At 36.9% G+C, this 115,343-nt stretch carries 117 protein-coding genes, 1 tRNA gene, 4 pseudogenes, 3 riboswitches and 1 other annotated feature; of the genes and pseudogenes, 46 read left to right on the plus strand and 76 right to left on the minus strand.

The genetic code is table 11. The features are described 5' to 3' along the window. Positions 1 to 209 precede the first annotated feature (209 nt). Positions 210 to 1,400: a D-alanyl-D-alanine carboxypeptidase family protein gene (locus BV906_RS09115; RefSeq protein WP_087973218.1), complete on the minus strand. Its 1,191-nt coding sequence runs from the start codon at positions 1,398 to 1,400 to the stop codon at positions 210 to 212. A 248-nt stretch (positions 1,401 to 1,648) separates the two neighbouring features. Between BV906_RS09115 and BV906_RS09120 the strand changes: the two genes are divergently transcribed. Both BV906_RS09120 and BV906_RS09125 read left to right on the plus strand, forming a co-directional pair. Continuing rightward, on the plus strand, positions 1,649 to 2,221 hold the full coding sequence (locus tag BV906_RS09120; RefSeq protein ID WP_087973219.1) for a MerR family transcriptional regulator: 573 nt from the start codon (positions 1,649 to 1,651) through the stop codon (positions 2,219 to 2,221). 367 nt (positions 2,222 to 2,588) lie between these two features. Continuing rightward, the gene (locus tag BV906_RS09125; protein WP_087973220.1) at positions 2,589 to 4,187 is read left to right on the plus strand and encodes an amidohydrolase; all 1,599 of its coding nucleotides are present in this window, start codon (positions 2,589 to 2,591) and stop codon (positions 4,185 to 4,187) included. A 75-nt stretch (positions 4,188 to 4,262) separates the two neighbouring features. Here BV906_RS09125 and BV906_RS09130 read toward each other — a convergent pair whose 3' ends face one another. The 5 genes from BV906_RS09130 to BV906_RS09150 all read right to left on the minus strand — a co-directional run bounded on the left by BV906_RS09130 (position 4,263) and on the right by BV906_RS09150 (position 8,943). After that, positions 4,263 to 5,228 (minus strand): MBL fold metallo-hydrolase, encoded by a 966-nt coding sequence (locus BV906_RS09130; protein WP_087973221.1) that lies wholly within the window; start codon positions 5,226 to 5,228, stop codon positions 4,263 to 4,265. Between the two features lie 104 nt (positions 5,229 to 5,332). After that, a complete protein-coding gene (gene nadD / locus BV906_RS09135) occupies positions 5,333 to 6,016 on the minus strand; it encodes a nicotinate (nicotinamide) nucleotide adenylyltransferase (RefSeq protein ID WP_087973222.1) in 684 nt (227 codons plus the stop codon). Between the two features lies 1 nt (position 6,017). After that, positions 6,018 to 7,475: a nicotinate phosphoribosyltransferase gene (locus tag BV906_RS09140; RefSeq protein WP_087973223.1), complete on the minus strand. Its 1,458-nt coding sequence runs from the start codon at positions 7,473 to 7,475 to the stop codon at positions 6,018 to 6,020. Positions 7,476 to 7,495: 20 nt separating this feature from the next. Further along, the gene (locus BV906_RS09145) at positions 7,496 to 8,065 is read right to left on the minus strand and encodes a cysteine hydrolase family protein (RefSeq protein ID WP_087973224.1); all 570 of its coding nucleotides are present in this window, start codon (positions 8,063 to 8,065) and stop codon (positions 7,496 to 7,498) included. A gap of 59 nt (positions 8,066 to 8,124) precedes the next feature. Next, positions 8,125 to 8,943: an NUDIX domain-containing protein gene (locus tag BV906_RS09150; protein WP_087973225.1), complete on the minus strand. Its 819-nt coding sequence runs from the start codon at positions 8,941 to 8,943 to the stop codon at positions 8,125 to 8,127. A 222-nt stretch (positions 8,944 to 9,165) separates the two neighbouring features. Between BV906_RS09150 and guaC the strand changes: the two genes are divergently transcribed. After that, positions 9,166 to 10,149, plus strand: coding sequence for a GMP reductase (gene guaC / locus BV906_RS09155; protein WP_087973226.1), 984 nt, complete (start codon positions 9,166 to 9,168; stop codon positions 10,147 to 10,149). 151 nt (positions 10,150 to 10,300) lie between these two features. Here the strand turns inward: guaC and BV906_RS09160 are convergent, their stop codons facing one another. Then, the gene (locus tag BV906_RS09160; protein WP_087973227.1) at positions 10,301 to 11,341 is read right to left on the minus strand and encodes a M14 family zinc carboxypeptidase; all 1,041 of its coding nucleotides are present in this window, start codon (positions 11,339 to 11,341) and stop codon (positions 10,301 to 10,303) included. Positions 11,342 to 11,556: 215 nt separating this feature from the next. Here BV906_RS09160 and BV906_RS09165 point away from each other — a divergent pair, with 215 nt between their 5' ends. Further along, entirely contained in the window at positions 11,557 to 12,273 is a 717-nt protein-coding gene (locus BV906_RS09165) for a PRC-barrel domain-containing protein (protein WP_087973228.1), read from the plus strand. 409 nt (positions 12,274 to 12,682) lie between these two features. On the opposite strand, the gene BV906_RS09170 is transcribed toward BV906_RS09165, so the two are convergent. The 15 genes from BV906_RS09170 to BV906_RS09240 all read right to left on the minus strand — a co-directional run bounded on the left by BV906_RS09170 (position 12,683) and on the right by BV906_RS09240 (position 25,633). After that, positions 12,683 to 13,069: an ectoine synthase gene (locus BV906_RS09170; protein WP_087973229.1), complete on the minus strand. Its 387-nt coding sequence runs from the start codon at positions 13,067 to 13,069 to the stop codon at positions 12,683 to 12,685. Between the two features lie 64 nt (positions 13,070 to 13,133). Beyond that, entirely contained in the window at positions 13,134 to 14,411 is a 1,278-nt protein-coding gene (gene ectB, locus BV906_RS09175) for a diaminobutyrate--2-oxoglutarate transaminase (protein WP_087973230.1), read from the minus strand. Between the two features lie 21 nt (positions 14,412 to 14,432). Next, a complete protein-coding gene (gene ectA / locus BV906_RS09180) occupies positions 14,433 to 15,005 on the minus strand; it encodes a diaminobutyrate acetyltransferase (RefSeq protein WP_342744371.1) in 573 nt (190 codons plus the stop codon). Positions 15,006 to 15,300: 295 nt separating this feature from the next. Then, a complete protein-coding gene (locus tag BV906_RS09185) occupies positions 15,301 to 15,591 on the minus strand; it encodes a hypothetical protein (RefSeq protein ID WP_087973231.1) in 291 nt (96 codons plus the stop codon). 145 nt (positions 15,592 to 15,736) lie between these two features. Beyond that, the gene (locus BV906_RS09190; RefSeq protein ID WP_087973232.1) at positions 15,737 to 16,063 is read right to left on the minus strand and encodes a YolD-like family protein; all 327 of its coding nucleotides are present in this window, start codon (positions 16,061 to 16,063) and stop codon (positions 15,737 to 15,739) included. A gap of 3 nt (positions 16,064 to 16,066) precedes the next feature. Further along, entirely contained in the window at positions 16,067 to 16,282 is a 216-nt protein-coding gene (locus tag BV906_RS09195; protein WP_087973233.1) for a hypothetical protein, read from the minus strand. A 465-nt stretch (positions 16,283 to 16,747) separates the two neighbouring features. Beyond that, on the minus strand, positions 16,748 to 17,947 hold the full coding sequence (locus BV906_RS09200) for a phosphoglycerate dehydrogenase (protein ID WP_087973234.1): 1,200 nt from the start codon (positions 17,945 to 17,947) through the stop codon (positions 16,748 to 16,750). Continuing rightward, positions 17,944 to 19,044 (minus strand): 3-phosphoserine/phosphohydroxythreonine transaminase, encoded by a 1,101-nt coding sequence (gene serC, locus BV906_RS09205; RefSeq protein ID WP_087973235.1) that lies wholly within the window; start codon positions 19,042 to 19,044, stop codon positions 17,944 to 17,946. Before serC ends, BV906_RS09200 begins: the two co-directional genes overlap by 4 nt. Before the next feature lie 97 nt (positions 19,045 to 19,141). Then, a riboswitch (glycine riboswitch) is annotated at positions 19,142 to 19,221 on the minus strand. A 99-nt stretch (positions 19,222 to 19,320) separates the two neighbouring features. Beyond that, positions 19,321 to 19,400, minus strand: a riboswitch (ZMP/ZTP riboswitch). A gap of 848 nt (positions 19,401 to 20,248) precedes the next feature. Continuing rightward, entirely contained in the window at positions 20,249 to 20,689 is a 441-nt protein-coding gene (locus BV906_RS09210; RefSeq protein ID WP_087973236.1) for a small multi-drug export protein, read from the minus strand. Positions 20,690 to 20,782: 93 nt separating this feature from the next. Next, the gene (locus BV906_RS09215) at positions 20,783 to 22,252 is read right to left on the minus strand and encodes a protein adenylyltransferase SelO (RefSeq protein ID WP_087973237.1); all 1,470 of its coding nucleotides are present in this window, start codon (positions 22,250 to 22,252) and stop codon (positions 20,783 to 20,785) included. 293 nt (positions 22,253 to 22,545) lie between these two features. Then, the gene (locus BV906_RS09220) at positions 22,546 to 23,082 is read right to left on the minus strand and encodes a nitroreductase family protein (RefSeq protein WP_087973238.1); all 537 of its coding nucleotides are present in this window, start codon (positions 23,080 to 23,082) and stop codon (positions 22,546 to 22,548) included. Between the two features lie 46 nt (positions 23,083 to 23,128). Next, positions 23,129 to 23,707, minus strand: a complete 579-nt coding sequence (locus BV906_RS09225; protein WP_087973239.1) for a histidine phosphatase family protein — start codon at positions 23,705 to 23,707, stop codon at positions 23,129 to 23,131. Between the two features lie 203 nt (positions 23,708 to 23,910). Next, positions 23,911 to 24,855: a cation diffusion facilitator family transporter gene (locus BV906_RS09230; protein ID WP_087973240.1), complete on the minus strand. Its 945-nt coding sequence runs from the start codon at positions 24,853 to 24,855 to the stop codon at positions 23,911 to 23,913. A 68-nt stretch (positions 24,856 to 24,923) separates the two neighbouring features. After that, positions 24,924 to 25,226: a hypothetical protein gene (locus BV906_RS09235; protein WP_087973241.1), complete on the minus strand. Its 303-nt coding sequence runs from the start codon at positions 25,224 to 25,226 to the stop codon at positions 24,924 to 24,926. Then, the gene (locus BV906_RS09240; protein ID WP_087973242.1) at positions 25,226 to 25,633 is read right to left on the minus strand and encodes a pirin family protein; all 408 of its coding nucleotides are present in this window, start codon (positions 25,631 to 25,633) and stop codon (positions 25,226 to 25,228) included. Before BV906_RS09240 ends, BV906_RS09235 begins: the two co-directional genes overlap by 1 nt. 171 nt (positions 25,634 to 25,804) lie before the next feature. Between BV906_RS09240 and BV906_RS09245 the strand changes: the two genes are divergently transcribed. Continuing rightward, entirely contained in the window at positions 25,805 to 26,068 is a 264-nt protein-coding gene (locus BV906_RS09245) for a YrhK family protein (protein WP_087973243.1), read from the plus strand. Positions 26,069 to 26,289: 221 nt separating this feature from the next. Here BV906_RS09245 and BV906_RS09250 read toward each other — a convergent pair whose 3' ends face one another. Continuing rightward, the gene (locus BV906_RS09250) at positions 26,290 to 26,850 is read right to left on the minus strand and encodes a TetR/AcrR family transcriptional regulator (protein ID WP_087973244.1); all 561 of its coding nucleotides are present in this window, start codon (positions 26,848 to 26,850) and stop codon (positions 26,290 to 26,292) included. Positions 26,851 to 27,118: 268 nt separating this feature from the next. Between BV906_RS09250 and BV906_RS09255 the strand changes: the two genes are divergently transcribed. After that, complete coding sequence (locus BV906_RS09255; RefSeq protein WP_087973245.1) at positions 27,119 to 29,062, plus strand: efflux RND transporter permease subunit; 1,944 nt, start codon at positions 27,119 to 27,121, stop codon at positions 29,060 to 29,062. 5 nt (positions 29,063 to 29,067) lie between these two features. After that, positions 29,068 to 30,894, plus strand: a complete 1,827-nt coding sequence (locus BV906_RS09260) for a YhgE/Pip domain-containing protein (RefSeq protein WP_176330301.1) — start codon at positions 29,068 to 29,070, stop codon at positions 30,892 to 30,894. A gap of 86 nt (positions 30,895 to 30,980) precedes the next feature. Here the strand turns inward: BV906_RS09260 and BV906_RS09265 are convergent, their stop codons facing one another. Further along, positions 30,981 to 32,309: an FAD-containing oxidoreductase gene (locus BV906_RS09265; protein WP_087973246.1), complete on the minus strand. Its 1,329-nt coding sequence runs from the start codon at positions 32,307 to 32,309 to the stop codon at positions 30,981 to 30,983. A 210-nt stretch (positions 32,310 to 32,519) separates the two neighbouring features. On the opposite strand from BV906_RS09265, the gene BV906_RS09270 reads away from it, so the two are divergent. After that, positions 32,520 to 33,119, plus strand: coding sequence for a YdhK family protein (locus BV906_RS09270; protein ID WP_087973247.1), 600 nt, complete (start codon positions 32,520 to 32,522; stop codon positions 33,117 to 33,119). Between the two features lie 177 nt (positions 33,120 to 33,296). Here BV906_RS09270 and BV906_RS09275 read toward each other — a convergent pair whose 3' ends face one another. The 6 genes from BV906_RS09275 to BV906_RS09300 form a co-directional block, all read right to left on the minus strand. Further along, complete coding sequence (locus BV906_RS09275; protein ID WP_087973248.1) at positions 33,297 to 33,530, minus strand: ferredoxin family protein; 234 nt, start codon at positions 33,528 to 33,530, stop codon at positions 33,297 to 33,299. A gap of 15 nt (positions 33,531 to 33,545) precedes the next feature. Then, complete coding sequence (locus tag BV906_RS09280; protein ID WP_087973249.1) at positions 33,546 to 34,580, minus strand: amidohydrolase family protein; 1,035 nt, start codon at positions 34,578 to 34,580, stop codon at positions 33,546 to 33,548. 110 nt (positions 34,581 to 34,690) lie between these two features. Then, on the minus strand, positions 34,691 to 35,701 hold the full coding sequence (locus tag BV906_RS09285) for a VOC family protein (protein ID WP_087973250.1): 1,011 nt from the start codon (positions 35,699 to 35,701) through the stop codon (positions 34,691 to 34,693). A gap of 68 nt (positions 35,702 to 35,769) precedes the next feature. Next, on the minus strand, positions 35,770 to 36,798 hold the full coding sequence (locus BV906_RS09290; protein ID WP_087973251.1) for an NAD(P)/FAD-dependent oxidoreductase: 1,029 nt from the start codon (positions 36,796 to 36,798) through the stop codon (positions 35,770 to 35,772). A gap of 34 nt (positions 36,799 to 36,832) precedes the next feature. Next, positions 36,833 to 37,321 carry an aromatic-ring-hydroxylating dioxygenase subunit beta gene (locus tag BV906_RS09295; protein ID WP_087973252.1) on the minus strand — a complete coding sequence of 163 codons (489 nt, stop codon included), beginning with the start codon at positions 37,319 to 37,321 and terminating at the stop codon, positions 36,833 to 36,835. Next, entirely contained in the window at positions 37,318 to 38,595 is a 1,278-nt protein-coding gene (locus BV906_RS09300) for an aromatic ring-hydroxylating oxygenase subunit alpha (protein ID WP_087973253.1), read from the minus strand. Before BV906_RS09300 ends, BV906_RS09295 begins: the two co-directional genes overlap by 4 nt. 527 nt (positions 38,596 to 39,122) lie before the next feature. Here BV906_RS09300 and BV906_RS09305 point away from each other — a divergent pair. Continuing rightward, complete coding sequence (locus BV906_RS09305; RefSeq protein ID WP_087973254.1) at positions 39,123 to 40,004, plus strand: LysR family transcriptional regulator; 882 nt, start codon at positions 39,123 to 39,125, stop codon at positions 40,002 to 40,004. A 69-nt stretch (positions 40,005 to 40,073) separates the two neighbouring features. Here the strand turns inward: BV906_RS09305 and BV906_RS09310 are convergent, their stop codons facing one another. The 6 genes from BV906_RS09310 to BV906_RS09335 all read right to left on the minus strand — a co-directional run bounded on the left by BV906_RS09310 (position 40,074) and on the right by BV906_RS09335 (position 45,438). Next, entirely contained in the window at positions 40,074 to 40,265 is a 192-nt protein-coding gene (locus tag BV906_RS09310; RefSeq protein WP_087973255.1) for a 4-oxalocrotonate tautomerase, read from the minus strand. 40 nt (positions 40,266 to 40,305) lie between these two features. Then, positions 40,306 to 41,094 (minus strand): 2-keto-4-pentenoate hydratase, encoded by a 789-nt coding sequence (locus BV906_RS09315; RefSeq protein ID WP_087973256.1) that lies wholly within the window; start codon positions 41,092 to 41,094, stop codon positions 40,306 to 40,308. A 78-nt stretch (positions 41,095 to 41,172) separates the two neighbouring features. Further along, the gene (gene dmpG / locus BV906_RS09320; protein ID WP_087973257.1) at positions 41,173 to 42,198 is read right to left on the minus strand and encodes a 4-hydroxy-2-oxovalerate aldolase; all 1,026 of its coding nucleotides are present in this window, start codon (positions 42,196 to 42,198) and stop codon (positions 41,173 to 41,175) included. Between the two features lie 15 nt (positions 42,199 to 42,213). After that, positions 42,214 to 43,104: an acetaldehyde dehydrogenase (acetylating) gene (locus tag BV906_RS09325; protein ID WP_087973258.1), complete on the minus strand. Its 891-nt coding sequence runs from the start codon at positions 43,102 to 43,104 to the stop codon at positions 42,214 to 42,216. A gap of 60 nt (positions 43,105 to 43,164) precedes the next feature. After that, positions 43,165 to 43,959 carry a 2-keto-4-pentenoate hydratase gene (locus BV906_RS09330; RefSeq protein ID WP_087973259.1) on the minus strand — a complete coding sequence of 265 codons (795 nt, stop codon included), beginning with the start codon at positions 43,957 to 43,959 and terminating at the stop codon, positions 43,165 to 43,167. 18 nt (positions 43,960 to 43,977) lie between these two features. Next, the gene (locus BV906_RS09335) at positions 43,978 to 45,438 is read right to left on the minus strand and encodes an aldehyde dehydrogenase (protein WP_087973260.1); all 1,461 of its coding nucleotides are present in this window, start codon (positions 45,436 to 45,438) and stop codon (positions 43,978 to 43,980) included. Positions 45,439 to 45,737: 299 nt separating this feature from the next. Here BV906_RS09335 and BV906_RS09340 point away from each other — a divergent pair, with 299 nt between their 5' ends. Further along, entirely contained in the window at positions 45,738 to 46,532 is a 795-nt protein-coding gene (locus tag BV906_RS09340; protein WP_087973261.1) for an IclR family transcriptional regulator, read from the plus strand. Positions 46,533 to 46,863: 331 nt separating this feature from the next. Here BV906_RS09340 and BV906_RS09345 read toward each other — a convergent pair. Continuing rightward, positions 46,864 to 47,230, minus strand: a pseudogene (locus tag BV906_RS09345) (iron chaperone). A gap of 202 nt (positions 47,231 to 47,432) precedes the next feature. Beyond that, complete coding sequence (gene hprK, locus BV906_RS09350) at positions 47,433 to 48,347, minus strand: HPr(Ser) kinase/phosphatase (protein ID WP_087973262.1); 915 nt, start codon at positions 48,345 to 48,347, stop codon at positions 47,433 to 47,435. A gap of 296 nt (positions 48,348 to 48,643) precedes the next feature. Between hprK and BV906_RS09355 the strand changes: the two genes are divergently transcribed. Next, positions 48,644 to 49,198 (plus strand): Maf family protein, encoded by a 555-nt coding sequence (locus tag BV906_RS09355; RefSeq protein WP_087973263.1) that lies wholly within the window; start codon positions 48,644 to 48,646, stop codon positions 49,196 to 49,198. A gap of 290 nt (positions 49,199 to 49,488) precedes the next feature. Here BV906_RS09355 and BV906_RS09360 read toward each other — a convergent pair whose 3' ends face one another. Further along, positions 49,489 to 50,538: a methyl-accepting chemotaxis protein gene (locus BV906_RS09360; RefSeq protein ID WP_087973264.1), complete on the minus strand. Its 1,050-nt coding sequence runs from the start codon at positions 50,536 to 50,538 to the stop codon at positions 49,489 to 49,491. A gap of 613 nt (positions 50,539 to 51,151) precedes the next feature. Between BV906_RS09360 and BV906_RS09365 the strand changes: the two genes are divergently transcribed. The 4 genes and pseudogenes from BV906_RS09365 to BV906_RS19850 all read left to right on the plus strand — a co-directional run bounded on the left by BV906_RS09365 (position 51,152) and on the right by BV906_RS19850 (position 52,034). After that, positions 51,152 to 51,292 carry a hypothetical protein gene (locus BV906_RS09365; protein WP_245844026.1) on the plus strand — a complete coding sequence of 47 codons (141 nt, stop codon included), beginning with the start codon at positions 51,152 to 51,154 and terminating at the stop codon, positions 51,290 to 51,292. Between the two features lie 115 nt (positions 51,293 to 51,407). Next, positions 51,408 to 51,467, plus strand: a pseudogene (locus BV906_RS19840) (hypothetical protein); the annotation flags it as partial. 13 nt (positions 51,468 to 51,480) lie between these two features. After that, positions 51,481 to 51,657, plus strand: coding sequence for a hypothetical protein (locus BV906_RS19845; protein WP_245844027.1), 177 nt, complete (start codon positions 51,481 to 51,483; stop codon positions 51,655 to 51,657). Between the two features lie 2 nt (positions 51,658 to 51,659). After that, positions 51,660 to 52,034, plus strand: a complete 375-nt coding sequence (locus BV906_RS19850) for a beta-ketoacyl-[acyl-carrier-protein] synthase family protein (RefSeq protein WP_245844067.1) — start codon at positions 51,660 to 51,662, stop codon at positions 52,032 to 52,034. A 98-nt stretch (positions 52,035 to 52,132) separates the two neighbouring features. On the opposite strand, the gene BV906_RS09375 is transcribed toward BV906_RS19850, so the two are convergent. Then, positions 52,133 to 52,660, minus strand: a complete 528-nt coding sequence (locus BV906_RS09375) for a YehS family protein (RefSeq protein ID WP_087973265.1) — start codon at positions 52,658 to 52,660, stop codon at positions 52,133 to 52,135. Positions 52,661 to 53,077: 417 nt separating this feature from the next. Between BV906_RS09375 and BV906_RS09380 the strand changes: the two genes are divergently transcribed. The 3 genes from BV906_RS09380 (at position 53,078) to BV906_RS09390 (ending at position 56,314) form a co-directional block, all read left to right on the plus strand. Continuing rightward, positions 53,078 to 53,530 (plus strand): hemerythrin domain-containing protein, encoded by a 453-nt coding sequence (locus BV906_RS09380; protein WP_087973266.1) that lies wholly within the window; start codon positions 53,078 to 53,080, stop codon positions 53,528 to 53,530. A gap of 426 nt (positions 53,531 to 53,956) precedes the next feature. Beyond that, a complete protein-coding gene (locus BV906_RS09385; protein ID WP_087973267.1) occupies positions 53,957 to 55,123 on the plus strand; it encodes an AI-2E family transporter in 1,167 nt (388 codons plus the stop codon). 15 nt (positions 55,124 to 55,138) lie between these two features. After that, complete coding sequence (locus BV906_RS09390; RefSeq protein ID WP_087973268.1) at positions 55,139 to 56,314, plus strand: alanyl-tRNA editing protein; 1,176 nt, start codon at positions 55,139 to 55,141, stop codon at positions 56,312 to 56,314. 85 nt (positions 56,315 to 56,399) lie between these two features. Here the strand turns inward: BV906_RS09390 and BV906_RS09395 are convergent. The 5 genes and pseudogenes from BV906_RS09395 to BV906_RS09415 all read right to left on the minus strand — a co-directional run. Further along, positions 56,400 to 56,757: pseudogene (locus tag BV906_RS09395) on the minus strand (pyrroline-5-carboxylate reductase dimerization domain-containing protein); the annotation flags it as partial. A gap of 273 nt (positions 56,758 to 57,030) precedes the next feature. Next, positions 57,031 to 57,366 (minus strand): hypothetical protein, encoded by a 336-nt coding sequence (locus BV906_RS09400; RefSeq protein WP_087973269.1) that lies wholly within the window; start codon positions 57,364 to 57,366, stop codon positions 57,031 to 57,033. Between the two features lie 214 nt (positions 57,367 to 57,580). After that, a pseudogene (locus BV906_RS09405) lies at positions 57,581 to 58,211 on the minus strand (SPFH domain-containing protein); the annotation flags it as partial. 291 nt (positions 58,212 to 58,502) lie between these two features. Then, positions 58,503 to 59,144 carry a hypothetical protein gene (locus BV906_RS09410; protein WP_245844028.1) on the minus strand — a complete coding sequence of 214 codons (642 nt, stop codon included), beginning with the start codon at positions 59,142 to 59,144 and terminating at the stop codon, positions 58,503 to 58,505. 95 nt (positions 59,145 to 59,239) lie between these two features. Next, the gene (locus tag BV906_RS09415; protein ID WP_087973271.1) at positions 59,240 to 59,881 is read right to left on the minus strand and encodes a hypothetical protein; all 642 of its coding nucleotides are present in this window, start codon (positions 59,879 to 59,881) and stop codon (positions 59,240 to 59,242) included. A 408-nt stretch (positions 59,882 to 60,289) separates the two neighbouring features. Between BV906_RS09415 and BV906_RS09425 the strand changes: the two genes are divergently transcribed. After that, positions 60,290 to 61,177, plus strand: a complete 888-nt coding sequence (locus BV906_RS09425) for a hypothetical protein (RefSeq protein ID WP_087973273.1) — start codon at positions 60,290 to 60,292, stop codon at positions 61,175 to 61,177. 159 nt (positions 61,178 to 61,336) lie between these two features. Here the strand turns inward: BV906_RS09425 and BV906_RS20025 are convergent, their stop codons facing one another. After that, entirely contained in the window at positions 61,337 to 61,516 is a 180-nt protein-coding gene (locus tag BV906_RS20025) for a YjzC family protein (RefSeq protein WP_087973554.1), read from the minus strand. A gap of 245 nt (positions 61,517 to 61,761) precedes the next feature. Between BV906_RS20025 and BV906_RS09435 the strand changes: the two genes are divergently transcribed. The 3 genes from BV906_RS09435 to BV906_RS09445 all read left to right on the plus strand — a co-directional run bounded on the left by BV906_RS09435 (position 61,762) and on the right by BV906_RS09445 (position 64,464). Next, entirely contained in the window at positions 61,762 to 62,178 is a 417-nt protein-coding gene (locus BV906_RS09435) for a CBS domain-containing protein (RefSeq protein ID WP_087973274.1), read from the plus strand. 125 nt (positions 62,179 to 62,303) lie between these two features. Beyond that, positions 62,304 to 63,350: an ATP-grasp domain-containing protein gene (locus BV906_RS09440; RefSeq protein ID WP_087973275.1), complete on the plus strand. Its 1,047-nt coding sequence runs from the start codon at positions 62,304 to 62,306 to the stop codon at positions 63,348 to 63,350. Positions 63,351 to 63,384: 34 nt separating this feature from the next. Then, positions 63,385 to 64,464, plus strand: a complete 1,080-nt coding sequence (locus tag BV906_RS09445; protein WP_087973276.1) for a M20 family metallopeptidase — start codon at positions 63,385 to 63,387, stop codon at positions 64,462 to 64,464. 137 nt (positions 64,465 to 64,601) lie between these two features. Here BV906_RS09445 and queF read toward each other — a convergent pair whose 3' ends face one another. Then, a complete protein-coding gene (gene queF / locus BV906_RS09450; RefSeq protein WP_087973277.1) occupies positions 64,602 to 65,102 on the minus strand; it encodes a preQ(1) synthase in 501 nt (166 codons plus the stop codon). A gap of 123 nt (positions 65,103 to 65,225) precedes the next feature. After that, a riboswitch (PreQ1 riboswitch) is annotated at positions 65,226 to 65,272 on the minus strand. Positions 65,273 to 65,553: 281 nt separating this feature from the next. On the opposite strand from queF, the gene BV906_RS09455 reads away from it, so the two are divergent. Then, complete coding sequence (locus BV906_RS09455; RefSeq protein WP_087973278.1) at positions 65,554 to 65,835, plus strand: hypothetical protein; 282 nt, start codon at positions 65,554 to 65,556, stop codon at positions 65,833 to 65,835. Positions 65,836 to 65,959: 124 nt separating this feature from the next. Here BV906_RS09455 and BV906_RS09460 read toward each other — a convergent pair. Continuing rightward, positions 65,960 to 66,032: transfer RNA gene (locus BV906_RS09460), tRNA-Val, on the minus strand. A 237-nt stretch (positions 66,033 to 66,269) separates the two neighbouring features. Here BV906_RS09460 and BV906_RS09465 point away from each other — a divergent pair. From BV906_RS09465 to BV906_RS09490, 6 genes are all read left to right on the plus strand, one after another. Further along, a complete protein-coding gene (locus tag BV906_RS09465) occupies positions 66,270 to 68,000 on the plus strand; it encodes an ABC transporter ATP-binding protein (RefSeq protein WP_087973279.1) in 1,731 nt (576 codons plus the stop codon). Then, positions 67,990 to 69,807 (plus strand): ABC transporter ATP-binding protein, encoded by a 1,818-nt coding sequence (locus BV906_RS09470; protein WP_087973280.1) that lies wholly within the window; start codon positions 67,990 to 67,992, stop codon positions 69,805 to 69,807. The genes BV906_RS09465 and BV906_RS09470 overlap by 11 nt, the downstream gene beginning before the upstream one ends. 127 nt (positions 69,808 to 69,934) lie before the next feature. Then, positions 69,935 to 70,660, plus strand: coding sequence for an alpha/beta hydrolase (locus tag BV906_RS09475; RefSeq protein ID WP_087973281.1), 726 nt, complete (start codon positions 69,935 to 69,937; stop codon positions 70,658 to 70,660). Between the two features lie 67 nt (positions 70,661 to 70,727). Beyond that, complete coding sequence (locus BV906_RS09480) at positions 70,728 to 71,240, plus strand: YjcG family protein (protein WP_087973282.1); 513 nt, start codon at positions 70,728 to 70,730, stop codon at positions 71,238 to 71,240. Between the two features lie 3 nt (positions 71,241 to 71,243). Further along, positions 71,244 to 71,666, plus strand: a complete 423-nt coding sequence (locus BV906_RS09485) for a GNAT family N-acetyltransferase (RefSeq protein ID WP_087973555.1) — start codon at positions 71,244 to 71,246, stop codon at positions 71,664 to 71,666. 123 nt (positions 71,667 to 71,789) lie between these two features. After that, positions 71,790 to 72,500, plus strand: a complete 711-nt coding sequence (locus BV906_RS09490) for a YetF domain-containing protein (protein ID WP_087973283.1) — start codon at positions 71,790 to 71,792, stop codon at positions 72,498 to 72,500. Between the two features lie 57 nt (positions 72,501 to 72,557). Here the strand turns inward: BV906_RS09490 and BV906_RS09495 are convergent, their stop codons facing one another. Then, the gene (locus tag BV906_RS09495) at positions 72,558 to 72,806 is read right to left on the minus strand and encodes a hypothetical protein (protein WP_087973284.1); all 249 of its coding nucleotides are present in this window, start codon (positions 72,804 to 72,806) and stop codon (positions 72,558 to 72,560) included. Positions 72,807 to 73,079: 273 nt separating this feature from the next. On the opposite strand from BV906_RS09495, the gene BV906_RS09500 reads away from it, so the two are divergent. Continuing rightward, positions 73,080 to 73,550: a CotY/CotZ family spore coat protein gene (locus BV906_RS09500; protein ID WP_087973285.1), complete on the plus strand. Its 471-nt coding sequence runs from the start codon at positions 73,080 to 73,082 to the stop codon at positions 73,548 to 73,550. A gap of 46 nt (positions 73,551 to 73,596) precedes the next feature. On the opposite strand, the gene BV906_RS09505 is transcribed toward BV906_RS09500, so the two are convergent. Both BV906_RS09505 and mgtE read right to left on the minus strand, forming a co-directional pair. Continuing rightward, the gene (locus BV906_RS09505) at positions 73,597 to 74,076 is read right to left on the minus strand and encodes a CotO family spore coat protein (protein WP_087973286.1); all 480 of its coding nucleotides are present in this window, start codon (positions 74,074 to 74,076) and stop codon (positions 73,597 to 73,599) included. A gap of 169 nt (positions 74,077 to 74,245) precedes the next feature. Continuing rightward, entirely contained in the window at positions 74,246 to 75,625 is a 1,380-nt protein-coding gene (gene mgtE / locus BV906_RS09510) for a magnesium transporter (protein ID WP_087973287.1), read from the minus strand. Positions 75,626 to 75,857: 232 nt separating this feature from the next. Here mgtE and prpE point away from each other — a divergent pair, with 232 nt between their 5' ends. Beyond that, complete coding sequence (prpE, locus tag BV906_RS09515) at positions 75,858 to 76,598, plus strand: bis(5'-nucleosyl)-tetraphosphatase PrpE (RefSeq protein WP_087973288.1); 741 nt, start codon at positions 75,858 to 75,860, stop codon at positions 76,596 to 76,598. Here prpE and BV906_RS09520 read toward each other — a convergent pair. From BV906_RS09520 to yjbM, 3 genes are read right to left on the minus strand one after another with little or no spacing between them, the layout of a single operon-like run. Then, a complete protein-coding gene (locus BV906_RS09520) occupies positions 76,582 to 77,484 on the minus strand; it encodes an RluA family pseudouridine synthase (RefSeq protein WP_087973289.1) in 903 nt (300 codons plus the stop codon). The two genes, prpE and BV906_RS09520, sit on opposite strands and share 17 nt — an antisense overlap. 18 nt (positions 77,485 to 77,502) lie before the next feature. Then, positions 77,503 to 78,309: an NAD kinase gene (locus BV906_RS09525; RefSeq protein WP_087973290.1), complete on the minus strand. Its 807-nt coding sequence runs from the start codon at positions 78,307 to 78,309 to the stop codon at positions 77,503 to 77,505. Positions 78,310 to 78,367: 58 nt separating this feature from the next. Beyond that, entirely contained in the window at positions 78,368 to 78,976 is a 609-nt protein-coding gene (gene yjbM, locus BV906_RS09530; protein WP_087973291.1) for a GTP diphosphokinase, read from the minus strand. 194 nt (positions 78,977 to 79,170) lie between these two features. Here yjbM and BV906_RS09535 point away from each other — a divergent pair, with 194 nt between their 5' ends. The 3 genes from BV906_RS09535 (at position 79,171) to BV906_RS09545 (ending at position 81,132) form a co-directional block, all read left to right on the plus strand. Continuing rightward, complete coding sequence (locus tag BV906_RS09535) at positions 79,171 to 79,743, plus strand: CYTH domain-containing protein (protein WP_087973292.1); 573 nt, start codon at positions 79,171 to 79,173, stop codon at positions 79,741 to 79,743. 90 nt (positions 79,744 to 79,833) lie between these two features. After that, entirely contained in the window at positions 79,834 to 80,220 is a 387-nt protein-coding gene (locus tag BV906_RS09540) for a globin domain-containing protein (protein ID WP_087973293.1), read from the plus strand. 18 nt (positions 80,221 to 80,238) lie between these two features. Then, complete coding sequence (locus BV906_RS09545; RefSeq protein WP_087973294.1) at positions 80,239 to 81,132, plus strand: ClpXP adapter SpxH family protein; 894 nt, start codon at positions 80,239 to 80,241, stop codon at positions 81,130 to 81,132. Between the two features lie 973 nt (positions 81,133 to 82,105). Here the strand turns inward: BV906_RS09545 and pepF are convergent. From pepF to BV906_RS09585, 8 genes are all read right to left on the minus strand, one after another. Continuing rightward, a complete protein-coding gene (pepF, locus tag BV906_RS09550) occupies positions 82,106 to 83,917 on the minus strand; it encodes an oligoendopeptidase F (RefSeq protein WP_087973295.1) in 1,812 nt (603 codons plus the stop codon). A 105-nt stretch (positions 83,918 to 84,022) separates the two neighbouring features. After that, positions 84,023 to 85,216, minus strand: a complete 1,194-nt coding sequence (locus BV906_RS09555) for a competence protein CoiA (protein ID WP_087973296.1) — start codon at positions 85,214 to 85,216, stop codon at positions 84,023 to 84,025. 189 nt (positions 85,217 to 85,405) lie between these two features. Beyond that, a complete protein-coding gene (gene mecA / locus BV906_RS09560; protein ID WP_087973297.1) occupies positions 85,406 to 86,107 on the minus strand; it encodes an adaptor protein MecA in 702 nt (233 codons plus the stop codon). 463 nt (positions 86,108 to 86,570) lie between these two features. Next, positions 86,571 to 86,966: a transcriptional regulator SpxA gene (gene spxA / locus BV906_RS09565; RefSeq protein WP_087973298.1), complete on the minus strand. Its 396-nt coding sequence runs from the start codon at positions 86,964 to 86,966 to the stop codon at positions 86,571 to 86,573. A gap of 343 nt (positions 86,967 to 87,309) precedes the next feature. Next, a complete protein-coding gene (locus BV906_RS09570) occupies positions 87,310 to 87,909 on the minus strand; it encodes a GNAT family N-acetyltransferase (protein ID WP_087973299.1) in 600 nt (199 codons plus the stop codon). 103 nt (positions 87,910 to 88,012) lie between these two features. Further along, positions 88,013 to 89,218, minus strand: a complete 1,206-nt coding sequence (locus tag BV906_RS09575; RefSeq protein ID WP_087973300.1) for a putative glycoside hydrolase — start codon at positions 89,216 to 89,218, stop codon at positions 88,013 to 88,015. A 738-nt stretch (positions 89,219 to 89,956) separates the two neighbouring features. Beyond that, a complete protein-coding gene (ald, locus tag BV906_RS09580; protein WP_087973301.1) occupies positions 89,957 to 91,072 on the minus strand; it encodes an alanine dehydrogenase in 1,116 nt (371 codons plus the stop codon). A gap of 119 nt (positions 91,073 to 91,191) precedes the next feature. Next, positions 91,192 to 92,439 carry a PucR family transcriptional regulator gene (locus BV906_RS09585; protein WP_087973556.1) on the minus strand — a complete coding sequence of 416 codons (1,248 nt, stop codon included), beginning with the start codon at positions 92,437 to 92,439 and terminating at the stop codon, positions 91,192 to 91,194. Between the two features lie 200 nt (positions 92,440 to 92,639). On the opposite strand from BV906_RS09585, the gene BV906_RS09590 reads away from it, so the two are divergent. Both BV906_RS09590 and panB read left to right on the plus strand, forming a co-directional pair. Further along, positions 92,640 to 93,740 (plus strand): YkvI family membrane protein, encoded by a 1,101-nt coding sequence (locus BV906_RS09590; protein ID WP_087973302.1) that lies wholly within the window; start codon positions 92,640 to 92,642, stop codon positions 93,738 to 93,740. A 227-nt stretch (positions 93,741 to 93,967) separates the two neighbouring features. Next, on the plus strand, positions 93,968 to 94,798 hold the full coding sequence (gene panB, locus BV906_RS09595) for a 3-methyl-2-oxobutanoate hydroxymethyltransferase (protein ID WP_087973303.1): 831 nt from the start codon (positions 93,968 to 93,970) through the stop codon (positions 94,796 to 94,798). A gap of 66 nt (positions 94,799 to 94,864) precedes the next feature. Here the strand turns inward: panB and BV906_RS09600 are convergent, their stop codons facing one another. The 3 genes from BV906_RS09600 to BV906_RS09610 form a co-directional block, all read right to left on the minus strand. Then, positions 94,865 to 95,812: a ketopantoate reductase family protein gene (locus BV906_RS09600; RefSeq protein WP_176330302.1), complete on the minus strand. Its 948-nt coding sequence runs from the start codon at positions 95,810 to 95,812 to the stop codon at positions 94,865 to 94,867. A gap of 209 nt (positions 95,813 to 96,021) precedes the next feature. Further along, positions 96,022 to 97,209: an amidohydrolase gene (locus BV906_RS09605; protein WP_087973305.1), complete on the minus strand. Its 1,188-nt coding sequence runs from the start codon at positions 97,207 to 97,209 to the stop codon at positions 96,022 to 96,024. A 69-nt stretch (positions 97,210 to 97,278) separates the two neighbouring features. Continuing rightward, positions 97,279 to 98,664 (minus strand): MFS transporter, encoded by a 1,386-nt coding sequence (locus BV906_RS09610; RefSeq protein WP_087973306.1) that lies wholly within the window; start codon positions 98,662 to 98,664, stop codon positions 97,279 to 97,281. 364 nt (positions 98,665 to 99,028) lie between these two features. On the opposite strand from BV906_RS09610, the gene BV906_RS09615 reads away from it, so the two are divergent. Next, positions 99,029 to 99,913, plus strand: a complete 885-nt coding sequence (locus BV906_RS09615) for a DMT family transporter (protein WP_087973307.1) — start codon at positions 99,029 to 99,031, stop codon at positions 99,911 to 99,913. Between the two features lie 135 nt (positions 99,914 to 100,048). Then, positions 100,049 to 100,228, plus strand: a binding site (T-box leader). A gap of 123 nt (positions 100,229 to 100,351) precedes the next feature. After that, positions 100,352 to 101,341 carry a tryptophan--tRNA ligase gene (gene trpS / locus BV906_RS09620; RefSeq protein WP_087973308.1) on the plus strand — a complete coding sequence of 330 codons (990 nt, stop codon included), beginning with the start codon at positions 100,352 to 100,354 and terminating at the stop codon, positions 101,339 to 101,341. Between the two features lie 126 nt (positions 101,342 to 101,467). On the opposite strand, the gene BV906_RS09625 is transcribed toward trpS, so the two are convergent. The 6 genes from BV906_RS09625 to BV906_RS09650 form a co-directional block, all read right to left on the minus strand. Continuing rightward, on the minus strand, positions 101,468 to 102,229 hold the full coding sequence (locus tag BV906_RS09625; protein ID WP_087973309.1) for a YjbA family protein: 762 nt from the start codon (positions 102,227 to 102,229) through the stop codon (positions 101,468 to 101,470). Positions 102,230 to 102,310: 81 nt separating this feature from the next. Further along, a complete protein-coding gene (locus BV906_RS09630) occupies positions 102,311 to 102,511 on the minus strand; it encodes a YuzI family membrane protein (RefSeq protein WP_087973310.1) in 201 nt (66 codons plus the stop codon). Between the two features lie 207 nt (positions 102,512 to 102,718). Beyond that, positions 102,719 to 103,957: a beta-ketoacyl-ACP synthase II gene (fabF, locus tag BV906_RS09635; protein WP_087973311.1), complete on the minus strand. Its 1,239-nt coding sequence runs from the start codon at positions 103,955 to 103,957 to the stop codon at positions 102,719 to 102,721. Positions 103,958 to 103,988: 31 nt separating this feature from the next. Beyond that, complete coding sequence (locus BV906_RS09640) at positions 103,989 to 104,927, minus strand: beta-ketoacyl-ACP synthase III (protein WP_087973312.1); 939 nt, start codon at positions 104,925 to 104,927, stop codon at positions 103,989 to 103,991. A gap of 234 nt (positions 104,928 to 105,161) precedes the next feature. Continuing rightward, positions 105,162 to 106,115 (minus strand): BMP family ABC transporter substrate-binding protein, encoded by a 954-nt coding sequence (locus tag BV906_RS09645; RefSeq protein WP_087973313.1) that lies wholly within the window; start codon positions 106,113 to 106,115, stop codon positions 105,162 to 105,164. 78 nt (positions 106,116 to 106,193) lie between these two features. Further along, on the minus strand, positions 106,194 to 106,829 hold the full coding sequence (locus tag BV906_RS09650) for a hypothetical protein (RefSeq protein ID WP_087973314.1): 636 nt from the start codon (positions 106,827 to 106,829) through the stop codon (positions 106,194 to 106,196). 197 nt (positions 106,830 to 107,026) lie between these two features. On the opposite strand from BV906_RS09650, the gene BV906_RS09655 reads away from it, so the two are divergent. Then, on the plus strand, positions 107,027 to 107,191 hold the full coding sequence (locus tag BV906_RS09655) for a DUF2929 family protein (protein ID WP_245844029.1): 165 nt from the start codon (positions 107,027 to 107,029) through the stop codon (positions 107,189 to 107,191). Positions 107,192 to 107,356: 165 nt separating this feature from the next. Here BV906_RS09655 and BV906_RS09660 read toward each other — a convergent pair whose 3' ends face one another. Continuing rightward, on the minus strand, positions 107,357 to 107,686 hold the full coding sequence (locus tag BV906_RS09660; RefSeq protein WP_087973315.1) for a hypothetical protein: 330 nt from the start codon (positions 107,684 to 107,686) through the stop codon (positions 107,357 to 107,359). A gap of 193 nt (positions 107,687 to 107,879) precedes the next feature. On the opposite strand from BV906_RS09660, the gene BV906_RS09665 reads away from it, so the two are divergent. Then, positions 107,880 to 108,698 (plus strand): undecaprenyl-diphosphate phosphatase, encoded by an 819-nt coding sequence (locus tag BV906_RS09665; protein ID WP_140321986.1) that lies wholly within the window; start codon positions 107,880 to 107,882, stop codon positions 108,696 to 108,698. 370 nt (positions 108,699 to 109,068) lie between these two features. Here BV906_RS09665 and BV906_RS09670 read toward each other — a convergent pair whose 3' ends face one another. Together BV906_RS09670 and BV906_RS09675 are read right to left on the minus strand one after the other, a co-directional pair. Continuing rightward, positions 109,069 to 109,380: a metal-sulfur cluster assembly factor gene (locus BV906_RS09670; RefSeq protein WP_087973317.1), complete on the minus strand. Its 312-nt coding sequence runs from the start codon at positions 109,378 to 109,380 to the stop codon at positions 109,069 to 109,071. Positions 109,381 to 109,616: 236 nt separating this feature from the next. Next, entirely contained in the window at positions 109,617 to 110,378 is a 762-nt protein-coding gene (locus tag BV906_RS09675; RefSeq protein WP_087973318.1) for an alpha/beta fold hydrolase, read from the minus strand. A gap of 143 nt (positions 110,379 to 110,521) precedes the next feature. Here BV906_RS09675 and BV906_RS09680 point away from each other — a divergent pair, with 143 nt between their 5' ends. The 4 genes from BV906_RS09680 (at position 110,522) to BV906_RS09690 (ending at position 112,247) form a co-directional block, all read left to right on the plus strand. After that, positions 110,522 to 111,358 carry a Cof-type HAD-IIB family hydrolase gene (locus BV906_RS09680; RefSeq protein WP_176330303.1) on the plus strand — a complete coding sequence of 279 codons (837 nt, stop codon included), beginning with the start codon at positions 110,522 to 110,524 and terminating at the stop codon, positions 111,356 to 111,358. A gap of 139 nt (positions 111,359 to 111,497) precedes the next feature. Next, positions 111,498 to 111,647 carry a hypothetical protein gene (locus tag BV906_RS19445; protein ID WP_176330304.1) on the plus strand — a complete coding sequence of 50 codons (150 nt, stop codon included), beginning with the start codon at positions 111,498 to 111,500 and terminating at the stop codon, positions 111,645 to 111,647. Beyond that, positions 111,648 to 111,854: a DUF3813 family protein gene (locus tag BV906_RS09685; protein WP_087973320.1), complete on the plus strand. Its 207-nt coding sequence runs from the start codon at positions 111,648 to 111,650 to the stop codon at positions 111,852 to 111,854. It abuts the gene before it with no gap. Positions 111,855 to 111,983: 129 nt separating this feature from the next. Further along, the gene (locus BV906_RS09690; protein ID WP_087973321.1) at positions 111,984 to 112,247 is read left to right on the plus strand and encodes a NifU N-terminal domain-containing protein; all 264 of its coding nucleotides are present in this window, start codon (positions 111,984 to 111,986) and stop codon (positions 112,245 to 112,247) included. Positions 112,248 to 112,331: 84 nt separating this feature from the next. Here the strand turns inward: BV906_RS09690 and BV906_RS09695 are convergent, their stop codons facing one another. Both BV906_RS09695 and BV906_RS09700 read right to left on the minus strand, forming a co-directional pair. Continuing rightward, on the minus strand, positions 112,332 to 112,730 hold the full coding sequence (locus BV906_RS09695; RefSeq protein WP_087973322.1) for a hypothetical protein: 399 nt from the start codon (positions 112,728 to 112,730) through the stop codon (positions 112,332 to 112,334). 17 nt (positions 112,731 to 112,747) lie between these two features. Next, positions 112,748 to 113,590, minus strand: a complete 843-nt coding sequence (locus BV906_RS09700; RefSeq protein WP_087973323.1) for a YitT family protein — start codon at positions 113,588 to 113,590, stop codon at positions 112,748 to 112,750. Positions 113,591 to 113,703: 113 nt separating this feature from the next. On the opposite strand from BV906_RS09700, the gene BV906_RS09705 reads away from it, so the two are divergent. Further along, positions 113,704 to 114,573: a DegV family protein gene (locus BV906_RS09705; RefSeq protein ID WP_087973324.1), complete on the plus strand. Its 870-nt coding sequence runs from the start codon at positions 113,704 to 113,706 to the stop codon at positions 114,571 to 114,573. 204 nt (positions 114,574 to 114,777) lie between these two features. Further along, positions 114,778 to 114,966 (plus strand): YppF family protein, encoded by a 189-nt coding sequence (yppF, locus tag BV906_RS09710; RefSeq protein WP_087973325.1) that lies wholly within the window; start codon positions 114,778 to 114,780, stop codon positions 114,964 to 114,966. The last annotated feature ends 377 nt before the right edge of the window (positions 114,967 to 115,343 follow it).

A 115,343-nucleotide genomic window follows, 5' to 3' on the forward strand; every position in this document is an offset into this window, starting at 1 on the left:
TAGTTTATTAATCGTCTCTAATCTGAGTTATTTATGTTAATTATTTTCTAGTATATTATATTGTATTCAATTATGTTTATTATGATTCAACATTGTTGAATTAAGCATATAATAAATATTCAGATAATGTCAATGAAAAAACCTCCCTGATTATATAGAATCTAGGAGGTTACCGATGTCTTGCATATTTGATTTTTGAATTAAACGCATTAAAAAAAGTACCTATTACTTCTCATTGATTTTTTCCGAATCCAAACAATGACTATACCTACTATACCGATACCAAAAACAATTGATAAATAAGGAAGAATAGAAAAAATCTTAGCTGAAATCGTTCCTTCCGTTTTACCGGAAGCTATTTTATTCTCAACCTGAACATTACCTTTGTTTATTTTATCTAATTTAAATGTTGCTATCGTCTCATTCTGACTAACAATTTCCAATGTTCCATCCTGTTCAACCATTTCCTGTAGCTTGGCACCCGGTTTGTAGGTGTAGGATAATTTTTCAGGTGCAATGTATTCCTCTTCATCAACAGTAAATATAGATCCTTTTTCAATACTGGTTGTCATGAAATTTTCAAATCCATAGTCTAATAATTCAATAGTATCATCATAAACCTCATCATCTAAACTACCTTTTAAAGTTACAACTACTAAATTTAATCCATCACGTTCTGCAGTTGTAACAAGTGTGTAGCCTGCACGGGAGACAAAGCCATTTTTTCCACCTGTTATCCCTTCATAAGGAATTTCATCTTTCACTAATTTATGATGGGTTCTAAGTGTAGTATCCCAGGTTTCACCAACCCATTCCATTTCTTTTGTACCAAATATCTTCCTAAATCTTTCATTTTTCATTGCATGCTTTGTTATTTTTGCTAAATCTTTCGCTGTTGTAACATGATTTTCATCGAATAAACCATGTGGGTTCTCAAAATTAGTTTGTTCCGTACCAACCACTTTTGTTAAATATGTATTCAAATCATCAGAAAATTGTTCCACATTCCCACTCAAATACTCGGCAATCGCAATTCCTGCATCATTACCGGAATTAATTAATAATCCTTGAATCAGCTTTTTTAATGTAACTTGCTCACCTTCCTCCAAAAAGACGGTGGTCCCCTCTACATTTGTGGCACTTGCATTACTACTTACCGTTATAATATCTTCCAAGTCTCCATTCTCAATGGCATAAATCGCTGTAGCAATCTTCGTTACACTTGCTGGATACATTAATTTCTCTGCATTTTTTTCAAAAAGTATTTTTCCTGAATTTGCTTCTAATAGAATTGCTGCCTCACTATGTAACGTCGGGGATGATAATTCACCATAAACTTTTGGAGAAACTATCGTCTGAATAGCTAATATTATTGTGATTAATAGAAGGGTCTTTTTCATAAAACTACTCCATCCAAATTTTTTTACAACATCTGCTATTCTAAATTAAATGTATGGGATAAATATGTAAATACATATTTAAAAATGTAATAAACGCCTAATATTCCAGGGAAAATATGGATATTAACTTCACTATCTATACCGAATATATGAAACTACCTTTTAAGCAAATTTTCATATAATTTTAAATAATCCTCTGGTATAATTTTGTTATAACGCTATAATGAATATAAAAGGGGAGTGGGTTTATGAAAATATATAATCCTGCAGATATAGCTGAATTATTAGGGGTAAAGGAATCAACACTTAGAAAGTATAGTATTTTATTAGAAAATGCGGGTTATCAATTTAAGAGAAATAACCAAAATCAACGATGGTACAATGATAATGATGTCATTGCTTTACAGAAGCTTGTAACGCTTAAAAATAACGGTGATATGAGTCTTAAAGAATGTGCTGAAGCGGTATGTTTATGGGCTAGGGGTAATGATGTAACACAGGAATTGACCGTTACGGATAACGATACAGAACGTTATAACAATGATTTCATGGAATTAAAGGAAATGGTGCAAAAGCAAAATGAATTATTAGAAAGTCATAATAAATACCAAAAAATGCAGATGAAATTAATAAAAGATCTAGTACAGCGACTGGATCAACAGGAGAGTCATATGGAGATAAGATTGAAAGAGCGTGACAAACTATTGATGCAAACCATTTCAGAGCGGCTGGAAACTCAAAAACAAATTGCAGCAGCAAAAGAAGCCGAAACAGAAGAACAACAAAAACAAGGCTTCTTCATCAGACTTTTTAAAAGATAATGGTACTGTCACTATTTGATGACTCCTAAAATATTGTCTGATTTTCATATACGTCTATTGTATACGAACCAAATTTTTGATAATATTGCTCTAAATTGAATAAACAAACCTTATTAAAATTGGTGAGGTAGAGGCTAATAGAGAAAATATATATTCCAAAAAACAATGATAGGTTGTTTTCTATCATTGTTTATGTGTGCAAAAAAGTGCTTTTCCTTTGCTCATTCGAATATATCCCCTTCATTTAGAGTGTTTCTTCCATGTAATCTTCATTGCCATTGCGAACTTTAATGCCACTGCCCTGCCCCATAAACATTCTATATTTATTTTCCTAACAGTCATCATTCTAGAAGGAGTTATCTATATTATGAGGAAAATTTTTACAAACGGACAATTTTATACATTTAATCCAAACACGCCCGCCGTTCAATCTGTTGTTGTGGAAAATGGTCGCTTTATCGATATGGGAACGAACGAGGCAATGTTGTTGCATTGGGGAACATCTAACCATGAAGTTATTAATATGGAAGGGAATACAGTCACACCAGGATTGATCGATAGCCATCTTCATCTTTCTTTACTTGCACAAAATTTCACTAATTTGGATCTAACTGGTCTTACGACGAAACAGGAAGTACTGGAAAAAATTCAATTTCAGGCTAAAATACTCCCTCCTGGTGAATGGTTACTTGGTGGCGGATGGGATGAGAACCTGTTTACAGATGGAAGGATTCCGACCATCAGTGAACTAAACCAAGTATCACCCAATAATCCATTGTATTTGTCAAGAGTTTGCCAGCATGCTGCCATTGTCAATAGCAAAGCGTTGGAGAATATCAATTACCATCCTTCCATGTCTGTTCCAGAAGGTGGGAAGATTGTGCTTAATGAGACGACAGGGCAGCCATCCGGACTTTTACTGGAGTCTGCCTCAGATTTGATTAAACAACATATTCCTGCAAAATCATATAAAACGCTGAAAGATTCAATGAGAAAGACGATCCAATTTGCAATGCAAAAAGGGTTAACAAGTGTTCATACCAATGATCCTCTCTATCTGGGCGGATTACCGCAAACCTATCAGATTTATGATGAATTATTGAACCAGGAACTGCTCGGTTTACGTACCAATCTATTAATCAATCATGATTTTCTCGGGTGCTTAAGAGATATGGGAATGTATGCAGGCTATGGAAATGAAACATTACAAATTGGCGCAGTGAAACTTTTTGCAGATGGTGCCTTTGGAAGAAGAACCGCTTTATTAACAGATCCTTATCATGATGATTCGGAAAACTATGGTGAGGCAATGTTTGACCAGGAAACAATATACGATATCATTAAACAGGCACGTAATTTATCCATGCCTGTAGCTGTCCATACAATTGGTGATAAAGCACTGGGAAATGTTTTAGATATATTGGATCTGTTCCCAACCGTTTCACATAGAGACCGCCTGATTCATGTCCAAGTGTTGCGTGAAGATCTAATTAATCGTCTTGCAAAACCAAGCAGGATTGCAGATATTCAACCACGTTTTTTAGCAAGTGACTATCCATGGGTTGAAGAAAGACTTGGAAAAGAACGAATGAAGCATGCTTATGCCTGGAAAACAATGCAACATGCTGGTGTTATTTGTGCTGGTGGGTCAGACTCACCTGTTGAGCCAATCGATCCCTTATTAGGAATTCATGCAGCTGTTACTAGAAAAGCACCTGGACAATCGCATCATGGCTGGTATCCTGAACAAAAATTAACGATGTTTGATGCTTTCCGATTATTTACAGAGATGGGGGCATATGCGACCAACGAAGAAGCGATTAAAGGAACAATCGCTAGAGGGAAATTAGCTGATATGACTGTCTATTCCAAGGATCCGTTTAAAATGAATGATGCCGACGAATTATTAACAACAGCCATAGAAATGACAATTATTGGTGGCAATATTCAATATAGAGCCAACTAACATTATTCTAGAAGCAACGACATTGTGAAAGCAGCTATACCCTGAGTATGCGGATAGCTGCTTTTTTAGATATTCTTAGTTATTAATACGATAATGCCAAATACCATCAATCTTTACTCTGTTAATTTGTTTTTCATTCTCCAAATAGTCGAGATGTCCAATAATTTCTGACATGACGAGTGAAAATTGGGTGTCATAAAGGTTTTTATAATAGTGTTTAGCAAGCTCAGCCCCTGTTGAGATACCATCTTGAATAAGATCCTTTAATCGAGCTGCCTTTCTTTCAATACTAGCTAATCTAGCTTTTATTAATCTCTCCGGCTCATCAATTAAAATACCATGACCGGGATAGACAAGGTTTACGGATAATGCAAGGATTCCTTCGATTGATTGCTTATGTTGGATTAATGTCGGCATACGGTGACCTGAAATGTCAGGTTCAATCAATGCATTACTTGAAATATGATGCAGCAGTACATCACCCGAAATCAGAATATGATCCGTTTCATCATATAGAGCAATATGATCTGGTGCATGTCCAGGTACATGCATTATTTTAAATCTTAAGTGACTACTTCCTATAGGAGCTATTTCAGAATGGATTGCATTCTTACTCCCCTTTAACACGGCTTTCCTTAAATAGCTGACTTGCTTATCTCCAGCGTCTCCACAACCCATTTCTTTATATAATTCCGCAAAAAAATCAACCCGCATTTCAAAGAAGGAATTGTCTCTTTTCAACCGAGGAATTGCGTCCTTATGTGCATAGATTGGGATAGGCTGCAGCGAGGTGATTCGGTTTACTAATCCGACATGGTCACCATGATTATGCGTCAAAACAATTTCCGTTATATCCTGAAGCGAAAAATTATTCTCGCTTAATGTTCGATGCAGTGCATACCAACAATCATCAGTATCAAGACCTGCATCAACTAATACTAAGGAATGATTCCTTTTAATTAAATAGAAATTAATAGTTTTTAAATTTGTTGGAACATCCACTATGATAGGTATGATTTGATAATCTCCCTGTTCCTTCATCTATCAATCGCCCCTACTGATTGTCATATACTTCTCTTTTTAGCTTATTCTTTCACTAAATGAATAGAGTTTTCCAGTCTTTATTAATAAGCCTAAAATTAATTTTATTGATATAATTTATGGAGTTTAATATAGGTATAGCAACTTGTCGGCAATAAATATCTCGGTTCCCCTCCACGAGAAAACTCTTCCCTTATATATGTTGAACTAATTTCCATGGAAAGTCCTTTATCCACCAATTGAAATCTACCATCATCAAAGTTTCGTAATAAAGACGACCGTGATATTATTCTTAACATGTCAATATTTTCACGTGCCATAATGATAAATTGATTCGAACTGATCAGCTCTTCATCCATCATCCATTTACCTGCTGCTATATCAACTAATAGATCTGCTCCCATTATAAAGAAAATTTCTGCATCTGGAAGCATTTCCTTAAAATATTCCATCGTAAAATACGTATAATTTTTACCTGGAACGTACCTGAATTCATACGTATCTAATAGAAACTTAGGGTTATCCTTGATGGCCAGTTGAACCATTTCTGCGCGTTGATGTTCCTTCGTCTGCAATCTCTTATCTCTTCTTTTTCCAGAAGAAGGAAGAAAAATAGTAAAATCTAGTTTTTTACGATGAGCTATTGTCGATGCTGTCCATAAATGAACATTCGTAATGGGATCAAAGGAAGAACCGTATATCCCTATTTTTGCACCTCTCTGGAATAACTCACTGATGTCTTTATCAGGGTTCAATTCTTGAAAGTAATTTTTTATCTTGTGATTCATTTTAAATTGTTTCCTTAACTTTTTCTCTAACTTCTTCAATAATTTTCATTTTGTTGTCCCATGTTTTCTGACTCAAATCAACTGGATATTCTTCTGGATTAATTGTTCGTTTATATTCATCCCAAAACAACTCTAATTGTTCGTTCGAATATGCTTTGATTTCAGATAGGTTAGGCTTATTATAAGTTAATTTCCCATCTGTAAATATATCATGGTGTAAGTTAACTGCATTGAAATCCGTAATAAACTTACTAATATAGGTGTGGACGGGATGAAACATTTTCAATCTCTCTTCTTCATTTGGATTTTCATTTTCTCTTGCAATATAATCTCCTTCAGCACGATTATTAATCATGTTTACAATACGATAAATCTTCTTTATGCCAGGAGTTGTTACTTTTTCGGGATTGGCCGATATTTTAATTGTATCCTCCATTTCTCCATTTTCATTTTCTATCGCGACCAGTTTATATACTGCTCCTAAAGCAGGTTGATCATAAGCTGTAATTAGCTTTGTACCAACACCCCACACATCAATCATCGCTTCTTGTGCTTGTAAACTTATAATTGTAGATTCATCTAAATTATTGGATGCATAAATTTTAGCATCGTTAAATCCTGCTTCATCCAACATTTTTCTAGCTTTTTTTGATAGATATGCCATATCTCCACTATCTAAACGAATACCTAGAAAATTGATTTCATCTCCTAATTCTTTTGCTACCTTGATTGCATTTGGAACACCCGAATTCAATGTGTCATATGTGTCAACTAGAAACACACAGTCCTTATGTCTCCTTGCATATTTCTTGAATGCTTTATATTCATCTTGATATGCTTGAATCATAGAGTGTGCGTGTGTTCCTGAAACAGGAATACCGAATAACTTGCCTGCTCTAACATTGCTTGTGGCATCAAATCCTCCAATAAAAGCTGCTCGCGTCCCCCACAAGGCTGCATCCAGTTCTTGCGCTCTTCTTGTTCCGAACTCCATCAATGGTTGATCTTTTACGATTTGTTTAATTCTGGAAGCTTTTGTAGCAATTAACGTTTGATAGTTAACGATATTTAGTAGAGCTGTTTCAATCAATTGTGCTTCCGCTAAACTTGCTTCCACGCGAAGAATCGGCTCATCCCCAAATACAATCTCTCCTTCTCGCATGGATTTAATCGTCCCGTTAAATCGAACTGTCTTTAAGTACTCTATAAAATCATCGCCGTATCCCAATTCTTCTTTTAAATAAATTAAATCGCTTTCACTAAACCGGAACTTTTGAATGTAATCAATGATTCTTTCTAATCCAGCGAATATGCCATATCCGTTTCCAAAGGGCAATTTCCTAAAGTACAAATCAAAAACTGCTCTTCGATTATGCATATGATCTTCCCAATACGTTTCTGCCATATTTATTTGATATAAATCTGTGTGCAGTGCCAAACTATCATCTTTATATGTCATGATTTTAATCCTCCCTAAATTTATAAACCATCTATTCCCTTTACCACTTCTGCATTCAAACAATTTTTTAAGTGCTCCAGTGCCCATGTATGCCCTGTTTGATTAAAACTAGCAACCCCTTTTTCATGAACAACGATACGATAGCCATGTGCGTAAGCATCTATTACGGTATGAAGAACACATATATCCGTACAGCAACCTACTACATGTACTTCATCAATCTCTCTTTCGCAAAGTTTTAAATGTAAGTCCGTTCCTACAAATGCCGAATACCTCGTCTTATCCAACCAATAAACATTGTTACTATTTTTATTTCTCTCCCACACGTCATTTAGTTTTCCATAAAGTTCTCTTCCTTTTGTACCGACAATGTTATGAGGAGGATAAAGTGTCGTTTCAGGGTGATGCACATCATCCTTTATATGCTTATCAATTGCAAAAACTACGTAATCTCCATTTTCGATGAAAATTTTTGTAATGTCCACCATAAAGTTCTCAATCTTTTGCCCTGGCTTTCCACAACTTAATGCCCCATCATCAGCAACAAAATCATTCGTATAATCAACATTTAATAAAACTTTCTTAGACATATAAAACACCCTCCTATAAATTAGTAATTACCATATTACAAATTAATACAGCGAAAAGTTTACTCCCAAATGGATTTTACAACTTCCAGATCATTAAATTTATATAACTGAGAAGGCCTGAAAGAATTTCTTTCCGTCTTTTTTAAATTCCCTTCCTCGTCAAATACCTTTTCAATAAACGGTAATTTAGGAACCTTAGTAAAGAACACTGATTTATTCGTTATTCTTGGGTTATTGGAAACAGTCATTAACACCCCCTGCAATTCCGATAAAGTGAACTCTTCTCGTAGAAAGTTTCTTGCAACCTTTGTTTCGACTAAATCTTTTTCTATAAATTTTAATGCATCTGAAATAATCTTCCGATGATCGAATGCTAAATCCAGCTTGAACACTTCCTCCATCGTAAACAATTGAACTTCTTCAGCATCATCAGTAGCCTTTTGCTTTTTCAAGCGCTGTTCTGGCACAATCGCATAATGGGCATTAGAAATAATCCACCCACGCTTATCTCTTCCAAATTCATCATAAACACCAAAGTGCTTTAAATATAATCCATGTACACCTGTTTCTTCTTCTAATTCTCTTGCAGCTGCATCAATAGCTGTTTCTTTTTTACTCCCATCGTTAAACCCGCCAGGAAGCGCCCATTTCTCTCCTTCAATATTCGGCTCCCCTTCCGCATCCAATTCTGCTCTTTTTATTAGCATAATTTTCAACACTTTTTTTCCCGGTTCCTTTATTTTCCTTTCTCCTGCTCGGTTATCTTTTTCTGAAATAATGGTGAATACTGCAATATCACTTGTATATCCATCCGGTGTTATATATTTGTTTGAATCATAATTGTCTATTGCCTCTTGTTCGTTTTTTAACTTTGCCATCTTTTCACCTCATTAAATCGCTCCAGTTTTTAAGTAATTTGTACTTTGTTAATTACTAATTATTATAACGTATACTTTCTGTATAGCAAGTATTTTTTATGAAACAGATGGTTATACCTAGTCTGCAAAAATATTGACTTTCACGAAAGAATGAGTTAAATTACTAAAGGCGAATGATTTGCCAATTAGATTATTTAATATTCGTTTTTAGGGGTGTATATCATGGAAAATGTGTTTGATTATGAAGATATTCAACTAATTCCAGCAAAATGTGTAGTGAACAGTCGTTCTGAATGTGATACTACAGTTGAATTTGGCGGACGTACATTTAAATTGCCTGTTGTTCCTGCAAACATGCAAACAATTATAGATGAAAAGGTAGCAACCTATTTAGCAGAAAATGATTATTTCTACATCATGCATCGTTTTAATCCAGAGAAGCGTATATCTTTTATTCAAGAAATGCAGTCACGTAATTTATTCGCTTCGATTAGTGTTGGTATTAAAGAGGAAGAATATGATTTTGTAAATCAATTAGCAGCTCAGAATCTAACCCCTGAGTATATTACGATTGATATCGCGCATGGTCATTCCAACGCGGTTATTAAAATGATAAAGCATATTAAAAAACAAATCCCTGCGAGTTTTGTTATCGCAGGAAATGTTGGAACGCCTGAAGCGGTAAGAGAGTTAGAACATGCCGGAGCTGACGCGACAAAAGTCGGTATCGGTCCTGGTAAAGTATGTATAACAAAAATTAAAACTGGATTCGGTACTGGTGGCTGGCAATTGGCTGCACTTCGCTGGTGTGCAAAAGCAGCAAGCAAGCCAATTATTGCTGACGGAGGCATTCGTACACATGGTGACATTGCTAAATCTGTTCGTTTTGGTGCATCTATGGTTATGATTGGTTCCCTATTCGCCGGACACGAAGAATCTCCTGGAGAGACTTTCGAAAAAGACGGAAAGCTTTTTAAAGAATACTTTGGATCAGCTTCCGAGTTTCAAAAAGGTGAAAAGAAAAACGTGGAAGGCAAGAAAATGTATGTTGAGCACAAAGGTTCGCTTCAAGATACATTGACAGAAATGGAACAAGATCTCCAATCCTCCATCTCCTACGCTGGCGGAGATAAACTTAATGCAATACGTAACGTAGACTACGTTGTTGTTAAAAACTCCATCTTCAACGGTGACAAAGTATTCTAAAAAGAAGCATGGGGACGGTTCTTTTGCTTCCTTACAGTTTGTAAAACTTTTATATAAGTAAAATTGATTTACATTAATAAGGAAAAGTTAATAAGTTATAAAATACACCGCTTCGACCAAGTCGAAGCGGTGTATTTTTGTGTACTATTAGTTATTCTGATGAGCGTGTATTTTGAAAAGAAAGTGTATCCCAGAATGAGATATCTTTCTCTTCGATGGAACCATTAGAAATTGCCTCAGCTGTTGCAGTTAACGTGTTCACAGTTTGTTTAATCAAATAGCCGTTACTCTTTTGACCTAACACATAGGAATCATTGAAATGATCAGACATACCGCGCATCTCAAATAATAGTGTAGAAATCCCATATTCCACTGCGATACCGTTTCTGCTGATTGTTTCTGCAGAACCGCCATTATATTTACCTAAGTGTCCCCAGCCTTTTGGGTCAATTTCGTCGAATACAACTGCACCTAATTGTTTGGATTTCTCTACAAGGTTAGGATCTGCATTTTCTGTCGTTGGATATAGAATTGATCCAGAAACTAGTTCTCCATCACGCTCACTCTGTGCTCCTTGGTGATGAAGGTCAATCATATAATCGATATCGTATTTCCCTAATACATTATTATGCAATGCCTGTGTTTCCGGTTGAATTCTATCAACATGATCACGGTTTAAATCGACTTCGTTTGCATTATAGCGGGTCAAATTACGGTCTCCGCTTGCAATATAATCATCCAATGAAAAATTAACATCCCCCATAGCTCCATCTGCATTAAGCATCGGTACAATTAGAATATTTACACCGTCCAATATTCCTTTTGTTTTACCAGCGCCCAGGTGCTTAATAAATTCCAGTGTACCTTCCGTTGTCAACTGCTCATTCCCATGTTGTTGAGTTAAATAAAGTATGGTTGGATTATCTGGATCCGTTATATATTTTACCAGATGGATATCCCTTCCTTTTACGGTTTTTCCAATAACTTCAAGCTCCATATGTTCCTGCTTGGCATCTTGTTTTTCAAGGAAGTTAACCATTTCATCATGGGTAGTAAGAATAGATGTATTAATGGTTTCATTTCCTCCATACGAAGGACCGTTTCCAACAGCATTTATAGTAGTAGATCCAACAAAACCCCCACCTAATACCAGTGTTCCTGCAACAGCAACGGTAATTAATTTTTTCTTCAAAGCAATACCTCCATTTTATAAATACATTTATATACTTCTTCGGTTTTTATATAGATAATCCCTGCAAGGTTTCAGAAAATAAGAGTTAATGATCAGAAGATTGCTACTTATGAGGGAGAAGTCCTGCTTCTATTTGACAAGGAAGGATGCATCTATGTTTTATCAATAGGTATGACAGGGTATAGATATGTAAACAATCTTAGGAGGAATGCTAGATGCTATTCTATACTTCTCAATTAAAGGATTATAATATAGTTGCTACGGATGGAGAACTTGGAAAAGTTAAAGATTTATACGTTGATGATCAAAAATGGGATTTAAGATACGTAAGCATAGATACAAGAAAATGGCTTCCAGGAAAAAAAGTTCTTTTATCTCCTACTTCTTTCGTCGGGGTTAACGAGGAAGAGAAAAAACTTGAAGTGAAGTATGATAAGGAAACTGTCCGAAACAGCCCGGATGTTCCTGAGGAATCACAGCTTTCTAGAGAAACTGAACAAAGATTAGAGGAGTACTATGGATGGGGGCCAAATTTGGCAGATCCAGTAATCTATGGTGGAGGACAGATGGCAACCGTAAATTTAATACGAACACCGCAACCAACTACAACAGAGCCACTGTACGATCCAGTTAACCCAGAAGATGACTTAAGAAGTGGAGATGAAGTGATAGGATTCAGGGTGCATGCAAATAATGGAAAGTTGGGCAATGTTGCTGATTTTATCTATGATGATGCACATTGGAAAATCCGATATGTAGTCGTTGAAAGCAGAGATAGTATATTAAACACCAAATATTATGTGTATAATACGGATAAAATTGAGTCTGCAGATTGGCTTGAAGGAGATCTGTATATAAACGGATCATTGGAAACACTCGAAAGGGCAGAGCTATTTAATAATAAAGAGGATATTGTTGCTTCGTTAATTTAATAGAAAAGGTGAAAGTATTCGCTTGTTCTAGGTATGAATAATAGTATTCTTGGTCAAGAGGGTTAGCAGGTCCATTTTCTTTGGCTCATAAAAGTAAGATAAGCCAAGCAGCCCCGGCTTCCAACAGACCAAAAGGTTTTTATGGGTAATTCAGTTTGCTCATCTCTTACACTATTATAAAATCTAGATGTAGATTATAAAAAAATCAAGTAAAAAACCCTCTCAGCACTAAAGTTTTAGTGGAGAGGGTTTTTATATTAATTCATCTTTTACTACTTGACTGTTGACGGTCCAAGCAGAGTTCTGTATTTTCATAGCGAGTATTCTGATTAGGATTAAATTATTAAATTGCAAATATCCCATTGTCTATTTTCACTGAGGAAGCAAAAGAACCGTCCCCATGCTTCCTTTATTCTGTTAGTAATGGATAATATCCTTCTTCGTTATGTGTTTCTGTTCCTACTAGTGGTGGGTTAAATACGCATACCATACGCATTTGTGTTGTTGCGCGTAATTTATGTTTGTCATGGTCGTTTAATAGATACATGGATCCAGGTTTAAGCGACCAAACTTCACCAGTTTCAACGCTCTCAATTTCGCCTTCCCCTTCAATACAATATACCGCTTCAATATGGTTTTTGTACCAGAAATAGCTTTCTGTTCCCGCTTTAATAATTGTATCGTTCAAGCTAAATCCAACTTTATCTTTGTTTAAGATAAATCTGCGACTCTCCCATGTGTTTCCTTTTGTATGGTCTTCTGTTCCTATAATTTCATCAAGTGATTTTACGATCATATTCGTTTTCCCCTTTTTTGGTAAGTTTTTTTCTATAATAGTATATTATATATAAGTTGTTATTTTATTTTGATAGAACGTGCTCAATACTTTCAATGAGAATACCAAGTCCTTTATTTAACCCTGCTTCATCAATAATAAGTGGTGGCAAGAACTTAATTACTTCATCTTTTGCTCCTGACGTTTCAACAATAAGTCCGCGTTTGAATGCTTCAGCACATACCTCATTCGCTATTCCCTCGACATGTACGCCAATTCCTTGCATGAGACCTCTTCCGCGTGCTTCGCCTTTTAATTCAGGGAATTTTTCTATAATTCCATCAATCGTTTCTCTTAAAAGTGTCGCATTGTTATTTATTTTCTTCTCAAATTCATCTGTATCCCAAAAGCTCAAAGCTTCTGTGGCAGCAATAAATGCTAAGTTATTTCCGCGGAATGTTCCATTATGTTCACCAGGTCCCCACTGATCATATTCAGGCTTAATAAGGGTTATTGCCATTGGTAAACCAGCACCACCAATTGATTTGGATAGACAAACAACATCCGGATTAATTCCAGCAGGTTCAAAGCTAAAGAACGTACCAGTTCTACCGCAGCCTGCTTGAACATCATCGATAATCAAGAGGATATCCCAGCGCTTACAAATACTCTCAATTTTTTTCAACCATTCCATACGAGCAGCATTTATGCCACCTTCTCCTTGAACGGTTTCCAAGATAATTGCGGCAGGCAATGCCACTCCACTTCCATTATCTTCTAGAAACTTCTCAATATATGCGATTGAATCCTGACCCTCTACATAATCATCAAAAGGCATTGTTGATGTGTGGTGTAGTGGAATTCCTGCGCCATGACGCTTAAATGAATTACCAGTAACAGATAGCGAACCAATTGTCATACCATGGAAAGCATTTGTAAAGTTAATTACTGTATCTCGACCTGTTACCTTTCTAGCAATCTTTAATGCACTTTCAACAGTATTCGTTCCTGTTGGTCCGGGAAACATTATTTTATAATCGAGGTTTCGAGGTGTAAGAATCGTGTCTCGGAACTTCTCAAGAAATTCTTTTCTTGGTGTTGTTCCCATGTCGAGGCTATGCAAAATTCCATCTTCTTTAATATACTCAATCATTTTTTCTTGCATGGCATCATGATTATGTCCGTAATTTAATGCACCTGCTCCGGCAAAAAAGTCTATAAATTCCTTGCCATCTACATCCCATAGTTTGTATCCTTTAGCCTTCTCAAACACCGTTGGCCAACTACGACTGTAACTTCTTACAGCAGATTCTACTTCTTCAAATGTTTTCATTTTGTCTTTGCTAATCACAGCAGTTGTCATGATCTCATCCTTTAATTTAATTTATTTTCCAAGTGGTCCAATTTTATATAACAACTCATCTTCATGCCCTGTTTCCGGAAAATCTTGAGCTGTAATATAATCACTGACTTTCCAATTTGTATTAAATTTCCTTGCAAGACCAAAGAATAAACGTTTCGATGCTTCATTTGACGGTGATACAGTAGCTTCCACATAGTGAACATCTTCACATGTTGTGCGCTCCAGTAATTGCAGCAACATCCTTGTTGCCAATCCATTTCCTCTTTCAGACTCATGAACTGCTACCTGCCAAATAAATAATGTATCCGCCTGTTCTGGATGAATAAATCCAGATATAAAGCCGACAACCTTATGTGTCTCTTTACTAATAACAACGATTGACGTATCCGCAAAAATCTCACACCACATCAAGTAGCTATAGGATGAATTCAGATCTAGGTTGCCAATCTGTTTAACAAGATTGTAAACATCTGCACCGTCATCTTTGTTTGGCTTACGGAAATGATATTCTGCCGTATTTACATTTAACTTTTCTGCTACTTCCGAAATATTGATGCTTCCACCTCCTGATTTGTTTTTCGTATAATCAATCACTCTTTATATCCTATAAGTAATACTTTGTTTCGTCAAAATGGATTAAACTTGAAATAACGTCTTTAAACATGACTAATCGTGTTCAAGCGGTAATAGATTCCATTGTCGATAAAATGCTACCAAATAGTATGGCATCGTCCAAAATTCTAAAAATTTAATGAAATGCACTTTTAATACATGATTAATATATCAAGGGAGTTATCGCTTTTTTTAGAAATACGATTATTTCTGACAAATAACTTACTTGAATTAAAAAAGGCCTCCTATTATAGGAAGCCTTCTAGATTTGATATTACTAGCGTCTATTATGACGGCAGCCACAACCATGGTGTTGACGATCATCATCGTCAACAAATACATCATCTGCAAGAATAGTTACATCGTCAGCGTTAATTACTAATCTTCTTTCATCATCTCTATCTCTTCTATCATGACAACAATGTCTGTCTCTTCTGTCTCTTCTGTCTCTTCTGTCTCTTCTATCCCTTTCATCCTCAATGACATTGACCCTATTTGCACGAATTAATATGTCATCAACATTAATCCTATTATCACGTTGATCTCTTCTTCCTCGATACATAGACATTCCATTCCCCCCTTTCTTCCCTTCTCTACACAATATGTAAAGATAGAAATAATGAATAGACAGGAGTATCTATTTTCTATAAATGTGTCTTTGTATTCCATATAACGCACATGTGATATTGATGAAAAATGTTATGATTTACTTTTTAGAAGGTTTCAACTTTAATATCCAAAATATCATTCAAATAAATTTTAGTTCGTTCATCATTATCAATTTTTATGAAGAATTCCCTCGTATCAATTTTAAATAGCTTCCCAACAAGCTTTTTATAATCACCCTTAGTGTAATATGTGGTTTCTATTGATAAATTGTTGTGGATTGCCAAATGCAATTTCATGTTTATTTCTTCTAATTGTTGCTCATCTAAAATTGGTCTTTCCTTATATTGCTTCTGCTCCCACATATCATTCAGAAGCTGAATATGCTCAGGTAGCATCATAGCAGTCCATTTAATACTTCCTCGGTCCTTCATTAATTAAGCCCCTACTCCTTTCTTTATTGGTCCACATGAAAGGATATGGTCTTTCCGGAATGATCTAACTCCTTTTCGATAATAACAATAGGCTAAGACAGAATGATCATGAATACTTATTATTCGAATATATCGTTGTGTCACCTTGTTTTCCTGATCTATATAGAAGATAACAATCTTTTCTTTGTTCTGGATCGAACGGATAAACAACCTTTTCATGTGAAATCCCCCTTAAGAACAATCGTTCTGAACATCTGTTCCCATTTTAACACAAAAAAAGTTTTTTTATACAGTAAATATTTGCTAATTATTATTCCGTTTTATCTTCTTCACTTATTTTTAATTTATCCAGAAACTGGGGTTTAAAGACAGGCTCTTTGATTAATGCTGTGACTGCGATTACTCATCCTATCAAAAAGAATTGTTGCTTAATAATCTTCGCAGCCCGAGATAAAATCCGAACTAAAATAGCTACTTCGGCGACCGCTCTGTGTGAGCGGAGGGCGGTGACTCCTGAGGAATAGCACGTGTCCGAAGACCAGCAGAAGAGTGATTTTCTCTTCGGGGCTGAGGCGTGCCTAAGGTGCGCATCCGCCTAGGGCGATCTCAGACGGTAGCAATATAATTAAAAAAAGGCACTAAACCCATCTTTCTATGGGTTTAGTGCCTAAATAAAGCTATTCACTATATAACACGTACCGTAATGATACCTTCAATCTTTTTAATTTCTTCCTCTAAGCTATGAATAACATCACCATTAACATCATTGTCAATATCTATCATCGTATATGCGTAGTCTCCACGACTTCTATTAATCATGTCAGCTATATTCAATTGGTTGTGGGAAAATGCTGAACTCATTTGACCAACCATGTTAGGAATATTACGATGAAAAGCTGTCACACGACTTTTCCCTGTATAAGGAATGGATGCGTTAGGGAAATTCACTGAGTTTTTAATGTTCCCTGTTTCAAGATATTCCTTGATCTGGCGAGTAGCCATAATTGCACAATTTTCCTCTGATTCACTCGTTGAAGCACCAAGATGTGGAACTGGAACTGCATTTTTCATATTCAATACTTTCTCGTTAGGAAAATCTGAAATATATTTACCTACTTTTCCACTTTCCAAAGCCACTTCCATATCATTTTCATTCGCAAGCTCACCTCTGGAGAAGTTTAAAATATGTACTCCAGGTTTCATCAGATTGAATGTTTTCTCATTGAACATTTCTTTTGTATCATCTGTCAAAGGTACATGAACGGTAATGTAGTCAGCCTCTGCAAATAATTCATCCATCGTCATCGCTCGCTGCACATTACGAGAAAGTTCCCATGCTGTATTCACAGAAATAAATGGGTCAAAACCAATAACATCCATATCCAATTCCAATGCATCGTTTGCTACAAGTGCACCAACCGCGCCAAGACCGATGACACCTAATTTCTTGCCTTTTATTTCTTTTCCGACGAACTGCTTTTTCCCTGCTTCCACAAGGCTTGGAACTTCTTCACCTTTACCTTGCAATCCCTTTACCCACTCAATACCAGCAAATAAATTGCGTGATGATGCCATTAATGCAGTCAGTACCATTTCTTTTACAGCATTTGCATTCGCTCCGGGAGTGTTGAACACTACAATTCCTTGTTCCGTATACTTATCAACCGGAATATTATTCACACCAGCCCCAGCACGTGCAATTGCCTTTAAGTTATTGTTCAATTCCATCTCATGCATATTAAAACTGCGAACAACAATTGCATCTGGATTTTCACTTTCATTATCAATCGCATATTCCCCATCTTTAAAAACCTTCAGTCCATTTTCAGCAATATTATTCAGTGTCTTTATTGTTTTAACCTTGTCTAATGTTAATGTGCTCATTTGCTCTCCTCTTTCTGTTTGTTGTAATTTTCAAAATCGCTCATAAATGTAACCAATGACTGAACACCCTCCACTGGCATCGCATTATAAATACTCGCGCGCATGCCTCCAACAGAACGATGGCCCTTCAATGTCTCAAGTCCTTTCGTTTTTGCTTCCTTTACAAAAGCAGCATCCAAATCTGGTGAATCAGAAACAAAAGGAATATTCATTAGTGAACGACTATCCTTTCGTACTGGTGATGAAAACATAGAGGATTCTTCAAGGGCATCATACAATTTTTTTGCCTTTTCACGATTTATTTTTCCCATTTCCTTAAGTCCACCAAGATCTTTTAGCCATTCAAATACAAGTTTTGCCATATAAATCCCGTATGTTGGCGGCGTATTATACAATGAGCCACTTTCACTATGTGTCTTATAATCTAGCATCGTCGGGCAAGTTTCCTGTGCACCGCCAATTAAATCTTCACGGATAATCACAACTGTCAATCCTGCTGGCCCAATATTTTTCTGTGCCCCAGCATAGATCAAACCAAATTTCGATACATCAATTTCATCTGACAATATATTCGATGACATATCAGCTACAAGCGGTACATTACCTGTATCTGGAATCGCTTGATATGCCGTTCCTTCGATTGTATTATTTGTTGTAATATGCACGTAATCTGCTTCTGGATCAATCATAGTCCGATCAACTTCAGGGATATATGTAAAATTAGCTTCTTCTGATGTAGCGATTACACGAATATCACCGAATTTCTTAGCTTCTTTAATTGCCTTCTTTGACCAGGATCCAGTATTGACATAATCTGCTTTCCCATTTTTACCAAGCAGGTTCATCGGTACCATCGCAAATTGCTGTGATGCACCACCTTGAATAAAAAGTACTTTATACGAATCGGGAATAGCCATTAATTCTCTAAGCAATTGTTCTGCTTCAGTAATAATATCTGTAAAAAGATTTGAACGATGACTCAACTCCATCACGGACATCCCTGAATTTCTGTAATTCACCAATTCTTGTCCAGCCTTTTCCAACACTTGCAGTGGGAGCATAGATGGACCCGCTGAGAAATTAAAAATTCTTTCCATGTTAACACCTCATCCATATTATTTTTCCTTTAGAAGATATAAAAAAAAGAGACTGGTGGCCCCAATCTCATAAACAATAAAAATAACAAAAATCACTTGTTATTCTTCTGTCCTTTTGCCTGAGATCTTGAACCCTTCGGCGCTGCATGTTCCTGCATTCTCTCCAGAAGCTGCTCCTGTTATAGTTTTATCCATAACAATCATAGCTTTTAATCTATTTTATTCTATATCTATCGCCCCCTAATAAGCATAAAGAGGTAAGGGGACATCTCCCCTTACCTCTGCCCAGGCGAACGACAATTCGATATCATATGCTCCCTCGCGGTTATCCGCGTTCGCCAGTTACATATGACCTTTAATTTGATACTATCCTAACAAACTTTTCAATAAATTTCAAGTTAATAAAATGACTTTTGCTAAATTAGCGCTTTTTTTCTCGTTTATTACGCTTGTCTTCATCAAATTATCTTATCCCATTTTCCACACCTAGTTCATCAAGCCATCTACGGTAGGCAATGGTGAGTGCAGTAAAAAAACAAAAAGTCTTTTCGGTAAGACGATTAACCGCAGCCCTCCCCCTAGAACACAGCCATTATATAAGCTAAACCGCAATAACACTTCAAAGATAAATAAAGTATACTACTAAGTAAATAACCCAGAGAATACTTAGTAATATATTAAGAGATTATGTAGTCCAAAGCAAATAGATTTGATCTGTGATAACCTCCTACATGTCCTTATAGTGCGTATTCAAAAAGGAGGATAAAAAGGACCGAGAAGTTCGAGGCGGCGAGCCTACTTCAGTGAATGGCTTGCACCGAGGAATTCCCTTCAAACCGAATACGCTTGTAGACGGAGGTGCAGAATTCTATTAAACGTATGCTTTTAACACGTGAGCAAACGATCTGGCACGTAGGAAAAGCAAGCATTCATGAGAAATTCGATGTGTCATTTTTACCGGGCTTTTTGAACATCCTCTTATAGATATATGCGACACTTATAGCAACAAAAGCGCCTGTTTTCCTATTTGGTCCTCAACAGTATCAGAAATAAATGCTTAAAAGGGATTTGCAAAGATGACTCAAACGTCCTTCGCTCCTTTGATAGTTTACTTGATTTAGCGAAAAATGAATACTTACAGATATATGAAAAGTATCCTAGGCCATAGAGTTCAAGCTGATTATCCCACTTATGTCCTTTAGTTTTAAAGGAAGATATCTAAACCAAGTATAGTAGCAATTCCAAAAATCAATGTCCAGACACCAATACTTATGATCATCCACAGTGTAACCCACTTTTTCTCAGAACCAAGCGACATCCCGATAATGGCAGCAATATGTGTTCCCGTTAAAATCGGACCGAGCATAGCAAGTCCTGGAAGACCATACTTATCCCAAATCTTTTTACCACGATTTGTACGCTTCGAAGTTTCTTTTTCCTTTTTCTGATTACGCTTAGCAAACCAAATCTTAAATTTTTCAAACCCGATTATAATTGGAATAACTGTAAGTAAATTCCCAATAAATGAGAGGCCCATAACCCAAAATGGCGAAAGTCCTCTTATTATACCTAATGGAATAACGAGAGCAATTTCCAACCATGGAGTAGCAGCCCCTATAAAAACTAAAACATACTCGTAAATCATTGCTTCCCCCTTTTCTTAGGATGCATGGGGACATTCTTTCCTGCCCTCAATACTTACAAATGGAAGCAAAAAAAACGTCCCCGTGCTTCCGAGTCATGTGCCGCAGAAGGTTTGGTATGGTTGTGTTGATGCTGCGGCTGGTGTCGTATATTCGGTTTGTTCGGCAGTGTGTGCGTATGGGTTTGCAAGAATAGTAAGCAGCTTGTTTATTACACTGTAGTCCCCCTGTTTTTCTGCGGCTTCCAGTGCAGCTTCTACTCGATGATTCCTAGGAATTACAGCAGGGTTACTATCCCTCATCAACTGATGTGAGGCAGCACTATTTTCTTCTTGTCTACTTAGTCTCGCCTGCCACTGATCCTGCCATTGAACAAATTCTGGAGTACCAAACAGAATAAAATCCTCATGTGTATCAAATGTCAAGGCGAGGAACGTATTTGTATAGTCTGCACGATACTTCTGCATCATATCGAGTAGTTCCTCAATGAGAGGCATGTCCTCTGTTTCTTCATTGAATATTCCCAGTTTTGCTCTCATTCCTGAAAGCCAGCTGGAATGATATAAATTCTTGAAATTTGAAACAGTATCCTGAGCTAGTTTAAGTGCTTCCTCTTTATTTTCATGCAGTAAAGGTAATAAGGTTTCAGCAAAACGTGCAAGATTCCATCCAGCAATACCAGGTTGATTACCGTAGGCATAACGGCCTTGAATATCAATGGAACTGAAGACAGTTTTCGGATCATACGTATCCATGAAGGCACACGGACCATAATCAATCGTTTCTCCACTTATCGTCATGTTATCCGTGTTCATTACCCCATGAATGAAGCCAACCAATTGCCATTTTGCCACTAATGCGGCTTGACGCTTGATTACTTCTTGAAGCAGAAAATGATAACCATCCGGGCCAGCATCTGGATAATGTCGTTGTAATGCATAATCAGCGAGAGCCTGAATATCTTCCTTCTCACCCCAGTTTGCAGCATATTCAAAAGTACCAACACGTAAATGACTGGAAGCCACACGCGTCATAATCGCACCGGGAAGTTCCGTCTCACGCCTGATTGATTCCCCGGTAGTAACCACAGACAGACTACGTGTAGTTGGAATACCAAGCGCATGCATCGCCTCACTAATAATATACTCACGAAGCATCGGTCCAAGTGCTGCACGTCCATCGCCCCCACGGGAATAGGGTGTTCTACCTGAACCCTTCAGTTGAATATCAACTCGGTCACCTTGAGGGGTAATCTGCTCACCAACTAATAAAGCCCGGCCGTCCCCTAACATAGTAAAATTCCCAAATTGGTGGCCTGCATAGGCTTGAGCAAGTGGCATCGAACCTTCGGGAACCCGGTTACCTGTAAGAATCGCTATCCCGTCGTCGCTTTTTAATACTTGATCATTTAACCCAAGGGAAGCTGCCAGCGGACTATTGAACATAACCAGCTTTGGTGAATGTACTGGATTTGGAGTAATTTCACTGTAAAACAATTCCGGTAAACTCGCAAAACTATTGTCTAGGTTCCATCCAGTTTTTGCTATTTCTTTTCCGTTTGTCATTATATCCCCCTTCTCTTCCTATTTATAGATGCTCAATTTCTACATGATTTTCTACAATAGAACTCAGCCCTTAGTTTATTCTCCCACCAATTTATTATCCAACCTAATGAAGACAGACAGTTTATTCTTACCCAGCCTATTCGTATAGCAAAGCGCCACCCCCTGTAGTGGTGGCGCTGACTCTTCCCTCTATAACACAAACGGTAAAAAACTATCGTTTGACTGTTGTGGCATTTCATTGTTAGAAAGTTCACCGCTTTTTTCAGTTGGAGAGGAAGCCGCCCTCCAATACTCTAGTCCCGAGAGCTTTTAAACTTCTCTACAAAAACCACTTCTTCTCTTGGTACATGTTTCTTTGGTTTTGGTGTTTCGTTTGGATAACCCAAGCCTAAAGCAGCAACAACACGACATTCCTCGGGTATTTCTAAAAGATTTCTCGCATAATTTTCTCGCTTCACTGATTCTTCTTCATCTTCTGCATTGTATATTGCACCGAACGCCGATCCTAAATCAACCTCTACAGCCTCTAACCAAATATACGCACATGCAAATGAAGCATCTTGAAGCCAATATTTACTAACTCCTGGTTTTCCAGTAACCACAATTGCTGCTTGAGCTTCCTTTAGCCACTTCATATATGGTGTCGTTTCAGCTAATTGATCCAGTGTACTGCGTTTTTTGACGACGATTAAATTTTTGGATGGCATGTTATTGCCTGTAGGTGCATATACACCTGCATCAACCACCTTAGTCAATATATCATCTGCTACTTTCGTATTTTTGTACTTTGTAATTTCACGTCTAGCTTGAATAGCTTGATAAACATCCATTAAATTCACCTCTCGTTTTAAATTTTGAAAATACAGCTAGTTTTTTTTAGCTTTTAACAATATGTTTTGTACAATTATATAAATTGCAATTCCATTGTTCATCCGCCATTAACAAAGAAGTAACCGATGTATTTTTCAACGATTCATCAAAATTGAAATGTGGTACAACCGTCTTTAATAATCGTCTCAGAAAAGCACCGTGGCTGACGATTAAAATTCTGCTGTTCTCATGCTTCTCTACCAATTCTTCCATAAATGAAGTACCCCTGGCAATTAAGCTCTCTTCTGTTTCCATACCTAAGTCCATCTGGCGCCATTCTAAACCCCACTTATTGATTCGTTCTTCTTCTATCGTTCCTTCAATTAATCCTCCGCCTAATTCACGAAGTCTTGAATCCAACTGGAGTGGAATGCCTGTTTTATTTGCGATCGCTTCTGCAGTCTGGCGTGCTCTAGATAGGTCACTTGAATAAATAACATCCCATTTTTCAGCACTTAATCGCTCGGCCACCTGCTGCGCCTGGATCAACCCTTCTTCATTCAATGGTATATCGGAACTCCCCTGTGCTCTTTGTTCTTTATTCCATGCGGTAGTGCCATGGCGGATGAACCCGATTTCAATCATAGACAAATCCTCTCCCTGTAAATATTCTTCTAGCTACAATACTATTCATGGTTTGATTTTTAATTCAGTTACTTCAAATATACTAGCCATTTATAAATAATACCAATAAATAAAATGAAGGAAGCATGGGGACTGTTCTCCTGATTCCGTTTCTAAATTTAAAAAGGAAGCAGGAGAACCACCGTCCCCACGCTTCCTCGCTATTAGTGATTTTGTATTTCATCTGTCTCGACGATCCCAAGTAATACAGCAGCAATTCCCGATTCTCTTAGAAGAACATTTTTGACTCTTTCCTTTATGTCATCTGCTTCATCAAGAGTTAATCCCTTACGTAATTCTATTATTCCTTCTAGGTGGTACAGACGTCCTTCTTGAATCATTTGAATTGTTCTTATATCTACCACATCTGGATCATTCATTATAACAGTAGACATTTTTTCCTTAATTTCAGCCGGAGCTGATACACCGATTAAACCAACCATATTATCATAACCAACCCGAAAGGCTACAAATAGCATAAAACACCCAATAATTATCGATGCAATCCCATCTGCTTCAAGAATGCCAAAATATTGCGCAAGAATAATTCCTATGATTGCCAGTAGTGCACCTGAAGTCGCAACAAGATCCTCATAGAAAACAAGACGTGTGGCAGGTGAAGCTTTCCCTGAATTTTTAAATGCATTACGGATGATACCATTGGACTTGTCGGCCTTTGTTTCCATTGATATTTCCTTCATTGCCTTATACAAAATAGTTCCATCGACAACAAAAGCAATGAGCAAAACAATCATATTCAGCATGAAATTACTTGCTTCCGTTGGATGTTGCAGTAAATGCCAGCCTTCCTTGATGGTCTCATATGCCATAATCGTTACTACTACTACAGCTACCATACAGAAAATATTGATAACCCGGCCAAAACCTGTCGGAAATCGCTTCGTTGCAGGCAATTCAGCCAAGACACTCCCAAAATAAACAAATCCCTGATTCACAGCATCTGCAAGGGAATGCATCGTTGACGCAAACATTGTTCCGCTTCCACTAATCATAGCAGCAATGCCTTTAATCACTGCCAGAAATGTATTTCCTATTGCTGCAAATCCAGAAGATGTATTCCCTTTTTTCAATTTATCGATTAACCCCATAAACTCACCCTCCTAATGAACTTATATATACCCCATTTCGGTTGGATTATTATAGGTAGATAGTGCAACTATCCCTTTCCTAGTCCGCTAATGGTTCCTGTCATCGATGAAAGTGCTTGCATGTCAACAAAAAATAATACAAGGGTGGTATCTTCAATAGCTGTTAAAGCAGGAAGTGGGGCTTTCAAATCTTCCTGTTTCTTTATCTCTATATCTTTTAATGTGATTTGCCCATTCAGTACATATAGAAAAGCTATTAATCCTTTATAAGCTGGTATTTCTAATACATCACCAATTTTCGGGTGGGAATCCAATATGTAAACGTTTTGCCTGACATATAACGGTGCGTTACTAGCTTCTGGACCGACCATCAGATACCAATCCCGATTATCTGTTGGTTTATCGTGAAATTGAATAACAGGCTTAAGGTCCGCTTCTCGTGGTCGAACGGAGTTCCACATAATCTTTCTTCATGCCAAAAGCTATACCTTGCATTCACCATCATTAATTTACCAGGTGAAATCAAAGTTTCAAATCCAGCAGAATCATTATGATATGACGTTCCTTTCCATACATAGCTGAAAATCTCATCATTAACATGTTCATGCATTTTAATTGTTAAACCCTTTTTCATTATCGCATGGTCGATATTGCTCAACGGTCCAAATGCAGAATCATCGGTTTCTTCTTTTAAAATATCACTTGGCTGGATACGCGTAATAGAAAACGGGCCTCTGAATGGTTGGGCGTGATATCCAGCTGAAAGTTTTTGTAGCATCTTATATCCTCCTCTTTGTCATAAATTAATCTTAGAAGTTTCAGTTTACTTTTATTAGTTTTGATTAAGTAAAATGATGAACGTTAGATCTATTCAATCCTGATTCACGTCTTTGTTTAAATTTTTTCTAAGTAGGTAACAGGTAATAGTGAGTAAAGGAGGCTCTAATAGATGCCAAACATAAAAAATGATAAAAATTATTATGACCTGCAGATGGGGAAATTCGAGGTATTCTTCAGAAAAAAGTATAGATTCCTTTCCATAATGAATGACCTCACGTTAGGTATATGGTTTCTTATTGGTAGTATTCTGTTTCTATTTCCTAACACAAAAATGTTCGGAACGATATTATTTATTCTAGGTAGTGCCCAATTGTTGGGACGGCCAATATTGAAACTTATTCATGCCTTTTATATTAGAAGAAATAGAGAATAGAGTCGTCATTTGGTGATTTTATTGTATGCAACTACATGATGTGACATAGGGACAATTCTCACCCAAGTAGATAGAAAACTATTTGTCTTGGTTCTCAAGTTGATAAGGAAGGGAAAGTTCTATCACAACACAAGAATACAAACTACCACTTCCTCACTAAGAAGAAGTAGTAGCTTGCTTTCGAATCTTTACGGGACAGTAAACCTGTCCCTTTGTCCCGCTTACCCCTTCAAACCATTATTGGCAATATGGTTGATAATCAGGGCTATTTCTTTTGGGCTTTGGTCCATGTTATTTGCAAGCCAGTGTTTGATAATATGAATGCTGCCGCTAATAATAAATGTACTTACATATTCGTAATGTTTCGTATCGAATACATTGATGTCCATCCAGTTTTGAATCAGAAAATTTTGTGCCACTGTCATGACTCGTTTTTCAAATGATGTATCCCCATTTTCATTTAGAAGTGTGTGGCAAATCTCCCGCTTCGATACGATGTACTCCAACAACCGTTCTGTCATTTTTAGAGATTCCTCTTCTTTTGCGAAATTATATTGATTCAGATAAGCATTCATATCCTCAATGATTTCTTCTTCCATTTGATGCAGCAAGTCAAATGAATCTTTGTAATGGGAATAAAATGTTGAGCGATTAATGTCTGCAATTTCACATATTTCCTTTACCGTAACCGAAGATATCTGCTTCTTTTTTAATAAAGCAATCAAACTATCCTTTAACACCATCCTGGTATACTTCTTTCTTCGATCTAATTTATCACTCATTATCTGTTCACACTTTCTTTATAAATTATCCAACGTTTCCACCAAATATGTTGTTCTTTTTACGTTAACCATAAAACTGTCCGTTGTAAACCCAACACAGTGTCGTTTATAATATTATAGTGTTCTAAATAAATATTCAAGAAGAGGGTGAATTCCGATTGACATAGCCTCAAGATTAATAAAGCATAAAAAGCCGATTGTAATCACATTTTTAATTATTGCGGTTATCAGCATCTTTGCGCAATTTACGGTTTCTGTAAATTATAATATGGTCGATTACTTACCTGAAGATGCCCCATCCATGGAAGCGATGGATAGGATGGAAGATGAATTTGATGGTGCAATTGAAAATACACGAGTCATGCTTCAAGACGTATCCATCCAAGAGGCTCTTTCCTATAAAGAAGCACTTAAAAATATTGATGGCGTTAGTAATGTGACATGGCTCGATGATGTGATTGATATCAAAACGCCAATCGAGATGGCAGATCATGAGACAGTGGAGTCTTACTATAAAGGTCAAAAAGCACTCCTATCTTTCCATATCGAAGAAGGCATGGAGGTCGAAACAACCGATGCTATTTATAAACTGATTGGTGATGAAAACGCCATATCAGGTGAAGCGCTTGATACAGCAACATCCCAAAAAATGACCGGCACTGAATCGATGCATGCTGCGTTATTGTTAATACCAATCATTATTATTATTTTAGTACTGTCAACCAGATCTTGGGTGGAACCCTTATTTTTCCTTACGGCGATTGGTGTTTCCGTACTTATTAACCTAGGTACCAACATTTTTGTTGGTGAAATATCATTTGTAACCCAATCGGTTGCACCAATTTTACAGCTTGCCGTAGCACTCGATTATGCGATCTTCTTACTACATAGTTTTTCTGACTACCGTAAGAAAGTAGCAGATCCGGAAGAAGCTATGCGCCTTGCCATGAAACAATCCTTCCCCGCAATTGCAGCAAGTGCATCGACTACCTTCTTCGGATTTATGGCACTGTCATTGATGGATTTTGAAATCGGTGCTGACTTAGGTGTAAACCTTGTGAAGGGTATTCTCCTTAGCTTTATCAGTGTTATGGTCTTTTTACCAGCACTGACACTTACTTTTTATAAATGGATTGATAAAACACAGCATAAGCAACTGCTTCCAAACATACGCAAAATTGGAGGTTCTGTTGTAAAGCTTCGGATACCGGTACTACTCCTTGTAGTTGTACTAATTGTTCCCGCATATTTAGGCCAAAGTCAAACCAATTTCATCTACGGAATTGGAGAACAACCAGAAACAACACGAGCTGGAAGTGACATCGTTAAAATTGAAGAAGTGTTTGGGAAGTACACTCCAATGGTGATCCTTGTCCCAAATGGAGATGTCGCCAGAGAAGAGGAACTTGTTCAAGATTTACAGAATATCGATCACATTCAAAGTATTGTGTCCTATGTAAACACGGTCGGAACTGCAATTCCACCAGAGTATCTGGACGAGTCTTTAACCGAACAATTTTATTCGGAAAATTATAGCCGGATTATTTTGAATGCAAGAACAGATACAGAAGGTGACAAAGCATTTGCATTAATTGAAACGGTAAAAGCTACAGCAGCAGATTATTATGACGATGACTACCATCTGCTTGGGGAAAGTGTGACACTTTACGATATTAAAAATGTCGTCCAAAAAGATAACACTCTTGTCAACCTATTAACAATCATTTCAATTGCGGTCGTATTACTTATAACATTCCGATCGATTTCGATCCCAATCGCATTGTTACTCACAATACAGTCAGCAGTGTGGATTAATTTATCGATACCATATTTTACAAACTCCCCTCTTGTATATGTAGGATATTTGATTATTAGTACGGTGCAGCTTGCAGCAACCGTCGATTATGCGATTCTATTAACAGAAGCATATTTGAAAAATCGCAAAGAAATGACTGCATTGGATGCAATTAAAAAAACCATTGATGAGAAGCTGTTTTCCATCGCTATCTCTGCATCCATCTTGTCGAGTGTCGGATTTATACTATGGTTTACATCATCAAACCCGGTCGTATCCTCCATTGGTCTTTTACTTGGACGTGGTACATTGCTGGCATTTGTGATGGTTATTCTTTTCCTCCCGGCATTACTGCTTGTATTTGACAAAGTCATTAAGAAAACAACATGGAAAGCAAACTTTTATAAGGAGAAATGATACGTATGCGATTTAGAAAAATAGCAATTGCATTGATGGCTACCCTACTTGTATTCCCATCATTTCCACTATCCGCTGCGTCAAATGAAAATACGAATGAAAAAAAAGACGAAGCAGCAACAGATGATGGAGCATATTCTGCAAAGGATGAAGTCATCTACGGAAACTTGGATGCTAGCGGTGCACAACAGCAAATGTATATAGTAAATACCTTTTATGTAACCAAGCCCGGAAAGTTCACCGATTATGGTGATTACGCAAGCGTAAGAAATTTAACAAATTTAACAGAAATGGAACAGACAGAAGACAATGCCATTCATTTCGAAGCAGACGAAAAAGAATTCTATTACCAAGGAAATATGGAGAATCTGCCTCTCCCATGGGATATTAAAATCAACTATCTACTAGATGGAGAAGAAATTTCCCCAGCTGATTTAGTGGGTAAAGATGGCCATGTAGAAATTCAGATTAAAACAACAGCAAACAATGATGTTAATCCAGTATTCTTTGAAAACTACCTTCTGCAAATCTCGTTAACACTTAATCCTGCAATCTATGATAATATTCAGGCAGTCGATGGGATCGAGGCAAACGCAGGAAAGAATAAGCAGATTACATTTACCATCATGCCAGACCAAGTGGAAGAGCTTGTTGTAGAAGCAGATGTTGTGAATTTTGAAATGGAGCCAATCGACATTGTTGCTACCCCTTCATCTATGTCATTTGACGGCATCGATATTGGTGGTATGACTGGTGACATGCAATCTCTCTCCACTGCGATTGCTGAAGTAAATGATGGTGTCGGACAATTGAATCAGGGAATTTCTGATTTAAATACAGGTGCAGCTACTCTAAGCAATGGTTCTACAGAGTACCTAAATGGAATCAGTGAACTGAACCAATCCTCCAATGAACTGGTCAATGGTTCTACCTCGATTCAGAGTGCACTCCAAACGATAAGTGAATCAATGGAAGGAAGCTCTGGCAGTATAGATTTGAGCGAGCTGGAAGCATTGCCAGAGGTACTTCAACAAATTGCGGGAGGCCTCAAGGAATCTGCTAGTGGACTTGATATGTTAAAAGAGAATTATAGTACAGCATATAGCACATTTGATGATGCAATGACAGCCATACCAGCTTATAATATAAGTGACGCAGACATTCAAACACTTTATGAAAGTGGTGCAAATGCCGATGTCATCGATCAATTGGTTGAAACCTACACAGTAGCACATGAAGCAAAAGCTACTTATTCTGCTGTAAAAGAAGCATTTGGTGCCGTTGATGGAACATTGGAACAGGTTACAGGTGCAATTCGGGAAATGGCGGGCAATTTAGAAACCATGGCAACCGAACTTTCTGCTTCCATCGAGAGCATGGATACAATGGACTCTATTACACAATTAAAAGAAGGCCTGTCATCTCTCGCAACTGAATATAAGTCATTCCATAGTGGCTTTGTAAGCTATACAGATGGTGTAAGTGAACTTGCTGGGTCCTATAGTGAACTTGATGGCGGTATTCAAGAATTATCAGATGGAACAAACTCACTTCGTAATGGAGCAAGTGAACTTCACAGCGGGACAACGGAATTACAAGAGTCTACAAGTGATCTGCCAGGACAAATCGAGGCAGAAGCTGATGCAATGATGAAAGACTATGATAAATCGGGCTTTGAGCCAGTTTCATTCGTATCTAGTAAAAATAAAAAAGTAAATACCGTGCAATTTGTATTACAAACAGAAGGCATTGAAATAGAAGAAACGGAATCAACAGAAGAGATCCAAGAAGAGGAAAAAGGCTTTTGGGATCGATTGATAGATTTGTTTTAATAAAATAGGAAACCATCCCTTTATAAAGGGATGGTTTTTTAAGTTTCTTTCGTTTTTTCCTTTTATAATTGAACAAGCTATCTCTATCATTCAATAGCAAATAGATCATTGAAGGACTCACTCATTACCGGATGGTTGTACATTTGATCTCTTAAATACGTATATGGAGCATCTAAATCCATTGCAAGTTTTACCAAATTGATGAGTTCAGGTGATTCCGGACCAAAGAGAGATGCACCAAGAATCTTACCCGATTCCTTATCAACAACTACTTTAAACAATCCACGGAGATCATTGATAACATGTGCACGTGGATGGGATGCAACCATCAATTTCCCTTCAGCGATTTCAAAGCCTTTATCTTCTGCTTCTTTTGCTGTCATCCCTACTCTTGATAATGGTGGATCAATGAATACCGAATATGGAACATTTTTACGAGTTTCCAGCGAATATTTTTTATCACCAAATAAATGATTCGCAACAATTCGGTAATCATCCAAGGAAATATACGTGAACTGCATACCACCTCTCACATCACCAAGTGCCCATATATTGTCAACTGTTGTTTCAAGATGGTCATTGACCTTGATTGCCCCGCCTTCTGTAAGTTCAATAGAAGTATTGTCCAGACCAAGGTTTTCCACATTCGGTTTTCGCCCAGTAGCTAGCAACACTACATTTGCAGTTACCTTTTCACCATTGGATAATGGTAGTGTCACTAGATCATCATTGTTCTCTTCTATTTCCTCCGCTTTCGCTCCATATAAAAATCGAATCCCCTTTTCTTCCATTATTTTCTGTACCTCTGCTGCAATTTCTGGATCCTCATTAGGCAGAAGTTCATCATCCGGTGTAATGACGGTAACCTCAGATCCGAAATTTTGATACATGGAGGCATATTCCAAACCAATATACCCGGCACCGATTATTGCCAATTGTCCCGGCAGTTCTTTACGTTCTATAAGAGACGTACTTGTGTAGACCTTATCCAAGGATAGATCACCTTTCATTGGAGGAATATTGCTCGTTGCACCAGTATTAATAAAAATATGTTCAGCCGTTAATACTTCTGTTTTTCCTTCCACTTCTATTTCCACTTCTTTATCTGAACGGAATTTGGCAACTGATTCGTAAAGGCTTATCTGATTATTATCTGCGATATTTTTATAATTGCTAGCCCGCAGTTTTTCTACTACACTATTTTTTCGCTCAATAGCTTCTCCATAAGGTACTCCTTTCAAACCATCATGAACAAGTGTCTTTGTAGGGATGCATGCGATGTTTATACAGGTCCCACCATACATCTTGGGATCTTCCTCAATCATTGCTACCTTCCAGTCTTTAGTCGCAAGCTCTCCGGCCATTTTCTTACCGGCTTTCCCAAAACCAATTATTATTGCGTCATATGTTAACATTTATATTCTCCTTTTTTTCGGTAACTAGGCTTTCGCTAAATCCACACTTATACAGATAAGTAGGTTTTATACTTCCTATCTTCCTATATATATTATACCCGTTAAAGGTCTGTCAAAACTAATGTTTAACTAACGCATGTTTCAATAGAATGTTATAAATATACATATATGGGGTATTGTAATTTAGAGGTCAATAAAAGGAGGATATATATGAAAAGAAAAAAACACTTATTGGGCATCTTACTGTTAATCACCGCCTTCCTTTTAGCAGCGTGTAGTGGCAACAGTGAAACCGATACAGAAGGAACTAAGAAAAACCAAGAAAACACGAGTGAGGAATCAGCCTCTCATTCTGAAGAAAATATGAAACAGCACATGTCCAGTTCAGGGGAAGTTCCTGACAATTTGGAAGAAGCAGAGAATCCAACCTATGAAGTTGGGAGTAACGCAATTATTACAGCTGAACACATGAATATGGAAGCTATGAGTGGCGCAGAGGCAACCATCGTTGGTGCATATGATACAACTGCGTATGAGGTATCCTACACACCAACAAATGGTGGAGAAACTGTAGAGAATCATAAATGGGTAATCCATGAAGAATTCGAAAATTCGGAAGAAGCCCCTTTGGAACCAGGTACTGAGGTTATATTGGGTGCAGATCATATGAAAGGAATGGATGGTGCCACAGCTGTAATAGATTCAGCTGAAGAAACTACCGTATACATGGTTGACTTCACTCCATCAGGTGGAGAGGAAGTCGTTAATCATAAATGGGTTATCGAAAGTGAACTAGAACCTGCTGAATAAAATAACATATTAATCGTCAAAAGAGCTTATTATCTAAACGAATTAGTTTTTAATTTTAATCATGAAGTTTAAGACCTTTAGAAGATATTAAATAGAAAATGGGAATGTTGTTTACATGACAACATTCCCATTTTTCTATGAAGTTGGAAACGGTACAATCTTACTGTTTCCCGCCTTCTATCCAAAGAAGCTTTCGGCCTTCTCTAAATATTCTTCTTGTTCGCCTGTTAAATCATGTTCATCAACGATTGCATCGACTGGACAAGTAGCAACACAAGCGCCGCAATCAATACATATATTTGGATCAATAAAAAATTGATTAGGACCTTCTTCAATACAATCGACTGGGCAAATACTGACACATTCCCCTGCCTTTTCACCCATACATGGACTCGTTATTACAAAAGCCAAAATTATCCTCTCCCTCTACTGCTGTTTCAATAGACTTTTGGTATATTGCTCTTTATTCAAATTTAAAAAGTCTAAAGCATTAAAACCATGTATTTTTGCTTTTTCTTCCTCATTTAATGTTGTTAATTTATCCACTACTTTTCCAGATGGAGTTTCTCGCAATAAAAATGGATAGTCCGAACCGGCTATGATTTGATCCACGCCGAATCGATCAATCATAAACTGTAAATTACTTTCATCATAAACAAGAGAATCATAATAAAGTAGTTTCGCGTAATGACTAGGTGGTTTCTCCGTCTTTCTTATTTGCGGCCATACGTCCCAACCTTTATCCATTCTTGGTAACAAATATGGCAAGGAACCTCCACCATGTGCAAAGCATATTTTTAAATTGGGATACTTATCAAGCATTCCGCTCATAATGATACTTCCGGCTGCTAGCGCTGTTTCTGATGGCATTCCAACCATATACATAAAGTTATGACGTGGCATACGTTCACCACCCAATGTTTGCCAAGGATGAACGAATAACGGTACTCCCAGTTCATTGGCTGCTTGGAAAAAACGGTCTAATGATTCATCATCTAAATTCTTCCCATTAACATTACTTCCGATTTGAAGCCCTTTTAATCCTAATTCATTCACTGCTCTTTTCATTTCTATTATTGATAAATCAACATCCTGTAATGGAACCGTACCTAAGCCAATAAATCGCTGTGGATGTTCCTTTGTAATAGATGCAATAAAATCATTTTGAAACTGTGAAAGTTCTAACCCCTGTTCAGGTTCTGCCCAGTAACTGAGTGTAACAGGAATAGGCGATAATACTTGAATATCAATTCCTTCTTTATCCATTTCTTTAATTCGCTCTTCCGCAGCCCAAGCATTATCTGTTATGTTCCTGAATTTATTACCCTTTATCATAATGTTGGCGCCACAATCACATGTTTTTTCTAAAACAGGAAAGCGATCATCGCCATATTTCTCGGCTAAGTTTAAAAATTCCTCCGATATAATATGTGTATGGAAATCAACTTTTAATTGCTGCACAAATTTCCTCTCCTAGCATCGTATTTTTTAGACTAAGACAAGTAAGAAAGTTTTATACTTCCTTATTTGTAAATGAAAGATAGACTGAACAGTCTATCTTTCTTCTTTTTTTATTCGCCAATTTTCGTTCCGTAAGTAAAGTAGGATTCCGGTGGTGTACTTCCCCACATTTCCAGACCTAATTGACCTTTACCTGCAGACCATTCGATTGCTTCCCAATCTGGTGAGAACATCAAGAATCCGCCTGTCCAAATTTCTATACGATGACCAGAAGGTTCAAAAACATAAATGAATTGTGCACCACTTGTTCCATGCTTACCAGGACCCCACTCAATCTTAATACCATTTTCTACCATGATATTTGCTGCGCGAATTAATTCATCAGGGGAATCTAAGTAATATGCTAGATGGTGGAATTTTGAACCAGTTTGTTGTGAGTTTCTCATAAATGCGATTTCATGAGCAATATTTGTTCTACTTAACCATGAACCTAAACGTATATCCTCATTGTTCTGTACATAATAACGATGATGAATACCAAGTAGTTCTGTCCACCATTGTTGTTCTTTTTGCACATCATCAGTCAAAATGTTAACATGGTCAAAACGACGAGGGGAAACTCCTCTCATCATATATTTACTTGGATGACTCGGTAGTTTAGAAATCAATTTTGGATCATTCGTTACAAACTTTTCTTTTTCCCAATACAATTCAACCGGTAAACCTGTAGGTGATTTAAAATGAAGCAGATCTCCTAATCCTTTCTTTTGTCCACCTTCAACCCAATTGTATTCAATGTTCATTTCTTTAAAAAGTTTTTCAAATAATAGTAGGGATTCTTTCGAGCTTACACGCCAGCCAATGCGATTCACTTCTGATTTATCCGATGCTTTTAATACTAGTGTGTGATGATCAAAGTCCTGCCATGCGCGTAAATAAGCAGTATCCCCATCTGTTTCTGTTAATACAAGACCCAATACTTCTGTATAGAACCATAATGATTCATCGAAATTATCGACGCTGATTTCTACATGTCCTAGGTGTGCAACCGTTCGTAGATAGGTCTCTAACCTTTCTTGTGCTGTTTCTTTACTGATAATTTCTTCTGATACTTTTGACATTTATATTACCTCCAAAGTTTGTTTTTAAAATATTGTATTGAAAGTTCACCCAATTAATAATCTCAACTCTATCCTGCGACAACTTTACTTTTCTTTTGCTTCTTTTCTCTGCTCATAATGGATGTACTATGTGCAGTGTGAAGGGATTCATCTGGATTAATGTAAACCTTCGCATTACTCACCGCAATTGGAGCTTCGCCAAAACCAGTTGCCATTAACTTAACTTTACCTTCATATGTTGATATATCTCCAACAGCATAAATACCTGGTATATTGGTCTCCGCCTTTGAGTTGACTACAATAGAATTTTTATTTATGGCTAATCCCCAGTCATTAATAGGACCTAAATTAGATATAAAACCATAATTCAGAATATAATCATCTACTTTTAGTTCGGTAATTTCGTCACTTTTTGCTTCTTTCAACTTTATTGATTCAATTTTGGCCTCTCCCACTATTTCAGTAGGAGTAAATGGTGTTAAGATATTAACCGACGACTCCTTCAGTAGCTTTACACTATAATCATGTGCTCTAAAGCGATCTCGTCGGTGAACGATCGTAACGCTTGATGCGATATTCTCTAACATTAAAGCCCAATCCACCGCTGAATCTCCACCACCAAAAACAGCTACATCTCTATTTTTAAATTCATTGAGATCTTTAATGTGATAATGAAGGTTCTCCCCTTCAAATTTATCTTCATTCTCCAAGTTCATTTTCCTTGGTTTAAAGGCACCATTTCCAGCAGTAATAATAATGGTTCTAGAATAATGTGTTTGCTTACTTGTTTTTATCGTGAAAATATCGTCTTCCTTTGTAACCTCTAAGACCTCTTCTTCCAAACAAATATCATTTTCAAATTGGCTCATTTGTTCCATCAATCCATCGACCAAATCACTCGCTTTGATCTTTGGAAATCCAGCAACATCATGCACGTATTTATCTGGATATAATGCTGCAAGTTGACCACCTAATTCTGGTAGACTCTCAATTATTTTCACACTTGCTTGTCTCATACCTGCATAAAAAGCAGTAAATAAACCTACTGGACCTCCACCTATAATGGTCATATCGTATATTTCTTTTTCGGTACTCATTCCATCCACCACCTTTTAATTCTTGATGAGACTACTATAAAATTAAACTAATCTTTCCATGAGGTCTTAAACTATCTAAATTTAAAATGACTTTTTTACTTTTGATAGCAAATCCATTATTCTCCAAAACAATCTCATACTCATTTCTTCCAATAAACGTATCTACTACCTCTCGTTTTGTTCGGTGTGTTGTAAAATTGCACTCCACCGTAATCACATCAGAATCCAGATTACTAACGATTATATTATGAACATTTCTCGTCGTAGTAGAATGTGGGTATTCGACATGTGCTTCCTTCTTTAAAAGCCTTTCCGCACGTTCTTGCAGTCGAGCTCGATTATCATGAACATAGTATAAAGATTTTGTTGCATCTGCATTTGGATCACCCAAAGGAGGTACAGTATAGGTAGCATCATCCGTAAACAATGCAGCCCACTCATTCAACTGCCATTCATCTAATATCTTTGCTTCCCTATATAGAAAATCAACTACATCTTGACGCGTTACCGTTGTGACAGTCATTTTAAAGCAGCCTCCTTTTCCAAGGATTCTTGAATTCTTGTATTATATTGCCTCCAAAAATTCCTCATTTGAACCTCATCTGTTGCCAGCGCGTTACCTTCTCCTCTAACCATTCCTTTGGAAATATCATTCCACTCAACCTCTTGGTTATTGTTATATGCTTCCTGACATAATTCCAATGCTTCATTATCGTCTGGTGTCGCGAAGCCGCCTGGGCCTAAAAATTCCAGGAAGTTATTATTTCTCGCCAATCTATGTTTCTCGTTTTCTCCCTTAGGAGCTAATGAATATCCGGATACTTCCATATAACCAGGCGATGTCGGGTAAAATGTTCTTGCTGTCACAGCCATAATGTCATTAATGACTAGGTTAGGGAATATTACGATGTTCCGATTGTAATTTGCGATTCGATCTGCACGTTCCTCGCCAAATCGATCCGCAAGTTTAACTTTCATTTCTTCCATATCTGCTTTAAATTTCTCATCCCATATTGGAGTCCATTGTGCAACAGGTCTTCCCCATGGAGCTACATATTCAATAACACCATGACCATTGTCCAATTCAATCCCTTTTCCTTCTAATTTCACGCGTTTTAAATTAGGATCTTGTGCTTGCTTAATGTCAAAATACGTTTTATGGGTTGGCATACCATGGTATAAGTCAACACTATTCTCAGCTAACAACTTCCAGTTTGCTCTCACACTGTACTCTTGTACGCCACCTAAAGCTTCTAATCCATTTTCCGATTGATCCACTACCAGATCAATGTATTCTTTCGCATTTCCTAAATATTCATCTAAAGAAATAGCATTTTCATCAAAGTTTACAAACATGAATCCACGATAGTTTTCTATTCTATTAACCGCTTTCATGTTCTTCGTACCTTCATCATTAAAATCTTCAGGAAAACCATCTTTCCCAGGCATTCCTACTAGCTCACCGTCATTTTTAAAACTCCAAGCATGGTAGAAACAACGGAATACTCTTGAATTCCCTTCGTTTTCCCTACAAACCAATGCTCCACGATGTGGACATGTATTGTATAAAGCTCTAATTTCGCCATCCTGGCTGTGTACAAATAGCAAGTTGCGTCCGCCAACTTTTTTTCGTTTATAATCACCTAATTCAGGAATCTCCGTTTCATGCCCGATGAACAACCAGCACTTATTGAAAATTTCTGCTCGCTCTCTTGCTAATATTTCTTTATCAGAAAACACACTTCGATGAACAAGAAATTCATGTTTCTCTGTATTATCACGTATAATTTGATCCATTTGATACCCTCCAGTTTCTATTAAGAGTTTATTTCCTTTTGATTGCCTCTACATTTTCTGTAACTTAAGTAACTCTTGCATGGTATCCGATTCCCTAATTTGTTACCGCTTGCATTTCCTCAACTGCTTTTAACTCGTTGTTCATTTGTACCACTACCTCTAACAGCTCTTGTTACAAAAGCAACTTTAACTTTCTAATATCTCACGCATTCGATTATCTTCTAAAATCACTCCTCAGCAGATAACCTAAATTAATTTGTGATTTGTTTGCTTACTACTCATTATAAGAGTCTGATTATTTAGATTCCAATTGAATTTATTTTGCTTTACATATAAATTTCAAAAAATAATCTATATTAGTAAATTTCGATTAGTTAAGTTGACATCCAGTAGTTTTTTGTTCTATCATAAATCTATAGTTTTCTCTATTTTTTTAAGTTACGCTATTATTCTACAAAAAAGCATCATTCAAACTATATTTGTAAACGCTTTCCGAAATTGAAATAAGCTAGTCCAGGAGGAATAAAATGAACGAAAGTCAATTACATACTTTTCTAACTGTAGCCAAATATAAAAGCTATTCAAAAGCTGCCGTTGTCCTTAATGTTACGCAACCAACCATTACATCAAGAATAAAGGCTCTAGAAGATATCTTAAGTTGCGAGCTTTTTAAAAGAATTGGTCATGAAATTTTCTTAACACAAGAAGGAAATATGTTTATCGACTATGCTGAAAATATTCTAGTATATATGAAACATTCAAAAGAAATTACAAACCAGGTTAAAGATCCGGTCATAAAAGTTGGTTTCTCCCCCGGATACTCTTATTCATTTATTATAGAACTTTTAAAAACAATCAAATTAATTGGCAAGATAGATATCCAGGTGATTGAATCTGATTCTGTCAGTTTAAATGAATTGGCTCTCTCAGGTGAAGTAGACTTAATATTCACTAGAGATGTTCTATTAAATAATCATGACATTATTTCAGAATATCTATTTGATAATAACCTTGTAATTGCCCTACCAGAAAGCCATCATCTATGTCAGAAACAAACGCTTCACATAGAAGACTTAAGTGAGGAAACGATTATCAGTTATAAACGAAATTCTTATTTATGGAACCTAATTGATAAACAACTCATGGGTGCACAAAATATAACTCGCATTGATGTTGATCATAATGAAATGCTTTTTAAAGCAGTTGCAAGTGAGATAGGAATTGGAATCATTCCTATGCTTGGTATTGATAAGCAATATGAAAGTGAAGTGGAAATACGGGAAATAAGTGAGATTTCCAATATCCCGAATAAAGTTTATGTACAATACCGGAAAAATGATCGAATAGAAAATATTGCTAAAAAAATCATTTACTCTATCATTAATCATAAATATAAAGAAGTCCACTGAGGCGGATATGGAAAAAAGGTTCTTCTGCCGTCCATAAACTGGAGGCAAAAGAACCGACCATATTTCTTCCTACTTCCCTAACTTTTCTGCTGTTTTACCACCAACAGACCAATGCGATTTTGGTACTTCATTAACAATAACACGGACATTTTCTATCGGGGCATCCAATGACTCACTAACCGTATTACTAACATTCTTCATTAATGCTTCAATTTTTTCTGGAGATCTTCCTTCCAACACTTGTATATTTATAAGTGGCATGCTTTTCCCTCCTAATATCAAGATTATCCTATTATTTATATTATTCTTTTACAAAGAAAGAAACATCACCTAAACCACCATATTTTACATTAACAAAATCACCAGGAGATAGACGGACTGCGGATGTAATACCACCCGTTAAAATAGGTTGTCCAGCTTTTACCTTTTCTCCCTTTTTACTTAACATATTAGCAAGTCTTGCAACAGATTTGGCTGGATGCCCCAATACGGCAGCGCCAGCTCCCAATGACCTGATCTCTCCATTTATCGATAATGTTACTCCAACGACATCCAATTCTAATTCTTCAGGTTTTCTTAAATATGTTCCAAACACTGCCCCTGCTGCAGAAGTGTTATCCGCAATAACATCTGGAAGTGTAAAGTTGAAGTTCTCATATCGACTATCAATAATCTCAATCGCCGGAAAAACATAATCTGTTGCGCGCAATACATCTAGAGAAGTAATGCCAGGTCCTTCCAAATCTCTTCCTAAGATAAACCCAATTTCAGGTTCTACTTTTGGATGGATATAATCAGATATGGAAATGGAATCTCCTTCTTCGACTACCATATTATCAAATACATAGCCATATATCGGATCATCTACATCCATTTGTTTCATTTTAGCTTCACTTGTTATTCCCATCTTCGGACCAATAATTTTATGCCCTTCTTCTAATTTCTGGCGAATCAGTTCTTCTTGAACGAGATATGCTTCATCAATGGAAAGTTCCGGATATAAATCCGTCGTAATTTTTGTTATTTCTTGTTTTTCTTTTTCTGCGTTGTGTACATAATTAGCTAGTTCTTTGATTTGATTAGTATCCATATTGTCATATCACTCCAGTTACAATTGTTTATTTTTATATCAACGAACAATTTTAATTACTCTCTATTAATAATTAATTTACAATTGTAGTTGTTTTTTCTTTTTTTCTAGTTCAGCCGCAACATCTATAATCATATCTTCTTGGCCGCCAATAATTTCCCGCTTACCTAATTCTATCAAGATATCACGGGAATCTACGGAGAATTTCTCAGCCGCTCGGTTGGCATGTAATAGAAAACTAGAATATACTCCTGCATAACCTAATGTTAAGCTATCACGATTGATTTCTTGCGGTTTTGGTAAAATTGGCGCAACAATTTCTTCGGCAATATCCATCATCTTGTACAAATCAACACCTGTATGGATGCCCATTCTTTCTAAAACTGCAACTAATACTTCTGTTTGGGTATTCCCTGCACCTGCACCTAAACAACGAATACTACCATCGATTCGAGTGGCACCTTCTTCAATTGCCACTAATGTATTAGCCATTGCAAGGGACAAATTGTTATGGCCATGGAACCCAATATTTACTGTTAACTCTTGGCGAAGTGCCTTGATTCTATCTTTCACTTCATGCGGAAGTAGTGCACCTGCAGAGTCTACAACATAGATCGTATCGGCGCCATAGCTTTCCATTAATTTAGCTTGCTCTACTAATTTTTCAACTGGAGCCATATGACTCATCATTAGGAAGCCAACCGTTTCCAGTCCTAGTGTTTTTGCCGTTTCGATATGCTGTTTAGAAACATCCGCTTCTGTTACATGTGTTGCGATTCTTGCCATTTTTGCTCCAAGACCCGCTGCCACTTTCAGATCCTCAATTGTTCCAATACCTGGAAGCAATAATACCGCAATCTTCGAAAAATCGGCAACAGACACTGCTGCTTCAATTAATTTCAATTCATCTGTTCCAGATAATCCATATTGTAATGAAGAACCACCTAATCCATCACCATGGGTAACCTCAATATACGGAACTTTCGCCTCATTTAGCGCTTTTGCAACGGATGTTACTTGATCAACTGTAAACTGGTGGCTAACAGCATGACTTCCATCGCGTAATGCAACTTCGGTAAGTTTAATATCTATTTGATTTGACATATTATTCCTCCTTTCTTAAGCTCTATTAGCTGATAAATTCGCACGATTTTTTGCAAATTCTTCTGCAACTTTAACTGCTGCAGCTGTCATAATATCAAGATTTCCAGCATATTTCGGTAAGTAATGTCCTGCTCCTTCGATTTCAAGGAATACAGTAACTTTATTGCCATCAAAGATAGGTTCTGTACGCACATTATATCCAGGCACATAGGATTGAACTTTTTTCGCCATTTCTAGGACAGAATTCGTAATTTTCGCTTGATCCATCGTACCTTCTTCAACAACTGCATGGACAGTATCACGCATCAAAATCGGCGGTTCAGCAGGATTTAGGATGATGATTGCCTTTCCTTTATTAGCTCCACCGACTTCTTCAATTGCCTTTGCCGTCGTTTCAGTAAATTCATCAATATTTGCTCTTGTTCCTGGTCCAGCACTTTTACTTGAAATAGTCGCAACAATTTCTCCATATTCTACATTTGCAACTTGATTGATCGCATGAATAATTGGAATCGTTGCCTGTCCACCACATGTAATTAGATTGACATTATCTGCCTCTAAATGTTCACCAAGGTTCACTGTAGGAGCAACAAATGGTCCGATAGCAGCTGGTGTTAAATCAAGCATTTGTTTGCCAAGTTTTTTGGCTACTTCTGCATTATGAACATGTGCACCAGCACTTGTTGCATCAAAAACAATATCTACTAAATCTGGATGATCAAGTAGCCCATCAACCCCATTATCAAATACCTGAAGCCCTAAATATTGGGCATGTTTCATTCCACGTGATGTTAAATCAATCCCCATCATTGCCGTTAATTCCAATTCATCTGAATTTGCTAATTTAATCATTAGGTCTGATCCTATATTTCCAGAGCCAATGATACCGACTTTCACTTTTCCCATAGTACCCCTCCTTGATTTTATTAAAGTTTTAGAACCTTATAAAAATGGACTTTCACTTTTTCATTCCGAAAACGATACATGCACTTCCCCTAATTCAGCAAATTTCGCGTAAAAATGGTCTCCAGGTTTTCCTTCTACTGCAGCTGATAATGCTCCAGATAGAATGACTTCCCCTTTTTTCAGTGTAATTCCATAGTTTGCTAATTTATTAGCCAACCATGCAACACATTTTGCTGGGTCACCTAAAGCTGCTGCACCAACTCCAGTGTTTAATAATTCGCCATTTTTGTAGAGAGCCATCCCAATTTGTTTTAGGTCCACGTCTCCAACTTTTCTTGGTCTGCCCCCAAGTACATACAATCCGGAGGAAGCATTATCTGCAACCGTGTCCGCTAATGTAATCTTCCAATCTTTTATACGACTATCTACAATTTCCAGTGCAGGAACGATTGCATCTGTTGCTTTTAGTACATCTAATGACGTTACATTTGGTCCAACTAAATCTTCTTTTAAAATAAAAGCAAGTTCTCCTTCTACTTTTGGTTGTAAAACAAGATCAGATGATATCGTTCCACCATTTTCAATTTCCATTTGATCTAATAAGTGGCCATAATCCGGTTCACCTACACCTAACATTTCTTGCATCGCCTTGGATGTTAGGCCAATCTTTTTACCCGTGATGCGTTCACCGTTTTTAACATATTGATTAATGGTGTGCAACTGTACTTGATAGGCCTCATCGACAGAGAGGTCAGGATCCAGCACGGTAACTGGCTGAACCCCTTCTTTTAGACTCCAAGCATTGCTTAAGTGTTTTGCATGACTTTCCGTTTTTGTTGTATTTTCCGTTTTCATTGGTATCCTCCTGCATTCCTACATTTTAAGAGTGATATTTGTTAATTCAGAGTAGAAGTCAAAACTATGTGCTCCACCTTCGCGACCGACACCACTATGTTTCATTCCACCGAATGGTGTACGCAAATCACGTAAGAACCATGTGTTAACCCAAACGATACCAGCTTCGATTTGTCCACTAAAACGGGTAGCACGTTTAACATTACCGGTCCAGACACTTGCACTTAAACCATAATGTGTATCATTAACTTGTTCCAGTACCTCTTCTTCTGTATCAAAAGGAATGACGGTTACAACCGGTCCAAAAATTTCTTCACGTACACATCTTGAGTCTTTACCTAAACCTGTAATAATGGTTGGTTCCACGAAATATCCTTTATCAAATCCTTCCGCAGCCTTACCACCTGTTAAGAATGTTCCGTTTTCCTCTTTTGCAATATCCAAGTAGCTAAGCACTTTATTATAGTGCTCCTCACTTACTAACGCTCCAACGTTTGTATTTGGATCAAAAGGATCACCAACAACTAGCTCTTTCGTCTTCGCCGTAAATCGTTCTAGAAATTCGTCATAGACTGGACGCTCTACATAAATTCTTGAACCGCATAGGCATACTTCACCCTGATTAATAAAACTAGAACGAATTGTCGTTTCAATCACATCTTCCATATCCGCATCTGCGAATATAACATTTGGATTTTTACCACCAAGTTCAAAGGATAATTTTTTCAATGTTGGTGCAGCAGCCTTCATAATTGTAGAACCTGTTACCGTTTCACCTGTAAAGGCAATAGCATCTACATTATCATGAGACGTTAGAGCTGCTCCAGTTTCCCCAAAACCATGGACAACATTTACTACACCGTCCGGCACACCAGCATCCTTACATATTTGAGCCAGGATGGTTGCTGTAATTGGTGTTACTTCAGATGGCTTCATTACAGCTGTATTTCCTGCCGCAAGAGCTGGAGCCAACTTCCAAGTCATAAGAAATAGTGGCAAGTTCCATGGGTTAATAAGTCCTACAACTCCAACTGGCTTACGAACGGCATAATGAATGGCTATATCATCTTGCTGATATGCTTCCGTTCCTACTGTAGTCATATAGTCCGCAAAGAAATAGAAGTTATTAGCTGCCCGGTCAATATCAACACTCTTAGATAGCCATATTGGTTTACCAGTATCCAAGGATTCCAGTCTTGCCAATTCATCTTGTCTTTCCAAAATCAAATCGCCAATTTTACGAATGATGTTGGATCGTTTCTTTAAGGGCATGTTCCCCCATTCACCTTTAAGTGCTTTTCTTGCAGCGCGTACCGCTTGATCAACCTCTTCTGTTCCGCCTTCCGCAACGTTCCCTAATAGCTCTTCTGTTGCCGGATTCGTATTTTCAAATGTCTTCCCGTTACCTGACTGTACATAGCTGCCATCAATGAAATGGGAACAATCCATTCTTTCTGTTCTGTTTTCAGTAGTTTGCATGTAAAATTCCTCCTATTTTTTTGGAAACGTATACATGAATTCCAATTTTTAAATGAAATGATTCAATAATGTTGAAATCTTTCCTTTGTTATCAACATATTCTTATTATAGATTTGATAGAAAAATTTAAAAAGGGCGTTGTTCCTCTATACGCAACAAATATGAAAATAATTAATAAATTCTTCTGAGAATATATTTGGAAATCGTTTACAATCCTGTATAATTAACTTATTAATAAGAATAAGAGTTAAATTAAGTTGTTCTTTTATATAAAACAGTTTTGAAAGGAAATGAAATACATGACAAGGAAAAAAAATGACCCCCAAGTTCTTTCATCGGTTAAAAATGCACTACTTATCCTAAAAAGCTTTTCTACATTTGAACCGACAAAAAGGGTTAGCGAACTAGCTGAATCATTAGGCTTAGCGAAAAGCACTGTCAGTCGATTACTATCAACACTTGCTAGTGAGGGATTTGTTATAAAAGATCAAAAAACAAGTGCATACCGATTAGGAATATCCGTTCTCACACTTGCGGGGATTGTTACGAACAATTTAGAAATTCATAAAGAAGCTGCACCAGTCCTACATAAACTAGTAGGTGATACTGGTGAAACCGCACATTTAGCTGTCATGGACGGGCTCGATACAATCTATATTCATAAAGAGGAATGTAGCCATCCTGTCCGTATTTTAACACATCTCGGTAGGAGGAATCCTTCTTATTGTACGAGTTCAGGTAAAGTACTCCTTGCATATAGCGGGGAGCAGGTTGTCGAAGATGTTATTAATAAAGGGTTAATTTCCCACACAGAAAATAGTATTACAGACTCTAACGTACTTCGCAAAGAATTAAAGATGATCCGTGAACAAAGATATGCTGTCAGTACAGAGGAGTTAACAGAAGGAACTAAATCAGTTGCTGCCCCAATACGGGATTACACTGGTAAGGTTGTTAGCGCGATTACTGTTGTTGGACCTATTCAGCGCATGAAAGACCATAAAATACCTGATATAGCCAAGAAAGTGATTGAAGCTGGAAAAGAAGCATCCACAAGATTGGGATATGATGAAAGATATTTTAGGAATTTCTAATGGAAGGGGAGTTTTTTAAGATCCTAAGCGACATTGAAAACGAACCATCACCAAACATACATGATAATTGCTTTCGATCAAATCTGTTTTTCAAAAACTCACTTATTTGCTCACAGCTTTTCCGAGCGATTATACCTGTAATGGGGCCAATAATGCTCGGATTGGTCGATTGTAACCTGTTCATATGCTAGATTGAAAATTTTAATATGCTTCTTTCGGTGTTCTTGCACAATGAGAGCTTTGAACACCGTTTACAAGTTGCAAGAAGAAAAGAAGATCAATATAATGGTTGAAAACGCAAATAGGAACCTCTAAGTACTATTAATTTATTTTATTTCCGCCAAAAAGTTGAACAGTCTGCCTTATCCAAAATATTAAACTCGACTATTTTCTCAAGTAATGAAAAATCAACATGACTATCCCACTGGAGTCGCATCAACTCCTTCGTACAATCATAGCCAGCTAAATCAATTTCTTCAGAAAAATGATTAATCGCTTTCCCTTCAGGTGCAACAGCCATATGTTTTTTAGCAGTGCTAAATCCAATTATATGTCCCGTGATCGGTAAACATGGGCTGATTCCACTTCATTGTTGGTGTTAAATTTGGAAATTGCTTAGTTACCCAAGTCAAAACTTCCTCTGTTTGTACCCGATGTTGGTCGTTATCAATATGTGTTATATATTCTGCAAAACACATTCATGTTGTTCCATCCAAAAATGAAATCTTGTCGTTCAGAGAAGTTCTCCAAGCTCCATCTGTATTTAACAACCCTCATAGAACCGCTCAGAAACATTCGTAAATATTATTACAACCTGGATAATCAACATGCAAGTTATAAGTGTAATGCTGCACTAGAGTTTTCCACTTTTTAATCGTTATGATTTAAAGCAAGAATAGCTTATTTCTCAGTTGATTCAATCCGATGTAAAAAGTCCTCTGCTGCACTATATCCTTGTTGCTGTAAATACCAATTATTTGCTGCCGCTTCAATTAAACCCGCCACATCCCGGCCTGGCTGAAGCTGAATCTCAATATGTGGGATGGACACATCCATATATTCTTTAAATTTCGTCTTAAGTTCCAACTCATTATTTAAGGTGTTTTTTTCCCATTTTGTTAGATTTATATCTAAAGCAATCCTTGTTTCATCCTGGAAAGATTTTCTCCCGTATACTCGTACCACATTCAATAAGCCGACACTTCTGAGTGCAAGAAATTCTTTATTATTCTCATCATGGGTACCGAGAATCGTTTTATGGCTAAGTTTTTTCAATACGACAATATCGTCTGCCACCAATCGATGTCCTCTCCCGATAAGGGTGTGCGCTATTTCACTTTTTCCAATACCGGATTCCCCGCGGAGCAGGATTCCAATTCCGAAGACATTCAAACAAACACCATGCAGAGCAATTTCTGGTGCCAGTGTTTTTGTCAAATAGCCGTCAGCTTTTGCTATGAAATCTGTTGTAGTTTCGGTTGTCCTAAGCAATGGTATGCCTTCTCTTGCACAAAACTTCTTTAAATATGTCAGTCCCTCCTGGTCTCCTGTAACGATAAAGCATGGGGGATGATAGTTTACAATATTGCCAATCCGTTTCTCGCGTTCCTCTTCACTTAGCTGATGTAAGTATGTAATTTCTTTTTTTCCAAGGATTTGCACCCGCTCCATAGGAAAGAAAGCAAAGTAACCGATAAATTCCAAACCTGGTCGATGTGTCTTTAATTTTGTAATTGGCCGGTCCAGCTGGTCGCCCCCTGCCAGAACTTCCAATGAAAACTCTTTTACTAGTCTTTCCACCGCTATTGACTTCATTTTTTATTACACCCTAACTTTCTAAAGTAGTCTATTAATTAATTATACTGTAAAAAAGAGAAGATAGTGAAGAAATACACATAACTTTAGAAATAAATAAATGCATGGATATAAGCAATCAAGTTCAGGAGTGAAAAATCTGCATATTTCCCTATCAATTTAAATTTAAACTTTTATGCAATTTCTTATATCTATTCGAATTACCATATCTTCTCAAATTTTGCTATACTTCACTTGTATATTACTCTCCTTTCATCATTTCTATTTAAAAAGCGAACCCCAAGGAGGAATAACATATGAAAAAGCAACTTATCCTTGCATCATCTTCACCAAGAAGGCAGGAACTTTTAAAACAGGTGCAAATTCCATTTACGATACGTAAACCGGACATAGACGAATCACAAATCAATACAAGTGACCCAATAGAAAAAGTAAAACAACTAGCTATTTTAAAAGGGAGGAATGTCCCTATTTGTAGTAAGGATGAAGTGATTTTATCAGCCGATACCGTTGTTTCATACAATCAAAATATATTTGAAAAACCGAAGAACAAGGAAGATGCATATCAAATGATTTCTAAACTTAGTGGCGTCATCCATGAGGTATTTACCGGTGTCATGATACGTTCAATAGATCTGGAAAAAGTATTTGTCGAACGAACAAAAGTTGAATTTTGGCCGCTATCCGAAGAGGAAATAGAGTGGTATGTATCCTCGAATGAACCGTATGATAAAGCAGGTGCATATGGAATTCAAAGCCTTGGGGCCTTACTTGTTAAACAGATTATTGGTGATTACTACAATGTAATGGGCTTGCCAATCTCCCGCCTCGTCAGGGAACTCCGGGGTTAGGAAGCATGGGGTCTTCTTTTGCTTCCACTTTCTTTCTATTTATTAGCATTTTTCTATACAAAAAGAAGTAACCGCCTCCCCGACCAAGGTTAGCGATTACTTCTTCAGTAAGACAACATAATTATGGTCAACCACTCTTTATACGGTCTTGTAGTTGCCAGTATTGAGTAGTTACCCGTTACTCAGTATCTTATTATAGAGAATAAATTCATTTAATTATACTGTCAATTTAAATACCTTGCGAAATTGGGGTGAACCCCGATTTCACGTTACTTTTTTAATATAATGATTTAGCTTTTTAATGTCCGAATTACACTCTCCATCTCGTCCGTTAATTCACTTAATTCTTTTGATACAACAACAGTCGTCTCTGTAAGCTGTTGTTGCTGATTAGTTCTACTCGACCCTTCTTTTGTACCCGCAACAGAATGTTCAACGGATTGGGAGATATTATCCATTGCTTTAACAGATTGATTAGATTCTGTCTGCATCTGCTGAATAATTTCAGATATATTCTTGGAAGACTTCAATGATTGTTCCGCTAATTTTTTAACTTCATTTGCCACCACAGAAAAACCTTTACCATACTCCCCTGCTCTCGCTGATTCGATAGCAGCATTAAGGGCTAACAGGTTGGTTTGATCTGCTATTCCCGTGATAACCTCAATGATACTTTCAATCGCTTGTGATCTTTGATTCAACTCTTTTATAGTAGCAAATGAATTATCGACATCCTTATTTATTTCTTCCATTTGTTTTAGCAGCGTCACAGTGAACTCACTGCTTCTTTGAGCTTCTTCTGCAGAATCATTTGATTTGTACGAGGCTTTTCGAGCAGTTTTATTAATCGTATTAATACCTTCATTTATATGTGTAATGGTATTTCTGTTATCTTCAATAATCATTAGATGCTGTTCCGTAACCGATGCAACCTCTTCCATGGAAGCAGCCAGTTGGGAACTCGTTTCAGACGATTGCCTGGCATTACTTGATAATACAGATACATTCAAAACCTGTCCCGTAGTCAGAGATAAACGAATTACGATATCATCAATTATTTCCTTCCTTTGTTCTTCCTGCTGTCTTTGGTAGGACTTTTCAATTTTCTTTCCACTGTACACCTGCCAGCTAACCGCACTTGAAGTTAACACCAAAAATATGGCATGCAGCAAAAACATCGAAAACATATAGTGTTCAACTCCGAATACCAACTCAGGAAAAAACAGTAGACCCAGTATGTGCTGTACAGCAAATATTACAGTCATCATAAGCAATAATTTTATTTCTTGATAAAAGCCTAGAGCGGCAACAACCATAAATATACTGAAGTGAAATTCCACCCGACCGCTTCCCCCTGAAATGATTGCAATACTCCCGAAAGTAAGCGTAAGTGTCAATAAATAAGGGATGATGGGATGATGGGATGATTACTATTTTTCCGATAATAAATAATACTTATAACAAAAATTGCAATTGGCAAAATTAACAACACATTTAATGTTATTCAAAACTGTGCTTCAATTTCAGAAGAAGTAACGATATCACCTACACCATGCGAATGGTTAAATAAATGCAAGTATCTGCCTAAAAAATTAATAATAATAGCTAATAGTAGGACTATACAGCTATATAGTGCATAAGTTTGTTCTTTTCACTTTTCATTTCTGTTCTCCCATAACTATTTATTCTTAGAGTAATTTAGTCATAGATCTCTTACCGGTTTACTTGAGATATATGTTTAGCTCTGCTTATCATATAGTAAGGATATTCAAACAAAGACGAACACCATTTAATGTTCGTCTAAGGAAAATTCTTGAATATCAGACCAAGTATAGGCAATGAACTAACTATCAACTCTGCACAATACTAATGTGTTAGAGGCGATACATAATTTTCACATAATAATCATCTGTACTAGTTTCAGAGGAAGAGATTAAGACTGCACAAACCTTTGTGCTGGAACGAATGAAACAGCTTATTGAACCTTCCTCTGCTGTGACAGTTGCGGCTGCTATGAGTGGTAAATTGGGTGTCGAAGATAAAAATGTTGTCTGTGTGCTGTCGGGTGGAAATGTGGATATTGGAGAGGTTTGAAATGGAAAAATTCGGAGCAAACGCATTTGGTGAGTCCACTTTCTAGTTTTGGCGTGACGATGTCGATTTTGTCCTCGCAGGTGGTGTAGACAGTCTATGGTCCCCTGCTTTCTTATCCGGCTTACGTGATATGGGCGCACTTGCAACAACTGGCCCGGAAGACCAAACAACATGGTCTCGGCCATTTGATGAGAGTCGGACAGGTATGCTTATGGGGGGAGGGTTCTGCACTGTTTGTTCTCGAACCACTCGAAAAAGCGAAGGCACGCGGTGCACATATCCATGCTGTATTAGCTGGATATGGAGCTTCCAATGATGCCTACCAGATACAGCATCACATCCAGACGGTAAAGGTGCTGCATTAGCCATTAAACGAGCACTTCGCTCGACTAATCTTGATGCTTACCAAATCGATTATGTCAATGCCCATGCAACCTCAACTAAGGCAGGCGACATCGCGGAGACGAAAGCACTTCGTGAGATATTCGGTGAACAATTGGATGCGATTCCTGTTAGTTCGATTAAAGGTGCCATTGGACATCCTCTCGGAGCGGCTGGTGCAATCGAAAGTATCGCGAGTATAAAGGCAATTGAAACAGGGATAATCCCCGCCACACTGCACTGTGATAGTCGGGTCGAACTAGCACCCCTTGATGTGGTACCAAATGTCAGTAGGAAAGGAAATGTAAAAACCGTACTCAGTAATTCATTTGGAACTGCTTTAATCTGGCAAGCTCCTTAAATCTACTAAAAAACTACCTGTCCCTACTTTACTTACAAGGGACAGGTAGTTTTTATAAACAGCATAGGAGATAGCCTTCTCCCTACGCTCGGTTTTTCTTATCCTCTATACCTCATCCCCAATCCTTTCAGGAAGTTCCTTGCATATCGGTCACCACATTCTCGGTAATTGCGATGTCCTTCTTTCCTTAGCAAAGCACTTAACTCCCCTTTTGTTATGATGACTTCTGCATCTTCCAGAATGTCAATCATGTCTTCACTAGTTAATGTCAGTGCGATTTTCAACTTTTTCAACAATACATTATTAACACTATCATTATTTTTCATCATCATTGGTGGGCGTTCGGCTTGACCTGGATTTGGTTCCTGTTTCCCTCTTTTATAGACTATCAGGCCATTTAAAAATGATTCCAGCATGAAATTATCACAAGGTATATTATCTTTATTCATCTCATCATTTGATGCAAAGCCATCTTCATCACTGTCTTTTGTTTTAGTTAGGATCTTCTGTACTTCTTCTTTTGTTACTTCGATGCCTCCAAGTTCAAATATTTTCACCATATCTGCATCTTTTATATCAAGGGCGTATCGTAATCGAATTAAAATATCATTATTATTCATATCCATTTTTATTCCTCCTAGTATTTGCTATTTGTTCTGTAGTGGGAATCAGGTAAGTAATCTCAGAATAACCTTTTTTTAAAGTAATCGTGAACCATTATGTATTACCGACGACTTCTTTTGACTCAAGGCTATGTTCTAAAAGTTATGGGCTAAGGTAACTCGTCCTACTTAAGAGAATTGTTATTTATGTCACAAATAAGATCTATTGGTCAACCACTCTTTATGCAGTATAGATTTATACAATTTTGCTGTCAATTATTTATAGAATTCCCCATTTTAAGTGTTATCTGGTGCGATACCCTAACCTAGAGAACTGTTCCCAACGTTTGATTTTTCTTATTAATGAAGGATATACTTTCTTTAACACTCCGAATGACAATGCAAGCCATTTTACTACATTCATAAAGAGGAGGATTTTTCGTGACAAAACATAAAGGTATCATACGACATGAATCACTGAAACCATTATCTCGCCACCATATGATTGGTCTGCATTTAGCATTGAAATTAAAAAGAGCAGGCAAAAAAGAAAGTCGTTTAACAATCGAAGAAATAAAACAAGATGCTGTTGATTTTTGGAACCCAGATGGTCAAAATCATTTCCGAGAAGAAGAGGAAATTCTCTTACCCGCATACTCTCAATATGCAGAAATTAATATGCCGGAGATAGTAGGAATGCTTTTAGAACATGTGAAGATACGTGCTAAAATTGAGGATGTTATTCAGTCTAAGGAAATCAATATTGAACTCATGCATGATTTGGGGCATCTGCTAGAGGTACATATTCGTACAGAAGAACGTGTGATTTTTCCAATGATTGAAAAAGCCCTACCAGAAGACAAGCTTGTGGAACTTGCTCCATTTCTGCATTAATGTGTGAAAACTTAGTCGCCTATTTGGCACTTTTCTTTAATAAGATGAATAGAAAAACCATCCCTTATATGTAAAACAACAAAAGAGATGGTTTTCTCACATGCTTATAGATTATTTTCTTACCGGCGTACAAACGGCATATATACTTTCCGAAGTGTCATACAAATTCACTTCAATAATTTGGTACCCACCGTTTCTTATCTCGTTGTTTGTTGAATTCATTTCATTTTTCTCCACTGATTTTCTCCCTTTCTAACAAATTTATCACACAGAAGTTAATATATGCATGCAAGTTAAAAGCGTGCAGGGTTTTTGTGTTTGACTCCTAACAAGAGTCTGACCAATAGAGGAAGCAAAAGAACCGTCCCCATGCTTCCTTATTCGTGTTGGTTGATTTATAATTGTATTAAAAAGGAGGTTTTGTGGATGTGGAAGTCGAGTAGGTTGATGCGGTTTTTGGGTGGTCGAGATTTGTTTTATGCGTTAGCTTTGCTTATGGTGATTGGTGTTACTATTTTTATTTATACTAAGATTTCATTTATCTTTTATCCTTTAAATGTAATTCTTTCAACGATTTTACCGCCTGTTATCTTGGCATTTATTGTTTACTATTTATTGAATCCCATAGTAAATCTATTAGAGAGGTTGCGGATTAAACGGATTTGGGGAATTATCATTATTATACTGGGTATAAGTGGACTATTAACTGGGATCATCATGCTTTCAGCTCCTGCAATTCAACAACAGGTGACAGATTTAGCTGAGAATTTCCCAACCTATTTAAATCAAATGGGTGAAGGAATCACAACCTGGTTACAAAACTCATTTTTAGGGCCTTATTATGAAGAAGGATATAACTGGTTCATTTCAAATTTCAGTGACATACCAGGAATGATTGGCAGCTATTTAGCTGATGCTTTCCAAAGCATTCAAAATGTAGCAAATACACTTACAACTGCTATCGTTACAATCGTTACATTTCCAATTATCCTCTTTTTTCTATTAAAAGATGGAATTAAATTTAAACAGTTTTCTTTGAAATTATTACCACCTAAATATCGAAAAGATATCAATCACATCTTACATAATATGGATACACAAGTTGGTTCATATATTCAAGGACAAATCATTGTTGCTTCTTGTATCGGTATTTTATTATTTATCGGTTATTTAATCATTGGATTGGAGTATGCGATCACACTTGCAATTATTGCAGCTATAACGAGTGTTGTCCCCTATCTTGGGCCAACCATTGCAATTATTCCGGCAATCATTATTGCGTTGGTCGATTCACCATTTATGTTAGTAAAATTAGCAATCGTTTGGGCTGCAGTACAATTTTTAGAAGGGAATTTTGTTTCCCCAAATATTATGGGAAGAACGATGAAAATACATCCGCTTACTATTATCATCGTTTTACTAGTTGCAGGAAATCTAGTTGGAATTGTTGGGGTCATCCTCGGAATACCTGGATACGCTATGATAAAAGTAATTGTCACCTACTTATTCGGCAAGTTTAAACATCGCTATAATAAGTACTTTGGTGAAGACACGGATCCCTATCAACTAACAGATGAAAAGAAAGTGGATTAATAAGGGGGTAGGCTTATGACAACAAAGCTTTTCTATACATCTCCAGAGACAGAAGAATGGCAAACAAAGATAAAGAAAGAAATAGAAAAAGGTGGAGACTGCTTTGTCATTCTAGAAGAAACAGCTTTTTACCCACATGGCGGTGGACAGCCCTGTGATTTAGGAAGCATTAATGATATTGCCGTTTCGGATGTATTTATGGAAGACGATGAGATATTACATAAGATAGATCGTCTTCCTGAAACAAACCATGTATCCTGTAAGTTGAACTGGGATAGAAGATTCGATCATATGCAGCAGCATAGTGGGCAGCATCTGTTATCAGCTATTTGCTTAGAACTTTTTCAAGCCAAAACAGTGAGTTTCCATCTTGGGACGGAAGATGTAACCATTGATGTGAATCAAATCAATCTGACACAAGATCAACTCATTCGGATTGAAGATGAAGTAAATAAACAAATCTACAAAAATCGAAACATAAACAGTTATTTTATAAACAATGAACAACTCACGTCTATACCGCTTGTGAAGCAACCAAAAGTAACGGAGAATATTCGTATCGTTGAGATTGAAGGTATTGAATACAATGCTTGTGGTGGTATACATGTATCAAATACAGGTGAAATAGGGATAATTAAACTTTTTAAAAGTGAAAAGATGAAAGATGCTACTCGAATTCATTTCAAATGTGGGTACCGCGCATTGGAAGACTTTCAAGCAACACTAGAAATTACTGACACTCTCTCGGATAAGTTCCATACGGGGCGAAAAGATATTTTAGATCGTTTTGGGAAATGGGAGAATGAGCATAAGCAACTTCAGTACCAAAATTCCGAACTGGAAGAGCAAAATAATACTTATTTGGAAAAAGAACTGCTCTCTAGGATAGAGTCGAATGTTCTCGCACATGTTTTTCCAGATAAGTCGCTAAAAAGCATGCAAAAATTTGCGGCAAAAATAGCATCTGAACAACATGTCATTGTATTATTTGCCACAACTGCTGAAAATAAAGTTCTCCTAGTCCATGATGGTTCTGAATTTCTATTATGTGGTGAATTTTATAAAGAGCATCTTCCGGCGTTTAATGGTAAAGGTGGTGGAAATGCTAAATCTGCGCAAGCAGCATTTCCAACTCTCGAAAATTGTTTAGCTTTCTTTCAGTTCGTTTATGAAAAGATAATAAGCTGTTAATAAATGCCTATCCCCCCACACTGGAAAGTTTTGGGGATAGGCATTTATTAACAAGAACTACTATCCCCTTACAAATATCTAAAAATTAACTTTCAGCCATTTTCCCCATATTAACTCTCACAGCTTGGATCCCCGCAGCCCGAAATCCACTGATCTCTAAGCTTGCAACAGATTGAATTGTTGTTCCACCAGGCGAACAAACATCATCTTTTAACTTTCCAGGGTGGATCCCTGTTTCCAATACCATTTCAGCTGAGCCAAGCAATGCTTGGGCAGCAATTGTGTATGCTTTTATCTCTTGGCATACCATGCAGTACGACACTATCTGCAAGAGCTTCGATGAATATATATCCAAAAGCCGGTGATGAACCACTAGCAATATCCATGAGACTTTCCTCGATAACTTCGACTTTACCAAAGCTTTCAAATAATGCTTTAATTTCATTCGTTCCTCGTCAGTTATAAATTGATTCAGACTATCGAATCCCCTTCAATATGTAATAAACTTTTACCTATTCATTTTAAAATAGTGGTAGGTTGATAGCAATGGTTTAATAACATAAAGGAGAGGAACAGCTATTTATAATTACAATCGAAATGGTGGCATACAGTAATAAAAAAGGATATTCTGGATTCGATTTTATATTAACGAGTGAGGGCTTATTCCTAATTATCAAAAAAATGACTAGCCCTTCAAGATGGGATTTGCCATTTTATTATTGATTGGTTATTTTATATTTTAGGTAATTATAATTCGAAGTCGGGACTTTTTTAATTCTATTCCCCTCTTCGTCTTCATGAATCTCGTATTCTCTGTAAACTTCTATTCGATACCCATTTTCAACTTTTTCTTCCTCAAATATATATTCTGATGATGAATAGGTTACAGGCTCTTGTTCTTTTTCAGTTTCGGCAATTATTTCGATAGACTCTTCATTGGCAACATCGTGGAAACTCGTACTAAATCCATGATATGGTTCTGCACGTGTTTCTAAAAATGCGACAAAGCCCAGAACAAGGATAATTCCAGTGAAACAAATTATTTTTTTCATGGACAGTTTCCTCTCTTAAGTTTGATTATCTATAACAGTCTTTCACGTTTTTACACATCTATCATATTGTATGCAGGAAATTGAAAAGTAGACGAGCTATGCGAAATAACAACGGATAAGAAACGAAAAAAACTTAACAAGCAAGTACAGCCTCCTTTACTAGGAGACTGTTAGATTTCGTTTATGTGCAAGGCACGGGACCTTAAAACTGCCCTTATGCTAATTTCTGGCAGCAATTCGGGCAGAAATTTGCTCCGGTTGTTTTCTGTCCGCAGTTTGGACAGAAATTCGGCATTTACTTTTTGTCAGATTCTTTTGGTTTTGCTTGTTGTTGCTGATTGAATTGTGATTCGTTATTATCGGGCTTATTTTTGCTCACATTTTTCAGCATTTCATTTGCCATGTTCATACCCATCATCATGCTAGCCATATCGGAGGCCGTTCTAGACCCGGAAACTTTTCCAGAGGCCATGCTGCAATTAGTCATGGAAACTTGCTGATATTTCGATATATCTTCAATCATTCCGTGGGAAGCTGTTTTGGTGATCATATCCCGGACTTCTTTTGGATAGTTAAAACTCATAATTTGGAACCCGATAACCTTCATTCCATCGTCCATGATTTGCATATCGAGATCTTCTTGAATACTCCGAGCAATATCAAATGCATTTGCCTGCAAGTTGAACATATCTTTCCCTTCTTTGATAATCCTTTTCATTAGGAGTTGATCAAGGTTTGCTGTAATCCTAATCTTGATATTTTCAGGAAAGAGAGTTTTTCCTTACTCCTGCAATTTTATCAATCAATGCCATGTAATCATTCACTTTGAAATAAAGAGTTCCATTGATTCACTTTCAGGGACTTTACCTTAATCTCGCGGTTGTTGAAACCATTTCACAATAAAAAACTTACTATAAAACTAACTGATAAAACCTATTAATGTTACCTGTCTTAATAAATAGCTATAGGAGCAAGTTGAAAAGCAGGCAGTCTAATTTTGAAAGCAACTGTTAATCGTGGAAATCAGATCATTGTTATTCTAGGATACGCAGCGGACCTACAGAAAAAAACGTTGCGGTTATTGACAGAGGGAGTTAACTCATCTCTTCTACATAATTCAGGCACACTTTCCACATTTATACATGATGATCCATTATATTCATTGGGCTTATATGACTCGCAATCATGCCTATCAGTTTACCTGCTTCTTCTTTGCTCAGTGAAATGATGGTTTCTTCTTCTAACTGATTCCCATCATTTGTTGATTTACGAATCATTCGTTTTATAACACCCTCACCAGTATCCTCAGTAAGGCTAAACATATAAGACATTTCTGCTTCATCTTCTTTGTAAATAGGAATCACCTCTGAAGATTCCCAGTCTCCATCGGTTTCTTCCAAATATAATCCGTCTTCCAATATTTCTTCTTCGGAAAGGTCATCGTCGATATAATTTTGAACGCTTTCGTGAACAACATGAATAATGTCCTTTAAATCGTTTAGGACCACCTTACTCATATGTCCATAATATGGATCGATGGACTGAAAATAAAACTCATCATTTGGAGGATCAAAGAATAGGGTGAAAAAATAACTCCTGTTTCCTTCTGCCCTATCAGAAAAAAAGTCTATCCTTGGATGTTTTTCCCTACGCTCAATTAACATCCTGCAAGTAATATCATATTTCTCACAAATTAAATGAACACTGTCCTCCAGCTCGCCACAGACTCTGTCAAACCATTCTAGGTGCATATAGTCCACAACCTTTCGAGTTAACATCATTTATTAGTGTATGAACATCTAAAAAATTCCTTCTAAACCTGAAACGGAAAAGTCTGCCCGGACATGGACAGACTTTTACCTTTATTTATTCTCTATTCCTGGTAATCCATTGAACTCAAACCGTCCATATGACTAGCAATCATAGCTATGATTGTACTTGCTTCTTCCCTACCAAAAATAAAATGTTGTTCATCTTTGATTAAATCCTCATCCTCTGTCCAGATGCGATTCGTCCTTTTTAATACACCATCACCGGTTTCCTGAACGACTCCGAACTGATACGATATTTCTACTTCTTCATCTTCCTCGATGTAAGCAGTCACCTCTGGAGTTTCCCATTCCACATCGAATTCTCCAACTACTATTTCGTCAGAATCATCAAAATTAGTTTCATCGTCTGTCATATCTTCTTCGATCAGATCATCATCCATATAATTATGGAAACTTTCGTGAACAGCATCAATAATATCCTCTATTTCAGTCAGCACTACTTTACTAATATGACCAAGTTCCTGTTCATAAGACTGAATATAGAATTCCTCATTATGCGGATCAAAAAAAAGTGAGCAAAAATAATCTCTATCAGCTTCTTCCGTTTCCACAAAAAAGTCTATCCTTGGATGTCTTGCCCCACGCTCAATTGACATTTTTCCATTTTCATCATATTTCTCACAAATAGAAATAAGACTATCCTGCAATTCACCACAGACTCTATCAAACCATTCTAAGTGCATACAAATTCCCACCTTTCTATGTCGATACCTTTATTATGACCCGTTAGTAAAAATTCTCTCTGTTTTTCCAAAAATTTTTTCGAATGTTTCATTTTCCTGGCTCTGGAGGGGAAAATGGATTCGGACGGTTAATTAAAAAAGGCTGATAGCATCCTTGTATCTTATAAATATTGTTGATATTCTTATAAAGGATGTTCAAAAGGTCCGGTAAAAATGACACATCGAATTTCTCAGGAATGCTTGCTTTTCCTGCGTGCAAGATCGTTTGCACACCTATTAAAAGCATACGTTAAATAGAATTCTGCACCTCCGTCTACAAGCGTATTCGGAGAAGGGAATTCCTCGGTCCTTTTTATCCTCCTTTTTGAACACACACTTATAGTGAGCTAAAATTAAGGGGGAACAACTTTGAATAGATGGTTAACAGTTACTGCATTTTTGTCTGTGCTAGCACTTTCGGCTTGTGGCACGGGCCAGCAAGAAAAAATAGAAGAAGAGATAGTTCACGATAATAGCACTACAGACTCAATGGTAGCGGATAAAAAAGAAATTGTTCTCGACCTGGAAGAAGAGGATGAAGCTTCCAAAGAGGCAAAGTCATCAGAGGAAGTCTCAGATGACTCGAAAAAAAAGCCGGAGGATAGAGAGCAAGATCCAGTGGATGAGCCAGGAGAAGCGGCTGGAAATACAGAAGAAAAGCCTGCTCTGGAAGATTCGGTTGAAGATAAAGAAGCGAAAAGTAAACCGGAAGATAAAAAAAGCAAACAACAAACAACAACCAATTTTGACCATTATCCAAAGGGGCAATTTGCGGTAGATGGAAGTGCAGGGCAGACAGTAAAGAATAGTACTGGTGAATTTACCATTGAAAAATCAGTCGCTCTTAGTCCTGTACATATTGATCCGATGAATATTCACATAGAAAATGTCATGCTTGTTAGCGGGAAAGTAACCGAAGAATCGATTGCTGGGATTTCCGGGGATCATGTGAGGTTCTTGCAGGTGGATGCGATATTGCAGAACACAAGTGAAGATCCAATCCAATTCTTCTTTGCTTCAACGACACTTGATTTAAATGGACAACAACTAACTGCCCACAGTATGTTCAGTGGTATTACGGATGGTAATTATGGCACACAGGCACCAAGGAACGCTACCTTAGTTTATATGCTAAATGAGAATCATTTGACTACAGACCAAATAAAAAATCTGACGGTCAACATCATAGCTAATCCAACAAACACGAATACAGGTGAAGAAGTCGGAAAAGGTACCACATTGGATGTTTCATTTTAAACTAATGTGTTAATCTCCCACTGCTTGAATCACTGCTTTTACCATACTTCCACAACCAATAAAACCTTTTCCTTTATCCATTATAAAAGTCTCTTCAATATGTAAAATGAAACCCTCTTAAAGTTACTAAACTCTAAGAGGGTTTCTAATATTGTAAATTTATGCTTTTACCCAATATGCTGCTTCATTACTTGAAGGTGAGGGTGGGAATTGATCGCCTTTATCGATATTTATTGTCGTATCATCATTACTTGATGAGCCACCACTTACCAGACTATCAACCTTATATTCGCCACTTTCTGGAGCTTTTTCGCCTGTTTTTAATTTGTTATCTGCTATTTGTCTCCACCTCCGAAATTTTTTTAGAAAGTTGAGTGTAAATTAAATAACTATCTTTCTATACTATCTAATAACCCATATAATAAATTTCAAACAACAATATCAACCAATTTTTGATAATCCGCAAGTTTTTTTAAATTGACGGAGATGTTTTAACTTGTATTTTTTAGGTTATTGTATATTAATCCAAGTTTTAATCGGGATTGTTAGAGAATGTCATTAATTATTTAAAGGAGGAGTTTCACATGACAACGCTTCAAGAAATAATGACGGAAAATGTAGCGGAAGTTAAGCCAAGTGATGGAATGTTTTCATTAGCACGTGAGATGAAGGCAAACGATGTAGGGTTTCTCCCGATTATTGATGACAAGTTCCTCGGAGTAGTAACTGATAGAGATCTCGTGTGTAAAGGTTTAGCGAAAGGCCCAGACATTACTAATATAGAAGCCCAGCAGATCATGACTGAAAAGGTAATTACCGGACTTCCGGATATGGAAGTGGAAGAAGCATCCAGGCTGATGCAAGATCACCAAATTTCACGTCTGTTGGTAGTAGAAAATGATCAATTAAAAGGTGTTGTATCATTAGGCGATATAGCTGTAACCAATAATGAACAAGCTGCAGAGAGCGCATTAAGTGAAATAAAGAAATCTGGCCATTAATTCACAAAGTTACTTTCGTGAATCTATAGATGAAATACCAGTAAATCCTCTCATTAATTCACAACGAATTCTTGAGAGGTTTTTCTTAAGAATAACTGATTAAAAACACGAGGAGTGGATTAACCTTGAATATTTTACTGACATCAAGCGCCAGACGAATTGACTTTGTAGGCTTTTTTCAGAGTGCTTTAAAGAATGCTGGTATAAACGGAAAAGTGATTGTAGCCGATCCAGAGAATAACGCACCGTCACTTCAAGCAGGAGATGAAAGTTATGCAATCCCACATCAAACAGACCCACGGTACATCGAAGCAATATTTGAAATCTGTGAAAAACATGAGGTGAATTGTCTTGTACCGCTAAATGATTGGGAAGTACCCAAACTATCTGCTCACAAAGAGGAACTTAAAAAATTAAGTGTTTCCGTCTTTACACCGGACCCAAACATTGTCGATAAAGTACGGGATAAAGGAAAATACCGCGAATTGCTGAAAACATTCGAGGTTATGGCTCCACTCTCATATATCAATATAGAAGATGCTGAGAAGGCAATAGAAAATAACGAGGTTTCATTTCCATTAATCGTGAAACCGCGTAACGGTTCTGCTTCTATAGGAATTGAATATGTCCATAGTGTTGAAGATATGAAATTTGCTTACCAGCATGCCGTTCAGATGATTAAAGAGACACCGTTAAATGATGCTACTCACAAAAAACCTGAGGATAATATCATTATTCAGGATGTGATTGAAGGAGAAAAGTTTAGTGTTGATATGTTCAACGACTTAGATGGTCGCTTTCTCGCTTCCTTTATCCGAAAGCAATTGGATATGAGAGGTGGAGATGTTGATCGATGTATTACAGTAAACTCCCCTGAATTACAAAGTATCGCAAAAAAAACAGGGGAAAACTTGGGTCATGCAGGGTACATGAACGCTGATGTATATTACGATGGTACTAATTATTATGTCATTGACATTAACCCTCGTTTTGGAGGAGGCTATGCATTTACCCACCAAGCAGGCGCGGATGTTCCCGCAGCAATTATTGCTCTAACGGCTGGTAAAGAAGTGAATGAAAATTGGCTGAAACAGGATCCAGATATTGAACTTGCGCGTCATGACGTTGTCGTTCATATAGAAGAAGAGAAGGTTAAATATATCCGTAAGTAAACTTTTTCTTAACCATACATGTAGGAGGGATAAAATGGGTGATCCAATCCCATTACTAGAAAAACTGATTGAAATAGATAGTTCTAACAAAACAGGAGCAAACGAGGCGATAGATTATTGTGCGGAATGGTTAGAAAATCGCGGGCTCACTGTTAAAAAAATAGTAAACAACGGGCATCACATGTTAGTATGTGAAATTGGTCAAGGCAAAAACACAATCGTTTTCAACGGTCATATTGATGTTATTGAAGCAGAGGACAGACAGTTTAAAGCCTATATTAATGATGGAAAAATGTATGGACGCGGTTCTGTTGATATGAAAGCAGGTGTCGCTACAATGATGGAAACCGTTGCACAATTAAAGAATCACAATTTAAAATCAAAAGTAATGCTTCAAATCGTACCTGATGAGGAAACTGGTGGATCTAATGGTACAAAATATTTAACAGAAAATGGTTATTTAGGTGACTTTATTATTTGTGGGGAACCGACAAACATGGGAATTGCTATCCAATCCAAAGGTGTGCTCCAACTCGATTTTGTCATCGAAGGAAAGCCGGCACATGGAAGCCGCCCATGGGAAGGTGATAATGCAATTACCAAGGCCTTTTATTTATACGAGGAGATACTTGAGCTTCCTTTTGCAGAAGAAACTTCCCCACCAATGTATGATAAACCGTCAATTAATCTCGCTAAAATACATGGTGGAACAGTTTATAATAAGGTACCAGAATCATGTAAAATGTCGCTTGATATTAGATATTTACCTGAACAATCTCCTGATGAGATATTTAAACAGATTCAAGAGATTACAGAAGGAACCATATCAACGCATATGCGCAACAGACCAGTTAAGACGAAGGAAGATAATCCATTTGTACAAGCTCTCGCCGAGTCGATAAAGAATCAAACGCAATTTGAGAGAGTAAACATCTTTGGCCAGCATGGTTCAAATGATGGGCAGTTTTTTACCGAATATGGAGGGTCTGCCATAGAATTTGGCCCCATCGGACATGACTGGCACGGCGATGAAGAAATGGTATACGTAGATTCTGTAAGAGAATACCAACAAGTCCTAAAACACTTCGTATCAACCTATGGAAATAATCATTAAAAAGAGGAAGCATGGGGACCCCTGCTTCCTCTTTTTAATGTATTATGATTATATTCCAAGGAGACTCTGTTTTCATGGAAGGGTTAATCAATCTCTCCCCTCTTTCCTTTACCAAATACGTTACTAATTATTCTCTTTTATCGGTTATCAATTTTTTCTGGATACAGGTCATGATTCATTAAACGATGTGTTGCCATTTCTTCGTATTTTGTACCGACTTTCCCATAGTTACACCACGGATCGATTGAAATACCTCCACGTGGAGTAAATTTCCCCCAAACCTCTATATATCTTGGATCCAGTAGCTTAATTAAATCATTCATAATAATATTGACACAATCTTCATGGAAGTCTCCATGGTTTCGGAAGCTAAATAAGTATAATTTCAATGATTTACTTTCAACAATTTTCTTATTCGGTATATAAGAAATATACATTGTCGCAAAATCCGGTTGTTTTGTTATCGGACATAGACTAGTGAATTCCGGACAATTGAATTTCACAAAGTAATCACGATTCGCATGCAGATTATCAACTGACTCCAGAACTTCTGGTGCATAATCAAACGAATACTCTACTTCCTGGTTCCCCAGCAATGTTAGATCTTTCAATCCTTCTTTATCATTTCGACCAGACATAAAAAAATCTCCTTTGTATACATATTTTTCCACAATTTCGTTAAGAGGCATCCCCGTTCTACGCAAAACAAAGAGATGAAGTATAAAAAGCCACATCCGATATGGACATGGCATAATAGTCAAGTATCCATAGTTTTTTATAGAGGGTAATAACTATGAACCTCTTCCGCAAACTTATAGAACATATACCCCTATCATACCATAAAACCTACCTAGTTGGAAGCATGGGTATGGTTCTTTCTGCTTCCATCTTCCTTATTCCCCAATGCTTCATCGATTTAAATCAACCTTTTAAAGCACCATAATAATAAGTATATTTCTTAAAAGTAAAAAGAATCTACGTCTAATTTTTATGCTCCAGTAAAATTTATTTATTGAAAAGCTTTTAAAGAAAGCAAAAAAGGGGTATGACAAGTAATATGACGCAAAATATATAATGTGGAGGGATATTATGAAAAATTCAACAATGAACCTTATTCTGGGCTCAGCACTCACAGCTAGTGGTGCAGTATTGGCAATGACAGCTTATAAACAAAGACAAAGTGAGTCGGGTATGAGCAATAGCCAAAAAGTTGACAAGATAGAAAGTGTGGATGCTGATAAGGATCCTGCAGAAAGAGGATTAACCCAACTTGATCATGCACATAGAGCTGAATGGATGGCAAACGGTTTTCCACAGACACATCGTGAAATGGAAGAGTTAGAAGAACAGGAGAAAAGAAATCAGCATTAAGTTAAGGTATACAAAGCTATCATTGTTTGTGGGCTGTCGAGTTGGCAGCCTATTTTTTCTGTATTACTTCAAAAAAAAGGCCATACCCCTTGAACAACAAGGAATACAGACCTTTTAGATAGTATGACTCCGATTGGGCTCGAACCAACGACCTCATGCCTGTCAAGCATGCGCTCTCCCAGCTGAGCTACGGAATCGTATGTAATTAATATAATAAACTATATACGGATTAATCCAATCTGTCAATAACTAACCATATAAAAATGAAAATAACTGAATAATATCTTTATATCCCACATAATATGAATTTCATTGTATCTCCCCTCTTTCCTAAAGTCATTTCGAAATACGAATTACAATACTGGATAAAATCCTGTGAAGTACTTATAATAATAGAAAATTGTCTTTTATCTGAGATTAAGGGTGTGTTGCTTTTGAAAAGTGTTTTTATCTATTTAAAGCCTTATAAACTGCAGTCTTTAGTTGCGTTCTCTTTAATGCTTGTAGAGCTGTCAGTAGAATTACTTCTTCCTTTATTCCTGGGACTGATGATCAATCAAGGTGTGATGGGGCAAGATATCAATAATATTATCATGTGGGGGAGCATTATGATTGGTCTCGCATTTATTTCATTAATTGCAGGTGTATTGAACTCCTTTTTCTCTTCCCATGTTAGTTTTGCGTTTGGATATGATATTCGTCAGAAGTTATTTGAAAAAATTCAAGCATTTTCTTTTGCCAATTTGAATCAGTATCCTACATCAGGGCTTGTAACACGGTTTACAAATGATATTAGACAGATTCAGAACACGATCTTCATGGCACTCCGCATTATGGCAAAAGCTCCGCTGACAGTAATTGGCGGGGTTATTATGGCCTTTATTGTAAATGCAAGGTTAGCAGTTGTCTTTCTTATAACGGTACCATTACTAGTATTTTTCCTATTATGGGTACTTAAAATTGCCAGTAAGCTCTTTTCTAACGTTCAAGGAAAAGTCGATGATGTTAACCGTGTGATGCAGGAAAATCTTGCAGGGATGCGCTTAATTAAAGCTTTTACAAGGCGCGACTATGAGGAAGAACGTTTTACCGAAGCAAATACCGGTTTGGCAGACATTACAAGAAAAACATTTCGTTTTATAGAAGCATCCATGCCTGTCCTTTTATTTGTGATGAATATGAGTATTATCTTTATTATTTGGTTCGGAAACACCCAATCCATTTCCGGTCAAGCGAATGTTGGTGAAGTTGTTACGATAGTTAATTATGCACTTCGTGTAGCAATGGCGATTTCAATGTTTTCTTTTATTATTATGGCTCTTTCCAGAACAAAGGCATCTGCACATCGTGTTGATGAAGTGCTATCCCTTGATGTGAACTTATTGGATAATCCGGATGCAAATCAGGAAATGGCAGTTTCTGAAGGTAAAGTAGAATACAAACACGTATCCTTTCAATATCCTGGAGCAGATAATTCAACATTAAAGAACATTTCCTTTACGGTTAATGATGGTGAAAAGCTCGCTGTTATTGGTGCAACAGGTTCTGGGAAAACATCGATGTTCCAGTTGATGCCAAGATTATATGATTTGAATGGTGGCGAAATCCTCGTGGACGATCAACCGATTACCTCCTACTCATTTGACCAGATTCGCGGGAGTATCGGGTATGTTCCGCAAAGTCCTCTCCTTTTTACAGGGACTATCACAGATAATATTGCCTGGGGCAAAAAAGGAGCGACAACGGAGGATGTTATCCAAGCGGCAAAGGATGCCCAAATCCATGATACGATTATGGACCTTCCCAACCAATATGAAACAAAAGTTGGCCAAAAAGGGGTTAACCTATCTGGTGGGCAAAAGCAACGGATCTCCATTGCTCGTGCATTAATCAGACAACCGAAAATTTTAATGCTAGATGATAGTACGAGTTCGCTTGATCTAGCTACAGAATCCCAGCTATTACATGCACTTGAGAAATATAACTGTACCCTTTTTATTATTACGCAAAAAGTTTCAACAGCAAGCAGTGCTGATCGAATTCTACTTCTAGATGAAGGAGAAATTCTATCGATTGGGACGCATGATGAATTGCTGAAGACTTCTATGCTTTATCAAACGATTGTAGAATCCCAATTTGGAAAGGAGTATGCAGATGTCAAATAGTTCCTTGAAAGCTCCTTTTCAATATGAAAAGATTCCAATAGAAAATATTACAGCTGGTAATAAGAAAAAAGCCAAAAATATAGGGGCAACACTAAAACGGATTTGGGATTATTTGGCAGTAGAAAAAGCAAAGCTTACACTCGTTATTATGATGGTGATGGTGAGTTCCGGATTAGCTCTTCTCGGTCCATTTTTAGTCGGTATGGCAATTGATGATTTCATTGTAACACAGCAAGCCACTGGACTTGGTATGCTATTAATCGGATTGATTTTCGTCTATTTATTCCATTCCCTGTCCATCTTTCTGCAAAGTTTCTCGATGATTGGGATTGCTCAAAATACGGTCTATGCACTACGGAAAGATTTGTTTAAGCAATTCCATCGTTTGCCCATTGCCTATTTTGACAAGCGGCAGCATGGTGAATTGATGAGCCGATTAACCAATGATATCGATAATGTGAATAATACATTGAATCAATCCGTGATACAGATATTCTCCAGTATCCTCACCCTCGTCGGGACAATTGCTGTCATGCTTTATTTGAGTCCGATCCTGACTGTTGTAACGGTGTCCGTCGTTCCGGTTATGTTCTTTGCAATGAAGTGGATTACGAAACGAACCGGTCCACTATATAAACTGCAACAGAGGAATTTAGGCGAAGTGAACGGCTATGTGGAGGAAATTGTTTCAGGACAGCATGTTGTTAAAACCTACTCACAAGAAGAGAAAGTTATTGGGCAGTTTGAAGAGCGTAATCGCGAACTAAAAAATACTGGTTTCTGGGCATTAGCTATTTCCGGCTTAATTCCAAAAGTAATGAATATGTTAAATTTCCTAAGTTTTGGATTGATAGCATTGGTTGGTGGTATTTTAGTCATTATTTACGATCAACAACTTGTCACGGTCGGTACAATCGTTATTTTTACAGAATATGCCCGCCAGTTCACCCGCCCGCTCAATGAACTTTCCAACCAGTTTAATGTGCTCCTCTCAGCAATTGCCGGTGCGGAGCGTGTGTTTAATGTAATGGACGAAACAGAGGAAGAAATCGATGAAACTAGAGCAATTGAGATTTCCAGTACAAATGGGAATATTAAGTTTGATCAGGTGACATTTGGTTATGAGGATACTGAGATCATAAAGAATATCAGTTTTGAAGCACGCGCTGGTGAAACGGTTGCCTTTGTTGGTCATACCGGGGCAGGTAAGACAACAATCATTAATCTAATTTCTCGTTTTTATAATTATGATAATGGGAAAATTACGTTGGATGGTGTGGAAATAAAAGATATTAAGCGAAGCAGTCTCCGCAAACATATGGCCTTTGTATTGCAAGATGCCTTTCTATTTCATGCTACCATTTGGGAAAATATTCGTTATGGTCGATTGGAAGCAACAAATAAAGAAGTAGAACTTGCCGCAAAAGATGCTAATGCACATGATTTCATTATGAAATTACCTAATGGATATGACACTATCCTTGATCAGGATGGCAGTGGTATTAGCCAAGGGCAGAAACAATTACTTACGATTGCCAGAGCATTGCTTGCAGAACCTTCCATCCTCATTTTGGATGAAGCGACAAGTAATATTGATACGATTACCGAATTGAAGATCCAAGATGCATTAAAACGCCTGATGACTGGTAGAACAAGCTTTGTAATCGCCCACCGGTTAAACACCATCCAGGAAGCAAATACAATCATTATGCTGGAAAATGGAGAAATCATTGAAAAAGGAAGCCATGAAAAACTCATCAAACAAAAAGGCAACTACTACCAACTCTATAAAGGGCAACTAAAATAGCTTTGTTTAGACACCTATTACTACCTGGTTTTTGTCGAATTTTACCAAGGGGTGACAGGTGCATTTGCTTAGTGATAGACTGATAGTAAACGCTTTGTCAATTATATAAGATGTGAGGTGTATTGATTTGGGTAGAAAAGGTACAATGGTAGAGAAAGAAATTGAGAGTAGTTACTTAAATGAGACAATGACTTTAATGATTTACCAACCAGAGACATTTTCTCCTCTTTATAAATACAATATCTGTATCATGCAAGATGGGAATGACTACTTTCAGATGGGCAGGGTCGCTACATTAAGTGACAGACTTCACGACAGTCATGAAATTACGAATACAGTATTTGCAGGTATCCATTATAAGGACCGTTATGACCGCTGGGAAAAGTACCATCCGAGCGGTGAACAAAATGAAGCATATATGAAGTTTCTCATTAATGAAGTGGTACCTTTATTGGATGAATTCGTTCCGACATATCATTTGGGGCAAACAAGAGCTTTAATGGGAGATTCTCTTGCAGGAACAATTGCATTAATGACTGCGATTAAATATCCCAATACATTCGGCAAAGTCATCATGCAATCGCCTTACGTTGACGCAAAAGTAATAAATGCGGCCAAGAATGCTGATAATCTTCAATTCATCGATATTTATCATACAATTGGGGAAAATGAAGCCGATGTAAGCACAACTGATGGAAGTAAATCTGATTTTCTAATGCCAAACCGTGAATTGAATGAACTATTAAACAGAAAAGGATCAACGTATCATTATTATGAACTAGAAGCCGGCGAGCATACCTGGAAATATTGGCAAAAAGATATGACACGGGTTTTAACTACGATGTTTAATTAATTCTTTTCTTTTTAAATTTTTGCTATAATGGTTAAAAATCCAATCCTATATTACAGGAGGTTCTCTCATGAATTATGGAATTGCTATTTTTCCTTCGAAACCAATTCAAGATCAGGCAAACGCATTCAGAAAACGTTATGACCCACACTATTCCTGGATTCCGCCTCATATTACCTTAAAAGAAACATTTGAAGCGGAGGATCATAACCTGGATGGCTTGATAACGGAACTCAAGTCGATTGCAAATGCAGTGGAGCCATTTAGGATTAATATCGATAAGGTAAGATCTTTTGCCCCGATAACAAACGCCATCTACTTTAAGGTGGAACCAATTCAGGCTCTCCTGGACTTGCATGAACGGATGCATACAGGGATATTTGAGGACAATAACAAGCATCCATATGTTCCACATATTACGATTGCTCAGGACCTTTTAGATGATGAGTATTCGGATATATTTGGCAGATTGGAAATGGAAGAATTTCATTTTGAAGATGAAGTTGATCGGTTCCAGTTACTTTATCAACTTGATGATGGTTCATGGACGGTTTATGAAACATTTGTATTTGGAAAGGAATAAGTGATGAACACGAAAATAGTAAACACCAGAGAAGAACTTGAACATGCATATAAAATTAGAATGAATGTATTCGTCGAGGAACAGAACGTCCCTTCAGATGAAGAACTGGACGAACATGACGCATCAGCAATACATTTCATTACATATGATGATGTGTTGCCGATTGCTGCTAGTCGTCTCCGTTTTGTTGATGAATATGGTAAGCTAGAGAGAATTTGTGTGCTCAAAGATTACCGCGGTAAATCCTACGGCAAACAAATCATTCATGAGATGGAGAAAGTTATTGCAGCTAAAGGCTATAATAAGGCAAAGCTAAATGCACAGACACATGCAGAGGACTTCTACAAAAAATTAGGTTATCAAACTGTTTCCGGCGAATTTCTTGATGCAGGAATACCACATATTACAATGATTAAAGAACTGTAAAAGGTGCACCCATATAAATTATGGGCGCATCTTTTTTCTTGAATTAAGAGTTAACTGGATACATGGTTCTTGAAATTATGGTTACCCTAAAACTGAATGCGCTATGCAAGGGAGCTGGACTCTATGTCAGGATATTTATCTATGTTTGCGGAAACGATATTTGGTTTTTTTGCCTTATTTCTTATAACTAAAGTATTGGGGAAATCACAAATCAACCAGATTACTCCTTTCGATTTTATTTCTGCCTTATTATTAGGGGAACTTGTAGGAAATGCATTATTCGATGAGAAAGCTGGTATTCCTGAAATTGCTTTCGTAGTCGCCGTATATGGAATACTATTGTACACTACGGAAATCATTACACAGAAATTTAAACGTACACGACATTTAATTGAAGGAAGTCCAGCAATAGTTATTTATAACGGCAAGCTAATACGCGATACAATGAAAAAAAACAAACTGGATATTAACCAACTTCAACATCTACTTCGTGCAAAAGATATATTTTCTATGGATGAAGTTGAATTTGGAATTTTTGAAGCTAATGGAACCATTTCTGTATTAAAAAAATCAGATTATCAAACACCAAACAGGAAAGAAATGAAGCTTTCGCAACATGAAGTTATTATACCGACAACGCTAGTCAATGACGGTGAGATTATTTACGATAATTTAAAAGAAAAGAACCTGACGGAGCAATGGTTGAAAGAGAAGTTGAAAGAACAGGGCTATAACCGTCTTGAAGATGTATTTTTCGTGGAATATGTAAAAAACAAAGAACTGTTGGTACATCCAATCCTTAATAGAAACCATCAAAAGTGGGATATGGAATAACGACACATTAAAAAGACACTCATTACCATTAAAAATAGTGAGTGTCTTTATTTACCTTTAGACTGAAGCACTAAAATTTCTCCCCTTACCTGTCAACATTCCAAATATATCACTTGACGCATCCCTGCTTACATTTTGGGTTGAAGTTCGGTTTAAAGCATCGTATTTTGCGGAATTTTCTTGATGCTGTTGATCCAAAATCACTTTAAATGGCGCTTCAATATAGTGCTTATTTTCCTTTTGTTGTGTGACCCTTTTATGATAATCATTATATTGGTAATGGTCGACTGGTAATATGTATCCCAAATTCCCCACCTCCATATTTTAGATTATTTCAAATAATATACGCTGAGTTTTATTATTTTATGTCCGTCTTTATAATCTCTATTATTCAGGTACCCCATTAACATGTATATAAAACCTCATTTTTTTTAGCACCACTATATTATATGTAGACGGCTTTTACCTGCTTCTTAAAAAGCAACAAGAACTAAAAATATACATATGCCCACACCATCCAAGACATGACACATATCCTATAAGGAAAGTAAAATCAATTTTTGAAAGGAGTTATTTTTCATGGGTTGTGGAAAAAAATTCGATACAGGTAACTGTGTAGCAGATATTTTAAAAGACATTGTAGAAGCACAAAATGATATCGTGGAAAATTGCTGTGACACGAGTTGTGACCAATCAATCAGCGACTTATTAGGTGATTCTGATAATGGTAATGGTTTAGATACAGTACCAGTAATTCTATATTGCAAAGACTGTAAACCATTTAAAGGGTTCGGTGCACCAAGATACAATGGTGGTATTGGTGAGATCGTTGCAAGCTTTATATTCAGAGTCAAAAAAGTAGACGATGATAACTGTGCTGTTCTTGAATTACTGTTGAAAAACGGTGAGTCTTGCGGACATGAACATCTTAAAGATCCGACAGACCAAAGTACGGATGACTTAGAAGCTACTGGAATATGCATTACGGTTGATTTGGATTGCTTCTGTCATATAACTTGTCTTCCAGCTGTTAGTGCATTCAATAATTAAGTAAAATTAAAACACCATGAGGGAGACTCCCTCATGGTGTTTTAATTTAAAATCCAAGTAGTTGAACATCCTTTATATCATCCATCCCAATTTGTACCGGTGTTTTTCGATTCGTCGGTTTTAAAAATACATAATTCTCCTCAAAACCAGTTACAATCCCTCGATAGCTTTTTTCACTTGTTTTAATTTCACATTTAACTTGTGGTGCAAAATCCGGGCGATTTATAAAGTAATCTATTTTTTCTGGAATATCCATCTCCTTAAAGTTTTTTCTTTTAGGTACTTCTTCCTGATCTTTGTCGTTTTGAGGTTCTTCTCGTTCTATCTCCTTTTGAAATGATGACTTCCTTTTATTTACTTTTCTCGGTGCTGTTACAACTTCTTCATCAGCAGAATTTATCTTATCTTGCTTTGCTTTTTTCCTGCTGCTCATATAACTATGCTGCATCGGTGCCTGGGCATTACTACTATTCGCTTGATGAATATAAAGCAGCGGATCATTGGCATAACTCTTTTTTTCAGCCATAGATTAAACTCCCCTTCCTTCTTTCCTCAACCCATTATATGAACCCACTAATTAAAATGTTATAAATACCCAATTTAACAACATTTATTGCTCCCCTACTTTTTTCGTTTATCGTTCCTAAATTAAAAAGCATCTTCCCTACCAGGAAAGATGCTTTCATATAAAAAGATTATACTAAATATGCCATAAATGTTGTTGCGAGGCCGAAGTAAATCAAGATGGACATAATATCATTGATTGTTGTTATAAATGGCCCGGATGCTACTGCTGGGTCAATATTGAATTTGTGCATGATCATTGGTATTAACGCTCCTGCAAGCGTCGCAACAATGAGTGAAGCCATAATGGAGAAGCCCACAAGTAAGCCTAGAAATAGATTCCCTTGCCATACATAAATAACTACGCTTATCAGCACTCCACATATGCTACCTGTAATAAGTCCTGTAGCTGCTTCACGCAAAATTAATTTCATTTTGCCATCATTACCATAATCTCCAGTCGCAAGTCCTCTAACAGCAACCGCCAAGGCCTGTGTACCTGTATTCCCAGCCATACCTGCGATTAAAGGAATAAAGATGGCAAGAACTGCGACCTGGTTCAACGTCGCTTCGAATCGACCAATCAGACTGGCAGTGAATAGTCCCAAAAACAATAATATAATAAGCCATGGCAATCTTTTCTTTGCAGAAGTGAACGCCGTATCATTTTTTCTGTCTGTATCAGACATAGCAGCAAGTCTCGTATAATCCTCACTCGCCTCTTCTTCCATAACATCCAAAATATCATCGACAGTGATAATTCCTAATAAATGATCTTGAAAATCCACAACAGGTAATGCAAGGAAGTCATAGTCTCTGAACATTTGTGCAACATCTTCCTGATTTTTTGCTACAGAAACGGCAACTACCTGGGAACTCATAATCTCTTCAATTATAACGTCTTCGTCTGCAATGATTAAATCTCTAATAGAGACAACCCCAACGAGGTGTTTCTCCTCATCCAGTGCGAATAAATAATAAATCGTTTCAGCGTTCGGTGCTTCTGTTTTGAGTAGTTGCATCGTTTCTTTTACTGTCTGATTTTTAAAGATTGCAACATACTCAGTAGTCATAATACTACCGGCCGTTTTCTCTTCATAATGAAGTAATTGTTTAATTTCATCAGCAGCTTCTTCATCCATAATTATCAAGAAACTGGCAACTTGTTCCTTATCCAGTTCATTTAAAATATCTACTGCATCATCGGCAGGCATTTCCGAAAAGATCATCGCTGCATAACGTGGATCCATTTCGGTAAAATAATCAGTTATATCTTCCAATTCAATATTAATCATTACTTCTGCCATTTCTTCCGGTGATAAATAACTATATATATGCTGACGGTTTACTATTTGCTGTTCTTTGAAAAACATCGCCTGATCGTATGGATGCATTTCTAGGAAATCCGATCGGAAACCCTCCATATTTTCTTCATTTAAAGATAATTGTACAGCCTGAAAATGTTCCCTGTATTTTTCTTCGTATTGTTCATCAAAACTGTCATGCTTCATTCTCATTCCCCCGCTTTCTTCCTTCCAAAAACAAAAGATAACTCATATATATTTTCCCAACAAGCCCTTCTTTAAACAATTTCCTTTTCCTTAATGATTAAATCCAAATAATTTCTTATAAAATAGCGTACAATACCAATATATAGGGTATGTGAAATTCTTTTGTTTTTCTACTTGAACTATACTAAATAAAATTTTATACGATTGCAACATTGTATAAAGGAGGTATGTTATGAAGATTGATGTGATTGGGGATGTTCATGGATGCATGGATGAGCTTCATGCCCTATTTTTAAAATTGGGATATGTCCTTGAAAATGAAATCTACATACACCCTGACGGAAGAGTCCCCACCTTTGTAGGAGATATTACTGATCGTGGTCCAGATTCTTTATCTGTGGTTAGACTGGTATATCAAATGGTGATTGAACACCAGAAAGCTTACTATGTACCTGGCAATCATTGTAATAAGTTATATCGGTTTTTCCTCGGTAATAAAGTTCTGGAGAAACATGGACTCGAAACAACTACTGCGGAATATCGCTCGTTAAATACGAGAGATCAAAAGTTTATTAGCAAGCAATTTATTACATTATATGAGCATGCCCCCCTTTACCTGCAGCTTCCCGAACTGAAAGTTATCGTTGCACATGCGGGAATTAAGGAAAACTTAATCGGTCGTACAGATAAAAAAGTTAAAACATTTGTATTATACGGAGATATATCTGGTGAGTTTGATACAGATGGTCGTCCGATTCGCAGAGACTGGGCAAAGCATTACCAAGGAAACACTTGGATTGTTTATGGGCATACACCTGTTAAGGAACCGCGAATTGTCAACAACACCATTAATATTGATACCGGCTGTGTATTTGGGAATAAATTAACAGCATTCCGTCTGCCAGAGAAAGAAACAGTAGCCGTTCCATCAAAACAGCCACTGCTAGAAGAGAAATTTAATGATTTTCCTTAAAGCCCATGCTCGCTGCTAAGTGCTGCAGATCCAGGGGGATTTCAGATTCAAATTCAATCCTTTGTTTTGTAATTGGATGTTCAAAGCTAAGACCACAGCAGTGTAAAGCTTGTCTCTTTATTAACCTTAACGATCCACCATACAAATCATCCCCCGCCAATGGGTGCCCAAGATAGGAAAAATGCACCCGAATTTGGTGGGTTCTTCCTGTCTCCAGTTCGATATTAACGATAGAATGATCGCCAATATTTTTCCGCTTCCAATAATGGGTAACTGCTTGTTTCCCTTTTTCATTGACTTCCCGCTCAATAATCGATCCCTTTTTTCGGGCAATTGGCTCATCGATTATCCCGGCCTCTAGTTTCAACTTACCTTCAATAATTGCAGTATACTTACGGTGTATCTTCTTTTCTTTTTGAGAAGCAGACAACAGTGAATGACTGTACCTATCTTTTGAAATTAAAACCAAACCAGAAGTATTGGCATCCAGTCTCGTGACTACATGTACTGTATACGCCCCTCTATTTTGACTTTCATAATATGCAAGCAATCCATTAGCCATTGTACCTGATACATGGTTTGGAGAAGGCATTGTAGCCATGCCTGCAGGCTTATTCAAAACGATAACAGCATCATCTTCATAAACGATGTTCAAATTCATTTTCTCAGGTATTAGTGACACACTGACCTTTTCTTTCGGAAACTCCACTTCAAGAACATCATCTTCAGCCAAAATATACCGGACATTCTGATTACAGCCATTCACATGGATCGTTCCACCATCATGTTTGATTGCAATGATAATCCGTCTAGAAAAACCATGAATCTGTTGCAAATATTCCCGGATAATCATTCCTGAATGTTGCTTTTCAATGACCCATTTCATTGTATTACGCCTCACTATCTACCTGTCTTCTTCAGCTACAAACGAGTCTCGTACCCTATTCCAGAAAGGAAACTGCTTGAATCTGGCAAAACGGACTCTTTCTTGTGCCACACGGCATTGGATTGATTTTACATTTTGATAATTTTTTGTGAAATGATCGATTTGAATCAGAAAACTACTATCCACCATAGGCTTTAGAAAACAGGTATGGTGTTTTGGCAAAATTAAGGGGGAGCCAATTGTACGGAAAATACGATTATTTATCGATGCATTTTCAGTAATTTGTATTGCTTCCAAAGATGGATGAAGAATCGCCCCGCCTAAAGCTTTATTATAGGCGGTACTTCCTGATGGTGTTGAAATACAAATACCATCACCACGGAACGTCTCAAAATGCTCACCCTTGATTTCCACGTCGAATACAACAGAAGAGCCATCAGCTGTCTTTATCATCGCTTCGTTCAATGCAAGATAGCGATCTTCTGTTCCTCCCGTCTTTGCGCGGATAATAACTTCCAGCAAAGGATATTCTACTGTCTGGAATGGTGTCTTTGCGATTTCAATAATTAATTTTTCCACTTCATCTGGGACCCAATCCGCATAAAACCCTAAATGTCCGGTGTGCACACCTATGAAGGCCGTGGATTCTAGTCGATGTGCATATCGATGAAATGCCTCGAGGAATGTCCCATCGCCGCCAACAGATATAACAAGATCTGGGTCCTCCTTTGCATACACTAAATCAAAATCAATTAAATATTGCTTCATCGTTGCTTTAAGTTTATTGGAACGTTCATCGCCTCTTGAAACAATTTTAAACTTCATCCATAATCTCCCCTAACATTATTTCTCTTCCTATGTAAATGTTTTGTTTTAGTTTACTTTATTTTCGACGGAAAAACCGCCTGGCCTCTTGTATTTCGTTTCTAATCATGGACATTTCCTCATCAAGCTTAAATGCCGCCTCTGATGCGCGTTGAAGTCTGGATTTAATTTCTGATGGGATTCTTCCTGCATATTTATAATTTAAAGAATGTTCATTCGTCGCCCAAAAATTCATTGCCAACGTGCGTATTTGTATCTCAGCCAAAATAATCTTTTTACCGTGGATTGTTTCTACCGGATATTCTATAATAATATGATAAGAACGGTATCCACTCTCTTTTTTATTAGCGATATAGTCTTTTTCTTCAACAATGGTAAAATCACTCCGACTATGCAGCATGTTCACGATTGTATAAATATCTTCAACAAATTGGCAAACAACCCGTAGCCCCGCAATATCTTGCATTTCCGTTTGAATATTATCCATGGAAATTTTTCGTAACTCTGCCTTTTCAATAATGCTCTGAATTGGCTTCACGCGTGCCGTAACAAATTCAATTGGTGAGTGACTGGATTCAAACTCAAATTGTGATCGCATGCCCTTTAGTTTCACTTTTAATTCTTCAACAGCTTGTTTATATGGTGCAAGGATAGCATCCCAGTTCATCATAATCATCCTTATTTAATTCGAATATTAGAGGTTGTTCAAAAAAATTTAAGTATAAAACTTTATTCAAATTGAACTGTTTCTATAGCCATTCCTATTTTACCACATCAGTCCAAAATGGCTAATCTTTGCATTGACGTTAAACTTTAGCCATAATAAATAATAACCTATTTTTCACATTGGGGGTATAAAAAATGACACAAGAAATAGAAATTGAATATAAGAACATTTTAACAAAAGATGAATATGATCGATTACTTTATAGTCTTCCTTTTCCACCTTCAGGAAATAAACAAACCAACCATTATTTTGAAACAAAAGACTTTGCACTCAAAAAAAGTGCCTGTGCACTTAGAATAAGAGAAAAAGAAGGAAAATATCAATTAACATTGAAAGAGCCGCATCCAGACGGACTTCTAGAAACACATGACTGGCTGACAGATCAAGAGGCAAACGCTTGGCTTGGCGGGAATATCGTTTTAAAGAAAAACACAGAAAAGCAGCTGCTGAAAAAGGGAATTCCAATGAAAGAACTTCTCTATTGTGGATTCTTAACAACAATACGCAGAGAAATTCCATATCAGGGTGTCCTGCTAGTGTTAGATTACAGCACTTATCATGGTCAGCAAGATTACGAATTCGAATTGGAAGCAACATCAAAACAAACAGGATTACAAATGTTTGAAAAAATACTTTCTGATCACCATATTCCAAAAAGAGAAACATCAAATAAAATTGAGAGATTTTTCTATTCCTTGAACGATTAGGTATATTTGACTATTATTTCTCAATCAGATTTGTTGCTCAGGTATCCATCCGTTGTTACAATATAAACAAACGCTCTAAGGAGAGTTGTTATGGAACAGATAATTCACGGAACAATTTATGAGGCCATAGGCGGATTCGATACTATCGAAAAATTAGTCCAGGCTTTCTATAAACGAGTCGGAAACCATCCAAAGTTAATACCAATTTTCCCTGAAGATCTGACGGAAACCGCTCGGAAACAAAGCCTGTTTCTAACCCAATTTTTTGGTGGCCCAAAACTATATGAAGAAGAGCGTGGTCACCCAATGATGAGAAGGCGGCATTTGCCTTTTGAAATTACACCATCAAGAAGAGATGCCTGGCTTGCATGTATGGCAGAAGCATTAGAGGAAGCAGAAATAAATGAACCCTACCGAACAGCTATATTTGAAAAATTAACCTTGACCGCAAACCACATGATGAACACGCCGGAATAAGAGAAAGGAGAGTTCGATGTGAGTTGGAATCAAACTGTGCTTACAAGCTCAAATCATACAAACACATCGGCCACTTATAGCTACGTTGATTATGTACAAAAACCAATAGAAATCTACGTATTTATTGACCCACTTTGCGCAGAATGCTGGTCACTTGAACCCTATTTGAAAAAGCTATCTGTTGAATATGGTCGTTTTTTCACGATTCGTCAAATTGTCAGCGGACACTTAACATCTTTAAATACAGATACTTTTGATAAACCAAGGAAATTGAAGGAAATCTGGGAAAAAACAGCAAAACGAACAGGAATGAGCTGCGACGGTGACTTATGGGTAGATAATCCTATCACATATCCATGGATTGCATCACTAGCCATCAAGGCTGCAGAACTGCAAGGTAAAAAAGCTGGAAAGTTATTTTTCCGTAAACTACAGGAAAATTTATTTTTGAAAAAACAAGATATCTCTAATGAAGAGGTACTTACAAAATGTGCACAGGAAGCAAAGCTCGATGTTGAGGAGTTTGAAAAAGACCTTTTCTCATCTTCTGCACAAAAGGCTTTCCAGTGTGATTTGAAATTGACAAGGGAAATGGAAGTTGACTATATTCCAACTATTGTTTTTTTTAATCAAGTTATTGAAGACGATGGCATTAAAATTTCAGGACTTTATCCCTATGAAATATATGAACTTGTTTTAAAAGAGATGTTGCAACGGACACCAATTCCTTCTGTAAAACCACCATTGGAACAGTTCATGAGGCTTTATGAAGTTGTGGGGACAAAAGAGGTTTCAGTTGTATATGATTGGTCCATGACAAAAACAGAAAAGGAAATGAAAAAACTTCAATTCCAGAGAATCGTCGAAAGAATTCCAGCAAAATACGGATCATTTTGGAAATATATAAGTTGATTTAAGCCTTAAATAGGCTTATTTTTTTGTGAAAATTGACTTTCTGTTCTAAAAAAAGGCAAAAAGAGAGGATATACGGGGCAGCGTATATCCTCTTTCCGTCCTTGTATATATACAAAGGGGGATGGGAGAAAGTTTCATGATCAAACAAAAGGGGTATTTGTTTGTTTTTAACTTACTATATTATAATACCAAGAACAACTTCGCTATTCAAGCTTAATGTGCATAGATTCACAAAATGTTCACTTCTAGTATGTAATTTTTAAACATATATTATATCAAAATGTAAAAAATTAGAAAGGGGATTGATGTTGTCTACCGTAAATAAAAATTAAAATTTTTTTCGGGACCGGTGATTTTATCGGCGAATTTTCATTTAAAACTTGGGAGGAATGATTTTTAATGCGTGATCTTTATCCTGTTTTTTTTCTGGTGCTGACTTTCATCGCTTTCTTTCTAAATATTCTAGGATTAATGCGCCTCATCCCACTTTATATTACATTGCCATTATTATTTATATCGATTTATTTAACTTTATACTCCATGACACACCGAAATGTTTATAGAAGATCAAGATAGGGAGCTGGATTTGTATCCGACTCCCCTCTTTTTATGGACCATTACATTTTTAAAACCTGCTTTGTGCAGATACGTTCACCTGCAATTCGGTTAATTATCCTACCCAATTGGGACTTCTCATGTTTGCCCCATCAAAAGTAATTGTTTTTATAAACTGCGAAGTAACTGATGGTTGTTTTCTCTAAATATGTGCTTATCCCACGTCCGGGTTCACTGCGGGCGGAAAGGCATAGGTAAGACTCTGAAATGCGTTAGCATGAAGAGGCTCACCAGCCGACCTAAGGTGCGCGTAGTATATTCCCCAGAGTGGTCGCCGAAAAAACTCTTACTTCGCAGTTTATCTCGGGCTGCGAGGATATAAATCAACAATACTTACGAATAGAGTTTTGATATATTATCCCAATAATAATTTTTCCATTTCATTTAGCTTTTCTTCAAATACGGCGAGTGCATCGAGAATTGGTTGTTTGGATGTCATGTCAACGCCAGCTTTTTTCAGGACTTCGATTGGATATTCACTGCTTCCAGCTTTTAGAAAGTCAAGATAACGGTCAACCGACCCTTCACTACCTTCCAAAATATTATGAGCAAGTGCTGTTGCAGCGGAATACCCTGTTGCATACTGATATACATAGTAATTGTAGTAGAAATGTGGAATCCTGGCCCACTCCAGCCCAATTTCCTCATCGGAAACAACTGCGTCACCATAATATTTCTTATTCAATGCGTAATAGATCTCTGTCAGCTTATCTGCTGTCAATGCTTCGCCATTTTGGGCTCTAACATGAATATCATGTTCAAATTCAGCAAACATTGTTTGACGGAAAACTGTTCCACGGAAACCTTCCAGGAAATGATTCAAAATAAAGAGCTTTTGTTTTTCATCGTCCAAGTTTTTTAATAAATAATCATTCAGCAATGCTTCATTTGTCGTCGAGGCAACTTCCGCTACAAAAATGGAGTAATTACCATAACGATAGGCTTGGTGTTTTCTTGTGTAATAGCTGTGAACAGAGTGGCCTAATTCATGGGCAAGGGTAAATGTATTATTTACATTATCTTGCCAGTTCATCAGGATGTAAGGGTTCGTACCATATGCACCAGACGAATACGCGCCACTGCGCTTCCCTTTATTTTCTTCTACATCAATCCAACGGTTTTCAAAGCCTTCTTTTAAAATTGTTGCATAGTCAGTACCTAATGGTGCTAAACCTTTTAAAACATAATCTTTAGCCTCTTCATAAGTAACTTTCATTTCAACATCTTTGACAAGCGGTGTGTATATATCATACATATGAAGTTCATCAACACCTAACACCTTTTTACGCAACTCTGTATATCTGTGAAGTAATGGCAGCTTTTCATTTACTGCTTCCACCAAATTATCGTATACCTGTTCAGGAATATTATTATTATCCAATGCCGATTGACGAGCAGATTCATAATTGCGGATCTTCGCTTCAAAATTATGTGCTTTTACACTTCCAGTCAATGTGGATGCAAATGTATTTTTAAAATTACCATACGTATCATACATCGCTTTAAACGCATCTTCTCTCACACGGCGATCTTTAGATTCCATAAAAGTGGAATATCTGCCATGTGTCAGATCTACTTCTTCTCCATCCTCACTCTTAATTGCCGGGAAAGTCAGGTCAGCATTATTCAACATGCCGAATGTTTGTGCAGAACTTCCCATTGGTTCTGACGCTTCAGCAAGCAGGGTCTCTTCTTTTTCACTTAGTACATGTGGACGCTGGCGATTAATTTCATCGAGTACCTTTTTGTACAATTGCAATCCTTCTTTTTCTTTCAAAAAGCTGCTAATTTTCTCTTCATCCATGCTAAGTATTTCCGGAACAATATAGCTCATGGAACTACCTGCCGATGTTAACACCATTTCAGCCTGTGAATTCAATCCTTGGTAATGGGAATTGGTTGTATCCTGATCAGATCGCATATGTGAGTATGTATACAATCTACCTAGACGTTCAGAAAGCTCATCCTGTAGCTTTAGTAATTCATATAGGTGATCAGCAGATTCGGATAATTTCCCTCTGTACTGCTCCACTTTTGGGATATCCTGCTGCAAATTTTTTAATTCCTCAGCCCATGCTTCATCTGTTGCAAAGATATCTTCCAATCTCCAAGTCGATTCTAATGGTACTTCACTACGTTTAGGTAATTCCTTTGTTGATTTTGCCATGGAAAATTCCTCCTTTATTCTCTATATGTTACTATTTCTAGAATTAATTAATAATCCCTTTAAAATCCAGGATATTATTACTTAGTATATCGAAACATAATGGGTTCATGCTTGTATTTTGCCCAAGTTTTGGAAAAATAATTGTTGTAATAGATTATTATCTCCGTTTATGGCTTCCTCAACATTCTTATAAAAATCGAATTGCTTCTTTTTTTGATAAATGCCAGGTGAAATAGTATGAATATAGCTTAGTTGTTCCAATATATTAAAATATTGTTCGATGGGATCTGTACTGGATACGATAAGAGGAAATGCTGAATTACTTAGTATTCTCGTTTTTAATAAGTGTTTACAGGACTCTATGCTAAAGGTAGTTTCAATTGGCAAGGGGTGGATTATCTCGAGACAGAGTTTGCTCTGCCAGTTCCATAATGGAGTTTGCATTTGATGTTGGGAGCTTACTGGTAGATAGATTACGGATGGGAGATTCTGGGGATGAGTCCCTTTATAATATAGCCATTTACGCCAGGTAAATTCATCTCCATAAAAATTATTTCCTGGTTTTAATCGGAAATGGCGCTTTTCTTTCACCCATAAATTTAACTTTTCTTGCGAAGAAAAATTAGTAAACTGAAATAAATCTGTGAAGTTCATTTGATTGATTGAAGTAATATTGATTTTACCTATTGCTTTTGAACTCTTAGTTATGAAAACATCGTAAATAGTAGCCATCTGGAAAGTGTGTGGATCAAAGTAATATAACACTTGTGGAGTGTCTGAAGAATACTGGTGGATAAACTGGCGGGTGAATTGGTCAAGCTTAAAGCTTGTTGCATTATATCTTTTAAACTGATTTGCACCGATAATCCAAATTGGGAAGATTCCCGCGGCTTTGTATCCTTTATTCCGCTTTCGAATTTCATCTACCGGTATTCGTGCACATTGATATTCAATTGCTATTTTCTTGTCACTTATGGTTAACAGTATATCTGGGCGCTGTTTTATTTCTTGTATATATGCTTCTAGTCTGACATCTATATTATGTCTCATGAGCCATTGATATAAAATAAGTTTACCTTGTTCGTGATAGATGCCCTCTCCTCCTTCACGTGAAGGGCAATTCGTACTTGTTTTGTGGGCAAAATGTGCAATCATTTGATTTCCTGCTTTTATAATGACTGGACTTTCACAAACCGGGCAGTAAAACTTTTCCCCTCCTATTCTCAGTTTGATAATAGCTTCGCGTTCCATTGTAGCAAGCGTAGTATACGTTCCATTTTTATTTATGGCTTGCAGCATAGTAACCACCTCCGTCTACAACTTATTCGACAGAAATGTTAAAAATCCTCCTTATTAATTTGGCTGGTTACACAAAATTTATAAACTAAGAGGATTAAGAAAACATGAATCAATGGCCTAAAATATACAGATAACGCTGTTTAAAACTTTCTTATCCGCAAAAAAAGTAGGCATCCTTTTTTAGAATGCCTACACTTCAACAGGAAAATATGTCCTAACTTGTGAAAATGTATCTATTTCGAGGATTTTCTTACCATATTCCTCCAACATATGAACAGATATATCCGAATCATTGGCAAATTCCAGCACTTGACTGATCACATCTTCTTGCTTATTGTCATCAAGTACATCGTGAGAGAATTCCATATACAAATAATACGTATCATTATAATGGTACAGTGTCTCTTCACCAAAATCAGATAGTTCATGGAAATAATGACTAAGTTGAATCACATCTTCAAAGTCTTTGAAATCTACAATAATCCACAGATTATCATCATCATCATCATCCAACATATCATCGGTATCATTCTCAGAAGTCACATTTTTTCCGAATTTGTCTTCAAGCATATTTTCAATTTTCTCATCAACTGGAAGTTCAAGGCTGTCACCGTCCTCCGTATCCATTTCGAGATTCTCACCGTTTTTCGATACTTTAGCTTTAGTAACTACTATTTCAAGTCCCTTTTCCATTGCTTGGACCTGAATCCATAAAGGACCATCTGGGTTGAAATCTTCTTTATAATTAACTTCGTCCATCATTTGCCAGAAAAGTTGTTCACTGCGTTCACGGTTATACCAGATCTCTTCACGTTCGAATCCAAGATCTTCAATATCCATATAAGAAATATAAAACTTTATCGTGTTCTCATTAATTCTCTCTATCTCCATTTTTTAATTCTCTCCCTTCAAATTAAAAAGCAGCTGTTTCGTCCTTCCAGAGCTATTCTCGACATAATTTCTTCTAAGGAAAAACAGTTTAGATGGAAGAGACAACTTTATCATTATTGTATATATTAAGACAGTCTCCCTGTATGTTTATTACCCGTAATTATATAACTCTAACCATCTCTACTTATCTTCTTACCACTATTGTATGATAGTGTACTGCATCTTGGAAATTAATATGCCTATAAAATAAAAATTAAATAATGAACCGTTTTTCCAAGGATACATTAAGTAGAGTTAATAAAACATTTTAAACCATTCTAACAGATTTGTCATCTAAAAAAACGAATTATGACAAATAGCCATTGTTAATGTCTGGTAAATATATTCAAAGCAAAAGACGCAGTTCCAAAATGGGCTCTGCGTCTTTGTTATGTTTATTTTAGATTACGTTTTCAGAGATTGATTAGTTAACCATTCTTTGAGCTTCGCGTAATTGAAATGTACGTACAGTTCTTGGTAGAAATCTGCGAATCTCATCCTCGTTATAACCAACTTGCAGACGTTTCTCATCCAAAATAATTGGTCGTCTAAGTAATCCTGGATTCTTTTGAATCAGACTGAACAGATCTTTCATTGGCAATTGTTCAATATTGACATCCAGTTTTTGGAAAACCTTTGAACGTGTGGAAATGATCTCATCCGTTCCATCTTCAGTCATACGTAATATTTCCTTAATCTCGTCAAGTGTCAGCGGTTCCGAAAAAATATTACGTTCTGTAAACGGTATGTCGTGCTCTTCCAGCCAAGCTTTTGCTTTCCTGCAAGAAGTACAACTTGGTGAGGTATAAAGTGTTACCATAAAACTTCACTCCTCAATTTTTAAAGTGTGTATGTTGATATAGAGTATATTATTAACAACTTATTAAATTAAAATAAGTTTAAATTACCCATATGTATAATTATACTACATTAGTCAACCAAAAGGTAGAGGATATTCTAGAATTAAAAGGTAATTTAATAATATTTTTATTCCATATCACCATTCACTATGTAAGATACCCCACATCAATTTCAATTAAACCTTCTAATTGAAAAAAATTGGATTATACTTATTTTCATTTGCCATAATGTTGATTTCACCATGTTACCTAACCAATATAGATTAAGAATCCCCACCAATTTTCTCATGGCGGGGATTTAGTTTATGACTTTTTTGGACTTTGTTTATTTAAACTCTGAAGAATATCTGCAGACTCCCGATTCTCATCATAACTTAATACTTCTTCAGCTGACTGATAGGGTCTTCCATATATTTCTTCATCCTTGTATGTATGGATATCTACATACATTTGCTTCATTTGTGCAAATATGGCTTCTTCAGAATCATCATCTGGTGACCAATATAAAATTTCCATAGGAGTATCTTCATCTGTAGCCAAAGAGCGGCGATTATATCCAATGGATTGTGCGTGGGTAAATCCTTCCCGGTGATAGAAATGAAGTCTTTTTTCTGTGTCGGTATCCTCATAGTCTACAGGCTCTACTTCTAAAATAATCGGTTTATTTTTCGCCTTTAACTTCTCAATTAGTTTGTGTCCAATCCCTTGCCCTCTTGTTGTAGACGATACCCATAGATAATCAATAAATAGGAATGTATCAAACTCGGCGTACATTAAGACATGCTTCGAACTTTCGTCTTTATAGTATACATCCCCTTTTTCGTCCAATAACATCTCCATATGCTTTTTTGATTTCATTTCTTCAATTGGGAAGTACTCACTTAACTTTTCATACCAATTCATGGATCTACTCCTTTTAACTATTTTTACTAAGTATAACGAAAAAAGGTCCATTTGTTAAATTAAGCTAAATAAATAAAAAACAGGCCTGTTTAGACCTGTTTCATTACTTTCCAATCATATAATCTACATTTTCCGTATAGGTATTACCTGCATTCCAAAGTAAAAATTCATCGATACCATTTTCATAAAGAGCTTTTATTTGTGCTTCCACTTCTGCCTTTCCGTATTGCTTCGTTGGTCCACTATAAAGCCATGGAGCCTCGAAGTCCTGGAGCCAAGGTCTGGAAACAGGTGAATCATCAAGTGCTCCTAATACCTCATTTTCTACCTTTGCATATTCTGTCACAAGTTTGTATGGCTCTGTATCCGGCTTTTCAATACCGAAATAGGATGTCCAGTGACTTGGATAGATCATGGAAGAAATAACATCAACATTCTCAGATATTCTGGAGAAGTTTTGACCGATGCCAGGTGTTTCCTCGATTGTAGCTGCATATCCAAAGATATCTACCGAAACATCAACATCATAGTTCGACAATTCTTCCCTAGCATATGCAACAAAGTCCGTTACCGCTTCGACACGCTTTTTAACATTATTTAAATCCATATCGGCGTAGTCACCTTCAGTGTATTCAAGTTGTTCATCCTTGCTTTCGAATCCTTCAGGGAAACGTACATAATCAAACTGAATCTCCTGGAAGCCCATCTCAGCTGCCATCTTAGCTATATCAACATTGTACTCCCATACTTCCTTTTCAAAAGGATTGACAAAAGCCTCCCCCTTATTATTAACCCACACTTCTCCATTTTGCGTAAAAGATAAGTCAGGACGATTCTTAGCAAGTACCGAATCTTTAAACACTACTACTCTGGCAATTGGATAAATCTGTTTTTCCTCAAGCGTATCCATCATTCCTTTTGGATCTGCAATAAAATTAGTAGCAATCTCTTCGTATGGTGAACCCTCTTCAGGTTTAAAAGTTAAATTACCATTATCTTCTTTAACATCTATAACCATTGCATTTAATTCAGTTGTTTCCACAAGGTCAAGCAGTGTTTCAAATCGACTTGATCCAGCAGAATTACCAGTTACATAGATTCCTCTTACAGCATCTGGATATTCAAAGTTATATCCTGAATCATATGTAAATCGTTTTATATTTTGTGAAGTATCAATCAGTTCAATATTTGTTTGTCTTTCTTTATGTAAACCGGCTTCTTTCGTTTCTTCCCCACTTGCGTATACCGGTACTGTACTGAAAAGGAGAATTCCAATGAGTACGATTAGTTTTTGTTGCCATTTCTGCATATAATCAATCTCCTGTTTCTATTATATTATTAGTATATCGGAAAAGCATTGTTATTAAAATAGTAAAAAGTAATCAGAAATAAGATTCTAATAGATCCTTCAGATAAATATCCCTTCATTTACATGAAATAATTTTCTACTTATTCAATTACCCTCATCCATTAAAAACGAAACACTGCTAAGGTAGATTTATAATTCACAGTTGAGATAACAACGAAGTAACTTTAGCGGCACTTTTCTCCCATCTTTTTGAAGATGAGTGCTTTTATCGCCGTCCGGGATTGCTCCTGGCGGATGCGCATCTTAGGGAACGGTCTTAGCCTCCGAAGAGAAAACCACTCTGCGGGGTCCTCGGACACGTGCTGTTACCGCAGGAGTCACCGCCCACAGCGATGCCGGAATGATGATGCTGTATGATTCTATATTAGCTATTGAAAGTATAGTAATCGCCAGCAACCTTCTAACCAGCTCTGGGAAATATACGTAGACTCCAGCGGGAGGAAAGGCATAGGTGAGACAACGTAGCGCTTTAGCGCAAGTTGTCTCACTAGCCGCCCTAAGGTGCGCGAAGTATATTTTCCAGAGCGGTCGCCGAAGTTTCTGCATACTGTTATAAAAACAAGCAGTTACTTCGTAGTTTATAAATATTGTGATAAAACCTTTAGAAAGCAGTCTTCGTTAAAAATACCCTTCTAATGCTGTGTGAAGGGTGTTTTCGGGAGTTATTACAGGGGATAGTTACTTGATTATATCTTCCAACGGAACATAATCGTATCCCAAGTCCGATGCGACAGCTTCAGAGGTTACTTTTCCGTCATGAACATTCACGCCGGAATGGATTGCATGATTATCTATGATTGCTTTTGCAACTCCTTTTGCACCAATTTGTGCAGCATATGGTACGGTAACATTTGTTAGCCCAACTGTTGCTGTGCGTGGTACTGCACCAGGAATATTTGCAACTGCGTAATGTAGGACATCATGTTTTACATAGATCGGATCATCATGTGTTGTTGGGTGATTAACTGTTTCAAAGTTACCCCCCTGATCAATCGCAACATCTACAATAACGGATCCTGGCTGCATGGACTTAACCATTTCTTCTGAAACAAGTTTTGGAGCTTTTCTACCTGGGATTAAAACGGATCCAATAACAATGTCAGAATCTTTGACAGCATCTGCTATATTGTATGGGTTGGACATAAGTGTTTGGGTGCTTGAACCAAAGATATCTTCCAATTCGCGTAGACGTGTCGGATTTAAATCGATAATTGTTACCTCTGCACCTAGGCCAAGTGCCGTTCGTGCGGCATTTGTACCCACAACTCCACCGCCGATAACCGTAACTTTTCCTCGTTTGACACCAGGAATTCCACTAAGAAGAATACCTTTTCCACCTTTTGATTTTTCAAGGTATTGTGCACCAAGTTGCGTTGCCATGCGACCAGCAACTTCACTCATTGGAGTAAGTAATGGCAATGTATGATTAACTGTAACAGTTTCATAAGCAACCGCTGTTACTTTACTATCTACTAATATTTTTGCAAGTTCTGGTTCTGCAGCTAAATGAAGATATGCGAATAAGATTAATCCTTCTCTAAGATATTTATATTCAGATTCAAGCGGTTCTTTTACCTTCATAATCATCTGAGACCTTTCCCAGATGTCTGAAGCTTTTTCAAGAATTTCTGCACCAGCCTGTTTGTATTCTTCATCCGTAAAGTTACTTCCTAGTCCTGCGCCTTTTTCAACGATGACCTTTTGGCCTGCATTTTTTAAATTCACAACCCCTGCAGGTGTCATGGCAACACGGTTTTCATTATTTTTAATTTCCTTCGGTACTCCAATAATCATATTTTTTCCCCTCTCCTTTTATTCAAGTGACCCATATTAACAATCATATCTCTTTTTACATGTTTTATCTTTGTTTTTAGAAATAAAAACAATAAGAAATTTTTGGGCAATTACACAAATCAGCCTTCTAGCATCTTTTCCATTTTAAAAACCAGGTAGATGGTTACCTTTTGGTTAGGATTTTTTAAATCTAAACCTGAAACTTCTCTAATTCGTTTTAGACGATAATTCATCGTATTAGGATGGACGGTAAGTTCCAATGCAGTCTGATAAACATTGCAATCACATTGTAAATACATATTTAATGTGTAAAGAAGGTATGTTTGATTCTTTTCATCGTAAATTCTTAGTTTTTCAACATACTTATTAGGCTGTTTCCATTTCCATAATTCATACAGCTCATCGATAAACTGATAAACACCTAGCTCTTCATATAGAAAGGTATCCTTTAGCTCTGCTGCAAATTTTTCTTTAGAATCCAATACCTTTAATGCCTGTTTATAGCTGTCTTTTATATTCCTCGTCGTTTTATAGATTAAACCCGAGGCACCATTAACACTATTTAGTTGTAGCTGTTTACTTATTTTTCTTATAAATTGGCTGATAAAATCATTTAACAGACCTGCCGAATCTTCTTTTTTATAATGACGGACAAGCATGATAAATTCATTTCCATCAAACAGATGGGAAATAACCCGGACTTGTAATTGGGTTTCTGCTAAATAGTAGGCGTGTTTCTCTATTTGCTCTGTAATATCATCTGAAAATCTTATGACTACAATGGCGAGCATACCATCTAACTGAATATTATATTGTTTGGCCTGGCGAACTATTTCATTCGGATCGCCTATGTCACCCGTTAGTAATTGCCAGAAAAAGTCATTATAATGTTTCCGGGATTTTATATTACGTTTGGAATGCTTCAGGAGATTCCTTTTCACTTGTTTAGCCACTTCTTTTAATAGCAGTAATTCTTCATCACTTAGATTCTTATCTCCGGTGTGTACCCATATAAACCCCAATATTTCATTCCTATCCCAAATCGATATGGCAACCCGGTGACCAAGCCCAATTTCTTCAATTTGGGAAACAATCACTGGTTCATCATTATCAATAAGTTTCGACATCACACCATTTTTCCAAAGACCATTAATCACTTTATCCGGTACTTTACGATTCATAATCGTAGCTATTCTTGCTTCATCAATATTTCCCATATGTTTACTATAGGATACAAGATGATGATTCAAATCCTCTATTATAATTGGACTCTCAAAAATTTCACTTAGCCAATCTACCAATTGATCTGGTGATTCAACGAATACTTTATTTAATTTGCTTCTTAAAAACTCTAGTTGTTTTGGCAAATCGCTCATGAAGCAGTTCCTTCCTTTCCAAACGAGCCCATTTCCATCAAATTAAACCTTAAATTATAGTTTTTAAGACAATAATCGACAACATTTGTAGAAATATACAAATTCCATACTTTATATTTTAGTATATACACAAATAGATTTCATCTTTTAAATGTTATAATAGTTAAATAAACAGCAGGAGGAATTTTTGTATGAGAAAGGCATTTACAATTGGAAACGCTTTTATCGGTATTATTGTAGGTGCAGGTTTTGCATCCGGACAAGAAGTCTTACAATATTTTACAAGTTTTGGTCTTATGGGCATTATTGGCGCTATTCTGGCAACCGCCTTATTTGCCTATGTCGGAATGTTACTGGTGTGGTTGGGCAGCCGCACACAAACAACATCACATAAAGAAGTTATTTACAATATAAGTGGACGTTATCTCGGAATCGTGATTGATTATATTCTAATCTTTACCTTATTCGGTGTTGGCGTCGTCATGATTGCCGGGTCAGGTTCAAACCTGAATCAACAGTTTGACGTACCATACATTGTTGGTACAACTATTATGTTCATTCTGATTTTATTAGCTGGTATGTTGAATGTTAATCGTATTGTTTCAATAATTGCAGGTGTTACACCTTTTTTAATTATTTTTGTAATTCTTATTTCTATTTATAGTTTTCTAAATGCGGATGTATCCATTATTGCCTTGGATTCTTTGGCTAGGGATCAACCAACTTCATTACCGAACTGGCTTATTTCTGCCTTGAACTATGTTTCTTTTAATACAGCAGTTGGTGCTTCCATGGCGCTGTTAATGGGTGGCGCTGAGACGAATAGAAAAACAGCCGCATTAGGAGGGTTATTTGGCGGCCTTGGTATAGGTTTACTTATTATACTAAGCAACCTTGCCATTTTCTCTCAAATTGAAAATGTCGGTAGTTTGGATATGCCAATGCTTGGGATTGTCAATAATATTTCTCCAATACTCGGTATCATTATGTCCCTTGTTATCTTTGGAATGATCTTTAATACAGCAATAAGTATGTTCTATTCTTTTGTAGCCCGTTTCACAGAAGTCGGAACAACTAAATTCAAACTATTTTTCATTGGTACGATAATTATTGCATATGGTGCAAGTTTTGTTGGGTTTACTAATTTAGTTGCTGAGCTTTACCCAATAATTGGGTATCTTGGACTTGTTATCATCGCAGTATTAATCATTACACCGTTTCGAATAAGGAAGATTGAAAAAGAAAAATCACTTCAGAAAAATCGTGATATAGATAACGGGGAAAATAGATAAAGATAGATTCAGCGTTGCTCAAAGAAAAAATATCCATTCAATTCTAGGTTCGTCCATTAGGCGTTCCTAGTTTTTTTATATTTCATTTATTTATATTTGAATCATAATGAATTTTTTATTTAAATAATGTATAATTAACACTATTATGATATTTTAATGATCTCATACATTATATCGCGATTTTCAGATAGTATACATATAAACTAAATACAGGGAGATGATTCATCATGTTAAGTATTTTAGATTTAAAAAAGATGAAAGAAAATAAGGAAAAGATTACGATGGTCACTGCGTATGATTACCCTTCCGCGAAACATGCGGAGCAGGCTGGAATCGACACCATTCTTGTCGGTGATTCGTTAGGAATGGTTGTACTGGGATATGATTCAACCGTTGAGGTAAAAGTCGATGACATGATTCATCATGGGCGTGCAGTTAAACGTGGTGCTCCGGATTCATTTATTGTCGTTGACATGCCCTTTATGTCCTATCACGTTTCCATGGAAGAATCTTTACGTAATGCAGCAAGGATTTTTCAGGAAACAAAGGCGCAAAGTTTAAAAGTTGAGGGAGCATCCGAGGAAATACTTCATTTCATAAAGCGTTTAACAGAGGCCGGAATACCTGTAATTGCCCATTTAGGTCTAACACCTCAAACTTTTAATGTTCTCGGCGGCTACAAAGTTCAAGGTCAGGATAAAGCTGCTGCAAAAAAGCTATTGGATGATGCCAAAAAGGTGACTGAACAAGGTGCTGTTGCAGTCGTATTAGAATGTGTCCCTAAAGAGTTGGCACAATTAATAACAGAATCAATTGATATTCCAACAATTGGAATTGGCGCAGGTTTAGAATGTGATGGCCAAGTACTTGTCTACCACGATATTATGAAATATGGTGTTGACCGCCTTCCAAAATTTGTTAAGACTTATTCTGATTTTAATTCAGTTGGAATTGAAGCGATAAAAGCTTATGTCTCCGATGTGAAACAGGGAAGCTTTCCAACTGATAACCATTCTTTTTTCATTAAGAATATGGACATGCTTCCTATAGATAAATAAAGAAAACAATCTGATTCAATGAATGAATCAGATTGTTTTCTTTTTATATCCTCCGTTTTATTGCAATTAAACTTGGTCAACGATTTTCGAATAGCTATTTTCAATAACTTTCACTAAATTCAATATCATGTCATTGTATGGTGTCGGAATAGCATAGCGTTTTCCTTCTTCCACAATCGCCCCATTGATGGCATCTATTTCTGTTTCCCGCTTATGCAGAACATCCGTAAGCATAGAAGATGTGTTCATGCCTATCTCCTCTTCCCCCAAACGTATGCATTCATCTACTGGATTATCATACAACAGTGCAATTTCTTTCACCTCTGCAATTTGTACTGCTTCTTGAACCAGTTTCTTGATAACATATTTTCCTTCTTGAGTCCGTATGGCATCTCCATTCGTAAGTCTCGTCACTGCTGTTAATCCGTTATATGCCAAATTTACGAGTAATTTGCTCCACATAATGGATTGAACATGTTCCGATACTTCTGTCTTCAAACCACTTGCAGAAAAAGCAGATGCAATCTTAGTTAATAGTTCACTGTCTGTCTCGGTCTGAGCAGAACCAATTACAGTACTTCCCCATGCACGATGGTAAATAACTCCCGGTTCCACCACACCTGCTCCAGCCCATGTTCCACCAACAAATACTTCGCTTGTTGGTGCAAGACTTTTAATCTTTTCCATGTTGCCTATCCCATTTTGCAACGTTAGAATTGGTATATTTCTATGTAAAGATGGTAATACATTTTTTAACACAGTTTCTGTTGCAAAAGCTTTAATTAACAGGATTACTAGATCGTAATCACTACTTAATTCATTCGGATTTGTTATAACTGGAATAGAAATGGTAGAACTATTTCCTTCTTTATCAATCAGCCTTATTCCGCTTTTCTGTATCGCTCTTACATGGTCATTTTCACGATTGAATATAGTGACATCCAAACCGTTTTGCTTTAGTTTACCTGCAAATAAACTTCCCATTGCACCTGAACCAAGGATTAATAGTTTCATCAAGAACATACTCCTTTAAGTTTTATCTATAACTTTCTGAACCGATAAGGATATTTTGATTAAATCCTAATATATGACTTTATATTTTGGAAAATTCAACTTTAACCAAAATTATAACATATAAATAAATTCAATTGAAAAAGAAGCGGAAAGTTGTTATCCCGCTTCTTTTTCAATTGAATCCCGACAATTTTAAATCACTCTGGTATTTAATTTTTGTCTAAATAACCGCAAACTACATGGCCCACTGATTTGGCTGCAACAAGTATCGCATCCTCGTCAATATCAAACTTTGGATGGTGATTAAAGTAAGGCTCTTCAACACCCTTTGGAGTACAGCCAATATAGAAATAAGAACCAGGAACCTTCTCCAAATAGTAAGCAAAGTCATCAGATGGTGCCATTTTAGGGAATTCCTTTACTTCCTTAATGTCTTTATCCTCAATCACTTTCAAAGTATTGGCTACAAACGCAGTAAGTTCGGGATCATTATATAATGGTGGATAATCAGGTTCATACGTAAGTTCACAAGTTACACCAAATAATGCTTCTATTCCCTTAACAATCCGCTGAACTTCTTCATCTATAACATTCTTGGTATCTTCATTTGAATAACGAATGTCCCCTTCAAGCTCAATGCTATCTTTAATAACATTAAAAGTTCCTTTACCATCAAATGAACCAATTGTTACCACACCAGCATTATTTGGATTAACTCTGCGACTGACAATCGTCTGGACAGCTGTTACAAAATAAGCACCTGCTACAATAGCATCATTTGCTTTATGTGGAGATGAGCCATGCCCTCCGCTTGCCTGTAGCTTTAATTTAAAATAGGCTCGTCCATTAAAGGAATATCCACTATGATATCCAACTGTTCCTGCAGGAGCCATTGGTAAAACATGAATACCAAAAATAGCATTAACATCATCAAGAAAACCTGCTTCTACGATGCTTTTTGCTCCACCGGGTGGCTCTTCTTCTGCATGTTGGTGAATCATTTTAATCGTGCCATTAATATTATCTTTTAATTCGATTAGGCAATCAGCTAACACTAAAAGATATGCTGTATGTGCATCATGACCACAAGCATGCATCACACCCTCATTTTTTGACTTATACGGTACATCTGCTTCTTCCTTAATAGGAAGTGCATCAAAATCGGCCCGAAGAGCAACTGTTTTACCCGGTTTCCCTCCTTTTATAGTTACAATAACGCCATAACCATTTCCTGCGTTCGTAACAATTTCGACATCTTTATCTTTATAGAAATCAGCGATATACGTTGCCGTTTTTTCCTCTTTAAAAGAAAGCTCCGGATTCTCATGTAAGTGACGGCGTATTTCAATCATTTCATCTTCCCGTTCTTCTAGCATTTTCATTAATTTGTCTTTCATTAATAAAATCTCCTTTCATAAAGTGAAACTTCACTCAGTGGGGAGTCCGTCTTCCCACTGAGTCACTTTTTATTTTTTATTTTTTTCTACTGCATTTGGAACTAATATAAGAATAGAAATAAGGGAAAGAGCAGCAAATATTACATTTGTGATAATTCCAACTGTCCCAGAAACATGAACAGAACTTACTGTATTAACAGTACTATATACGGTTGCTGAAATGGCAATACCAAATGCATTCCCTAAAGAACTCGCCATTTTATATATCCCTGAAGCTTCTCCGACTTTATCGTCAGGAGTTGTAGAGACGGCTGTATCGGTCGATGGCGTAGCGTACATTCCAAGACCTAAACCAAAAAGAATAAATCCGACAAATACAATAATCGTATATAGAAGATCAGGTAAGAAAGTTAACGCCATCACGGAAACCCCGATTAGAGTTATCAATGAACCCCAGACCATTGGTTTCTTTGCGCCGGTTCGTTGCATGAGTTTTTCTCCAACACGAATCATCGAAAGAACAGCAGCTAAATAACCAAGTGAAAGTAAACCAGATTGAAATGCAGTAAAGCCACGACCTACCTGTACATACGTATTCGCAACGATTAATGTACCTGCAACAGCATTTAATAAGAAATTCGATACCGTTGCACCTGTATAGGCTTTATTTTTAAATAACTTGAAATCAATTAATGCATTCTTTCTTTTACCCTCATAGTAAATAAATACAATGACACCAACGATGGATACAGCAGCCAATATTAATGTTGTTAAACTCGTCCATCCCAGTTCTGCGCCTTGGGTAATGAAGATATTAATCGCAAGCATCGTAACGATAAAGATTCCCAATCCACCATAATCAAATCGAAATTTCCCAGTTGTTTTAGCTTTACTTTCGGGAACATCCTTGATAAGCCACATAGCAAGCAATGCAAAAATGATGGAGAAAATAAATATCCATTTCCAGCCCATATACGTAGCAATGGCACCGCCGGCAAACGAGGTAATCCCTGAACCACCCCATGAACCGATGGACCAATAACTAAGTGCTCGCTGTCTTTCTGCACCTTCAAAATAAGCTTTCATTAGCGCAATCGTAGCAGGCATAATACATGCAGCAGACAGACCCTGCAATACCCGCCCGATTATTAATAATACAGATCCCTGTGCCAGCACAAGTAATAAGGAACCAATCACACTTAACACTAATCCAACATAGGTGATTTTCTTCCTTCCTAATCTGTCTGCCATTCCACCTGCAACTACAATAAACATACCCGAAAACAGAGAAGTTAAGCTAATAGCTATATTTAATGTTCCTAATTCAACACCCAAATCAGCTTGAACTGCTGGAACAATGTTTACCATTGCTTGAGCAAATAACCAAAATGTTAGAACACCAAATACAATCCCAAAAATCATTTTATTTGTACCTTTGTAGTTTACTGCTTCCATTCCAATCCTCCTAATTCTTAATTCGGGTTTAGTTATTGAATATAAACCCCAAGCTTGTTGTGTAATTAATGCTAAAAGCCCTTTCTAAGAACATGCACCTATTTTATAATTCCACCCCCTTAGGAACTACAATAGTGTACCCGAAAATTAGAAAATTTAAGCCGCCGCTATATTTAAAGTTCCTAAATCATCATGCAATAATATATAACGCAAAAAACTTTAAGCACATATTACTAAAATGCGCTAGTATTATAAAATTATTATAAAAAGTGCCTAAAGCTAACAAATTAAAGCAGTATACGGAACTTACCATAAGCGTTATAATGATAAAATCGAGACATTTTATAGGAGAGAATAAAAAAATATGTTAAAAGCTTATTCATGGTTAACTTTTTGTGTAATAGCATGGGGTAGTAATTTCGTCTTTGGAAAGATTTTAGTTCAAGATTTCTCCCCAAGTCTATTAACATCACTGAGGCTATTCTTTATTGTGTTATTTTTAGTTGGATTATCATGTTATAAAAAACATTTTAAACGTTTAAATAAAACGGATTTACTTGCTATATCCTTTCTGGGGATTATTGGTGTATTTATAAATCAATGGTCTTTTTTTGTAGGGCTGCAAACAGCTGATCCAACAACATCTGCATTAATTCTAGCAACAACTCCTATTTTAACTGGCTTCTTGGCGGCCATTTTCTTAAAAGAAAGATTGACGATTCGCATGTTGTTTGGGTCTATTGTTGCGATAATAGGTATTTATTTTGTTGTAGCTAAAGGCAGTTTATCCTCTGTAAACATTGATAAAGGTCTTTTATGGATTGTTGTAACAATGATTACATTCGCCATTATGATTATTATGACAAGGATGCTTTCCCAAAGAGTGGATCCACTTACAATTACCTTATATTCGAATATTGTGGGCTTTATTGTATCGGTCCCTTTTGTTTTTTTATTAGACAATCCTTTACGGGCAAGTGTAGCTATTTCTGATTGGGCTTTTTTAATTGGAACGGCCATTATTGTACACGGTGTAGCTGCCTTGATTTGGAATATTAATATCCGGTATGTAAATGCATCAAAAGCATCTATTTTATCTAACTTAGAACCTTTTGTAGCCATGATTATGGGTTTAGTTCTATTGTACAAACCGATTACAGGTGTAGAGATAGCAGGTTCCTTATTTATAGTAGGAGGCGTTATACTTTCTACCTATCAACAAAAGGACTTTGAATTGAAGAAAGTCTAGTCAGAAGAAATGTGTGACCATAGATTCTATTTACAAATCATCCTTTAGAAACAATAAAGTCATCTGACCCAATCTTCAACTGATAATCCTTGCTTTATGATTTGAAATTTGTATATAATAAATTTAAATTAATATTCAACAGTGATGAAAAAGATATAGTACAATTTACCCTCTGGATTTTTAGAGAACTTGTGGTGGTGAAAACAAGTACCAAGGTAAGGTGGAATTGGGCTTTGGAGCTGATTAAAATTTAAAGTGATCTTACGACTAGTTGTAAGGTAATTAGGGTGGCACCGCGGTTCATTCGTCCCTTATTTTTGAGGAGTAGAATGGGCTCTTTTTGATGTTAAAATTAAACTCTTTAAGTAAAATTAGTGAACAGGATAGTTCGTTATACTTTTTTACGAAAACAGGCAAAATTAAAATGGAGTGATAAAAATGGAAACAATTTTCTCAGGAATTCAACCGAGCGGAACACTAACACTTGGAAACTATCTCGGCGCAATCCAACAGTTTGTGGAATTGCAAAATGATTATGATTGTTATTTCTGTATTGTAGATGAACATGCGATCACCGTACCACAAGAACGTTTAAAATTACGAAATAATATTCGTTCATTGGCCGCACTATATCTTGCTTCTGGTATCAATCCTGAAACCTCTACATTGTTTATACAATCTGAAATACCTGCACATACTCAGTTAGGCTGGATGCTCCAATCAATCAGCTATGTAGGGGAATTGGAGCGAATGACACAGTTTAAGGATAAATCAGAAGGAAAAGATGCTGTATCGTCTGCACTACTTACCTACCCATCACTAATGGCTGCAGATATTTTACTTTATAATACAAATGTCGTACCTGTTGGTGATGATCAGAAACAGCATCTGGAGCTAACCAGAGATTTGGCCGGGCGTTTCAATAACCGCTTTAACGATATTTTTACTATTCCTGAAATTCGTATTCCAAAAGTCGGTGCAAGGATTATGTCTTTACAAGATCCAACAAAGAAGATGAGTAAATCTGATGAAAATGTAAAAGGCTTCATTTCTATGCTTGATGAGCCGAAGAAAATCGAGAAAAAAATTAAAAGTGCAGTGACAGATTCAGAAGGTATTGTTAAATATGATAAAGAGAATAAGCCAGGTGTTTCCAACCTGCTCATCATTCATTCAAGCTGTACTGGAGAGTCAATAAAATCACTTGAGGCTAAATATGAGGGAAAAGGCTATGGTGAGTTTAAGCAGGGTGTAGCAAATGCTGTCATTGATACGCTGCGACCAATTCAGGAAAGATATGATGAGTTGATTAACTCCGAAAAATTAGATGATATTTTAGATCAAGGCGCAGAAAAGGCTTCATTTACTGCGAATAAAACGATTGCTAAAGCAAAGAAAGCAATGGGACTTGGTAGAGTAAGGAAATAATAAAAAGGTGCTCAGGTTTAGAATCTGAGCACCTTTTTTATTAGCTTCTGATTGTAAATGTAAACTTCAGCAACTTCCAGCAAACTATATCTTCCGTGATACAATAACTAATAATAAAACTGTTCTTCACTTCTGACTTGATGTATCATGTTGTGGTCCAATTTCTGCTTCCCACATTTTTTCCAGAAAGGATTGGCCGCGTACAAGCTTTGCACATAAGTCTTCATGTGACGTACTCCATCCCTCTTTCACACCATTGTACAGCGTTTCCCATACTCTTTCTTCATCCATATATCGAATCGCTGGATATTGCTTTGGATCCCATTCTGTCAGCCAGTAACGCAATTCTTCTCTATTGTTTGTTGTTTTCAGTTGATCAAGCCCAATCATAAGCAATTGCTTCAACTGTCTTTCCTTTCTTGTAAGTCCAAAAACAAATTCCGGTGGCATTGATAGCATATGGTATTCCTTTTCATAGTCACTATCTTCAAATCTAAAGGATTGGGCTTTCGTTTTATCAATCATGTCGAAAACTAGCTGTTCCTGACGCGGGATTAATCTGCTTTTACGAATAGGGATTGAATATCCAATCGTATCAAAAGCCATAATGTCATTGCCGTCCGTAACAATACACGCGTATTCTACAACAGACCTTTTTTGCCCTTTGCGAGTATAGGCCCGCTTGTGGATCGAATCAAGTAAAGCTTTCGGTAGATCATGCATATCATTCTCAATGTAGTTATATAGTTTCTCCGTTATGTATAGTAAAGGTACTTGATCCAATAGCTCAATGCTGTCCTCTTTCCTCCATTCATGGAAATGACAAACACTATATCCATTCTCTTCCCCTTCAAACCAGTTCACCCATACATCGTGTAAATATAACATAAACAACCCTCACTTTTATTTTCCGATTTAGAATACATTATGACCATCACGAAGGAAAAATATTCGAGAAGTTGGCTAAAATTAATTCTGATAGCGATATAATATCGCACTCATGATTAAAATACCTACAGGGAGAAAATAACATTCAATTCTTCCGCTTATAAATATAAAGTAATCCACCCATGACATGCCAACAGGGAGAAAATTCAAATATGCGATAATCGTGACTCCCCCTGTAACAGCTAGTCCAAATCCAATTAGAAAGAAGAAAATGTATCCCATAAAGATTCCCTCCCCTATGCTTGTCCGCTTCGTCTTATATAACCTTATGTTTATAAATTGAAAAGAATGCTACCGAGTTTTTGGCGACTCATCTTTGATGTTGATTTGCAATTGATGTTGATGCTACAATTCATAGTTTGGAATGCTTAAATCAAAAAATTCAGCAATAAAAAAGCTGTTCAGCGATTTAGCTGAACAGCTTTTTTATTACTTATATTTTTTAAAAACAAGTGCTACATTATGTCCACCGAAGCCAAGTGAATTGCTGACAACAACATTCACATCTTGTTTTCTAGCTTCATTTGGCACATAATCCAAGTCACAATCTGGATCAGGGGTTTCATAATTCGTTGTTGCTGGAATGACTCCATCTTGAATCGATTTGATTGAGATAACAGCTTCGACACCACCTGCCGCACCAAGTAGATGTCCCGTCATTGATTTTGTAGAAGATACGGCAAGCTTTTTAGCGTGATCCCCAAAAACTGTTTTAATTGCTGCTGTTTCATACTTATCATTCAATGCTGTACTTGTCCCATGAGCATTGATATAATCTACATCTTCCGGCGAGATGCCAGCATCTCGAAGGGCATGCTGCATCGCGCGTGCTGCCCCTTCTCCATTCTCTGCAGGAGCAGTAATATGGTATGCATCGCCTGTTGCTCCATAACCAACAATTTCACCGTAAATATTCGCATTGCGTTCCAGTGCAGAATCCAATGATTCAAGAATTAGAATTCCTGCACCTTCACCCATAACAAACCCATCCCGATTACTATCAAATGGGCGACTAGCTTTTCCCGGATCCTCATTCGTTGATAATGCTTTTGCCGAAGAAAATCCAGCGAAGGCCATATCGGAAATTGGTGCTTCTGTTCCACCAGCAATAATATAATCTACATCCCCACGCTCGACAGCTTTATATGCATCACCAATTGAATTCGCACCAGAGGCACAGGCTGTTACACTACATGAATTAATCCCTTTTGCACCTGTTTGAATCGATACTTGACCAGCAGCCATGTCAGGAATCATCATAGGTACAAAGAACGGACTTACTCTTTTAGGTCCTTTTTCCAGCAATTTGGTATGCTGCTCTTCCCATGTCTTCATACCACCAATTCCAGAACCAATCCAAACACCAACCCGATGTGCGTTGCTATCATCAATCGTAAGCTTGGCATCCTCTAAAGCCATTTTAGATGCAGCTACCGCATATTGAGTAAATGGATCCATTTTGCGTGCATCCTTTTTATCCATGAATGTTGTAGGGTCAAAATCTTTCACTTCTGCAGCCACTTTGGCAGGGTAATTATCCTTATTAACTTTTGTTACAAAATCAATACCTGATTTTCCGGCCAGAATATTTTCCCATAATGTATGAACATCGTTACCTATCGGTGTTACTGCACCAAGTCCAGTAATTACTACTCTTCTCTGTTCCATTTATTTTTTCCTCCCTTCATAATTAAATGGCTTATCTTCCCCAGCGCATTGCAACCGCGCCCCATGTTAAGCCACCACCAAAACCTACCAATACAATTAAATCATTATCTTTTATTTTACCTTCTTTAACGGACTCTGATAAAGCCATAGGAATCGATGCAGATGAATTATTGCCATACTTTTTAATTGTCTTTGCCATTTTATCTTCTGATATCCCAAGACGCTGACGGGCTGCATCCATAATTCTTATATTGGCCTGATGTGGTACCAGATAATCCACATCCTCTTTACTTAATCCTATTTCCTCAACGACGTTAACCGTTGACTCTGGCATTTGTCTGACAGCAAATTTATATACTTCACGACCATTCATAACAAGCTTGTTATCCTCATTTTGGTATAATTCCTTGCCACCTGCGCCATTTGCGCCAAGTTCAAAAGAAAGAATCCCCTTACCTTCAGAAACCTCGCCAATAACGACAGCACCTGCACCATCACCAAGAAGGACACAAGTACCTCTATCTTCCCAGTTTGTAATTTTGGAAAGTTTTTCTGCACCTACTACAAGGATTTTTTTATATGCCTTCGTCTCGATAAACTGTTTGGCAGTAATTATTCCATACATAAATCCAGAACATGCTGCACTAATGTCCATTGCTGCTGCTTTTGTTGCACCAAGACGATCCTGAATCATACATGCCACGGAAGGAAAAGGTGTATCCGGTGTAACAGTTGCAACTAAGATTAAATCAATGTCCTCGGCGTCCACTTTTGCTTCTTCCAGTGCACCGAGTGCTGCATGATAAGCCATATCTGACGTATCAATATCATCTTCCGCTAATCTTCTTTCCTCAATGCCTGTTCGTGTTCGAATCCATTCATCATTCGTATCCACTATTTTTTCCATATCTTTATTTGTAACTACTTTTGTCGGCAGGTAGTGACCAGTACCTAGTACTCCAACATTCATATTGACAGCTCCCTTATTTAAGATGATGATTCAAAAGCCAGTAAAAAAGACAAACCGATGTTTTTGGTTATCGACTATAGAGGCCAATTATCAAAGCAATATTTCCCCACATCTGCTTGCCCCTTTTTTTGCTTTTTCTGAAATCCCATTTTATAAATTAATATCAATTATTATGACTTGGTACTAATTTTAATGTAAATTAGCTTTTTTAGCAAGATAAAATGGATGTTTTCACTATTCTTCATTCGGAAGCAAACCTGTTTCTATATAATCTTTGACATGGTTTGTCATCTCTTCCTGAAATGCCTTAGGGAGACGATCATTAAATTCACCGAGAGAAATAACTTCATCCTGGAAATCAAATGACAACAACGCACCTTCCAGATTGTAATCATTATATAGTTTGGCTGTTGATTCATATAGCTTGTCCACATGTTGAATGGTACTTGTTAACACAGTATTAGGTGCAACTTCCATCTGGTCAGATATATAACCGATAGCATACAGTCCGTCCTTTTCTGCCATCTTAATGACCTCTTCACTGAAATCACCAATTGGATAAAACACATCCACACCAGCCTGTTCCATGTCTTCATATACCGTGGCCACAGTTTCAGTATCATCCCAATCAGTAATAAAACTCATATCGATCTCTGCAGCTGGATTCTGATATTTAACACCTTCATAAAACCCTTCAATTTCTGGCTGCCAGGAGTATGCTCCAATAATGCCAACTTGATTTGAGGATGTCATTTCACCCGCTACAACCCCACTTAAAAATCCCATTGCATGTGAGTCAAAATTTAAGCTGGTCACATTTTCAGCTGGTTTACCACCATTAAAATATACGAACTGAACATCAGGATATAACTCCGCTATTTCTAAAAAGTAGCTTCCATACATATTACTATGACCGTAGATAAGATTTACACCATCCTGCACAAATTCAGCAACCGCATTGTTTATCTCCTCTTTTGTGTCTATATTCTCTTCATAATAAACTTGTACATCGAATTCTTCTTCAATCTTTAGCAATCCTTCGTAACCCTTTTTATTCCATGCATTTTCATCAATGGAAGTATCAACTAATAAACCTACATTTTGAATTTGCCCTGTTTCAATATAAGTGCAAGCAGAGAGTATACTTACAGCAGCGATGAATAGTATAACGATAGCTATCTTTTTCATGATGAACACCCCATTCTGCTTAACTGTTCCGTCTACACCTTTCTACCTTATAGTCTTTTATGGCAAACGGTATTATTCTTAAAAATTATTATACATTTTTTTAAACTTATAGTAATGCTCGATTACATTTTTTAAGTTTTCTTTATTAGGTATATTCTCACGTATATACCTATTTTTTTCAATTTTAGTGACTTTCTTTTTTTCATCATTGTTGGGGTAAATAGTTAATTCTGATGGTAAATTGGTTATCTTCAGCCATTGCATCAGCGCTTCTGTGAAATCGGCTGCATAAATAGATTCTCTTTTAAATTTTTCTGATGTAAAAGGGATATATTCATTTTTATGAAAGATTCCCTTTTCATTCATTGGCATCCATTCACCAAAAAGGATGGAAGTTCTTATTGTTGTACAGTTCGAATGTTTAATTGAACGATGCTGTTCCTCATCCGGATTGATAACAATTAGTTTCTCAACGTTTTGGGGAATATCACCATAAAACTTTCCTACGATAATTCCAATACGATATTCTTTTTTTATAGTAGAAGTAATTGAAAAGGAACTATTTCTTCCGAAAAACATCGTAAGGTCTTCTATATCTTGGTACCCATCTGTAACAGGTTGTATGGTTCCCTCTACTTTATAATCATGCTCAAGCAGTGTACTGACAACGTGGTATCCAAGCCAATCATCACAATTAACAACTAATATTGACACTTTCAATCCTCCCATACATTTTTAGTAGAAGTTGTTCAAAAACAGACTTTTATTTTGCGATAAAATTTGATAATATATATGAGATACGTAGATAATTTATAATGCTAACTCAAAAACATGTTATAATTATGGTTGATTACTTTTTAAATAACCAACAACAGAAACAAAAAGGCGAGGTGTTTGGTATGCATTACATAATGACAATTATCTGGGCAGTTTTAATATCTTTGGCTACAAGTTTTGTTTTAACTAGTATGGCTGGAGAACCGTTCGTATTATTTGAAGCATTAATACTAGCCGGAATTCTATCAATTGTTGCAATCTTCTTAGGTGAAGTTGCACTGAAAACAGAAAAAGAATAATCGTAGAAAAACCCTTGCCTTTCAGCAAAGATGGCAAGGGTCTTCTTTTTCAGAAAACATGCCGTCACTTAGGTTAGGTGAATGTCTTCGTTGCACTTATGCAGATAAGAAAGTTTTCCTTTCCTATCTGCACAATAAGGCTTTTTAATTCGTTTAGCTTTCTAATTAATACCAAGGAAGAAGACTTATTGCTGTTAAAGCCGCCAAAGGTAATATAAATCGACGGAACCTTCTTCTCGGACGTCCGTAACCAGGATAGCCATAACCGGGATAACCATAACCTGGGTATCCACCATAACCAAATACTCTGCTATCATCATATCCCTGATGTTCAACTTGCTGATGATTATCGAGTGGAATAGCAAAATAAACGTACTCATCATCCAGACCGGTTATAATACCATCAAATTCTGATCCATCTGTCGTTTGTGCAAGTACATAAGAGTGCATATGATTCTTACATTGATCATACATATGTTTATGTTGATTATTCATTATCTCATCCTCCTCCCCATCAGCCTATTCAGAAACATCTGGGTTGGTGACTTGGATATATAATAAGGAGAAACTCATCACCTGAGTGACTTTTATGGCTAGTTACTATGTGATAACTGTAATTTTTATAATTTGTATTTCATCCCCCCATTAAGACGGGATGTAGAATTAAGGAGAGAATACAATGGATTTTATATCAAATATTTGGACAATCATTCAGTACTTTATATTAGGCCTTGTTCAAGGAGTTACAGAACCAATACCGATATCTTCCAGTGGACATATCATGATATTCAGGGAACTTTTTGGGATTGATTCCCCTGGCTTATCCTTTGAAATCTTTGTCAATTTCGCTTCATTTTTAGCTGTTTTAATTATTTATCGACATGATATTATTCGATTGATAAAAAACGGATGGCTCTACATCACTAAAAGAGATAAAACTGCAGAAAGTGATTTTCGCTTTATCATTTATTTGATCATTGCAACCATTCCTGTCGGCGTTATCGGAGTGCTATTCGGAGATGCAATTGGCGAGTTAATCAACGCGAACGCAATGAATGTTGTCGGTGTTACGTTGCTGATAACAGCAGCTGCGATTTGGTTGATTCGTAATCTTCGCGGGAAGAAAAATGATGGAGATTTAACGGTAAAAGATTCAATTATTGTTGGTCTTGCCCAAGCAATTGCTGTAACACCAGGTATTAGTCGTTCTGGAGCGTCAATTGTTGCATCCATGCTCGTAGGGATGAGACAAGAAACCGCTTTGCGGTTCTCTTTTCTGCTTTATATTCCGGTAAGTCTTGGTACATCTATTCTTGAAATACCGGAGATTATTCAAGACCCAACATTCAGCACGTTATGGATTCCTTATCTAGTTGCATTTATTGCAGCTTTTATCGCAACTTACTTTGCTCTAAAATGGTTCATGAACATTATGGCAAAAGGAAACTTAGGATATTTCTCCTATTATTGTGTCATTGTTGGTTTATTGGTAATCTTCTTCTTGTAAACGATAAAGAAGCTGTCTTGGAGGGCGTCGATCCTTTAAAACAGCTTCTTTTTTTGGATTCAAGTGTTGATTGATTTATTGAAGACTCCACAGAGTGGCTTTCTCGAACTTGGCTTGAGGCCGTGCCCTAAGGATGCGTATCCTTCCTCCACACTCCTGGACGGTAGCAACAGCACACTGTCTTTGGAAATGCTCCAAAAAGGTTAAAAAAGCAACAATTATTTTCGGTGGTAAGAGCAGTGCAGAGTCCCAAAAACTTTTCGGTAGGACGAGTAATCGCTGTCGCAAAGATTAAGGAAAGAGCCTAGGCAGAAAAAAAGAACTTCCCCAAAAGGTCAAAGCCTTCCAAGGAAATTCTTTCTGTCATTCATCAATCAGGAATTCCTAAAGCGATTTTTGCGTAGCGGGACATCTTTTCTTTACCCCATGGTGGACTCCAAACGATGATTGTATTCGTTTCTTTTACTTCAGGGATTTCGGAAAGGGCATGTTTAATATCTGCTTCAATATGAGCAGATAATGGGCAACCCATTGCAGTGAGTGTCATTGTTACATCACAAACTCCATCTTCTTTTAAATCCACATCATATATTAGTCCTAAATTAACAATATCAATCCCTAACTCAGGATCAATAACATTTTCAAGTGCGCCCATTAGATTTTCTTTTAACGCTTCATCCATTTTATTTACCTCCTTATACATTTCTTACTTCTATTTAAACATAATTTACGCTTATATTAAATAATTTGAATCCATTTCACATATCTTAACATCATGAGGCTTCACAAATATGTGCTTTTCCACACGTGTTCAAAAAGGAGGAAGTTCCCCCTAAATGTTTAGCGTGCGTAGCTGAAAAGCAAACATTTATGTGGGATTCAAAGTGTCATTTTTACCGGACTTCTTAAATAATCTTTTTATAAATGTTTTTCAAACCAGCTTACCGTCTCCAAGAGCGCATGCCTACTTACTTTATGATCGGTGTTTGCCTCTTTAATAAAATGTATATTTTCTTTCGTTGAATATTGTTTTACCACTTCATCATAAAATGTGTAAGAATGATCAAATGGTACGACCGAATCGTTTTCTCCATGCCAGAATAATAATGGCCGATTATTTAACGTTTCTGGTTGTTTGGAGAGATCCATCTTCTCCAGTTGTTGATACAAGCTTTCAATCATTTCGTCGGTAACAGGAAGATTACCTAATTTCTTAAAGCTTTCTACAAGCGTTTTGGCAAAGGTAGTTATTTTAGGAGATCCCATCAATATTGCTGCTGCTTTAATCCAAGGATACTGTGTTAATGCTGCAGATGTTGTAATCCCGCCCATGCTTGTGCCGGCAATTCCAAATCGCTCATCCTGAAGTAAACCCTGATCATCGAGATATGATTTGATTGATTGCAGTTCTTTCACATTATTCATTATTATTTCCCAAAAGGATATCTGTTTTTTTAAGGTTGGAACATCTGGCTCCCTTTCACCGTGGTACATGCTATCTGGCAAAATAACCCGATAACCTTTTTCTGCAAGTAAGTATGCTATTGGCAAATTATGTTCCTTAGCACTTGTAAACCCATGGAAATATGTAACGACCGGTAATGCTTCGTTTTTCTTTTCTGCATCGACGACAATTAAACTTGGGATGGACTGTATCGTTTCTTTATAAACTCCAATCATTCAAGTATACCTCTCTTTCATTGAAGATGATATGATACTTATTATTTTATAGGTATTATTGTATCCCTGCAAACTTTGTAAATAATAAATTACTTTACATATCCTGTATTAATTACTAAACTATTCACAGATGAGGTGAAATTATGAATAATAAAAAACATTTAATTGCTTTGGATCTTGATGGCACGCTTTTAACAGATAAGAAGGAAATAAGTGCGCGTACGAAAGAAACTGTTTTAACAGCGATGGCTCAAGGACATGTTGTTGTGATTGCAACAGGAAGGCCGCACCGCGCAAGTATTGATTATTATAACGAGCTCGGGATGACGACACCCATGGTTAACTTTAACGGGGCTTTAATTCATCATCCAAAAGACAGGACTTGGGATTTTGCAATGCATAACCCAATGCCAATTAAAACAGCTCATCATATTATTGATGCTTGTTATGATCTGGAAGTCAAAAACATTTTGGCTGAAGTCATGGACGACGTTTATCTGGATGCTTTCGATCAGGAAATTATCGACATATTTCATGAAACAAAAGAAGACTCACCATATATTATCGGAAACCTGAAAGATAAACTAAACGAGGATCCAACATCTGTACTTGTCTATCCTGAGGAAAATCATATCAGGCAGTTAAGAAATCATTTAAATGATTATCATGCTGAAGTGATTGAACATCGTAAATGGGGAGCACCATGGAATATCATTGAAATTATAAAAAAGGGCCTGAACAAAGCAGTAGGGCTTCAAAAAATTGCGGACTATTATAATATTCCAAAGGATAGAATAATTGCTTTTGGCGACGAAGATAATGACTTGGAAATGATTGAGTATGCTGGTGTCGGCGTAGCCATGGGGAATGCCATTAGTGAATTAAAAAGCCTATCCAAGCATCAAACCCTTACGAATGAAGAAGATGGGATCGGTATTTTCCTCGAAGATTATTTGAATATCAAGACAAAAACATTATAACCACCAGATGTTACCTGTTTTATAAAATGGAATCCGAACCATACTAAAGGTGAGCGTATAAAAACGTTCACTTTTTTGTTTGCTTCAACATGTATGTAAGGAAATCCTTATTAGAATTCTCTTCAGGGAGGTATTCATCATGGGCAAGCGAAGTAAATCGAAACGTTTTAGTCACCAAGGTGCAGCATCAGTAAAAAAACACGCCGAGGTATTCACCTACCGTTCCACTTTATCAGAAGCAGAACGTAAAAATGCAGAAGACGATAACCATACTGTAGGAGGGTTTTAATTGGAAAATAATCTATTTCAACGCGCAAGAGAAACAGTTACAAATATGATTCAAAATGTGGGCCAGGGCCAAGGTCAAGCGAGCCCACAAGATCAGCAGGCTGCACAGAATGCTATTCAAGCGGCCTATCAGGACGCATCTCCTGAAGAGCGTCAAGAATTACAACAGCTTGAACAGCAGTTGAAACAGCATAATCAATTAAAATAAACCTCAACCTAAAAAGCGATAGGCTTTGAAAGTAAATAACCTCCCTTCAAAAAATCGGGAGGTTATTTACTTTTTTATAGTACCCTTTTCTGATATTATTAAGGTAAGTATGATTAGGAGGGAAAAGTTATGGAGATTCGCGTGGAAGGAACACCTAACCCAAATGCAATGAAGTTTACTACCGATAAAATAATCTTTGAAGGCACAAACAGTGTTTCCGTTATGCCTGGGAATACAAGTGACTATGAAATTTTAAATGACTTAATGAAAATTGCAGAAGTGGATAATGTTTTTGGTTATCAGAATTTCATTACAGTGAATAAGCAGTTCGATGCCGAATGGGACAATCTAAACCCAAAGATTATGGAAGTATTTGAAAAACACGGTTATTAAAGAATACTTAAAGGGTATCTTATAACTAAAAGAACGACAGATGATTTAAATCTGTCGTTCTTTTAATTTAGGTTCATTATTCGGCTATTTTCCTAAATCAATGGGAATATAATTTGGATTTACCACTTCATTATTATTATCTTTTCCATATAGCATGACAATTAGAGGGCTTTCGCTATTTTCTGTTGTCTCAGGAATTGTTTCATTCAATTCAAATGCTATCCAATCTCCAGTAGTTGCATCAAGCTTAATGCTTTTCTCTTCCTGCAATCGTTCTTCACCCTGCTCAATAACGTAAAACACTTCATCATCGGCTGTACTTACCTCACCAGATAGAACAAATTCATCGCCAACCACTTTCAAGTCCATGTTTTGAAATTTAACCGAAGCGATATTTTCCTGATTAGAATCCATCACCCGATTCTCTTCATTTCCACAAGCAACAAGCATTAGTGCAGCTGCCAAAATTATTATATATCTCAATTTTATTTCTCTCCTTATCAATCACGTCTGAAAAATCCATACACGCCCGCAGTCTCTACAATATTGGTAAAGGCATTTGGATCTACTTCATGAATAATTTTCTCCAAGTCGTACAGTTCATATCGTGTAATTACTAGGTACATAAAGCTTTTATCTGCATTCGTGTATGCTCCCTTTGCCGGTATAATTGTAATTCCACGAACCATTTTATCGTGAATTGCCTTTTGTAATTCACTCGCTTTAAGGGTAACAATCATCGCAGTAACTTTCTCGTATCGCGTATGGATTGCATCAATAATTCTAGTGGTTACATACAAAGTTAACATGGTGTACAAAGCATTTTCAGGTTCATAAAGAAGCCCTGCAAGTAAGATAATGATTGCATTCATAATTAAAAAGTAATTTCCAATCGGTTTGTCATTCAAACGGGATAAAATCATTGCAACAATATCCATACCTCCGGTAGACGCACCACTTTTCAATGTCAATCCTACTGCAACCCCAGCAATTACACCACCAAATACAGCATTCAATATAATATCATTTGAAAGGGAGATGACAGGTATAATTTGTAGAAAAAATGAGGTAAAGGCGACAGATATAATACTGTAGATTGTAAAACCTTTACCTACCTTGAACCAACCTATTAATAAAACGGGAATGTTAAGCAGCAAAAGCAGTATACCGGTACTGATGCTTACCCCTACAAAGTCATTGAAAATACTGGACAAGATTTGTGCTGCTCCGGTAAATCCACTGGCATATACATTAGCCCCAATTAGGAAAAAATTCAGGGAAAGTGCATTTAATAGTGCACCAATGATAACGATAGCGATTCGTTTTGCTTCCATCATAAACATGGAGGTACCTCCTTTTAGATTACATTTTTACTATTCCAATTAGTTTTTTGACTAAATTTCTAAATAGCTTTACACTAGAATAAATGAAAGTAAATTAGAATGTAGGTGGAAAAATGTCGATTAAAATTCTAGCTGATAGTGCAAGTGATTTGTCAAAGAAATATTATAACGAATTTGACATTGAAATGGTACCATTAACTGTTCAATTAGATGGAAAAGAATATAAAGACGGTCAAACCATCGAGCCGAAAACAGTTTATAATTCCATGCGTGAAGGTAAATCACCTAAAACATCTCAAGTTTCTGCCAGTATATTTAAATCTATTTTTACTAAACATGCTAAAGCAAATGAACCGCTCTTATATATTGCTTTTTCCTCCGCACTTTCAGGTACGTATCAGACTGCTAAAATGATGGAACTGGAAGTAAAAGAAGATTATCCTGATGCTCCCATCCATATTATTGATACGAAATGTGCGTCCATTGGTTGCGGGTTAGTTGCTATTCATGCAGCGAAACTTGCACAAAATGGTTCATCTGTTGAAGAAATTATTGATGCTGCTAATTATCAGGCAGAACATATGGAACATATCTTCACAGTCGATAATTTGGAATACTTATACCGCGGTGGTCGTGTTAGCAAAACAGCAGCATTTGTCGGTACCTTACTTAAAATCAAACCATTGCTCCATGTTGAGGACGGAAAACTGATTCCACTCGAAAAAATCCGCGGCTCGAAGAAAGTACTTCAACGTATGATTGATGTCATGGAAGAACGCGGAACAGACTTTAAACGACAAACGATTGGTATCAGTCATGGTGATGACTTGGAAAAGGCAGAACTTCTTGCTTCCATGATCAGTGATAATTTTGGCATTAAACAGGATGATATCATTATTGATATGGTCGGAGCTGTTGTAGGTTCCCATGCAGGTCCAGGGACAATTGCCCTATTCTTTTCCAATCTACCAGTTAACGAATAAAATAATATGAAGCAAATGTTTGTTCTCAAATTGAACTAGGCTCTAATCTCAGTCTAACAAATTGTCGATTGTCAGGTCCAGTTCTTATATTATTTCCAGCTTAAGGAATTTAAGTTAAAATTTTTTATACACTTTGCATGAATTACCATTACCATTCATATAGTTATTACTATAGCTTCTCTAAACTTATGATGGGGGTTTTTCATGTTTAACCAACTCTTGAATGACTTTGAAATGGAGCACAAGTTTGCACCTCTTACGATTGATAATTTATTGGATTACTATCAAAAGAAATATATAAACGGAGAAATTGACATTAAAACTTACCATAACATATACAGCTGTCTACATGAAAAAGGGGCTGTATCCGCTCACGAATCTCCACTCAAATGAAAAGTCCTGTAGAGGGCTTTTTTTATTTGGCTTTTTTCGTTTACTATTCCGTGGTCGGGATCAAATTGTGACATAAGGTAAGTTTCTTCGGCGACCGCTCTGGGAAATATACTTCGCGACCTTAGGGCGGCTGGTGAGCCTCTTTTCCCGTAGGAGTATCCGTGTATTTCCCAGAGCTGGTTAGAAGGTTCCTGACAATTACTGCACTTGCGAGTAACTAAAAATACGATTATTAAACTTCACCAGTCCGTGTGAGCCGAGGGCGGTGCCTCCTGCTTAGAACAGCACGTGTCCGAAGGTGCGCATCCGTCCGCAGCAACCCCGGACGGCGCCGATAGCGTTACCTTCTAAAGGATTGGAGGAAAACACGCTTAAGT

Source organism: Oceanobacillus rekensis, assembly GCF_002153375.1.
Classification (GTDB): Bacteria; Bacillota; Bacilli; order Bacillales; family Amphibacillaceae; genus Oceanobacillus; species Oceanobacillus rekensis.

Coding starts and splice junctions, on each gene's coding strand:
- BV906_RS09115 (WP_087973218.1), bottom strand. CDS start 1,400: ATGAAAAAGACCCTTCTATTAATCACAATAATATTAGCTATTCAGACG.
- BV906_RS09120 (WP_087973219.1), top strand. CDS start 1,649: ATGAAAATATATAATCCTGCAGATATAGCTGAATTATTAGGGGTAAAG.
- BV906_RS09125 (WP_087973220.1), top strand. CDS start 2,589: ATGAGGAAAATTTTTACAAACGGACAATTTTATACATTTAATCCAAAC.
- BV906_RS09130 (WP_087973221.1), bottom strand. CDS start 5,228: ATGAAGGAACAGGGAGATTATCAAATCATACCTATCATAGTGGATGTT.
- nadD (WP_087973222.1), bottom strand. CDS start 6,016: ATGAATCACAAGATAAAAAATTACTTTCAAGAATTGAACCCTGATAAA.
- BV906_RS09140 (WP_087973223.1), bottom strand. CDS start 7,475: ATGACATATAAAGATGATAGTTTGGCACTGCACACAGATTTATATCAA.
- BV906_RS09145 (WP_087973224.1), bottom strand. CDS start 8,065: ATGTCTAAGAAAGTTTTATTAAATGTTGATTATACGAATGATTTTGTT.
- BV906_RS09150 (WP_087973225.1), bottom strand. CDS start 8,943: ATGGCAAAGTTAAAAAACGAACAAGAGGCAATAGACAATTATGATTCA.
- guaC (WP_087973226.1), top strand. CDS start 9,166: ATGGAAAATGTGTTTGATTATGAAGATATTCAACTAATTCCAGCAAAA.
- BV906_RS09165 (WP_087973228.1), top strand. CDS start 11,557: ATGCTATTCTATACTTCTCAATTAAAGGATTATAATATAGTTGCTACG.
- BV906_RS09170 (WP_087973229.1), bottom strand. CDS start 13,069: ATGATCGTAAAATCACTTGATGAAATTATAGGAACAGAAGACCATACA.
- ectB (WP_087973230.1), bottom strand. CDS start 14,411: ATGACAACTGCTGTGATTAGCAAAGACAAAATGAAAACATTTGAAGAA.
- BV906_RS09185 (WP_087973231.1), bottom strand. CDS start 15,591: ATGTCTATGTATCGAGGAAGAAGAGATCAACGTGATAATAGGATTAAT.
- BV906_RS09190 (WP_087973232.1), bottom strand. CDS start 16,063: ATGAAGGACCGAGGAAGTATTAAATGGACTGCTATGATGCTACCTGAG.
- BV906_RS09195 (WP_087973233.1), bottom strand. CDS start 16,282: ATGAAAAGGTTGTTTATCCGTTCGATCCAGAACAAAGAAAAGATTGTT.
- BV906_RS09200 (WP_087973234.1), bottom strand. CDS start 17,947: ATGAGCACATTAACATTAGACAAGGTTAAAACAATAAAGACACTGAAT.
- serC (WP_087973235.1), bottom strand. CDS start 19,044: ATGGAAAGAATTTTTAATTTCTCAGCGGGTCCATCTATGCTCCCACTG.
- BV906_RS09210 (WP_087973236.1), bottom strand. CDS start 20,689: ATGATTTACGAGTATGTTTTAGTTTTTATAGGGGCTGCTACTCCATGG.
- BV906_RS09215 (WP_087973237.1), bottom strand. CDS start 22,252: ATGACAAACGGAAAAGAAATAGCAAAAACTGGATGGAACCTAGACAAT.
- BV906_RS09220 (WP_087973238.1), bottom strand. CDS start 23,082: ATGGATGTTTATCAAGCTATTCAAGCTAGACGTGAAATTACAAAGTAC.
- BV906_RS09225 (WP_087973239.1), bottom strand. CDS start 23,707: ATGATTGAAATCGGGTTCATCCGCCATGGCACTACCGCATGGAATAAA.
- BV906_RS09230 (WP_087973240.1), bottom strand. CDS start 24,855: ATGGGGTTAATCGATAAATTGAAAAAAGGGAATACATCTTCTGGATTT.
- BV906_RS09235 (WP_087973241.1), bottom strand. CDS start 25,226: ATGGTCGGTCCAGAAGCTAGTAACGCACCGTTATATGTCAGGCAAAAC.
- BV906_RS09240 (WP_087973242.1), bottom strand. CDS start 25,633: ATGCTACAAAAACTTTCAGCTGGATATCACGCCCAACCATTCAGAGGC.
- BV906_RS09245 (WP_087973243.1), top strand. CDS start 25,805: ATGCCAAACATAAAAAATGATAAAAATTATTATGACCTGCAGATGGGG.
- BV906_RS09250 (WP_087973244.1), bottom strand. CDS start 26,850: ATGAGTGATAAATTAGATCGAAGAAAGAAGTATACCAGGATGGTGTTA.
- BV906_RS09255 (WP_087973245.1), top strand. CDS start 27,119: ATGGTCGATTACTTACCTGAAGATGCCCCATCCATGGAAGCGATGGAT.
- BV906_RS09260 (WP_176330301.1), top strand. CDS start 29,068: ATGCGATTTAGAAAAATAGCAATTGCATTGATGGCTACCCTACTTGTA.
- BV906_RS09265 (WP_087973246.1), bottom strand. CDS start 32,309: ATGTTAACATATGACGCAATAATAATTGGTTTTGGGAAAGCCGGTAAG.
- BV906_RS09270 (WP_087973247.1), top strand. CDS start 32,520: ATGAAAAGAAAAAAACACTTATTGGGCATCTTACTGTTAATCACCGCC.
- BV906_RS09285 (WP_087973250.1), bottom strand. CDS start 35,701: ATGTCAAAAGTATCAGAAGAAATTATCAGTAAAGAAACAGCACAAGAA.
- BV906_RS09290 (WP_087973251.1), bottom strand. CDS start 36,798: ATGAGTACCGAAAAAGAAATATACGATATGACCATTATAGGTGGAGGT.
- BV906_RS09295 (WP_087973252.1), bottom strand. CDS start 37,321: ATGACTGTCACAACGGTAACGCGTCAAGATGTAGTTGATTTTCTATAT.
- BV906_RS09300 (WP_087973253.1), bottom strand. CDS start 38,595: ATGGATCAAATTATACGTGATAATACAGAGAAACATGAATTTCTTGTT.
- BV906_RS09305 (WP_087973254.1), top strand. CDS start 39,123: ATGAACGAAAGTCAATTACATACTTTTCTAACTGTAGCCAAATATAAA.
- BV906_RS09310 (WP_087973255.1), bottom strand. CDS start 40,265: ATGCCACTTATAAATATACAAGTGTTGGAAGGAAGATCTCCAGAAAAA.
- BV906_RS09315 (WP_087973256.1), bottom strand. CDS start 41,094: ATGGATACTAATCAAATCAAAGAACTAGCTAATTATGTACACAACGCA.
- dmpG (WP_087973257.1), bottom strand. CDS start 42,198: ATGTCAAATCAAATAGATATTAAACTTACCGAAGTTGCATTACGCGAT.
- BV906_RS09325 (WP_087973258.1), bottom strand. CDS start 43,104: ATGGGAAAAGTGAAAGTCGGTATCATTGGCTCTGGAAATATAGGATCA.
- BV906_RS09330 (WP_087973259.1), bottom strand. CDS start 43,959: ATGAAAACGGAAAATACAACAAAAACGGAAAGTCATGCAAAACACTTA.
- BV906_RS09335 (WP_087973260.1), bottom strand. CDS start 45,438: ATGCAAACTACTGAAAACAGAACAGAAAGAATGGATTGTTCCCATTTC.
- BV906_RS09340 (WP_087973261.1), top strand. CDS start 45,738: ATGACAAGGAAAAAAAATGACCCCCAAGTTCTTTCATCGGTTAAAAAT.
- hprK (WP_087973262.1), bottom strand. CDS start 48,347: ATGAAGTCAATAGCGGTGGAAAGACTAGTAAAAGAGTTTTCATTGGAA.
- BV906_RS09355 (WP_087973263.1), top strand. CDS start 48,644: ATGAAAAAGCAACTTATCCTTGCATCATCTTCACCAAGAAGGCAGGAA.
- BV906_RS19845 (WP_245844027.1), top strand. CDS start 51,481: ATGAGAGTCGGACAGGTATGCTTATGGGGGGAGGGTTCTGCACTGTTT.
- BV906_RS09375 (WP_087973265.1), bottom strand. CDS start 52,660: ATGGATATGAATAATAATGATATTTTAATTCGATTACGATACGCCCTT.
- BV906_RS09385 (WP_087973267.1), top strand. CDS start 53,957: ATGTGGAAGTCGAGTAGGTTGATGCGGTTTTTGGGTGGTCGAGATTTG.
- BV906_RS09390 (WP_087973268.1), top strand. CDS start 55,139: ATGACAACAAAGCTTTTCTATACATCTCCAGAGACAGAAGAATGGCAA.
- BV906_RS09400 (WP_087973269.1), bottom strand. CDS start 57,366: ATGAAAAAAATAATTTGTTTCACTGGAATTATCCTTGTTCTGGGCTTT.
- BV906_RS09410 (WP_245844028.1), bottom strand. CDS start 59,144: ATGTTAACTCGAAAGGTTGTGGACTATATGCACCTAGAATGGTTTGAC.
- BV906_RS09415 (WP_087973271.1), bottom strand. CDS start 59,881: ATGCACTTAGAATGGTTTGATAGAGTCTGTGGTGAATTGCAGGATAGT.
- BV906_RS09435 (WP_087973274.1), top strand. CDS start 61,762: ATGACAACGCTTCAAGAAATAATGACGGAAAATGTAGCGGAAGTTAAG.
- BV906_RS09445 (WP_087973276.1), top strand. CDS start 63,385: ATGGGTGATCCAATCCCATTACTAGAAAAACTGATTGAAATAGATAGT.
- queF (WP_087973277.1), bottom strand. CDS start 65,102: ATGTCTGGTCGAAATGATAAAGAAGGATTGAAAGATCTAACATTGCTG.
- BV906_RS09455 (WP_087973278.1), top strand. CDS start 65,554: ATGAAAAATTCAACAATGAACCTTATTCTGGGCTCAGCACTCACAGCT.
- BV906_RS09470 (WP_087973280.1), top strand. CDS start 67,990: ATGTCAAATAGTTCCTTGAAAGCTCCTTTTCAATATGAAAAGATTCCA.
- BV906_RS09480 (WP_087973282.1), top strand. CDS start 70,728: ATGAATTATGGAATTGCTATTTTTCCTTCGAAACCAATTCAAGATCAG.
- BV906_RS09485 (WP_087973555.1), top strand. CDS start 71,244: ATGAACACGAAAATAGTAAACACCAGAGAAGAACTTGAACATGCATAT.
- BV906_RS09490 (WP_087973283.1), top strand. CDS start 71,790: ATGTCAGGATATTTATCTATGTTTGCGGAAACGATATTTGGTTTTTTT.
- BV906_RS09500 (WP_087973285.1), top strand. CDS start 73,080: ATGGGTTGTGGAAAAAAATTCGATACAGGTAACTGTGTAGCAGATATT.
- BV906_RS09505 (WP_087973286.1), bottom strand. CDS start 74,076: ATGGCTGAAAAAAAGAGTTATGCCAATGATCCGCTGCTTTATATTCAT.
- mgtE (WP_087973287.1), bottom strand. CDS start 75,625: ATGAAGCATGACAGTTTTGATGAACAATACGAAGAAAAATACAGGGAA.
- prpE (WP_087973288.1), top strand. CDS start 75,858: ATGAAGATTGATGTGATTGGGGATGTTCATGGATGCATGGATGAGCTT.
- BV906_RS09520 (WP_087973289.1), bottom strand. CDS start 77,484: ATGAAATGGGTCATTGAAAAGCAACATTCAGGAATGATTATCCGGGAA.
- BV906_RS09525 (WP_087973290.1), bottom strand. CDS start 78,309: ATGAAGTTTAAAATTGTTTCAAGAGGCGATGAACGTTCCAATAAACTT.
- yjbM (WP_087973291.1), bottom strand. CDS start 78,976: ATGAACTGGGATGCTATCCTTGCACCATATAAACAAGCTGTTGAAGAA.
- BV906_RS09535 (WP_087973292.1), top strand. CDS start 79,171: ATGACACAAGAAATAGAAATTGAATATAAGAACATTTTAACAAAAGAT.
- BV906_RS09540 (WP_087973293.1), top strand. CDS start 79,834: ATGGAACAGATAATTCACGGAACAATTTATGAGGCCATAGGCGGATTC.
- pepF (WP_087973295.1), bottom strand. CDS start 83,917: ATGGCAAAATCAACAAAGGAATTACCTAAACGTAGTGAAGTACCATTA.
- BV906_RS09555 (WP_087973296.1), bottom strand. CDS start 85,216: ATGCTGCAAGCCATAAATAAAAATGGAACGTATACTACGCTTGCTACA.
- mecA (WP_087973297.1), bottom strand. CDS start 86,107: ATGGAGATAGAGAGAATTAATGAGAACACGATAAAGTTTTATATTTCT.
- spxA (WP_087973298.1), bottom strand. CDS start 86,966: ATGGTAACACTTTATACCTCACCAAGTTGTACTTCTTGCAGGAAAGCA.
- BV906_RS09570 (WP_087973299.1), bottom strand. CDS start 87,909: ATGAATTGGTATGAAAAGTTAAGTGAGTACTTCCCAATTGAAGAAATG.
- BV906_RS09575 (WP_087973300.1), bottom strand. CDS start 89,218: ATGCAGAAATGGCAACAAAAACTAATCGTACTCATTGGAATTCTCCTT.
- ald (WP_087973301.1), bottom strand. CDS start 91,072: ATGATTATTGGAGTACCGAAGGAAATTAAAAATAATGAAAACCGTGTT.
- BV906_RS09590 (WP_087973302.1), top strand. CDS start 92,640: ATGAGAAAGGCATTTACAATTGGAAACGCTTTTATCGGTATTATTGTA.
- panB (WP_087973303.1), top strand. CDS start 93,968: ATGTTAAGTATTTTAGATTTAAAAAAGATGAAAGAAAATAAGGAAAAG.
- BV906_RS09600 (WP_176330302.1), bottom strand. CDS start 95,812: ATGAAACTATTAATCCTTGGTTCAGGTGCAATGGGAAGTTTATTTGCA.
- BV906_RS09605 (WP_087973305.1), bottom strand. CDS start 97,209: ATGAAAGACAAATTAATGAAAATGCTAGAAGAACGGGAAGATGAAATG.
- BV906_RS09610 (WP_087973306.1), bottom strand. CDS start 98,664: ATGGAAGCAGTAAACTACAAAGGTACAAATAAAATGATTTTTGGGATT.
- BV906_RS09615 (WP_087973307.1), top strand. CDS start 99,029: ATGTTAAAAGCTTATTCATGGTTAACTTTTTGTGTAATAGCATGGGGT.
- trpS (WP_087973308.1), top strand. CDS start 100,352: ATGGAAACAATTTTCTCAGGAATTCAACCGAGCGGAACACTAACACTT.
- BV906_RS09625 (WP_087973309.1), bottom strand. CDS start 102,229: ATGTTATATTTACACGATGTATGGGTGAACTGGTTTGAAGGGGAAGAG.
- BV906_RS09630 (WP_087973310.1), bottom strand. CDS start 102,511: ATGGGATACATTTTCTTCTTTCTAATTGGATTTGGACTAGCTGTTACA.
- fabF (WP_087973311.1), bottom strand. CDS start 103,957: ATGGAACAGAGAAGAGTAGTAATTACTGGACTTGGTGCAGTAACACCG.
- BV906_RS09640 (WP_087973312.1), bottom strand. CDS start 104,927: ATGAATGTTGGAGTACTAGGTACTGGTCACTACCTGCCGACAAAAGTA.
- BV906_RS09645 (WP_087973313.1), bottom strand. CDS start 106,115: ATGAAAAAGATAGCTATCGTTATACTATTCATCGCTGCTGTAAGTATA.
- BV906_RS09655 (WP_245844029.1), top strand. CDS start 107,027: ATGACAATTATCTGGGCAGTTTTAATATCTTTGGCTACAAGTTTTGTT.
- BV906_RS09660 (WP_087973315.1), bottom strand. CDS start 107,686: ATGAATAATCAACATAAACATATGTATGATCAATGTAAGAATCATATG.
- BV906_RS09670 (WP_087973317.1), bottom strand. CDS start 109,380: ATGGATGAAGCGTTAAAAGAAAATCTAATGGGCGCACTTGAAAATGTT.
- BV906_RS09675 (WP_087973318.1), bottom strand. CDS start 110,378: ATGATTGGAGTTTATAAAGAAACGATACAGTCCATCCCAAGTTTAATT.
- BV906_RS09680 (WP_176330303.1), top strand. CDS start 110,522: ATGAATAATAAAAAACATTTAATTGCTTTGGATCTTGATGGCACGCTT.
- BV906_RS19445 (WP_176330304.1), top strand. CDS start 111,498: ATGGGCAAGCGAAGTAAATCGAAACGTTTTAGTCACCAAGGTGCAGCA.
- BV906_RS09690 (WP_087973321.1), top strand. CDS start 111,984: ATGGAGATTCGCGTGGAAGGAACACCTAACCCAAATGCAATGAAGTTT.
- BV906_RS09700 (WP_087973323.1), bottom strand. CDS start 113,590: ATGTTTATGATGGAAGCAAAACGAATCGCTATCGTTATCATTGGTGCA.
- BV906_RS09705 (WP_087973324.1), top strand. CDS start 113,704: ATGTCGATTAAAATTCTAGCTGATAGTGCAAGTGATTTGTCAAAGAAA.
- yppF (WP_087973325.1), top strand. CDS start 114,778: ATGTTTAACCAACTCTTGAATGACTTTGAAATGGAGCACAAGTTTGCA.